At 70.1% G+C, this 105540-nt stretch carries 98 protein-coding genes; 55 read left to right on the top strand and 43 right to left on the bottom strand.

Annotated features, from left to right (window positions below; translation table 11 throughout):
- Positions 1–81 precede the first annotated feature (81 nt).
- The 3 genes from Aph01nite_RS17670 (at position 82) to Aph01nite_RS17660 (ending at position 3096) form a co-directional block, all read left to right on the top strand.
- A complete protein-coding gene (locus tag Aph01nite_RS17670; RefSeq protein WP_204041997.1) occupies positions 82–1107 on the top strand; it encodes a WxL protein peptidoglycan domain-containing protein in 1026 nt (341 codons plus the stop codon).
- 137 nt (positions 1108–1244) lie between these two features.
- Positions 1245–1559, top strand: a complete 315-nt coding sequence (locus tag Aph01nite_RS17665) for a hypothetical protein (protein ID WP_204041996.1) — start codon at positions 1245–1247, stop codon at positions 1557–1559.
- 343 nt (positions 1560–1902) lie between these two features.
- A complete protein-coding gene (locus Aph01nite_RS17660) occupies positions 1903–3096 on the top strand; it encodes an FAD-binding oxidoreductase (protein WP_239161774.1) in 1194 nt (397 codons plus the stop codon).
- A 113-nt stretch (positions 3097–3209) separates the two neighbouring features.
- Here the strand turns inward: Aph01nite_RS17660 and Aph01nite_RS17655 are convergent, their stop codons facing one another.
- On the bottom strand, positions 3210–3467 hold the full coding sequence (locus Aph01nite_RS17655) for a hypothetical protein (protein WP_204041994.1): 258 nt from the start codon (positions 3465–3467) through the stop codon (positions 3210–3212).
- Positions 3468–3508: 41 nt separating this feature from the next.
- Positions 3509–4378 carry a hypothetical protein gene (locus Aph01nite_RS17650; RefSeq protein WP_204041993.1) on the bottom strand — a complete coding sequence of 290 codons (870 nt, stop codon included), beginning with the start codon at positions 4376–4378 and terminating at the stop codon, positions 3509–3511.
- A 297-nt stretch (positions 4379–4675) separates the two neighbouring features.
- On the opposite strand from Aph01nite_RS17650, the gene Aph01nite_RS17645 reads away from it, so the two are divergent.
- The 7 genes from Aph01nite_RS17645 to Aph01nite_RS17620 all read left to right on the top strand — a co-directional run bounded on the left by Aph01nite_RS17645 (position 4676) and on the right by Aph01nite_RS17620 (position 10117).
- The gene (locus Aph01nite_RS17645) at positions 4676–4996 is read left to right on the top strand and encodes a hypothetical protein (RefSeq protein WP_204041992.1); all 321 of its coding nucleotides are present in this window, start codon (positions 4676–4678) and stop codon (positions 4994–4996) included.
- Positions 4997–5233: 237 nt separating this feature from the next.
- On the top strand, positions 5234–5809 hold the full coding sequence (locus Aph01nite_RS17640; protein ID WP_204041991.1) for a biotin transporter BioY: 576 nt from the start codon (positions 5234–5236) through the stop codon (positions 5807–5809).
- The gene (locus Aph01nite_RS17635; RefSeq protein ID WP_204041990.1) at positions 5806–7287 is read left to right on the top strand and encodes a class I adenylate-forming enzyme family protein; all 1482 of its coding nucleotides are present in this window, start codon (positions 5806–5808) and stop codon (positions 7285–7287) included. The genes Aph01nite_RS17640 and Aph01nite_RS17635 overlap by 4 nt, the downstream gene beginning before the upstream one ends.
- A complete protein-coding gene (locus tag Aph01nite_RS42175) occupies positions 7284–7418 on the top strand; it encodes a hypothetical protein (protein WP_275419249.1) in 135 nt (44 codons plus the stop codon). The genes Aph01nite_RS17635 and Aph01nite_RS42175 overlap by 4 nt, the downstream gene beginning before the upstream one ends.
- 61 nt (positions 7419–7479) lie before the next feature.
- Positions 7480–8610, top strand: a complete 1131-nt coding sequence (locus Aph01nite_RS17630; protein ID WP_204041989.1) for a thiolase family protein — start codon at positions 7480–7482, stop codon at positions 8608–8610.
- A gap of 236 nt (positions 8611–8846) precedes the next feature.
- Positions 8847–9521, top strand: a complete 675-nt coding sequence (locus tag Aph01nite_RS17625) for an energy-coupling factor ABC transporter ATP-binding protein (protein ID WP_204041988.1) — start codon at positions 8847–8849, stop codon at positions 9519–9521.
- Positions 9518–10117: an energy-coupling factor transporter transmembrane component T family protein gene (locus Aph01nite_RS17620; protein WP_204041987.1), complete on the top strand. Its 600-nt coding sequence runs from the start codon at positions 9518–9520 to the stop codon at positions 10115–10117. Before Aph01nite_RS17625 ends, Aph01nite_RS17620 begins: the two co-directional genes overlap by 4 nt.
- Positions 10118–10119: 2 nt before the next feature.
- Here the strand turns inward: Aph01nite_RS17620 and Aph01nite_RS17615 are convergent, their stop codons facing one another.
- Positions 10120–11613 (bottom strand): PucR family transcriptional regulator, encoded by a 1494-nt coding sequence (locus Aph01nite_RS17615; protein WP_204041986.1) that lies wholly within the window; start codon positions 11611–11613, stop codon positions 10120–10122.
- A 170-nt stretch (positions 11614–11783) separates the two neighbouring features.
- On the opposite strand from Aph01nite_RS17615, the gene torT reads away from it, so the two are divergent.
- Genes torT through Aph01nite_RS17570 form a run of 9 tightly spaced genes read left to right on the top strand, consistent with a single transcriptional unit; the run spans position 11784 to position 20175 of the window.
- Positions 11784–12917 carry a TMAO reductase system periplasmic protein TorT gene (gene torT, locus Aph01nite_RS17610; protein ID WP_204041985.1) on the top strand — a complete coding sequence of 378 codons (1134 nt, stop codon included), beginning with the start codon at positions 11784–11786 and terminating at the stop codon, positions 12915–12917.
- Positions 12918–12954: 37 nt separating this feature from the next.
- Entirely contained in the window at positions 12955–14472 is a 1518-nt protein-coding gene (locus Aph01nite_RS17605; protein WP_239161773.1) for a sugar ABC transporter ATP-binding protein, read from the top strand.
- Entirely contained in the window at positions 14469–15500 is a 1032-nt protein-coding gene (locus tag Aph01nite_RS17600; RefSeq protein ID WP_204041984.1) for an ABC transporter permease, read from the top strand. Before Aph01nite_RS17605 ends, Aph01nite_RS17600 begins: the two co-directional genes overlap by 4 nt.
- Before the next feature lie 2 nt (positions 15501–15502).
- On the top strand, positions 15503–16252 hold the full coding sequence (gene pxpA, locus Aph01nite_RS17595; protein WP_239161772.1) for a 5-oxoprolinase subunit PxpA: 750 nt from the start codon (positions 15503–15505) through the stop codon (positions 16250–16252).
- A complete protein-coding gene (locus Aph01nite_RS17590) occupies positions 16245–16490 on the top strand; it encodes an acetyl-CoA carboxylase (protein ID WP_204041982.1) in 246 nt (81 codons plus the stop codon). The genes pxpA and Aph01nite_RS17590 overlap by 8 nt, the downstream gene beginning before the upstream one ends.
- 5 nt (positions 16491–16495) lie before the next feature.
- Positions 16496–17848: an acetyl-CoA carboxylase biotin carboxylase subunit gene (locus Aph01nite_RS17585; protein WP_204041981.1), complete on the top strand. Its 1353-nt coding sequence runs from the start codon at positions 16496–16498 to the stop codon at positions 17846–17848.
- A gap of 11 nt (positions 17849–17859) precedes the next feature.
- Entirely contained in the window at positions 17860–18750 is an 891-nt protein-coding gene (locus tag Aph01nite_RS17580; protein WP_239161771.1) for a 5-oxoprolinase subunit B family protein, read from the top strand.
- Entirely contained in the window at positions 18740–19714 is a 975-nt protein-coding gene (locus Aph01nite_RS17575; RefSeq protein ID WP_204041979.1) for a 5-oxoprolinase subunit C family protein, read from the top strand. Before Aph01nite_RS17580 ends, Aph01nite_RS17575 begins: the two co-directional genes overlap by 11 nt.
- Positions 19714–20175, top strand: coding sequence for a RidA family protein (locus Aph01nite_RS17570; RefSeq protein WP_204041978.1), 462 nt, complete (start codon positions 19714–19716; stop codon positions 20173–20175). Before Aph01nite_RS17575 ends, Aph01nite_RS17570 begins: the two co-directional genes overlap by 1 nt.
- A gap of 640 nt (positions 20176–20815) precedes the next feature.
- Here the strand turns inward: Aph01nite_RS17570 and Aph01nite_RS17565 are convergent.
- The gene (locus Aph01nite_RS17565) at positions 20816–21463 is read right to left on the bottom strand and encodes a CGNR zinc finger domain-containing protein (protein WP_239161770.1); all 648 of its coding nucleotides are present in this window, start codon (positions 21461–21463) and stop codon (positions 20816–20818) included.
- A gap of 141 nt (positions 21464–21604) precedes the next feature.
- On the opposite strand from Aph01nite_RS17565, the gene Aph01nite_RS17560 reads away from it, so the two are divergent.
- Both Aph01nite_RS17560 and Aph01nite_RS17555 read left to right on the top strand, forming a co-directional pair.
- A complete protein-coding gene (locus Aph01nite_RS17560; protein WP_204041977.1) occupies positions 21605–22150 on the top strand; it encodes a carboxymuconolactone decarboxylase family protein in 546 nt (181 codons plus the stop codon).
- 199 nt (positions 22151–22349) lie between these two features.
- Complete coding sequence (locus Aph01nite_RS17555) at positions 22350–23579, top strand: bifunctional alpha/beta hydrolase/OsmC family protein (RefSeq protein WP_204041976.1); 1230 nt, start codon at positions 22350–22352, stop codon at positions 23577–23579.
- A 143-nt stretch (positions 23580–23722) separates the two neighbouring features.
- On the opposite strand, the gene Aph01nite_RS17550 is transcribed toward Aph01nite_RS17555, so the two are convergent.
- Complete coding sequence (locus Aph01nite_RS17550) at positions 23723–25651, bottom strand: MOSC and FAD-binding oxidoreductase domain-containing protein (protein WP_204041975.1); 1929 nt, start codon at positions 25649–25651, stop codon at positions 23723–23725.
- A 14-nt stretch (positions 25652–25665) separates the two neighbouring features.
- A complete protein-coding gene (locus Aph01nite_RS17545; protein ID WP_239161769.1) occupies positions 25666–26184 on the bottom strand; it encodes a CGNR zinc finger domain-containing protein in 519 nt (172 codons plus the stop codon).
- 69 nt (positions 26185–26253) lie between these two features.
- Here Aph01nite_RS17545 and Aph01nite_RS17540 point away from each other — a divergent pair, with 69 nt between their 5' ends.
- The 4 genes from Aph01nite_RS17540 to Aph01nite_RS17525 all read left to right on the top strand — a co-directional run bounded on the left by Aph01nite_RS17540 (position 26254) and on the right by Aph01nite_RS17525 (position 29320).
- Positions 26254–27126 carry an alpha/beta fold hydrolase gene (locus Aph01nite_RS17540; RefSeq protein ID WP_204041974.1) on the top strand — a complete coding sequence of 291 codons (873 nt, stop codon included), beginning with the start codon at positions 26254–26256 and terminating at the stop codon, positions 27124–27126.
- A 16-nt stretch (positions 27127–27142) separates the two neighbouring features.
- A complete protein-coding gene (locus Aph01nite_RS17535) occupies positions 27143–28021 on the top strand; it encodes a DUF427 domain-containing protein (protein ID WP_204041973.1) in 879 nt (292 codons plus the stop codon).
- The gene (locus Aph01nite_RS17530; RefSeq protein ID WP_204041972.1) at positions 28018–28734 is read left to right on the top strand and encodes an SDR family oxidoreductase; all 717 of its coding nucleotides are present in this window, start codon (positions 28018–28020) and stop codon (positions 28732–28734) included. The genes Aph01nite_RS17535 and Aph01nite_RS17530 overlap by 4 nt, the downstream gene beginning before the upstream one ends.
- Positions 28735–28873: 139 nt before the next feature.
- On the top strand, positions 28874–29320 hold the full coding sequence (locus tag Aph01nite_RS17525; RefSeq protein WP_204041971.1) for a VOC family protein: 447 nt from the start codon (positions 28874–28876) through the stop codon (positions 29318–29320).
- Positions 29321–29365: 45 nt separating this feature from the next.
- On the opposite strand, the gene Aph01nite_RS17520 is transcribed toward Aph01nite_RS17525, so the two are convergent.
- A complete protein-coding gene (locus Aph01nite_RS17520; RefSeq protein WP_204041970.1) occupies positions 29366–29998 on the bottom strand; it encodes a TetR/AcrR family transcriptional regulator in 633 nt (210 codons plus the stop codon).
- 70 nt (positions 29999–30068) lie between these two features.
- Between Aph01nite_RS17520 and Aph01nite_RS17515 the strand changes: the two genes are divergently transcribed.
- The 4 genes from Aph01nite_RS17515 to Aph01nite_RS17500 all read left to right on the top strand — a co-directional run bounded on the left by Aph01nite_RS17515 (position 30069) and on the right by Aph01nite_RS17500 (position 32489).
- Positions 30069–30650 carry a peroxiredoxin-like family protein gene (locus Aph01nite_RS17515; RefSeq protein ID WP_239161768.1) on the top strand — a complete coding sequence of 194 codons (582 nt, stop codon included), beginning with the start codon at positions 30069–30071 and terminating at the stop codon, positions 30648–30650.
- A gap of 135 nt (positions 30651–30785) precedes the next feature.
- Entirely contained in the window at positions 30786–31463 is a 678-nt protein-coding gene (locus Aph01nite_RS17510) for an SDR family NAD(P)-dependent oxidoreductase (protein ID WP_204041969.1), read from the top strand.
- Positions 31464–31503: 40 nt separating this feature from the next.
- The gene (locus Aph01nite_RS17505; protein WP_204041968.1) at positions 31504–31851 is read left to right on the top strand and encodes a DUF488 domain-containing protein; all 348 of its coding nucleotides are present in this window, start codon (positions 31504–31506) and stop codon (positions 31849–31851) included.
- Positions 31852–32009: 158 nt separating this feature from the next.
- Entirely contained in the window at positions 32010–32489 is a 480-nt protein-coding gene (locus Aph01nite_RS17500) for a hypothetical protein (protein WP_204041967.1), read from the top strand.
- Positions 32490–32663: 174 nt separating this feature from the next.
- Here the strand turns inward: Aph01nite_RS17500 and Aph01nite_RS17495 are convergent, their stop codons facing one another.
- Both Aph01nite_RS17495 and Aph01nite_RS17490 read right to left on the bottom strand, forming a co-directional pair.
- Positions 32664–33581: an NADP-dependent oxidoreductase gene (locus tag Aph01nite_RS17495; RefSeq protein WP_204041966.1), complete on the bottom strand. Its 918-nt coding sequence runs from the start codon at positions 33579–33581 to the stop codon at positions 32664–32666.
- Positions 33582–33598: 17 nt separating this feature from the next.
- Positions 33599–34597, bottom strand: a complete 999-nt coding sequence (locus Aph01nite_RS17490; RefSeq protein WP_204041965.1) for a helix-turn-helix domain-containing protein — start codon at positions 34595–34597, stop codon at positions 33599–33601.
- Positions 34598–34668: 71 nt separating this feature from the next.
- On the opposite strand from Aph01nite_RS17490, the gene Aph01nite_RS17485 reads away from it, so the two are divergent.
- Complete coding sequence (locus Aph01nite_RS17485) at positions 34669–35127, top strand: rhodanese-like domain-containing protein (RefSeq protein WP_204041964.1); 459 nt, start codon at positions 34669–34671, stop codon at positions 35125–35127.
- A 211-nt stretch (positions 35128–35338) separates the two neighbouring features.
- On the opposite strand, the gene Aph01nite_RS17480 is transcribed toward Aph01nite_RS17485, so the two are convergent.
- A complete protein-coding gene (locus Aph01nite_RS17480) occupies positions 35339–36673 on the bottom strand; it encodes an NAD(P)-binding domain-containing protein (protein WP_239161767.1) in 1335 nt (444 codons plus the stop codon).
- The gene (locus Aph01nite_RS17475) at positions 36585–37133 is read right to left on the bottom strand and encodes an OsmC family protein (protein ID WP_204041963.1); all 549 of its coding nucleotides are present in this window, start codon (positions 37131–37133) and stop codon (positions 36585–36587) included. The genes Aph01nite_RS17480 and Aph01nite_RS17475 overlap by 89 nt, the downstream gene beginning before the upstream one ends.
- A gap of 176 nt (positions 37134–37309) precedes the next feature.
- Between Aph01nite_RS17475 and metX the strand changes: the two genes are divergently transcribed.
- From metX to Aph01nite_RS17455, 4 genes are read left to right on the top strand one after another with little or no spacing between them, the layout of a single operon-like run.
- On the top strand, positions 37310–38509 hold the full coding sequence (gene metX, locus Aph01nite_RS17470) for a homoserine O-acetyltransferase MetX (RefSeq protein ID WP_239161766.1): 1200 nt from the start codon (positions 37310–37312) through the stop codon (positions 38507–38509).
- 16 nt (positions 38510–38525) lie between these two features.
- Positions 38526–39854, top strand: a complete 1329-nt coding sequence (locus Aph01nite_RS17465; RefSeq protein ID WP_239161765.1) for an O-acetylhomoserine aminocarboxypropyltransferase/cysteine synthase family protein — start codon at positions 38526–38528, stop codon at positions 39852–39854.
- Positions 39851–40333, top strand: coding sequence for a CoA-binding protein (locus Aph01nite_RS17460; protein WP_204041960.1), 483 nt, complete (start codon positions 39851–39853; stop codon positions 40331–40333). Before Aph01nite_RS17465 ends, Aph01nite_RS17460 begins: the two co-directional genes overlap by 4 nt.
- Positions 40334–40336: 3 nt before the next feature.
- Positions 40337–40579, top strand: coding sequence for a hypothetical protein (locus tag Aph01nite_RS17455; RefSeq protein ID WP_204041959.1), 243 nt, complete (start codon positions 40337–40339; stop codon positions 40577–40579).
- Between the two features lie 3 nt (positions 40580–40582).
- On the opposite strand, the gene Aph01nite_RS17450 is transcribed toward Aph01nite_RS17455, so the two are convergent.
- The 4 genes from Aph01nite_RS17450 to Aph01nite_RS17435 all read right to left on the bottom strand — a co-directional run bounded on the left by Aph01nite_RS17450 (position 40583) and on the right by Aph01nite_RS17435 (position 44693).
- Complete coding sequence (locus tag Aph01nite_RS17450) at positions 40583–41437, bottom strand: geranyl diphosphate 2-C-methyltransferase (protein ID WP_239161764.1); 855 nt, start codon at positions 41435–41437, stop codon at positions 40583–40585.
- Positions 41438–41474: 37 nt separating this feature from the next.
- Positions 41475–42659 (bottom strand): family 2 encapsulin nanocompartment cargo protein terpene cyclase, encoded by a 1185-nt coding sequence (locus tag Aph01nite_RS17445; RefSeq protein ID WP_204041958.1) that lies wholly within the window; start codon positions 42657–42659, stop codon positions 41475–41477.
- Between the two features lie 229 nt (positions 42660–42888).
- Positions 42889–43548 carry a response regulator transcription factor gene (locus tag Aph01nite_RS17440; RefSeq protein ID WP_204041957.1) on the bottom strand — a complete coding sequence of 220 codons (660 nt, stop codon included), beginning with the start codon at positions 43546–43548 and terminating at the stop codon, positions 42889–42891.
- Positions 43545–44693 carry a sensor histidine kinase gene (locus tag Aph01nite_RS17435; RefSeq protein ID WP_204041956.1) on the bottom strand — a complete coding sequence of 383 codons (1149 nt, stop codon included), beginning with the start codon at positions 44691–44693 and terminating at the stop codon, positions 43545–43547. The genes Aph01nite_RS17440 and Aph01nite_RS17435 overlap by 4 nt, the downstream gene beginning before the upstream one ends.
- Positions 44694–44800: 107 nt before the next feature.
- On the opposite strand from Aph01nite_RS17435, the gene Aph01nite_RS17430 reads away from it, so the two are divergent.
- Positions 44801–46174 carry a DUF1349 domain-containing protein gene (locus Aph01nite_RS17430; protein WP_204041955.1) on the top strand — a complete coding sequence of 458 codons (1374 nt, stop codon included), beginning with the start codon at positions 44801–44803 and terminating at the stop codon, positions 46172–46174.
- Here the strand turns inward: Aph01nite_RS17430 and Aph01nite_RS17425 are convergent.
- The gene (locus tag Aph01nite_RS17425) at positions 46137–46796 is read right to left on the bottom strand and encodes a type 1 periplasmic-binding domain-containing protein (RefSeq protein ID WP_204041954.1); all 660 of its coding nucleotides are present in this window, start codon (positions 46794–46796) and stop codon (positions 46137–46139) included. The two genes, Aph01nite_RS17430 and Aph01nite_RS17425, sit on opposite strands and share 38 nt — an antisense overlap.
- A 333-nt stretch (positions 46797–47129) precedes the next feature.
- Here Aph01nite_RS17425 and Aph01nite_RS17420 point away from each other — a divergent pair, with 333 nt between their 5' ends.
- The 8 genes from Aph01nite_RS17420 to Aph01nite_RS17385 all read left to right on the top strand — a co-directional run bounded on the left by Aph01nite_RS17420 (position 47130) and on the right by Aph01nite_RS17385 (position 55128).
- Positions 47130–49094, top strand: a complete 1965-nt coding sequence (locus tag Aph01nite_RS17420; RefSeq protein WP_204041953.1) for a fibronectin type III domain-containing protein — start codon at positions 47130–47132, stop codon at positions 49092–49094.
- 92 nt (positions 49095–49186) lie between these two features.
- Entirely contained in the window at positions 49187–50266 is a 1080-nt protein-coding gene (locus Aph01nite_RS17415) for a WxL protein peptidoglycan domain-containing protein (protein ID WP_204041952.1), read from the top strand.
- Positions 50267–50328: 62 nt separating this feature from the next.
- On the top strand, positions 50329–50736 hold the full coding sequence (locus Aph01nite_RS17410) for a hypothetical protein (protein WP_204041951.1): 408 nt from the start codon (positions 50329–50331) through the stop codon (positions 50734–50736).
- Entirely contained in the window at positions 50733–51113 is a 381-nt protein-coding gene (locus tag Aph01nite_RS17405) for a helix-turn-helix domain-containing protein (protein WP_204041950.1), read from the top strand. The genes Aph01nite_RS17410 and Aph01nite_RS17405 overlap by 4 nt, the downstream gene beginning before the upstream one ends.
- Positions 51114–51333: 220 nt before the next feature.
- Entirely contained in the window at positions 51334–53127 is a 1794-nt protein-coding gene (locus tag Aph01nite_RS17400; RefSeq protein ID WP_204041949.1) for an ABC transporter ATP-binding protein, read from the top strand.
- 98 nt (positions 53128–53225) lie between these two features.
- The gene (locus Aph01nite_RS17395) at positions 53226–53993 is read left to right on the top strand and encodes an AfsR/SARP family transcriptional regulator (protein WP_204041948.1); all 768 of its coding nucleotides are present in this window, start codon (positions 53226–53228) and stop codon (positions 53991–53993) included.
- 69 nt (positions 53994–54062) lie between these two features.
- Positions 54063–54587 (top strand): MauE/DoxX family redox-associated membrane protein, encoded by a 525-nt coding sequence (locus Aph01nite_RS17390; protein WP_204041947.1) that lies wholly within the window; start codon positions 54063–54065, stop codon positions 54585–54587.
- A 4-nt stretch (positions 54588–54591) separates the two neighbouring features.
- Positions 54592–55128 (top strand): TlpA family protein disulfide reductase, encoded by a 537-nt coding sequence (locus Aph01nite_RS17385; protein WP_204041946.1) that lies wholly within the window; start codon positions 54592–54594, stop codon positions 55126–55128.
- Between the two features lie 62 nt (positions 55129–55190).
- Here Aph01nite_RS17385 and Aph01nite_RS17380 read toward each other — a convergent pair whose 3' ends face one another.
- The 9 genes from Aph01nite_RS17380 to Aph01nite_RS17340 all read right to left on the bottom strand — a co-directional run bounded on the left by Aph01nite_RS17380 (position 55191) and on the right by Aph01nite_RS17340 (position 65882).
- Positions 55191–55364 (bottom strand): hypothetical protein, encoded by a 174-nt coding sequence (locus tag Aph01nite_RS17380; protein WP_204041945.1) that lies wholly within the window; start codon positions 55362–55364, stop codon positions 55191–55193.
- Positions 55365–55453: 89 nt separating this feature from the next.
- Complete coding sequence (gene lepB / locus Aph01nite_RS17375; protein ID WP_204041944.1) at positions 55454–55852, bottom strand: signal peptidase I; 399 nt, start codon at positions 55850–55852, stop codon at positions 55454–55456.
- Positions 55849–56562, bottom strand: a complete 714-nt coding sequence (locus Aph01nite_RS17370) for an ABC transporter ATP-binding protein (protein WP_204042000.1) — start codon at positions 56560–56562, stop codon at positions 55849–55851. Before Aph01nite_RS17370 ends, lepB begins: the two co-directional genes overlap by 4 nt.
- 9 nt (positions 56563–56571) lie before the next feature.
- Complete coding sequence (locus Aph01nite_RS17365) at positions 56572–59400, bottom strand: FtsX-like permease family protein (protein ID WP_204041943.1); 2829 nt, start codon at positions 59398–59400, stop codon at positions 56572–56574.
- 102 nt (positions 59401–59502) lie between these two features.
- Complete coding sequence (gene katG, locus Aph01nite_RS17360; protein ID WP_204041942.1) at positions 59503–61728, bottom strand: catalase/peroxidase HPI; 2226 nt, start codon at positions 61726–61728, stop codon at positions 59503–59505.
- 23 nt (positions 61729–61751) lie between these two features.
- Positions 61752–62198: a Fur family transcriptional regulator gene (locus tag Aph01nite_RS17355; protein ID WP_204041941.1), complete on the bottom strand. Its 447-nt coding sequence runs from the start codon at positions 62196–62198 to the stop codon at positions 61752–61754.
- Between the two features lie 104 nt (positions 62199–62302).
- The gene (locus Aph01nite_RS17350; RefSeq protein ID WP_204041940.1) at positions 62303–62755 is read right to left on the bottom strand and encodes a (2Fe-2S)-binding protein; all 453 of its coding nucleotides are present in this window, start codon (positions 62753–62755) and stop codon (positions 62303–62305) included.
- On the bottom strand, positions 62752–63621 hold the full coding sequence (locus Aph01nite_RS17345) for an FAD binding domain-containing protein (RefSeq protein WP_204041939.1): 870 nt from the start codon (positions 63619–63621) through the stop codon (positions 62752–62754). The genes Aph01nite_RS17350 and Aph01nite_RS17345 overlap by 4 nt, the downstream gene beginning before the upstream one ends.
- The gene (locus Aph01nite_RS17340) at positions 63618–65882 is read right to left on the bottom strand and encodes a xanthine dehydrogenase family protein molybdopterin-binding subunit (RefSeq protein WP_204041938.1); all 2265 of its coding nucleotides are present in this window, start codon (positions 65880–65882) and stop codon (positions 63618–63620) included. The genes Aph01nite_RS17345 and Aph01nite_RS17340 overlap by 4 nt, the downstream gene beginning before the upstream one ends.
- Before the next feature lie 138 nt (positions 65883–66020).
- Here Aph01nite_RS17340 and Aph01nite_RS17335 point away from each other — a divergent pair, with 138 nt between their 5' ends.
- The gene (locus Aph01nite_RS17335) at positions 66021–66287 is read left to right on the top strand and encodes a hypothetical protein (protein WP_204041937.1); all 267 of its coding nucleotides are present in this window, start codon (positions 66021–66023) and stop codon (positions 66285–66287) included.
- On the opposite strand, the gene Aph01nite_RS17330 is transcribed toward Aph01nite_RS17335, so the two are convergent.
- Complete coding sequence (locus Aph01nite_RS17330; protein WP_204041936.1) at positions 66279–67634, bottom strand: cytochrome P450; 1356 nt, start codon at positions 67632–67634, stop codon at positions 66279–66281. The two genes, Aph01nite_RS17335 and Aph01nite_RS17330, sit on opposite strands and share 9 nt — an antisense overlap.
- 150 nt (positions 67635–67784) lie before the next feature.
- Here Aph01nite_RS17330 and Aph01nite_RS17325 point away from each other — a divergent pair, with 150 nt between their 5' ends.
- The 4 genes from Aph01nite_RS17325 (at position 67785) to Aph01nite_RS17310 (ending at position 73115) form a co-directional block, all read left to right on the top strand.
- Positions 67785–68768: a hypothetical protein gene (locus Aph01nite_RS17325; RefSeq protein ID WP_204041935.1), complete on the top strand. Its 984-nt coding sequence runs from the start codon at positions 67785–67787 to the stop codon at positions 68766–68768.
- Positions 68769–68951: 183 nt separating this feature from the next.
- Positions 68952–69770: a 23S ribosomal RNA methyltransferase Erm gene (gene erm, locus Aph01nite_RS17320; protein ID WP_204041934.1), complete on the top strand. Its 819-nt coding sequence runs from the start codon at positions 68952–68954 to the stop codon at positions 69768–69770.
- Positions 69771–69906: 136 nt separating this feature from the next.
- Positions 69907–72057, top strand: a complete 2151-nt coding sequence (locus tag Aph01nite_RS17315) for a helicase-associated domain-containing protein (RefSeq protein WP_204041933.1) — start codon at positions 69907–69909, stop codon at positions 72055–72057.
- 167 nt (positions 72058–72224) lie between these two features.
- Positions 72225–73115, top strand: a complete 891-nt coding sequence (locus Aph01nite_RS17310; protein WP_204041932.1) for a PaaX family transcriptional regulator — start codon at positions 72225–72227, stop codon at positions 73113–73115.
- Positions 73116–73188: 73 nt separating this feature from the next.
- On the opposite strand, the gene Aph01nite_RS17305 is transcribed toward Aph01nite_RS17310, so the two are convergent.
- Entirely contained in the window at positions 73189–74337 is a 1149-nt protein-coding gene (locus tag Aph01nite_RS17305) for an esterase-like activity of phytase family protein (protein WP_204041931.1), read from the bottom strand.
- Positions 74338–75158: 821 nt separating this feature from the next.
- Positions 75159–75899, bottom strand: coding sequence for an isocitrate lyase/PEP mutase family protein (locus Aph01nite_RS17300; RefSeq protein ID WP_204041930.1), 741 nt, complete (start codon positions 75897–75899; stop codon positions 75159–75161).
- A 460-nt stretch (positions 75900–76359) separates the two neighbouring features.
- Between Aph01nite_RS17300 and Aph01nite_RS17295 the strand changes: the two genes are divergently transcribed.
- From Aph01nite_RS17295 to Aph01nite_RS17285, 3 genes are read left to right on the top strand one after another with little or no spacing between them, the layout of a single operon-like run.
- Complete coding sequence (locus Aph01nite_RS17295; protein ID WP_204041929.1) at positions 76360–77649, top strand: Nramp family divalent metal transporter; 1290 nt, start codon at positions 76360–76362, stop codon at positions 77647–77649.
- 24 nt (positions 77650–77673) lie between these two features.
- Positions 77674–77970 (top strand): hypothetical protein, encoded by a 297-nt coding sequence (locus Aph01nite_RS17290; protein WP_204041928.1) that lies wholly within the window; start codon positions 77674–77676, stop codon positions 77968–77970.
- Positions 77967–79127, top strand: coding sequence for an oxalate decarboxylase family bicupin (locus tag Aph01nite_RS17285; RefSeq protein ID WP_204041927.1), 1161 nt, complete (start codon positions 77967–77969; stop codon positions 79125–79127). Before Aph01nite_RS17290 ends, Aph01nite_RS17285 begins: the two co-directional genes overlap by 4 nt.
- A gap of 45 nt (positions 79128–79172) precedes the next feature.
- Here Aph01nite_RS17285 and Aph01nite_RS17280 read toward each other — a convergent pair whose 3' ends face one another.
- The 15 genes from Aph01nite_RS17280 to Aph01nite_RS17210 form a co-directional block, all read right to left on the bottom strand.
- Entirely contained in the window at positions 79173–80345 is a 1173-nt protein-coding gene (locus Aph01nite_RS17280) for a ZIP family metal transporter (protein ID WP_204041926.1), read from the bottom strand.
- Positions 80342–81106, bottom strand: coding sequence for a multicopper oxidase domain-containing protein (locus tag Aph01nite_RS17275; protein ID WP_275419248.1), 765 nt, complete (start codon positions 81104–81106; stop codon positions 80342–80344). The genes Aph01nite_RS17280 and Aph01nite_RS17275 overlap by 4 nt, the downstream gene beginning before the upstream one ends.
- A 451-nt stretch (positions 81107–81557) precedes the next feature.
- Positions 81558–82418, bottom strand: a complete 861-nt coding sequence (locus tag Aph01nite_RS17270; RefSeq protein ID WP_204041924.1) for an HTD2 family dehydratase — start codon at positions 82416–82418, stop codon at positions 81558–81560.
- A gap of 8 nt (positions 82419–82426) precedes the next feature.
- Positions 82427–83599 carry an acyl-CoA dehydrogenase family protein gene (locus Aph01nite_RS17265; RefSeq protein WP_239161763.1) on the bottom strand — a complete coding sequence of 391 codons (1173 nt, stop codon included), beginning with the start codon at positions 83597–83599 and terminating at the stop codon, positions 82427–82429.
- Entirely contained in the window at positions 83587–84798 is a 1212-nt protein-coding gene (locus Aph01nite_RS17260; protein ID WP_204041923.1) for an MmgE/PrpD family protein, read from the bottom strand. Before Aph01nite_RS17260 ends, Aph01nite_RS17265 begins: the two co-directional genes overlap by 13 nt.
- A gap of 37 nt (positions 84799–84835) precedes the next feature.
- Positions 84836–85939: an endonuclease/exonuclease/phosphatase family protein gene (locus Aph01nite_RS17255; RefSeq protein WP_204041922.1), complete on the bottom strand. Its 1104-nt coding sequence runs from the start codon at positions 85937–85939 to the stop codon at positions 84836–84838.
- 4 nt (positions 85940–85943) lie between these two features.
- Entirely contained in the window at positions 85944–86963 is a 1020-nt protein-coding gene (locus tag Aph01nite_RS17250; protein ID WP_204041921.1) for a glycosyltransferase family 2 protein, read from the bottom strand.
- Positions 86964–86969: 6 nt separating this feature from the next.
- The gene (locus Aph01nite_RS17245; RefSeq protein WP_204041920.1) at positions 86970–88208 is read right to left on the bottom strand and encodes an endonuclease/exonuclease/phosphatase family protein; all 1239 of its coding nucleotides are present in this window, start codon (positions 88206–88208) and stop codon (positions 86970–86972) included.
- A complete protein-coding gene (locus tag Aph01nite_RS17240; protein WP_204041919.1) occupies positions 88205–89212 on the bottom strand; it encodes a class I SAM-dependent methyltransferase in 1008 nt (335 codons plus the stop codon). Before Aph01nite_RS17240 ends, Aph01nite_RS17245 begins: the two co-directional genes overlap by 4 nt.
- Positions 89209–90156 (bottom strand): lysylphosphatidylglycerol synthase domain-containing protein, encoded by a 948-nt coding sequence (locus tag Aph01nite_RS17235; protein ID WP_204041918.1) that lies wholly within the window; start codon positions 90154–90156, stop codon positions 89209–89211. Before Aph01nite_RS17235 ends, Aph01nite_RS17240 begins: the two co-directional genes overlap by 4 nt.
- The gene (locus tag Aph01nite_RS17230) at positions 90153–91139 is read right to left on the bottom strand and encodes a glycosyltransferase family 2 protein (protein WP_204041917.1); all 987 of its coding nucleotides are present in this window, start codon (positions 91137–91139) and stop codon (positions 90153–90155) included. Before Aph01nite_RS17230 ends, Aph01nite_RS17235 begins: the two co-directional genes overlap by 4 nt.
- A gap of 22 nt (positions 91140–91161) precedes the next feature.
- The gene (locus Aph01nite_RS17225) at positions 91162–92157 is read right to left on the bottom strand and encodes a glycosyltransferase family 2 protein (RefSeq protein ID WP_239161762.1); all 996 of its coding nucleotides are present in this window, start codon (positions 92155–92157) and stop codon (positions 91162–91164) included.
- A gap of 52 nt (positions 92158–92209) precedes the next feature.
- A complete protein-coding gene (locus Aph01nite_RS17220) occupies positions 92210–93148 on the bottom strand; it encodes a UbiA prenyltransferase family protein (protein ID WP_204041916.1) in 939 nt (312 codons plus the stop codon).
- A gap of 18 nt (positions 93149–93166) precedes the next feature.
- Positions 93167–94177 (bottom strand): NAD-dependent epimerase/dehydratase family protein, encoded by a 1011-nt coding sequence (locus tag Aph01nite_RS17215; RefSeq protein ID WP_204041915.1) that lies wholly within the window; start codon positions 94175–94177, stop codon positions 93167–93169.
- Positions 94159–95598 (bottom strand): aspartate aminotransferase family protein, encoded by a 1440-nt coding sequence (locus Aph01nite_RS17210; protein WP_204041914.1) that lies wholly within the window; start codon positions 95596–95598, stop codon positions 94159–94161. Before Aph01nite_RS17210 ends, Aph01nite_RS17215 begins: the two co-directional genes overlap by 19 nt.
- A 311-nt stretch (positions 95599–95909) precedes the next feature.
- On the opposite strand from Aph01nite_RS17210, the gene Aph01nite_RS17205 reads away from it, so the two are divergent.
- From Aph01nite_RS17205 to Aph01nite_RS17190, 4 genes are all read left to right on the top strand, one after another.
- On the top strand, positions 95910–98144 hold the full coding sequence (locus Aph01nite_RS17205; RefSeq protein WP_204041913.1) for an AfsR/SARP family transcriptional regulator: 2235 nt from the start codon (positions 95910–95912) through the stop codon (positions 98142–98144).
- 106 nt (positions 98145–98250) lie between these two features.
- Positions 98251–100764 carry a hypothetical protein gene (locus tag Aph01nite_RS17200; RefSeq protein ID WP_204041912.1) on the top strand — a complete coding sequence of 838 codons (2514 nt, stop codon included), beginning with the start codon at positions 98251–98253 and terminating at the stop codon, positions 100762–100764.
- A 39-nt stretch (positions 100765–100803) separates the two neighbouring features.
- Entirely contained in the window at positions 100804–102144 is a 1341-nt protein-coding gene (locus Aph01nite_RS17195; RefSeq protein ID WP_204041911.1) for an SWIM zinc finger family protein, read from the top strand.
- Entirely contained in the window at positions 102141–105254 is a 3114-nt protein-coding gene (locus tag Aph01nite_RS17190; RefSeq protein WP_204041910.1) for a DUF7824 domain-containing protein, read from the top strand. Before Aph01nite_RS17195 ends, Aph01nite_RS17190 begins: the two co-directional genes overlap by 4 nt.
- Positions 105255–105540 lie beyond the last annotated feature (286 nt).

Below are 105540 nucleotides of genomic sequence, written 5' to 3'. Positions count from 1 at the left end.
CCGAAAGGGCGGTCCGTCCGGGACGTGTGCCACTCTGGCGCACGTCCCGGAATGTTCACGATCAGACAGGAGACACCTCTGTTGGCCAGTCCGCGCAGGGCAGTCGCCCTCCTCGCGCTCATGTGCGCCACCCTGGTCGGATTGGCTGGCCCGGCCGCCGCCCGCGACATCACCTGGTCGGTCGTACCGGCCAATGCCGGCGGCCCCGACGGCCGCAGCGTGATCGATGTCGAACTGGCCGGTGGGCAGGAGGTGACCGAGCACGTCGCGGTCATCAACCGCTCCACCAAGGAGGTCGTCTTCGCGATCGACGCCAACGACGGCTACCTGACCGCCAAGGGGCTGTTCGACATGCGGCCCTCGGACGCCACGCCGACCGACGGCGGAGCATGGATCCAGATTCCCGACAAGGTGACCATTCCCGCCGGCGCCACCGCCATCGTGCCCGTCAAGGTCACGGTGCCGCAGAACGCGACGCCGGGCGACCACCCCGCGGGTGTCACCGCGTCCGTGGAAACGATCTCCGACCAGGTCCGGGTCCAGAACCGGGTCGGCGTGCGGGTGAACCTCCGCGTGACCGGCGACTACGTGGCCAAAGTCGCCGTGACCGAGCTGCGGACCGAATACACCGGCTCATGGAATCCCTTCACCTCGGGCTCCATCGACGTGACGTACACCGTAGCCAACGTCGGCAACGTCCGGGTGGCGCCGTCCGCGCAGATCCGTACGTCCGCGCTGGTGGGTGAAAGCGGCTGGGACGACACATCCGAAGCCAAGACCAGAGAGATCATGCCGGGCAGCAGCCGCCAGTTCACCGCCCGGGTGACCGGCGTCTGGCCGATGGGCTCCCTCACCACCAAAATCGTGACGATCCCCTCCCCCGTGGGCCAGCCCGCCCCAGGCGTCCTCGCCGAGCGGGTGACGGTCGACACCACCCTCTGGGCCCTGCCCTGGCCGCAACTCGTCCTCCTCGTCCTCCTCGTCGCCGCCTTCTTCGTCATCCGGGTGTACGCCTCCCGCCGTCGCGAGCGCCTCGACCGGCAGGCCGAGATCCTGCGCGAGGCCAGCGCACTGATCGCCCAGTACGGCGGCAAGCCGAAAGAGTGAAAATCGGACAGTGACTGGGCAGGCGGCAACAACGTTGATCACCGGATGGAGGCAGCCGGTCGGTCCTCCAGTGAGGCCGAGCTCTGTGGTCCAGAGCGTATGGGTCGCCGTAGGCATGAACTCCCCGAGGAGAGACCATGCACGCCATCAACCTGACCTCGAGCCCTGTCACCCTCTACAGCGCGGACACCCCGGACGTGACCGACGACCCAGGCGTGGGCGTCGTCGCGAGCTGGGAGGTCGCCGGACCGACCGCCCGCAGCACGGAGACCCGGCGGGCTGCCGGCGCCCTCAGCCTCCGCACCCCGGACGGCGAGATCGTGCGGGCGCCCCTGGATGAGGTCGGCTCCGGGGAGATCGTCGGCCTGCCGGACCCCACGGGCGAAGTGACGTATATCGTGTCCCGTGCCACGGCCGAGCGCGCCACCGGCCGCCTGTACGGCAACCTATAGCGCCGGGAACGTGAGGACCTCGAGTCCGGCGGCGCCATCGTCAGTCCCCAGCGTGAGCGAGCCCGGCGACCCCGGAGCGCGGGACGCCGCCGTAGTCCGTAAGCCCGGCGGTAAGCGGAGCGGAAGAAGTCGGTAAGCGACTCCCGGCACTGTGGGACCTGTCAGGAGCGAATACGGCAGACGGCAGCGGACATGCCGCAGTGGCGGCACCCGCGACGGGCGGTTCCGGCCAGGGCGGTGGCGCGATCCTTGCCAGCGGTCTCGCGATTTCGTCGTACCCACCTGCTCAAATCTGTCGTGGACGCCGGATCTGGTTCGACGTATGGATATGGAGAGACGCGAAATGCCCCGGTTGATGGAACGGCACAACTATCTCGGACCCGGCGACCTCGGCTACGACGAGGCGCGCAGGACGCTCAACCCGGCCCTGGACCCGCGCCCGGCCCTGGTGGCCGAGGCCAGGGAGGCGGGGGACGTGGCGGCCGCCGTGCGCGCGGCCCGGGAACTCGATCTGGCCCTGACCGTACGGGCCACCGGCCACGGCACCCATGTCGCCTGCGACGAGCGGGTGCTGCTGCTCAGAACGTCGGACATGGCCTCCGTCACCGTCGACCCGGAACGCCGGATCGCCCGGGTCGGCCCCGGGGCGCGCTGGGGTCAGGTGATCGCCGCCGCCGCGCCGTACGGGCTGGCGCCGCTGGCGGGGTCGCACCCCGATGTCGGCGTCATCGGCTACACCCTCGGCGGCGGCCTCGGCTGGCTCTCCCGCCGGTACGGCTTCGCCGCCGACAGCGTGCTCCGCGCCGAAGTCGTCACCTCGGACGGACGAATGATCACGGCCGACCCCGGCCAGCACGCCGACCTGTTCTGGGCGCTTCGCGGAGGTGGCGGAGGCTTCGGGGTGGTCACAGCGCTGGAGTTCCGGTTGTATCCGGTGCCCGTGGTGTACGCGGGGGCGGCCACGTTCCCGGTCGAGCGAGCGGCCGAAACCCTGGCGCTCTACCGCGACTGGTGCGCGACCGCCCCTGACGAGGTGAGCACCGCCCTCGTGCTGACCCCGAACTCCCTGACGATCAAGGCCATGTGCACTGGATCCACCGACCCGCTACGCCCTCTGTGGGCGACGGCGATCACGGACACCATGGCCCCCATGCCGTTCGGCCAGGCCGCGATGGGCGGCACCGCCGCCCGCCACCTCGACCTCTTCCCCTCGCTGCCGGACGCCACTATCGACACCCTGGTCAGCGCCGGACGGGAGGCCACCGTGGAGGTACGCCACTGGGGTGGCGCGCTGGCCAAGCCCGGCGGCCCGGTGAGCCACCGCGACACCCGTTTCTCCGTCATCGTGGACGCCCAACTGCCCGGCGTGGCCGAGGCGCTCGCGCCGTACGCGAACGGAGGTGTCTTTCTCAACTTCCTCGCCGACACGGGCCGGACCGCCGACGCGTACACCCGCGAGGACCACAGCCGTCTCCTCGACGTGAAACGCGCGTACGACCCGGCCGATCTGTTCCGGACCGGCCACCGGATCCATTAGCGTTCCTCCGGCGGTGCGCCGGGCATGGGCGCGCGCTGGAGCAACGGGGCTAGCTCACCCTGTCATGACCCCGTCAGTAGAACTGTCGCGGATCCCCCACTCCCAAGGAACCGTCATGGCCACCCGAGGTCGCACGGGGCAGCGCGGTCTGGGGTGGGCCGCGCGTCCAGCCCCTGGCTGGTCGGCGCGTCCATCGTTGCCCTGCTCGCCGGCGGGTTCGCCGTGACAGGCCTGGCCCGGCCGTCCGGATCAGCCTGGTCGCCCTCGTGCCGGCGGCGCTGCTCGGGCTCGCCTGAAGTTCGGTCGGCGTCCGCGTCGACGCGGACGGCCTGCGCGTCGGCTTCGGCCCGTTGAGCCGACCCGCCCGCCACCGCCTGACCTCCACGGTGCGTACCCGCCGAACGCAAGGAGGCTACAAGCGGCCCAGCATCGCCGACATGGTGCGTTGTTCCAGCTTCCGGGCAACGGCCCGGCTCACACCCAGGTAGTGCGCCTGGACCTCCGCCCGGTCACGGATAACCGAGACGGAATCGACGTACACCGTGAGATCCCGGCCGTTCACCCGCTGGACGATTCGACTTCGATAAGCACAGACGTTGGATTCGCGCGGCAGTACGCGGATCCGGCTGACGTATACCCGAGGATTCTGGGCCCCTTCGCGTCGCAGCGAAAGCAGATAGTTCTTCTTGAGACAGGTCTTCGCACGATTCGAGTTCAGGGCCTTGAAGTCTGCCATAGCGTCCTCGGGTGATTCTACAAAGGTAACCGAACCGAGGATCTGCTGACCGTCTTTCCGGGTGAATAGCGGTGAGAATGCCTGCCCGGACTTGCGCTCTTCGATAGGTGGCCTGCCCAGACACTTCAAGAGGGCTGTGTAGTCCAGCTCGGATTGCCCGTCCGGGGTGTAGGGCTTACCGTGGAAGCCTGAACCGACGTCCGACGAGCGCAGCACCGCCCTGTCGGCAATCTTCTGATCCGATTCATAACGACTCGCGCTGGATTCAAGATCATGCGCGCCCAAATCCTTGGCCGCGGACATGGGTGGCGCCGTCACCGTGGGGGATGACGACTGCCGGATCGCCGCCGTCGGAGTGGCATCGGGAGTATCAGCCTGTCCGGGTTTCCATAGCGCGAGGAGCCCCACCACGACCGCGGCCAGAGCGGTGATGAACGCCCCTGAGATCTGGCCAGTGACGGCGATCCAGGAAACGCGCCGCGCATGCCGGCGTTCTATGGCCTTCTCCGCCGGATCGTTGTCGCCCGTACTCTCCGAGGTTGCCACTTGACCGCCCCCTGATATTCGCGGAATACATCGGGAGAAGATAACCACATTGAGATGATTCACACGGGCAGTTATTATATCGTTATCAACAGATTTCGAGGCGAACCCGCGCAGGAGTGCAGAAATTTCCCGCAGAGCTCCCACTCAATGCCAATGTCGGCGAATGGGTGTGATCCACGCGTTCGGCATGAGAGTTCCGTAACGAACATCAACCCACCCAGCGCGCTGATCAGCGCGAGCACCTCGGTTAAAACGGGACACCGGCCACCCGGAACTTCGTCAACAAACTGCTTCCAGATGCAGAGCGAACCCAACCGCTCCAGGTCTGATGAAGATTCTGGTGTCTCCAATACCGTGGACTCCAAGGTTCCGATGGCCGCGTTCATGGCGGTTAAGGCCTCCAACAACACAGTCGGCCCCATCGAGAGCCGCGTCATGGTGACCGCCCGCAAACTCCACACGCTCAAGGTCGTCGAGAGTCAACTGAGCGAACTCAGGGCAGCTGAGCAGGCGACGCGCCCACTCGGCAGCCCGGAACTGGTGCAGTCAGCCAACGCCGCATCGGCCGTCCGGGCGCTTCCGTCGACGCTCGACTCAGACGACGCGATCGCCGGTTGATGCACCCGTGCCGCGTCTTTCGCTGACTTCGCGAACGCCCTAAGTCCCTCGTCACCAGGCTCCAGATGAACCTTTGATGAGCGAGAGCCATTACCAGGACCGTTACCGGCTCTCGTCACCACGGTGCGAACAATGGATGGTCGCGGACGCGGTCAGGAGCGCCATCAGAGTCGGGTCGCACGGTCAGCCGCGACAGTGCCATATAGGCCCCTCCCAACCTGGGGATATGGTGTCCGCGTGTCAGGTTCCCGTGCTTCCCTCCCCGCCGCCGACCTTGCCAGGACGGTGGTCTTCGCCGCCTTCATCGCGGTGCTCGGCATCTTCCCCGGCGTCTACGTCGGCACCTCCGGCATCCCCATCGTCCTGCAGAACGCCGGCCCGCTGCTGGCCGGAAGCCTGTTGGGCGCCCGCCGTGGGGCCATGTCCGTCGCGCTGTTCCTGGCGTTGACCGCGCTCGGCCTGCCGCTGCTGTCGGGCGGCCGGGCGGGGATCGGCCCTTTCCTCGGCCCGAGCGGCGGTTACCTGCTGGGCTGGATCCTGTCCGCCCTGGTCGCCGGTCTCATCGTGGAGCGCGCGAAGAGTCCGGGGCTGCCCGTGCTGCTGGTCGCCAACGCGGCCGGGCTGGCCGCCGACTACCTCATCGGCGTGCCGTTCCTCGGCCTGTACACGGGCGACCTGCCGGCCGCCGCGGTCCAGTCGCTGACCTTCCTGCCGGGTGACGTGGCCAAGGTGGTGGTGGTCTCGCTGATCGCCGCCCTGCTCTACCGTGCCCTGCCCGGACAGCTGGCGGGGTCGGCGAAACGGTCCGCATGAGGCTCGCCACACCGCCGATCGTCGGCCCTGGCGCGGTTCCCGCCGAATTGCTCGCACGCGCGCACGGGGCCGCTCGATGGCTGGCCGCCCGCGGGATCACCGAAGGCTCCCGGGTGGCGGTGGACTCCCCCGACCCGCTGCCCTGGTTCCTCGGGGCGGATCTACTCGGCGCGGCCTGCCTGATGGTCGAGCCGGCATGGACACCACGCGAGCGGGACGCGGTGCTCGCCGACGCGCGCCCGGACCTGGTGGTCACCGCCACCACCGCACCAAGCGCACAGGACACGGCACCAGCGGGCGACCAACCAAGCCGGGACGACACAGCGCCAGTGGGCGACGAACCGAGCCCGGAAGGCACGACACCAGCGAGCGACGAACCGAGCCGGCGCGGCACAGCGCCGATGGACGACGAACCGCCCGCGGAAGACACGACACCAGCGAGCGACGAACCGAGCGCGGAAGGCACGGTGTCGGCGGGCGGCGATGGCACGTTCTTCTACCTGCCGACGACCTCGGGCAGCAGCGCCCGGCCGAAGGTGCTGGTCCGGACCCGCGGGTCGTGGCTGCGCAGCTTCGCCGCGCTCGGGCCGCTGCCCGGTCCGGTGCTGGTTCCGGGGCCGCTCAGCTCGTCGCTGTTCCTGTTCGGCGCCCTGCATGCGCTCTGGTGCGGCCACCCGATCGAGTGGCTGGCCCGCTGGGAACCGGAGACCGCGGCGCTGGCCGCGCGGCGATGCGCCACCGCCCACCTGGTCCCCGCGATGCTGTCGGGATTGCTCGACGTGCTGGAGCGTGACCCTGAGCTGCGGCGCGACTGCGCTCTGAGCACCGTCGTCTGCGGTGGCGCGCATCTGGGCGACCGGACCCGGGAACGGTTCGCCCGGCTGCTGCCGGGGGCGGAGCTGGTCGAGTACTACGGCTCGGCGGAGCATTCCTTGATCGCGGTGCGGCGTGGTGACAGCGGCTTGCGCCCGGTTCCGGGCGTGCGACTGGAGGTCCGGGACGGCCTGCTGTGGGTGAAGTCCCCGCTGGCGTACGCCGGTCGGCTGGATCAAGGAGTCCTGTCGCCGGCTGCGGAGTGGTCCACGGTGGGAGATCAGGTCGACATCGACGGGACCGGCCTGCTGACGGTGCGCGGCCGGGCCGGTGCCGTCGTGTCCAGCGGCGGGAGGCTGGTCGCCGCGGCGGAGGTCGAAGCGGTGCTCCGCGCCGTGCCCGCGGTGGCGGACGTGCTGGTCGCCGGCACCCCCCATCCGACGCTCGGCGCGATCGTGACCGCCGTGGTCGAGACCGCCGCAGGGGAACGGCCCACGCTGCGCGAACTCCGCGCTGCGGCGCGGGCCGGCCTGGAGCCGGGCAAACGACCACGGCGCTGGCTGGCGACCAAAGCCCTGCCCAGAACGGCGTCAGGCAAGCCCGCCCGCGCCGTCGTCGCCCAGCAACTCCTCGACGGCACACTCGCCGCGGAGCCACTGCGATGACCGACGACCCGGCACCGATCACCAGGGGCGGCCAGGCGCGGCCTGACATGGGAGCCATCACGGTGATCGACAATCCGACACCCGTCATCGAGCCAGCCAAACACGGCCTGACATCGGAGCCATCACGGTGATCGACAATCCGACACCGGTCGTCGGCGCGGCCAGACACGGCGTGGCATTGGAGCCGTTGTGATGATCGACGACCTGACACCGGTCGTCGTGGCGGCCAGGCGTAGCCCGATCGGCAACGCGGGTGGCGCGTTGCGCCGGTTCGCCGTTGACGAGCTGGCCGCGCCGGTGCTGCGGGCCGTACTGGCCGACGCGGGTTTGGACACGGTGGACGACGTGCTGCTCGGCAATGTCTTCGGGCCGGGCGGCAACCCGGCGAGGGTCGCGGCCCTGCGTGCCGGGCTCGGTCATGAGGTGCCGGGGCTGACCGTGGACCGGCAGTGTGCCAGCGGCCTCGCGGCGATCACGCTGGCGGCGGCGATGATCCGCGCGGGGGCGGGTGAGGCGTACCTGGCGGGGGGTGTGGAGAGCGCCTCCACCGCCCCGCTGCGCGCCTGGCCCGTACGGCCGGGCGAACCGCCGGACTTCTACACGCGGGCGCCCTTCGCGCCGGCCGAGATCGGCGACCCCGACATGGGCCCCGCCGCCGACCTGGTGGCCGCCGAGGCCGGGATCTCCCGGGAGCGTCAGGACGCCTTCGCCGTTCGCAGCCATACCAGGGCGGTACGCGCCCAGCGGGCAGGCCGCTTCACCGCCGAACTGGTCCCGATCGGCGGCGTCGATCGGGACGAACGGCCCCGCGACGGCTTCACCGTGGCACGCCTGGCCAGGTTCCGGCCCGCCTTCACCCCGGACGGCACCGCGACCGCGGCCAATTCGTGCGGCGTCAACGATGGCGCGGCGGCCGTGCTGCTGGTGAGCGAGGCGTACCGCCGCCGCCACGGGCTGCCCGGCCTGCGGCTCGTCGCCTCGGCCACCTCGGCCGTGGACCCCAACCGGCTCGGCCTAGGCGCAGTGCCCGCGATGAAGTCCGTCCTCGACCGCACTCCTGACATGGTCGAATTCGTCGAATTCAACGAGGCGTTCGCCGGCCAGACCCTGGCCTGCCTGGACGGCGCCGGCATCGACGAGCACACGGTCAGCCCGGACGGCGGCGCGATCGCGCTGGGCCACCCGTGGGGCGCCTCCGGCGCCGTTCTGGTGGTACGGCTGTTCGCGACCCTGGTCCGGCAACGGGGTTCGGGCTTCGGCCTCGCCGCCCTGTCCGCAGGCGGCGGTGTCGGCGTAGCCACGACCTGGGAGGCAGTGTCATGATCCTCCGTTCGGGCTTCGGCCCCGCCGCCCTGCCCGCAGGCGATGGTGTCGGCGTAGCCACGACCTGGGAGGCAGTGTCATGATCCTCGGTCCGGACTTCGGCCTCGCTGCCCCCGAGGGCGGTGTCGGCGCGGGCGCGACCTGGGAGGCGGTGTCATGATCTTCGGTTCGGGCTTCGGCCTCGCCCTGTCCCCGGGCGGCGGGGTCGGCGTGGGCGCGACCTGGGAGGCGGTTCGATGATCGAGTTCACGGACGTTGGGCACCGTTACGGCGACCGGGTGGTCCTGTCCAGCGTGAATCTGCGACTGACCGAGCAAAGGGTGGCCTTCGTCGGCGCGAACGGCTCGGGCAAGTCCACCCTGGCCCGCATGATCAATGGTCTGGTCTCCCCGACCAGCGGCGGCGTACGAGTGCACGGCCTCGACCCGAGCCGCGACGGACGCGAGGTCCGGCGTCGCGTCGGGTTCGTCTTCACCAACCCGGACAGCCAGATCGTGATGCCGACCGCGGGTGAGGACGTGGCGTTCTCGCTGCGGCGGAGCGGACTGTCCAAGAAGGAGCGTGCCGAACGGGCGGAGCGGGCGCTGGCCGAGTTCGGGCTGGACGGCTACGCCGAGCATCCCGCGCACCAGCTCTCCGGCGGGCAGAAGCAGATGCTCGCGCTGTGCGCGATGCTCGTGCTCGATCCCGACGTGCTGGTCTGCGACGAGCCGACGACGCTGCTGGATCTGCGGAACAAACGACGCTTCGTCGAGAAGCTCGCCGGGTTGCGGCAGCAGGTCGTCCTGGTCACGCACGACCTCGACCTGCTGGAGACCTTCGACCGCGTGGTCGTGCTCGACGAGGGCCGCGTCGTGGCCGACGACCGGCCGGAGCGCGCGCTGCGGCACTACCGGACGCTCGTCACGTGACCGGCTGGTACGAGCCGGGGACCAGCCCGCTGCACCGGGCCCCGGCCGGGTGGAAGTTCCTGGCCGTGCTCGCGCTCGCGGCGCTGGTGTTCGCGCTCAGGTCGCCGGTCTGGCTGGGCGGCGTCTGCGCGGCCGTACTCCTCGGGTACGCGGTGGCGCGGGTCTCGCTCCGGCGATGCCTGCAGGTCGCGCGGATGCTCGGGGTCCTGGTGGCGCTGGTGTTCGCGGTGCAGTGGTGGCTGCTCGGCGCCGGCCAGGCGCTGGTGGTGTGCCTGCGGATCGTGGCGGCGCTGGCCGCGGCCAACCTGTTCACGATCACCACCCGGGTCGACGACGTGGTGTCCGCAGTGGAGCGCGGGCTCCGGCCGTTCGCCCGGCTGGGGGTCAGACCGGACCGGGTCGGTCTGCTGGTCGGCCTCACCCTGCAGGCGGTGGCCACCCTGTCCGTGATCGCCGCCGAGGTACGGGAGGCCGCCAAGGCCCGGGGCGCGGACCGTTCGATCGCCGCGTTCGCGGTGCCCTTCCTGATCAGGACGTTGCGGCACGCAGACGAGCTGGGCGAGGCGCTGGCCGCCCGTGGTGAGGGCGACGGCTGACGTCAGTGGCCGGCCGCGTCGTACAGGCGGAAGGCCAGGTTGCAGATCACCAGGGTGTCCAGGCTGTCCAGGTCGGCTTCGAGCAGCTTGCCGATCTGGGCCAGCCGGTACCGGAGCGTGTTGCGGTGCACGTGCAGGGCCTCGGCCGTCGCGTGCTGCCTGGCGTCCAGCCGCAGGTAGGTCCGGAGGGTGTGCATCAGCTGGCCGTCGGCCTTGGCGTCGTGGTCGATCAGTGGTTGCAGCACCTCCCGGGCGGCGTGCTGGCCGCCCCGCCCGGCGGCCGCGGCCACGATCGAGGTCAGGTCGAACGCGCGGGAGCGCTGCGGTCTGGCCAGCTCCTCGGTGATCGACGCTCGGGCCGAGGCGAGCACCATGCGGATCTCCTCGGCGTCCCTGGCGGGCCCGGCCACCACGATCGCCCGGCCGGGCATCTCCCGGCGCAGCACCTCGAGGACCTCGCCGGTGGTGTCGCCGGTGCCTCCTTGGGCGAACAGCACCAGCAGCTCGCCGCTGCGCACCGAGCGCACCACGGGCAGCACCTGCTCCACGGCCAGGCGCAGGCGCAGCGAGTACCCGGCCGAGAACGCGGGTTTCGGCGCGGCCAGCAGGACGACCGTGGGCACGTCGCTCTCGAAGCCGGCCACGCGCAGCGCCCTGACCAGGGTCGGGGTGGGTGTGGTCCAGTCGGTGAGGCCGGTGAGCACGGCGGCCATTCGCGTCGCGTTCGACGGCTCCTCCTGCAACCGGCGGGTCAGGTCGATGGCGACCAGCGTGGCGGCGGCGCTCATCGCCATCCGTACGCTCTCGACGGCCATCTCGGTGCGGCCGACCAGGATGTGGTCGTGCGCGCCCGCCTGGTCGAGCGGCACCGCGTGGTATCCGGTCGTGCCGCTGGTGGCCAGACCCTGGAGTACCAGGTCCATCCGCCAGTCCTGGTGGAGCGGCCAGCTCGACACCACCCTGCCGTCGATGTCGAGGATGGCCGCCTCCCCGCCGATCTCCTCGGCGATCCGCCCGAGCAGGGTCATCAGCGGCGCGCTGTTGGACATGAGCTGCGCCAGCTCCGCGGCCAGGTTGGACGCTCGCCCCATGTCCTTGAACCGGTCCGCGACGATCATGTCGGCCACGAACTCACTGATCCGTACGAACGGCACGCTGTACGGCACGACGAGCACCGGCAGATCCACCGCCGTGGCACTCTCCACCAGGGCACGAGGGACGTCGGCATGGGTCAGCCCGCATCCGAATCCGACGGCCGTGACCCTTTTGTGCTTAAGCCGAGACGCGAAGGTTCGCCAGCCTTCTTGATCGTCCGCCTGGATGAAGGCGCCGGTGGTGAGCAGCAGCTCGCCGCCCCGCAGGAACGGCGCGGGGTCCACGAGCTCGGTGGACGCCACCCAGCGGACCGCGCGTTTCATCAGGTCAGGGCTGGTGGGCGTGGCCAGGCTGAGCTCCAGGACGGTCTCGGCCATGAGCTGATCCAAGCTCAACGCCATGGGGCCACTCCTCCCCGATAAGTCACCCCTGTTATGCAATTGCACAGTACATCGCGCCTGACCTTGGCCACGCCGCACGTAGACGCTGCGAAGAGCCTGGATGTTGACTGCATGCCATCCCACCGACCTCCGTAGTTCCGGCATGCGGAACCCCCTAAGGGGAGATGTTCGTGCAGTTCACACGCTATTCCGCCGTCCTCGCGACCGCGGCCGCCGCCACCCTGGCGTTGTCGGCCTGCGGCTCGTCCACCACCCCCGAATCCGGCTCCGCGTCCGGCCCGGCCACCGGCGACACGGCGGCCGCGAAGAGCTGGGCCCCGGCCAAAGTCGACGTCTGGGCCGACCTGTCCATGGACAGCGCGCGCAGCAAGGCCGAGTACACCCCCGTCGGCAAGGCCGAGAAGCCGTGGAACATCTGTGTGTCCGTACCGCACATGAAGGACGCGTACTGGCTCGGCATGAACTACGGCGTGGCCGAGCAGGCGCGCGAGGCCGGCGTCAACATGACGATGGTCGAGGCCGGCGGCTACGAGAACATCGACAAGCAGATCCAGCAGATCGAGGACTGCTCGCAGAGCGCCGACGCCGTGGTCATCGGCGCCATCTCCTTCGACGGGCTGAACAGCACGGTCGACCGGCTGGCCGCCGCCGGCAAGCCGGTCATCGACGTGATCAACGGCATGTCCAGCCCCAAGGTCACCGCCAAGTCGCTCGTCTCCTTCCACGACCTCGCCCAGATCGCCGCCGAATGGGTGGTCAAGGACTCCGCCGGCCAGCCGGTCAAGGTCGCCTGGTTCCCCGGCCCGAAGGGCGCCGGCTGGTCCGAGGACGGCGAGCGCGGCTTCAAGAGCGCCCTCACCGGCAGCCCGGTGCAGGTCGTCGACACCAAGTGGGGCGACACCGGCAAGGACGCGCAGAGCAAGCTGATCGAGGACGTGCTCGCCGCGCACCCCGACATCAACTACATCGTCGGCACCGCGGTCACCGCCGAGGCGGCCGGTCCGATCCTGCGGGACCGCGGCCTGAGCGACAAGATCCGCGTCGCCGGTTACTACTTCACCCCGGGCACGTACACCGGCATCGAGCGCGGGACCGTCCAGGCCGCGCCCAGCGACAGCACCGCCATCCAGGGCCGGATCGCCATCGACCAGGCCATCCGCGCGCTGGAGAAGAAGGACTTCCAGAAGCACGTGGGGCCCGAACTGGTCATGGTCACCAAGGACACGCTGAAGGACTTCGACGTCTCCACCACGCTGGCCCCCGACAGCTGGTCGCCCACGTTCCAGGTCAAGGCCGGCAGCTGACCTTAGGAACGTTCCCACCAGCAGAAAGTTGTCTCCGATGACCGAACCTGTGCTTCGGGTCCGCGGGCTGACCAAGAAGTATCCGGGCGTCACCGCGCTCGACCGGGTGGACTTCGAACTCCGCCGCGGTGAGGTGCACGCGCTCTTCGGCGAGAACGGCGCCGGGAAGTCCACCCTCATCTCCATCATCTCCGGGGCGCAGCACCCGGACGGCGGGACCATCGAGGTCGGCGGCCGGGCCGTCGAACTGTCCGGCGTCGCGGCCGCACGCGGGCTGGGCATCAGCGCGGTCTTCCAGGAGTTCTCGCTGATGCCCACGATGACCGTGGCGGAGAACCTGGTGATGGGCAGCGAGCCCGGCAGGTTCGGCTTCGTCGACCGGCGGCGGATCAGGAGACTGGCGCGGGAGCGCCTGGAGGAGTTCGGCTTCCGCATCGCCCCCGACCGGCTGGTGGAGACGCTGAGCCGGGCCGAACAGCAGATGGTGGAGATCGCCAAGGCGTTCCGGCCCGAGCTCAGCGTGCTGATCCTGGACGAGCCGACCGCCTCGCTCACCGACGAGGAGGCCGAGCGGCTGTTCGCCCTGGTCGAGGAGGCACGCGGGCGGGGCATCGGGATCATCTACATCACCCACCGGATGGCCGAGATCCGGCGGCTCGCCGACCGGGTGACCGTGCTCCGGGACGGCCGCCTGGTCACGACCGTCCCCGGGGACACCCCGGACGAGCAGCTGATCAACCTGATGACCGGCCGGGTGGTCGAGGACCTCTACCCCGAACTGCCCGTCCCCGGCACCGGCGTGATGCTCGCCGCCCGCGGCCTCACCACCTTCGACGGCTCGGTGCGGAACGCGAGTTTCGAACTCCGCGCCGGGGAGATCGTCGGTTTCGCCGGTCTGATGGGCTCGGGCAAGTCCGCCGCGGCCCGCGCCTGTTTCGGCCTGGAGCGGGTGGACGCCGGCACGGTCACCGTCGCCGGGCAGGACCTGACCGGCGCCAAGCCCGCCGCGGTCATGAAGTCCGGCGTGGTCTACCTGCCCAGCGACCGCAAGCAGGAGGGGCTGTTCCTGGAACGGCCGCTGCGGGAGACCGTCACCCTGCCGTGGCTGCGCCGGGCGCCCATGTCGGCCGGCCCGCTGCTGCGGCCGGGGCGGGAGCGCGCGGTGGCGGGGGACATGCTGCGCCGGATGCGGCTGAGCCCGGCCGACCCGGAGCGTCCCGCGGCCAGCTACTCCGGCGGCAACCAGCAGAAGGGCCTGCTCGGGCGGGCCCTGCTCGGGGAGTGCACCACGTACCTGCTGGACGAGCCGACCGTCGGCGTGGACGTCGGTGCCCGGGTGACGATCTACGAGCAGATCGTGGCGCTCGCCCGCGCGGGCAGTGCCGTCCTGGTCGTCTCGTCCGAGTTGCCGGAGATCCTGCACCTGTGCCACCGCGTGTACGTGTTCTCCCACGGGCAGATCACCGCGGAGCTCATCGGAGCCGACATCAACGAAGAAACGATCTTGCGCCACATGATGCATTGGGGCGAACCAGCTGTGAAGGACATCGCATGACCGCCACTAGTCCAGCGGTCGCGGGACCGCGCAACCCGATGATCTCGCTCGCCGCCCGGGGGTTCGTCAAGATCGGCGTACTGCCCGTCCTGGTGCTGGTCGCGCTGGTGGTGTTCGCCAGCATGTCGGACAACTTCCTCACGGTGGAGAACATCCATTCGGCGCTGCGGCAGAACTCCTACATCGTCATCGCCACCCTGGGTCAGTTCATCGTGCTGCTGACCGGCGGGTTCGACCTGTCGATCGGCGCGGTGACCGCGCTGGTCTCGGTGAGCACCGCGATGGCCATGGTCGCGCAGGCGGAGACGTCCTCCCCGCTGACCGCCGTCCTGGTCGGCATCGCCGTCGGCATGCTGGTCGGCATGGGCTGCGGGCTGGTCAACGCCCTGGGCATCGCGAGCATGAACATCAACCCGTTCATCATGACGCTGGCCACGGCCTCGGCGTTCTCCGGGCTGGCGCTGATGCTCACCTCGGGCGTACCCGTCTCCGGGCTGCCGGTAGAGTTCAGCGACTGGCTGGGCTTCAACCAGATCCTCGGCATCGGCGTCCCCATCTGGATCGCCGCCCTGGCCGCGGTCGGTCTCTGGGTCCTCCTGACGCTGACCCGCCCGGGCCGCCACATCTACTCGGTCGGGTCCAGCCCCAAGGCGGCCAGGCTCTCCGGGATCAGCGAGTTCCGTACCCTGCTGCTGGCGTACGTGGCGGCCGGCGGGCTCGCGGCCATCGGCTCGGTGCTGCTCACCGCGCGCATCGAGACCGGGGAGGCCAACCTCGGCGCGTCCCTGCCGCTCCAGACGATCGCCGCTGCCGTCATCGGCGGGGTCAGCCTGCGCGGCGGCTCCGGCCGGGTCATCGACGCGGTGCTGGGCGCGGTGTTCATCGGGATCGTCGCCAACGGCATGAACCTGGCGCAGATCAACTCCTACTACCAAATGATCGTCACCGGGGCCGTCCTGGCGCTGGCCGTCGTCGCGGATCGTCTGCGCAGCCGGCTCGCGGTGGCCGTGTACGCCGGAAAGGTATGAACATGAAGATCACCCTCAACTCCGACATGGGGGAATCCTTCGGGATTCACTCCTTCGGAAACGACCAGGCGCTGCTCAGCCTCATCGACACGGCGAACGTGGCCTGCGGTTTCCACGCCGGCGACCCGAGCGGGATCCGGGAGACCGTCACCAACGCGGCCGCCGCCGGGATCACCGTCGGCGCCCACCCGGGGCTGCCCGACCTGGTCGGCTTCGGACGGCGGGAGATGAAACTCCACCCCGAAGAGGTACGCGACATCGTCCGCTACCAGGTCGGCGCGTTGAAGGGTTTCCTGGACGCGGCAGGCGTACCCCTCGACCACATCAAGCCGCACGGCTCCCTGTACGGCATGGTGGCGCGGGACGACACGCTGATGGACGCGGTGTGCGACGTGGCCGCGCAGTACGAGGTCCCGATCTTCGGCATGGCGGGCACGGCCCACGAGCGGGTGTCCGTCGCGCGGGGCATCCCGTTCCTCGCCGAGTTCTACGTGGATCTCGAGTACGCGGCCGACGGCGGGCTGATCATCGCCCGCCGGCCGCACGCCACCCCGGTCGAGCGCGCCGTTGAGCGGATGACCATCGCCCTCACCGAGGGTGTGGCCATCGCCAACACGGGTGAGCGGATCCCCATGAAATTCGACACCGTCTGTGTGCACTCGGACACGCCGAACGCCGTCGAGGTGGCCACCGCCATCAGAACCGTCATCGACTCGCAGGACTCCGCGTCCGGAAAGGCCAATCATGTCTGAGCACGTCGTGCAGTCCCCGCTTCCCGGCATCTTCTACACCAAGCCCTCGCCCGAGCAGCCGCCCTTCGTCGAGGTCGGCTCCGTGGTCGCCGCGGACACCGTCGTCGGCCTGGTCGAGGTCATGAAGCAGTTCGCCGAGGTCAAGGCCGGGGTGAACGGCACGGTGAAGGAGATCCACGCGGAGAACGAGGGCGTCATCGGCCCCGGGGACCGCATCCTCACCGTCGAGGAGGGCTGATCGCGGTGCGCAAGCTGCTTGTCGCCAACCGCGGCGAGATCGCGGTTCGCGTCATCCGCGCCGCGCGCGAGCTCGGGATCGGCACCGTGGCCGTGTACAGCGAGGCCGACCAGGACGCGCTGCACGTCAAACTGGCCGACGAGCGGGTGCTGATCGGCCCGCCGGCCGCGTCCCGCAGCTACCTGAACATGGACGTCATCGTCACCGCGGCCGTGGACCTCGGAGCGGACGCGGTGCATCCCGGGTACGGCTTCCTGTCCGAGCGCGCCGAGTTCGCCGAGAAGGTCGCCGCGGCCAGGCTCACCTTCGTCGGCCCGTCCGCGGAGACGATCCGGCTGATGGGCGACAAGGCCAGGGCAAGGTCCGCGGCCGAGGCGGCGGGCGTGCCGACCGTACCCGGCTCCAACGGTCCCGTCGACGGCCTGGCCGAGGCGCTGGCCGAGGCGGAGCAGGCCGGATACCCGGTGGCGGTCAAGGCCGCGGCGGGCGGCGGCGGGCGCGGCATCCGCGTGGTGGCCGACGCCGCCGAGCTCACCGAGGCGCTGCCCGTCGCCAGGGCGGAGGCTCAGGCGGCCTTCGGCAGCGGGCTGGTCTACATCGAAAGGTTCGTCCCGAACGCCAGGCACATCGAGGTGCAGGTGTTCGGCGACGGGCAGAACTTCGTCCACCTGGGCGAACGCGAATGCTCGATGCAGCGGCGGCGGCAGAAGGTGATCGAGGAGGCCGGCGCGCCCGGGCTGCCCGAGGACGTGCGCACCGCGATGACCGAGGCGGCCGTCGCGCTGGCCAAGGTCTCGGGCTACTCGGGCGCGGGCACCGTCGAGTTCCTCTACGACCCCGCGCGCGGAGAGTTCTACTTCATCGAGATGAACACCAGGATCCAGGTGGAGCACCCGGTCACCGAGATGGTCACCGGCCGCGACCTGGTCCGCGAGCAGCTCACCGTGGCCTCCGGCGCTCCCCTGTCGTTCGCCCAGTCGGACGTCGAGTTCCGCGGCCACGCCATCGAGGTCCGGCTCAACGCCGAGAACCCGGACTTCGGGTTCATGCCCAGCCCCGGCGCCATCACGTCCATGCGGATGCCGGGCGGCCCGTTCGTACGCGTCGACTCGGGCTTCGGGCCGGGCAGCGAGGTCAGCCCGTTCTACGACTCCCTGCTCGCCAAGATCGTCGTCTGGGCGGACAGCCGACCGGCGGCGGTCGCCCGGATGGCCCGGACCCTGGACGAGGTCGAGATCGAAGGCGTCGTCACCACCGCGGGCTTCCTGCGCAGGGTGACCGACGTCGCGGAGTTCCGCGAGGGCCGGTACCACACGACCTTCCTTGAAGACTGGATCGCCGGCGGCGCCGGCAAGTGAAGGAGCCCATCTTGCGTAGATCAGGCGAGAGTCGATACTCCTGGGGCGGCGACGAACATCTGGTCGTCCAGTTCGCCGAGGCCATGAGCCTTGAGGTCAACTTCACCGCGATGGCGGTGTCGAAGATCCTGAACGACGAGCGGCTGCCCGGGATCGTGGACATCTGCCCCGCGAACGCGTCTCTGCTGATCAGGTTCGACCCCGACGTGGTGGCCCCCGCCGACGTCGAGGCGACCGTACGGGCGGCCGAGGAGAAGGTCGCCGGAGCACCCGCCCGGAGCGTCGAGACCCGGATCTTCGAGGTCCCGGTCTGGTACGACGACCCGTTCACCAACGAGACCGGGGCCAGGTTCCGGGACCGGCACCAGCGGCCGGAGGGCAACGACCTGGAGTTCGCGGCCGTCGAGAACGACATGGACTCGGTCCAGGCGTTCATCGACGCCCACTCCGGCTCCCCGTGGATCACGTCCATGGTCGGCTTCGTCGCCGGCCTGCCGTTCATGTTCCAAATGGTCCCGCAGGAGCGGCAGCTGGAACTCCCCAAGTACCTGCGGCCGCGCACCGACACGCCGGCGCTGACCATCGGGCACGGCGGCTGCTTCGCGTGCATCTATTCGGTACGCGGCGCGGGCGGCTACCAGATGTTCGGCGTCACCCCGGTGCCGATCTTCGATCCGGAACAGCGGCTCGCCGACTTCAACGACTTCATGGTGTTCTTCCGCCCCGGCGACATCGTGAAGTTCCGCAGCATCGACAACGCCGAGTACGACGCCATCCGCGCGGAGGTCGAGGCCGGCACCTACCGCTACCGGCAGCGGCCGGTCACCTTCGACCTGGACCGTCTGCTGGCCGACCCCGACGGTTACAACGCCGAACTTCTGGGAGCCCTCTATGGCAGTTGAGATCGTTGAGCCCGGGCTGGCCTCCAGCATCCAGGACCGGGGACGGCCGGGCTACTACAGCGTCGGCATCCCGCCGTCGGGCGCGGCCGACCTGCCCGCCGCCGTCGCGGCCAACCTGCTCGTCGGCAACGCTCCGGACGCGGCCGTCATCGAGGCTCCGTACATGGGGCCCGCGCTGCTGTTCGACGCGCCCACGGTGGTGGCCGTCACCGGCGCGACCATGCCGGTGCTGCTCAACGGCGCGCCCGCGCCGCAGTGGGAGTCCTTCCCGGTCGCGGCCGGAGACCAGCTGAGCTTCGGATTCCTCCAGGCGGGCGCGCGAATCTACATCGCCGTCGCCGGCGGGTTCGACGTACCGGTCGTGCTGGGCAGCAGATCCACGTACGCGCTGGGCGGTTTCGGTGGCTTCGAGGGCAGGAACCTGAGAAAGGGTGACGTGATCCCGATTGGCCCGGCGCAGGGTGCCCCTGGCAGGGCTGTACCCGGGGAGTTGCGTCCCGCCTACAGCCGCGAGATCGAACTCCGGGTCGTCCTCGGCCTGTACGACTACCGCCTGACCGAGGCGGGCCGGAACTGCCTGCTGGAGTCGGAGTGGACGCTGACCCCGGTCGCGGACCGCACCGGTTTCCGGTATTCCGGTCCCGTCCTGGAGTGGGAGGAGCGGATCCAGCCGTTCGGCGCCGGATCCGACCCGTCCAACATCGTGGACGCCGGCTACCCGATCGGGTCGATCCAGGTGCCCGGCGGGGTCGAGCCGATCATCCTGCACCGCGACGCGGTCTCCGGCGGCGGCTACGCGATGGTCGCGACGGTGATCAGCGCCGACCTGAACCGGGTCGCCCAGTGCTCGCCCGGAACGCGTACGCGGTTCGTGCCGGTGACCCTCGACGAGGCGTTGCGGGCACGCGCCGACGACCAGGCCAGGGCCGCCAAACTGCGCGAGGCGTTGGAGGCGACCCCCTGATGTCGCCGTCCGAGCGGCTCGCCGCCCTGGGCCTGACGCTCCCCGACGTGCCCGCGGCCGCGGGGGCCTACGTCCCCGCGGTCCAGCACGGCGACCTGGTGATCACCACCGGCCAGCTCCCCTTCGTCGACGGCACCCTGCCGCTGACCGGACTCGTCGGCGTGGACGTCACCGCCACTCAGGCCACAGCCCTGACCCGCCAAGCCGCCCTGAACGCCGTCGCCGCAGCCGCCGCACTCCTGGGCGACATCGACCGCATCGCCCGGGTCCTCAGCGTCACCGGCCACATCGCCTGCGGCCCCGACTTCACCGGCCACTCCGCGGTGCTCGACGGCGCCAGCACCCTCATCGTCGACATCTTCGGAGACACCGGCCGCCACGTCCGCACCAACGTCGGCACCGCCCGTCTCCCCCTGAACAGCCCCGTCGAAGTCAGCATCGTGGCCACCACCACCGCTTGACCCACACCCCTCACCTCGCCGAGGCCGCGGCAGCATATGCCGCGGCCTCGGCGACCACGGGAGTGGAGATTCCCAAAAGGTGATCCCACGCGATCCGGACCAGCCGCTTAACGCCCCTGGGAGTTCCCGATTCGCACGCGAACTCCAGGTGAGAGAAGGAAGTAACGATGGGCGCAACAGACGGCATATCGCCTCCTGTTCGTTCGGATGACGCGCACCGTTGCGGACCATCCGGGAGATCCGCGCGTCCTTGCCCGACGATCAGCTCGTCCACTTCGAATCTTTACCTGAGTGTCCTCACCGTCGCCGAGATCGAAGCCGGTGTCGCAGCCGTCGCCGATCCTCTGCGCTAGGCACGGTACGGACAAGCGCCGGCCCAGATCCGGATCGACTATCAGGACCGGCAGGGGCGTACCTGGTCATCCACAAGGCGCTCAAGAGCGCCGGGACAAGTATCGATCCGCCTGATGCTCTGATCGGCGCGACCGCCGTGGCCAACAACTGGACGCTGGCCACACGCAGCACCAGACACCTGGCCCGAACAGGCGCCCGTGTGGAGAACCCGTGGGCGGAACGTTCGGCGTAGGGAGTCAGGGCCGAGGCGCGTGATCGCGGCCCGGTAGAGCCCGGTGGCGGATGGTTACTCGGGTTCGGGGCGGGGGCTGGTGTGGTGGCGATGGTAGTGGCGGGCGACGCGGGCGCGGTTGCCGCATATGGGTGAGCACCACTCCCTGCGGGGGTGCTCCTTCAGGAAGAACAGCAGGCAGCCGGGTGCCCGGCAGGCGCGCAGTCGTTCGCGCGAAGGACTCGCGAAGAGTTCTACGCCCTGGTGGGCGATCAGGAAGAGCGCGAGTTCGCCGGGTGTGCCGGGTGTGCGGAGCATCCGGGCCGGTTGTTCACCCGCCGGCCAGACTAGTTCGGGCCATGCCGGGGCGAGTGCGTTCATGGCGTCGAGGGCGTCTCGCCGGGTCGTGATCACGGACGAGGCCGCGGGTGGCCAGGAGACGCCGGTCGCCTCCGCGGCCAGCAGGCGCAGTGCGTCACGCAGGTTGCGCAGGCGCGTGGCGATCGGGCGCACGGCGGCCTCGTCCCAGACGAGCGAGTCGGCGGTGCCGCCTGCCTCGGACCGGATCCGGCCCTCGACCGCGCGCAGCCAGGCCGCCATCGCCGCGTTGTCGCTCACAGCGTCGTGCGGCTCGCCGCGAACCATCCCGTACGTGTTCATCAGCTCGATCGGGAGGGGCTCGCCGAGCAGGGTCGCGCTCGTGGTCACCTCTCCGCTGGTCATGAGCCCCATCCTAGCAGGTCACTAATGGTTAAAGCCGTCTCAACCATTTGACCGGACGGGTGCATGCCTGGCAGGCTCCTAATGTAATGAAGCAGCTCTATCCATTAGAGATGCTTGATCGGCAGAGAAGGGGTATCGCTGATGTCCACACTTCCGAAGATCGAACTCCAGGACGCGACCGAAGCCGCGGCCGAGGCGCTGAACCAGGTCAGGAAGACCCTCGGCTCCATCCCGAACATGGCCAAGGTCATGGCGAACAGCCCTGCTCTCGTGCGGGGTTGGCTCGCGCTGTCCGGTGCCCTCGGTGACGGCGTGCTCTCGGCGGGTGTCCGCGAGCGGCTCGCCATCGCCACCGCCGAGTACAACCGCTGCGAGTACTGCCTGTCCGCGCACACCTATCTCGGGGCGAACGTCGCCAAGCTCGACCCGGAGGAGATCGAACTGGCGCGGGACGCCGAGTCCAAGGATCCGCATGTCACTGCCCTGCTGACCCTGTCCGACGCCATCGCCCGGGGGCGTGGCGTGGTCGATCCCGTCCTCCTGGCCGACGCCCGGACCGCCGGAGTCACCGACGCCGAGATCGCTGAGGTTGTCGGCAACCTCGCGCTCAACGTGCTGACCAACTACTTCAACATCCTCGCCGATGTCGAGAACGAGTGGCCGGCCGTCGTGCCGCTGAAGGCGTGAGTGCCGACAAGGGAACGGGCCCCGAACCCGTCGGCGGCGGCAAGCGCGCAGCCGACGCGAGAAGTTTCAGGCCGGTGTACGGGACGATGTGTGCATAGCTGACGGCCGAGGTACTGCTTCGGTGGAGGTCACAGGCGGTTACTGGTCCGACCCAGGTCCTGACCGACGAAGCCTCGGCCGTTCGACGACGGAGCTGACGATGAACAGTGAGAAATTCGAGTTCGCCGGGTCGCATGGGGTGCCGCTTGCCGCGCGGCTGGATCTGCCTGGGTCGGAGCCGCAGGCGTATGCGTTGTTCGCGCACTGCTTCACCTGTGGCAAGGAGGCGATCGCGGCGGCGCGGATCTCGCGGGCGTTGACCGACTTCGGGATCGCGGTGCTTCGGTTCGACTTCACCGGGCTTGGTGGGTCCGGCGGGGACTTCGGTAACACCGATTTCAGCTCCAATGTGGCGGATGTAGTGGCTGCCGCCGATCACCTCAGAGAGCGGTTCGCTGCCCCGGCGCTGCTGGTCGGGCATTCGCTCGGTGGGGCCGCGGTGCTGGCGGCGGCGCATCGGGTGCCCGAGGTACGGGCGGTGGCGACCATCGGAGCGCCTGCCGACCCTGCGCACGTGCTGCATCTGCTGGAGGACAGCCGCGCCGAGATCGAACAGCGCGGGGAGGCCCAGGTGGTTCTGGCCGGGCGGCCCTTCCGTATCCGCAAGCAGTTCCTCGATGACATCGCGGCCCAGCCACAGGCGGAGCGCATCGCGAAGCTCGGTGCGGCGTTGCTGGTGATGCACTCCCCGGGCGACGAGATCGTCGGTGTGGACAACGCGCGGCGCATCTTCGACGCCGCCCGTCACCCCAAGTCCTTCGTCGCTCTGGACGGCGCGGATCACCTGCTCACCGATCGGGCCGACGCCGAGTTCGCGGCCACCATGCTCGCCGCCTGGGCCACGCGCTACCTCCCCGCCACGGCCGAGCAGCCCTCCCGGGAGTCCGACAGCGGATTTGTCGTGGTGTCCGAGAACGGCGAGTCCCCGTACGGGCAGAGCATCACCGTCGGCCGGCACTCTCTCACCGCCGACGAACCCCGGCCCGTCGGCGGCGACAGCGGGCCCAACCCGTACGACCTGTTGCTGGCCGGTCTCGGCGCGTGCACGTCGATGACGCTGCGGATGTACGCCAAGCGCAAGCAGTTGCCCCTTGACCATGTGACCGTGAAACTCCGCCACTCGCGCATCTACGCGGAAGACTGTGCGAACTGTGAAACCCAGCAGGGCAAGCTGGACCGGATCGAACGTGTGATCCACCTGGACGGTGACCTGGACGCGGAGCAGCGGCAGCGGCTCATGGAGATCGCCGACAAGTGCCCGGTGCACCACACGCTGCACTCAGAGATAGATGTCGCCACGATCGAAGCGCCGAGGGCCGAAGGAGCCTAAACGGAGGTTGCGTAAAGCGATCTTGTGCTTCCGCTCAGCCGTGGCCTTCATCACCGAGCTAGCGAGCCCGTTAGAAGCCTCCTGGCGCGGCCCGGATCGGCGGGCTGCTGGCGACGTGATCGTGGTCGTGGAAAGACGCGAGGTCACAGGTCGAGGATGAGGTCCGACTCGGGTTGCGAGCAGCAGACGAGGGCGGTGCCGAGTGCGGGTGGTTGCAGTGGACAGGGGCGGTAGCGCACGCGGCCGGTGAGGACGGGCGTCTGGCAGGTGTGGCAGACGCCGGAGCGGCATGACCAGCGTGTGGGGATATCGCATGCCTCGGCGAGCTCCAGGATGCTGCCGTACGCGTCGTTCCAGGGTGCGGTGACGCCGCTGCGGGTGAAGGTGACGCTCGGTCCGGTCCCGGCGGGATCGGACGGTGGATGCGGCGCCTTCCGGATGGTGCCGGTGAGGCCAGGGTTGATGGCCGAAAGCGAGCCGAACAGCTCCGTATGAATGCGGCCAGGGTTTAGCCCAAGCCCGACGAGCGCCTCGCGCATGTCGGCCATGAAGCCCGCGGGACCGCACAGGTAGACCGACGCCGTGGTAGGCAAGCCGAGGGCGGCCAGCTTCTCCCGGTCGATCCGATCGGCACCGGCCACCGGCGTCGCAGTCCCAGGTGCCGCCTCGGTGCCCGACACCGTGATGGGTCGGTCGAGGCCGCCCAGCCTCTCCCGATCGATCCGGCCAGCGCCCGTCACCGGCGTCGCGGTCCCGGGTGCCGGCTCGGTGCCCAACACCGTAGTGGGCCGGTCGAGGCCGCCCAGCCTCTCCCGATCGATCCGGCCAGCGCCCGTCACCGGCGTCGCGGTCCCGGGTGCCGGCTCGGCGGTGTAGTAGATGTGCTCGTGGCTTCGGTCCAGGGTGTTCAGGAGTTGATGCGCCTCGGCGGCGAAAGCGTGGTCGGCGGCTGTGCGGGTGGTGTGCAGCCACCAGATCTCCCGTCTGCTTGTGGTCGCGGCGAGGTGGTGCAGCATCGCCAGCAAGGGAGTCACCCCGATACCGGCGGACAGGAAGATCAGCGCACCGGTCTCCTGATCGTCGGGCAGAACGAAATCGCCCCGTGGTGCGGCGGCGTCCACCAGGCTCCCGGGTCGCAGTCGGGTGTGGATGTAGGTGCTGACCAGGCCGTGTGTGTCCCGTTTGACGCTGATGCGATAGCCAGCGCAGTCCGGAGTGCCCGACAGCGAGTAGTTGCGTACCGGTGGCGGGTCGCCTGCGCCGGGGAACCTCAGGGTGAGGTACTGGCCTGGTTCTGGCGCGGGCAGGGGGAGGCCGTCAACAGCGGCCAGGTGAACGGATACCACCGTGGCGCTCTCGGGCACGATTCGTGAGACACGCAACCGCCGGAAGCCGACCCAGCCATCGGAGGGCTCTGCGGGGGTGGCCGCCGCGGCGTCGAGAAGATCGTGGAAAGAGGACTGCCAGCCGGGGCTGAGCGCCGGGATGTCCACGGCTTTGCCGAGTTCGCCGATGTCCGGGTCAGGCAGGTAGAGCAGCGCGTCGATCGCGGCGACGCTCATGCGGTGCCGGCCGATCCGGGTACGGACGATCTCGTCCCCCGCCTGGACGTGACCTTCGGTGATGACGCGGAGATAGAAACCAGGACGATGGTGGGCGACCATCAACGCCGGCATCCGTGGTTCCTCCAGCCGCATGCCCACGCGGAAGCACGTCACCCGCGGCTGGGTGACCTCGAACTCAGCGTCGCCGATGCGGTACCGGTCGCCGATGTGCACCTCGTCGTCGGCCAGCCCGTCAACGGTGAAGTTCTCGCCGAACCGGCCGTACTCCAGATCGTCGCGGCCGAGGTGGCGACGCCAGTGATCGTACGACTCGCGCTGGTAGACGAGCACGGCGCGCATCTCTCCGCCGTGGCCGTTCAGGTCGCCCTGCCCGTCGCCGTCGAGATTGAGCCGGCGAACCATGACCGGGCCGTCGACGGGGTGTTTCCAGATACCCGTATGGACGTTTTTGCCCTGCCAAGGCACGTCCTTGGGCATACCGGTGTTGACGGACAGTAGACGCGCCACCGTTCGGCCTCCTCTCAGCTCGGTCGTGTCTCACGGGTTCGCTGGTAGTGCCGCCGGGCTTTCATGCGGTTGCCGCAGACGGCCATCGAGCACCAGCGGGCCTGGTTCGGCTTGCTGTGGTCGATGAGGAACAGCCGGCATTCCTCGTTGGCGCACGGACGCAGCCGCCCGGGGCTCGACCGGCGCAGCGCGTCCCAGGCCAGTACGGCCCGCGCGGCCGCCGACCGCCCTTCGGGCAGGTGCAGAGTCCACTCGACGCCTGCACCGGTGAGTGACGCGCGGCGGGTCACTCCCTCGACGAAAGGCACCAGCCCGCCCGGTGAGGCGTCGCGGCGCACGATGTCCTGCAGCACTAAGCGTACGTCGAGCAGAGCATGCCACTCGTCCTCGCTGGACGGCTGGCCGTGCGCGAGCAGCCACCGTCGCCCGGCGTCGGCATCGCCGAGTTCGTCGTGAGGCACTCCCCCGACGACAGGGGTGGTGTTCAGCAGGTCCAGCAGCAGGGTCTCGCCGACGTCCAACCTAACCTCCAAGGTCTCCTTGACAGGTTATACCCTTCGATGCTTATGTCTAACCGTCTAAATCAATCGAAGGGGTTAGATATGACTGCCGTACACCACCGCTACGCGACCGTGCAGGGCCGGCGGTTGTTCTACCGGGAGGCCGGTCCCGCCGATGCTCCCGTGATCGTGCTGCTGCACGGCTTCCCGACCAGCTCGTTCATGTTCCGCCACCTGATCCCCGCGCTGGCCGGGCGTTACCGTGTGATCGCCCCGGACCACCTCGGGTTCGGGCTGTCCGACGCTCCGCCCGCGGACGAGTTCGACTACACCTTCGACGCCCTGACCGGCCTGACCGCCGGGCTGCTCCAGCACCTGGGCGTCACGCGCTACGCCGTCTACGTCCAGGACTACGGCGCCCCGATCGGCTGGCGGCTGGCGCTGGCCGACCCGCGGGCGATCACCGCGATCATCACCCAGAACGGGAACGGCTACGAGGAGGGCTTCGTACCCGGGTTCTGGGAGACCGTGTGGGCCTACCACCGGGAGCAGACGCCGGAGACCGAGGAGGGGGTCCGCGGCGCGCTGACCCTTGAGGGCACCCGATGGCAGTACCTCACCGGGGTTCCGGACGAGAGCCTGGTCAGCCCGGACACCTGGCACCACGACTTCGCCCTGCTGTCGCGGCCGGGCAACGACGCGATCCAGCTGGCGCTCTTCCGTGACTACGCGACCAACCCGCCGCTGTACCCGGCGCTCCACGCGTACCTGCGCGCCGAACGCCCGCCGGTGCTCGCGGTGTGGGGCGAGGGCGACGGGATCTTCGGCCCCGACGGAGCCCGCGCCTTCGCCAAGGACGTCCCCGACGCCGAGATCCATCTCCTCGACGGCGGCCACTTCCTGCTGGAGAGCGCCGGCGACGAGGTCGCCGAACTGATCCTCGGCTTCATGGGACGGGCGACGGCGGCCCGCTGAAAGAAAGGAGACGATCATGGGACTGGCATGGCAGCAAGGGCCGCTCGCGGCCGGGGCGGTGGGACGGTTCCTGGTGGCCGGGCCGCTGCCGGACCGGCTGCTGTTCGCCGAGCCGCTCCGCCGCCGGATGCGCGTACGGTTCGACGGGCAATGGGTGGCCGACAGCGAAGACGTCGTCCTCCTCCACGAACCGGGCAGATACCCGGTCGCGTTCTTCCCCCGGGCCGACGTCCGCGAAGAGACGCTCGTGCCGGAGCCGCACACCACGACGCACTCGCAGCTCGGGCCCGTGGCGTGGTTCAGCGCGCGCACCGCCGACAGGCACACCCGGCGGGCGGCCTGGCGGTACAGCGATCCGCCCGAGCACGCGGCCGTACTGCGCGAGCGCGTGGCATTCGCCTGGCGGGCGATGGATGCCTTCTACGAGGAAGACGAGCGCATCGTGGGCCACGCGGCCGATCCGTACCACCGCATCGACATCCGGCGGACGTCGCGTCACCTCCTCGTACGTGACGGGGATCGCGTCGTGGCCGAGACGCGACGACCGCTCGTGCTGTACGAGTCGGGCTTCGCCCCCCGCTGGTACGTCCCGCGCGAGGACGTCGACGAGGCCGCGCTGACACCGGTCCAGGCCCAGACGTTCTGCCCGTACAAGGGCCTGGCCAGTTACTACGACATCGGACGGCGTCAGCGGGCGGCGTGGTCGTACCTGGAGGCGTGGCCGGAGGTGGCGCGTGTGTCTGGGTTCGTGTCGTTCGAGCCGGACATCGTCGATGTGCAGCTCGACGGCACGCGGCTCGCTCTCGCACCAGGTCAGGCCGTCGTGCCGCACGGCGTCGATCGCGGCCTCGACCCGGATGAGATACGCCTACGCGACAAGGAGCAAACTCCATGAATTCCGCTCTGAGCGACCGCACTGTCCTGGTCGTCGGCCGTGCGAGCGGTATCGCGCGCGCGATCACGCTCGCCGTCCGCGAAGCCGGTGCCACCGTGGTGGTGGCCGGACGCGACAAGGACGCCCTGGCCGCCGCCTACGACGACGACGGCATCACCGCCGAGCGGGTCGACCTCACCGACGAGGCCGCCATCGCCGCTCTCGCCGACCGGCTCGGCCGGGTGGATCACGTCGTCTCGACCTCCTCCGCCCGTGCCCGGGGAGCCGTGGCCGACCTCGACCGGGACGCCGTCCTCGCTTCCTTCGAGGTCAAAGTGATCGGGCCGATGCTCCTCGCCAAACACTTCGCGCCTCGCATGCCCGGGGACGGTTCGTTCGTGCTCTTTTCCGGGTCTTCGGCGCGCAAGCCCGTACCCGGCATGCTCGCGGTCGGCGCCACGAACGGCGCCGTCGATGTGATCACCCGGGCCCTGGCCGTCGAGCTTGCGCCCATCAGGGTCAACGCGATCTCACCCGGCACCGTCGACACCGGCGCCTACGACGCCCTCGGCGAGCGCGGGAAAGCGCGACTGTTCGCCGCTCGCGAGGCCACCAGCCCCGCAGGGCGCATCGGACGGCCGGAGGACATCGCCGACGCGGTCCTCTTCGCCCTGACCACCCCTTTTATGACCGGCGTCTCCCTCGCCGTCGACGGCGGAGAACCTCTCGTCTGACCGCCATTCCACAGATCGGAACAGCCATGACCAGCCAGATCCAGAAAGACGTGGCCATCGCGGTGACACCGCCGTTCGGCCCGATACCCCCGCTCGTCACATGGCGACGGGTAGGCCAGAAGGTTGATGGAGGTGCGTGATGGGCTACTCCATCGAGGTCCTCACGCTTCCCGTCGGCGACGTCGACCGGGCCATCCGCTTCTACACCGAACAGGCCGGATTCGTGCTCGACGTGGACTACCACCCCAACGCCGGCTTCCGTGTCGTCCAGCTGACCCCGCCCGGATCCTCGTCCTCGATCCAGTTCGGCATCGGTCTCACCGACGCCGCGCCCGGATCGGTACGCGCCACCTACCTCGTCGTGAACGACATAGAAACGGCCCACCGCGAACTCACCGGACGCGGAGTGCCGGTGAGCCCCATCCGGCACAAGGCCGAGACCGGCGACTGGCAGGGCGACCACGCGCCCGGGATCGACCCCGAACGGCGTGACTACGCCAGCTTCGCCGACTTCACCGACCCCGACGGCAACACCTGGCTACTCCAGGAACGTGGATACACCCGCGGGTCGGGGAGCCAGGGGTAGCGATCACGCCCAACGCTCAGCTCAACCCGGTCGGTTTCCGCGCCGTCACGCCGGACGCCCCGTCTCGGCGGTCATGCCTCGGAGCAGGTTCGCCAGCCCGCCGTGAAACTCCTCGTCGGCTGTGACCGTGCGGGCATGCGTCGCGGTCTCCGTCAGGTACGGAAACTCGGTCGGCGGGAGCTCGGCCATGACCTGGGTGCCCGGACCCCCCAGCGGTCCGAGGTGTTCGAGCTGAATAGCCCCGATGACGTACGCGGACAGACTGCGCAGGGCGATCACGCGGTCGCGGCCGTCGAGGCCCCCTTCGGCGAGGATGCCGGTCACGGTCTCCGACCAGCCCAGCAGGTGGGTGGATCGGTGCCGGTGAGCGATGATCAGGGGGACGATCCCCGGATGGGCGCCCACGGTGTCGCGTACGCGATCGGCCATGATCTCGATTCGCTGGTGCCAGGGCCTGTCCGCGGCGGGCGGCGTGGTGTCGACGGCGCCGAAAACGAGGTCGACGACGAGGCGTTCGAGCTCGTCGCGGTCGTTGACGTAGCGGTAGAGCGCCATGGTGCTCATCCCGATCTGCTGGGCGACCGCGCGCATCGACAGGCCGGCGAGCCCGTCGTGGTCGATGACGTGGAGGGCGGCCGAGGCCAGCTGGGCGGGTGTGAGTGAACGCGGGCGAGGCATGGCCGTTGAAAGTGTACGGCATACGCTTTAGCATCGTTAGCGTATGCCGTACACCTAAAAGGAGCATCGGATGGCCACGATGAAGCATGGAACCGTGATCCCCACCCGCGAACTGGCCTCGGTCAACGGTCCACCGGTGACCATCCCGGACCCGCAGCGGCTGACCCACCTGCAGTTCCGGCGATTCGCCGGCTGCCCGCTCTGCAACCTGCACCTGCGCGCCGTGATCCGGCGTCACGCGGAGATCGAGGCGGCGGGGATCCGCGAGGTCGTCGTCTTCCACTCGCCTGCCGCGGAACTGGCCGAGCACGCCGGCCACCTGCCGTTCCCCCTGATCGCGGACCCCGGCAAGCGCCTGTACGTCGAGTTCGCCGTGGAGTCCAAAGTCCGCTCACTGCTCGATCCACGCGTATGGGGAACCATCGCCCGAGCGGCCACCCTGAGCACCTGGCGGATCCTGCGCCGTCGCGAGCGCCCACCGGCGGCCAGACCACACGGCGGCCGCTTCGGCCTCCCCGCCGATTTCCTGATCGGCCAGGACGGCACCGTGCTTTCCGTCAAGTACGGCGAGCACGCCTACGACCAATGGTCCGTCGACGAATTGCTCGCCCTGGCTTCCTCCGTGCCGACCGGCGCCAATGACAGCAGGTAGCGGGACATCGCCCGCACCGAACCATTCGCCGCGCCGGCCTCCGGTTGCGCTGCAGAAGGTTGGCTCTGCGCCGCTGTCGCGGCCGTCGGAGGACTCCAGTGCGTACGATGATCATGCCGAGTTCAGGGGGTCATTGTGGGACACGTGCTGGTGACCGGGGCCACCGGAGGGATCGGGGTGGCGCTGGTCGGTGCGCTGGTGGAGGCCGGGCATCGGGTGACCGCCGTGGGGCGTGGCGTCGGGCGGTTGGACGTGCCGGGGATCGAGGCTGATCTCGCCGAGCCGGGGACGCTGGCCGGGGCGATGGGAGCGCTGGAGGATGCGGGGGAACTGGAGGATCTGACCGCGCTGGTGCATTGTGCGGCGATCTCTCCTGTCGCGGCGGTCGCCGACGCCGACGCCGAGATGTGGCAGCGGATTCTGGCGGTGAATGTGGCCTCCGCCGCCGAGCTGACACGGCTGGCGTTACCCGCCCTGCGGCGTTCTCGTGGTCACGTGATCTTTGTTAACGCCGCGCCTGGGACGACCGGGGTCCCCCGTTGGTCGGCCTTCGTCGGCAGTAAGGCGGCGCTGCGCGAACTGGCCGATTCGCTGCGCGAGGAAGAGGCGGCTTCCGGGGTACGCGTGACCACGGTCTATCCCGGTGCGACGGCGACCGACCTGTTGGGCGAGGTCAGAGCCGCCTTCGGTCGTCCGTACGATCCGGAGGCGTGTATCCGGCCGGAGACGCTCGCGGCGATGATCGTCTGGGTGCTGGGCGCGCCCGCCGACGCGTACCCCGCGGAATTGTCCGTTCTGCCGTCGCCACGCTGACGAACCGGTTCGGCGGCTTCCCGGAGGGGACGATGGAGGTGTGTCTTTCCTGATCAAGCGGGTCTACGACGAAGTGGATCCTGGTGATGGCTTTCGGGTGCTGGTCGATCGGCTGTGGCCGCGGGGTGTGTCCAAGGAGGAAGCCCATCTCGACCTGTGGCTGAAGGACGTGGCGCCGAGTACGGAGCTGCGGACCTGGTTCGGTCACCGAGCCGATCGTTTCGCCGAGTTCTCCGCTCGGTACGTCGACGAACTCGACGGCAACCCGGCGGTCGACACACTCCGGCAGGCCGGCCGGACGAACCCGACGGTGACCCTGCTGTACGGCGCCAAGGACCCGGAGATCAATCAAGCCGTCGTGCTGGCCGAATACCTGAAGAAATCCTGACGAAGCCGCCAACGGTGACGGCCGGTGCGGATTTCGAACCCGGCCTGTGCGCTCGACTTGGATCTTGGGATGACCCTTGCGGAGTCGAGGCCCTATGCGGACCGCCCGCAAGGCAAGATCGACTACACCGAATTCGGGCTACGGTGTAGGAGAGAATTGTGTTCAGGAAGATCGCGGCGCTGAGCATTGCCGGATTGACGACGCTGGGAATGCTCGGCGCAGGTTCCGCTTATGCGGATGAGGCGAAACGGCGGGTGGTCGTTTCCGGGACCGTCTACATCATGGATGATGAGAATTTCGGGACCAATGAGCGGTGCACCTATTCTCTGCTGGACAACGACCTCGTCTACAACAGTCAGCAGATGGTGATCGACCAGAGTTGGTCCTGCGGCGGCGAGGTCCTCACCGAGCTGCACGGCTTCGTGGAACTGTTGCCGGGCAACGCCATTCGTTACCACGGGGAAGTCGTCCTGCGTGAGGGGCAATGCGGCTGCCTGGAGGACACGATCCGCGTGCGGAAGGCCTTCAATCAGGTCGTCATGCCGGAAACGCAGGCGAGCGTGGCCACCGGGCGAGTGGAATGGAGCGGCGGCGACGCCACGGATGTCACCCTCCAGGTACTCAACATCAACCCGTGACCCGTTCTGTGACCGCGCCCGCCCACGCCGATCGGACCACCGGCGTGGGCGGCGACGCCGTTTAGAGCGCCTACCAGAATGAGTCGGGGGCAATTTCCTCGCCGTTATCCCCCGCCGTTAACGCAGGCGATACGACTCGCCGCACCGGCGCCAAGAGTGGCCTGCTTCATTCTGTTATCCGGCTATCTCGATTACGACCTTGCCCCGGGTGTGGCCCTCCTCCACCGACCGCAGGGCGCGCCCGGCCTCGGCCAGCGGGAACGTCCGCGTCACGTACGGATGCAGCGCACCCTCGACGACCAGTCGCGCCACCGCGTCGAGCACCTCGCGGTCGCGTGCCCGCGCCACCGGCACGCCGCCGAGCGCCGCCACCGTCGCCCGATCCGCCGCGGTGACCAGCTTGGCGCGGTCGCCGAGCAGTTCGGCCACCTCTTCCAGGGCGGCACCGCCGACCAGGTCCACGATCGCGTCGACGCCGCCGGGGGCCTCGGCGCGTACGCGGTCGGCCGTCCCGGGCCCCGGCTCCACGTGGATCACCCCGAGCGAGGCCACGAAGTCCTTCTTCGCGGCGCTCGCCGTACCGATCACGCGGAGGCCGGCGTGGCGGGCGATCTGGGCGGCGGCCACCCCCACGCCGCCACCCACGCCGGTGATCAGCAACGTCGCCCCGGGAGTCAGCGCGACCTGCTGGATCGCGTCGTACGCGGTGGCCGCCGCGACCGGCAGCGTGGCCGCGTCCGTGAACGAGACCGAGGGCGGTTTGCGGGCGGTGAGATCGGCGGGGAGCAGGGTGAACTCGGCGTAGCCGCCGGTGATCGGGTAACCGAAGACCTCCTCACCCGGGGCGAAGTCCGCGCCAGGGCCGGATTCGACCACCACGCCGGAGACCTCGTTGCCGAAGACGGCCGGGAGTGCCACGGGGGCGGCTCCTGGCGGGGCGTACCCGGTGCGGCGTTTCCAGTCGGCCGGGTTGACTCCGGCGGCCCTGACCTCGACCAGCACCTGCCCCGGTCCCGGGACAGGCCGGGGCAGGTCGACCAGCTCTTCGACGTCCGGGCCGCCGTACTCGCGAAATACGTACGCTCTAGCCATGAGAATCCCCTAAGTGTTCAGGTGCCCTGCCGAGGGAGGCCGGGCGGGTTGGTCTGGGACTGCGGGATGCCGCTGAAAGCCCGGCGATAGGCGGTGGGGGAGGTTCGCATGATCCGGGCGAAATGGTGGCGGTAGGTCACCGCGGTGTCGAAGCCGACCGCGGCCGCGACGCGTTCGATGGGGGCGTCGGTGGTCTCCAGCAGGGGCAGGCTGGCCTGGACCCGTTGGGTGATGAGCCACCGGATCGGGCTGGTCCCCGTCGCCTTCGCGAAGTGACGCAGGTAGGTGCGGGGTGACATGTGCGCCTGGTGGGCGAGGGTTTCGACGGTGAGAGCCTCGGGGAGCCGCTCCAGCGCCCAGGCCATGTTCCGGGCGATCCGGTCGTCGTCCGGGTCCGCGGTCACGGGCGTCTCGATGTACTGGGCCTGGCCGCCGTCGCGGTGGGGCTGGATGACCAGGCGGCGCGCGACGGCGTTGGCGATGGCCGCGCCGTGGTCCTTGCGGACGAGGTGGGTGCAGACGTCGAGTCCGGCGGCGCTGCCGGCACCGGTGATCACGTCGTGTACGTCGATGTAGAGGGCGTTGGCGTCGACCCGGACCTGGGGGTAGCGCCTTTGTAGCAGGTCGGCGTGGCGCCAGTGGGTGGTGGCGCGGCGGCCGTCGAGCAGGCCGGCGGCGGCGAGGGCGAACGCGCCGGAGCAGATGGAGACGATGCGGGCGCCTCGCTGGTGTGCCCGGCGCAGGGCCGCTGTCACCTCGGGTGACGGATCCGCTGTCACGTCGGGTACGCCCGGGACGATGACCGTCCGCGCGGCCGAGAAGACCTCCAAACCGTGGGGGGTGTTCAGGTGAGCGCCGCCGATGACGCGTACCGGGCCTTGGGCGCAGACCGTCAGGTCGTACCAGGGGATGTCGAATTCTGGGCGGGGAAGGCCGAACACCTCGGTGACGATGCCGAGTTCGAAGGCGGACATGCCGTCGTAGGCCAGGACGGAGACGGACAGGTCTGTGCGCATGGCGTTAATTTAGCGAACGGCGTCATTCACGCCACTGTCGTGAGGTCTCCGTGGTCGCCAGGATCGTGGGCATGTCTTCTGTGCTTTCCGTTCCGCCGGCCGCTCCGGCGCAGGCCGTCGCCCATTTCGCGGCGCGGCTGTCCTTCGAGACCGATGTCAGTGACGTGCACGCCGATCTGGAGGCGGGTGCCGCCGGGGTGGTCGTGGTCGATTCGCGCAACGTGCAGGCTTGGGAGCAGGGGCATCTGCCCGGGGCTCTGCACCTGCCGACCGCGGAGATCGCCGCGCGGGCCGCCCAGCTGATCGTGCCGGGTACGGCCGTCGTCACCTACTGCTGGGGACCCGGCTGCAACGGCGCGACCCGGGCGGCGCTGGTGTTCGCCACGCTCGGCTACCAGGTCAAGGAGATGCTCGGGGGTTATGAGTACTGGGTGCGGGAGGGCTTCCCGGTGGAGACGCCGACTGGCCGCCACATCCGCCCAGTCGACGACCTGACCGCCCCGAGGTCCGCCATCACGTGTGGCTGCTGACGTGACCAGAGCCGCGTTCTCGCCGTTATCCGGCGCCGTTTGCGCAGGTGATGCTTCTCGCCGTACCGGCGCCAAGAGGGCCGCAGCGTGGCGCCGACCCGGTATCTCAGGTAATTCCAGGAGCCGCGTTCTCGCCGTATCCGGCGCCGTTTGCGTAGGTGGTGCTTCTCGCCGTACCGGTGCCAAAGGCAGTGGGCGCTGGTCTGGTATTTCAGGACTTTGCTGCCAGGTGTTGTGTGAGGTGGGTGATTACCTCGTGGGCGTCGTCTTCGATGCCGTGGATGAAGGTGGATCTGCGGCGGCGTAGGACGGGGAGGCCGAGGGCGTACAGGCCGGGGCTGTCGACTGTGCCGCCCTCGTGGCGGAGGTGGCCCTTTGGGTCGATTACGGGGACGTGGAGCCAGCGGTAGTCGGGGCGGTAGCCCGTCGCCCAGATGATGGTGCGGATCTCGCCGCTGCGTAGGTCGAGTTGCCAGCGCGACTTCTCGGGGACCTGTGTGGGCGCGAAGCGTTCGGGAGGGTCCACGTCGGCGTCGCGTCCGGCGGCCCAGGCGTCGAAGGTGTCCAGCAGGCGGCGCATTTTGAGGTCCGCGAGTGAGAAGACGTTGCGCAGGCCGCCGGAGAACAGGGCGCAGCCGTCCCGCACGGCTGCCCAGCGGCCCACCAGTTCCACGCCCATCGCGGTGAGCGCGTTGAGGTCGAGGGTGCTGCGTTCGGGGGTTCCGACCAGTTGGGGCGAGGGCAGCCGCCGGGCTCGCGTCAGGTCCTCGACCTCGTCGTGACGTTGGTCCCATACGCCCGACGCGTCCATCCACCAGAGCACATCGCGTCCGCGATACAACCGCGGCAACCGCACGTGCTCCCCCACCGAGAGGGTCACCGGCCGTCCCGACCGCCGCAGTTCGGCCGCCAGTTGCACGCCGGTCGCGGACGCGCCCACGACGAGCACGCCCCCGTCGGGCAACTGGCCGGGACCTCGGTAGTCGAACGGCGTGACTTGCCTGACGGAAGCCGGGACCGCGTCGGCGAACTGCGGCACCGACGGCTGGTTGCAGGCGCCGCTCGCGATGACCACCGTCCGGCAACTGATTTCGCCACGGCTCGTCGTCACGTGGTATCCGTCGTCGGTGCGGCGTACCGACGTGACGTTCGTCCCGGTCTGTACGGGAGCCCGCGTGACGGTGGCGTAGCGCTCGACGAACTCGACCACTTCGCCCATCGTCATGTAGTCATCAGGATCCGACCCTGCGTACTCATGGCCCGGCAGCCGGCTCAGCCAGTTGGGAGTGAGCAGCCGCAGCGAGTCCCAGCGTTCGCGTCGCCAGGAGTTCGCCACCTCGCCGCGCTCCAGCACGACGTGGTCGATGGACCGGCCACACAGGAAGTGGCTCGCGGCGAGGCCCGCGTGTCCCGCGCCGATGACGACCGCGGTGGTGCGTTCGATGGCTCGATCTCCCTCAGGCGACTTCGACGCTGACGTTCGTGGGGTTCGTGAGGGCGTCGAACACGGCGGAGCGCTTCTGGGACTGCGCCACCAGCGCTTCAATGTCCTCCTGCGAGGCGTCCGCGTCGATGGTGAAGGTCACCTTGATGTCGTTGAAGCCGTTGCGTACGTCGCTGTCGGCGCCGAGGATGCCGCGGATGTCGTGGTGGCCTTCGACCGTCGACTCGACCGACCGTAACTGGATGCCGCGGTTCTGCGCGACGGACGCGACGCCTGCCGTCAGGCAGCTCGCCAGGCCGACGAGCAGGTATTCGATCGGCGTGATGCCGTTGTCCTCCGCCGCGAAGACCTCGGGGTGGTCGGCGGTGAACACCGCCTCGCTCTTGTGGCTCTGCTCCTGGCCGAGGCCGAAGAAGTGCTGGACCCTCGTGGTGCTGTGGACGCCGTTCTGCCACTTGGAGGATGCCCGCCAGGTGAACTGAGCTGCCTCGGGCGCGCCCTTGAGCGCTTCGCGGGCGTCGAGCAGTGCCTGGACGTTGACTCCGTTGTCGATAGTGGTCATGTCGCGTAATGTCCCTTTCGTCATGCGGGGCACTTCCCTTCGAAGCGGCCTTCACGAGTAAGGGCGTTCCATCCCGTTCCATGCCGCCCGGCCTGGGGTGAATTTCCCCGCATTTCCCATCTGAATAATTGACAATATCGTGGCCGCGAGGAGTATGGCTAGGTATGCTTTCGCCCATGGTGGCGGTTTCGACATTCTCCGCCGGCTCGGTCGGCAGCGTCGAGACGCAGTACATCGACCTGCCGGAACCGGTACAGCTCAACTGCGGGCAGGCGCTGCACCCGGTTCGGGTGGCGTACGAAACCTACGGCACCCTCTCGCCCGCGCGTGACAACGTCATTCTGGTGTGCCACGCGCTCAGCGGCGACGCCCACGCGGCCGGGATCGCGAAGACGCCGCCGCAGAGCGGTACCCGCGACGGGTTCGGGGCCGCGGACCGCGACGGCGCGGCCGGCCGGGGACTCGGCTGGTGGGACGGGATGATCGGTCCCGGCAAGGCGTTCGACACCGACCGCTACTTCGTCGTCTCCACGAACCTGCTCGGCGGCTGTAGCGGGACGACCGGACCGTCGTCGATCGATCCGGCGACCGGCCGGCCGTACGGGTCTGACTTTCCCGTCATCACGGTCGCGGACATGGTCCGTACCGAACGGGCGTTTCTGGACGCCCTGGGGATCGAGCGGCTCGCGGCGGTGGCCGGGGGGTCGCTCGGCGGGATGCAGGCGTTGCAGTGGGCGATCATGTTCCCCGACCAGGTCGACGCCATCGTGGTGATCGCCAGCACGCACGCCCTGCACCCGCAGGGGGTGGCCTGGAACGCGATCGCGCGGAATGCCATCATGGGCGATCCCGCCTGGCAGGGCGGCCACTACTACGGCACCGGACACAAGCCCGACGCCGGCATGGGCGTGGCGCGGATGGTCGGACATGTCACGTACCTGTCCGCGCCGGCGCTGGACGACAGGTTCGGCCGGCGGCTCCAGTTCGCGGACGACATCCGCCACACGATCACCGAGCCGGAGTTCGAGATCGAGAACTACCTGCGCCACCAGGCCGACTCGTTCGTCAAGCGCTTCGACGCCAACACCTATCTCTTCACCTCGCGGGCGCTGACCTACTTCGACCTCGCGCGGGAACACGGCGGCGGCTCGCTCGCGCGGGCGCTCGAACCCGTCTCGGCGCGCACGCTGCTGATCGCCTTCAGCTCCGACTGGCTGTATCCGCCGTCCGCGTCGGAGGAGATCGAAGACGCACTCCGTGGCCTCGGCAAGCCGGTCGAGTCCCACGTGATCGACGCGCCGTACGGCCACGACTGCTTCCTGCTGGAGGAAGCGCGTCAGACGCCCATCATCCGCCGCTTCCTGGGCAGCGGATGAGGTCGAGGAAGAGGGTTTGGTGACCGACAATTTCCCCCGCGCCGAGGAAGCTCGCGCGTTCGGATTCGAGACACGACAGCTGCACGCCGGTCAACGCCCCGACCCGAACACGGGCGCGCGTGCGGTGCCCATCTTCCAGACCACCAGCTACGTGTTCGAGGACCCGGAGTCGGCGGCGGCGTACTTCAACCTGCAGGAGTACGGGAACACCTACTCGCGCATCATGAACCCGACCGTCGCGGTGTTCGAGGAGCGCGTGGCGAACCTGGAGGGCGGCTGCGGCGCGGTCGCGTTCGCCAGCGGAATCGCCGCCCAGGCCGGCGCGCTCTTCACCCTGCTCCAGCCGGGCGACCACGTCGTCTCCTCCTCCGCCCTGTACGGCGGCACGGTCAACCAGCTCAAACACCTGCTGCGCAAGATGAACGTCGAGCTGACCTGGGTCGATCCCGACGATCCGGACGCCTGGCGCAAGGCGGTACGCCCGAACACGAAGGCGTTCTTCGGGGAGACGATCGGCAACCCGGCCGGGAACGTGCTGGACATCGAGACCGTGGCGGCCATCGCGCACGAGCACGAGCTGCCGTTGATCGTGGACAACACGTTCGCGACGCCGTACCTGTGCCGGCCGATCGAGTGGGGCGCGGACATCGTGATCCATTCGGCGACCAAGTTCATCGGGGGGCACGGCACGAGCATCGGCGGTGTCGTCGTCGAGGCCGGGACGTTCAACTGGTCCAACGGGCGGTTCCCCGTGGTCGCGGATCCGTCGCCCGCCTACCACGGGCTGCAGTTCCACGAGACGTTCGGGACCTATGGCTACCTGATGAAACTGCGGGCCGAGACCCTGCGCGATCTCGGTGGGGCGCTCGCGCCGTTCAACGCGTTCCTGTTCCTGCAGGGGCTGGAGACGCTGTCGCTGCGGATGGAACGCCACGTCGAGAACGCGCGGGCGGTCGCCGCGTACCTGGAGTCGCACGAGCTGGCGTCGAACGTGACGTATCCCGGCCTGCCGTCCAGCGCGTACCGGCCGCTGGTGGAGAAGTATCTGCCGCTGGGTGCCGGGGCGGTGTTCTCGTTCGACTGCGCCGGGGGCCGGGCCGGCGGGCAGGACCTCATCCGCGGGGTGACGCTCTGGTCCCACCTGGCCAACGTCGGCGACGCGAAGAGCCTGATCATCCACCCCGCCAGTACGACCCATCGCCAGCTGGGCGACGAAGAACTCCGGGCCGCCGGGATCGCCCCCGGAACGGTACGGCTGTCGGTCGGCACGGAGTCCGTCGACGATCTGATCTGGGACCTGGAGCAGAGTTTCGCGCACGTCGGGAAAGAGGTGACGGAGGCATGACCGATCTTGAGCGTTACCAGGACCCGCTGACGATCCAGCGCCTGCTCCACAGCGCCGGGACCATCGCGATCGTCGGCCTGTCCAACAACGAGCTGCGCGCCAGCTACTTCGTCGGCTACTACCTCAAACGGCACGGCTACCGCGTGATCCCCGTGAACCCGCGCGAGAAGCGGATCCTCGGGGAGACGAGTTACGCGAGCCTGCTGGACGTGCCCGTGCCGGTGGACATCGTGAACGTGTTCCGCGCGCCGGACGCGTTGCCCGGAATCGCGCGCGAAGCGGTGCAGATCAAGGCCGGTGCGCTCTGGTGCCAGTTCGGCGTGATCAACGAGGAGGGTTCGCGGATCGCGGCGGACGCCGGTGCCACCGTGATCGTCGACCGCTGCCTCAAGGTCGAGCACGCGCGCTACGTGGGCCGGATGCACTGGCTCGGCTTCAACACCCAGCGCATCACGTCCGTCCGCGCCGGCCTCCAGTAGACGATGACACGTCCGGGGGACGGCTACGAGCTGGCGTTCGAGGACACCTTCGACGGCGACCGCCTCGACGAGAGCCGATGGGTGCCCCGCTATCTGCCGCAGTGGACCACCGCCCCCGCGTCCCTCGCCCGGCGGCGAACCGGAACGGCCATACCCGAGGGAGTTCACCGTCGACTACGTCCGCGGCTATCGGCCCTCCGGGTGACGGTCTCGTGGAGGGTCTCCACCGTCACCCGTCCCTCCTGAGAATCAGACGCGGTCGGCGGCGATCAGCAGGTACTGGAAGCTGCCGTTGTTGTACGCGTCGAGGAAGGCCTGTTCGATGCCGGTGGCGAGGTGGGTCTTGGCGCGGAGCTCCCAGTACGGGATGGTGGCCGCGGTGAGATCGACGACGCTGACCGGGACGAGGCGGTTGGCGGCCATCTCCTTGAAGTAGCTGCTGCGCGGGTGGATGTCGCAGATGTAGTGGGCGTTGATCTGGCTGATCGCCTTGGAGGGCAGGCCGTACGCGTCGTTGTAGCAGCCGGTGATGCAGACGTAGCGGCCGCCGCGGGCCAGGAGGCGGGCGTGTTCGGCGAAGAGCAGGGAGAGTTCGACGTACATCGTGCTCTCGTTGTTCCAGCTGGCCTGGAGGGAGCCGGTCGGGAAGCCGGTGTCGAGCATGTTGCGGAAGTGGAAGCGCACCTTGTCGTCGACGCCGCGCAGGCGCGCCTGTTCGTTGGCGAAGCCGACCTGGGCCTCGGAGATGGAGACGCCGTCCACGTCGCAGCCGTACCGGAGATTGGCGACGAGGCTGGAACCGCCTCGGCCGGAGCCGGCGTCCATGACGCGGTGGTGGGGCTGGAGGGGGCCGAGGTGGTTCAGGAGGAAGTCGGCCTGGGCGGATTCGAGCCGGTGGAGTTCCCTGGTCACGCGTTCCTCGCGGGTGTCCTCCGGGCCCTCCAGGACCGACCAGTCCACGTCGCCGATGCCGTAGTGGTGGTGGTAGATGCCGTCGACTTCGCCCAGGCGCAGGTTGACCGGGTTCTTCTCGGTGTTCCAGTAGTCGGCGATGGAGCGCTGGTAGAGGCTGCTGAGGACGTGGTCACCTTGGGTAACGGTCACCGATGGGATTCCTTTCGCTGGAGTTACTGAATGGGTGTCAGGATTTGTAGCGGTCGCTGGTGCCGTGCCATTCAAGGCAGCCGGCCATCCAGGCTTGGGCGCCGCGCAGGAAACGCTGGAGTTCCGGGGAGGGGACGGCGGCGAGTTGCCGCTGGCTGATTTCGAAGCCCCGGACGAAATCGTTGTGGAGGTGGACGGCGCGTTCGACGGCCTCGCGGGTGGAGCATTTCTCCTCGGCGGCGATGAGCAGGACCACGTTGGAGTCAGGGAGTTCGTCGGCCGCTTCCCTGGCGAGCGAGTAGAGGTCGTTGACGATGACGCTGGCGGTGCCGGCCTGCATGAGGGCGAGGTGGAATCGCCGGTCGTAGAAGAGGTTGGCGGGAAGCTCGTACTCGCCGACGACGTCGATGAGGATCATGGACGTGTAGAAGCTGTCGTGTTGCCGCGCGGCCAGGTAACGCCAGACGGGGGGCGGGGTTTCGAGGTAGCGCCAGGCGGCGTACGCGGTCCAGCTGACGAACATCTGGGAGGTGGTCAGGCAGGCCCGCATGACCTGGGCCGGGGTGGCATGGCGGGACAGGTGGCCGGTGGCCGATCGGAGGGCGACCAGGACGGGGTCGGCGCGGATGGCGTCCTCCAGCTGGCGGGTGTAGTCGCCGGCGGGCGGGGGCGGGTCCATGGCCGACATCACCAGGGCGAGCCGCGGGGGAAGCTCGGTCGGGGTGGCGCCCAGGTCGGTCTCGTCGGCGTAGTAGTCGTCGGCGGCCCACCAGGCGGCGTTCATCTGGGCGGCGATGAGGATCGTGTCGGGTTCGTCGCTGTCGGGGTGGGTGAGCATGGCCAGGCGGCCGTAGCCGGTGTCCCGGAAGGCTTCGATGCGGTCGGTGTGGATTCCGACGTGTTCCGCCCACGCGACCAGCCGCCGGTTCACCTCGTCGGCGAGAGGTTCGTCGATCCGTACGGTCTCCGGGCAGTACAGCGGCGGATGGGAACCGTCTCCCCATTCCCGCTCCGCGTACGGCAGGGGCGCGAGGCTGTGGCGGCGGACGAGCCAGCTGGGGTCGAGCGTGGCGGTGGGATCGGGTGGCTGGTGTCCGTCCGCGTAGTCGAAAGCGGGGAGGTCCGCGGTTGGGAGGCGGAGTCCGGAGGTTCCCAGGCCCGTGGGACCGGAGAGCAGGCGGTCCAGCGGATCGAGGGTCTCATTTTCGCTGAACTTGGGCATTTACGCCCCTCCTAGGCTCGTGGACGGTTGGTTGCTCAGGAGCGAGGCGTAACGATGCCTATTTCCTCAAAAGTAATTTTCGAAATATCACACCGAAAGATAGTCACATTGCCAACCGCTCACAATTTCGGCCTCGGCACCAATAATAAAGGGACCCCCACACGCACGCAATGGCCTTTCCTTTCACCACCCAATATGGCGACATAAGCCATCCATACGGCAATGATTATTAGTCGGTGATTCGATAACCGATGCCGGGTGTGGTGGTGATGATGGGGGGTTGGCCGAGTTTGCGGCGGAGGCGGCCGATGGTGACGGTGACCGTGTTCGTGAACGGGTCGGCGTGTTCGTCCCAGACCTGTTCGAGCAGGTCTTCCGTGCTGAGGTGGCCGGGGCAGGCACGCAGGAGCGCTTCGAGGAGGGCGAACTCCTTCACCGACAGGTCCAGGTGGCGGCCGTCCCTGGTGACCGTACGGCGGATGGGGTCGAGTTCGAGGCCGGCCGCGCGCAACGTGTGGGCTCGAACGGAAGGCTGGCGGCGGGCCAGGGCGCGGATGCGCAGAACGAGTTCCGGGAAGTGGAAGGGTTTCGTGAGGTAGTCGTCCGCGCCCAGGGCGAGGCCGCTGACCCGGTCACCGGGCGCGCCGGCCGCCGTGAGCATCAGCGTCATCACGCGCTCATGCCGTTCGGCGATCATCTGGCAGAGCGCGTCCCCGTGGATCCCCGGCAGATCCCGGTCGAGCACCACCACGTCGTACGCGTTGAGGTCGAGTTTGGCCGCGGCCTCCAGCCCGTCATGCGCCACATCTACTGCCATGCCCTGATCGCGCAGTCCCTCGGCGAGGATCGCGGCCAGCGAGCGGGCGTCCTCGACCACCAGCACTCTCATCCCGGCACGCCCCCGAGCGGCAGAGCGATCGCCACCCGCAGCCCGCCCTCGGGCCGGGCACGGAGATCGAGACCGCCCCCGCTGGCAGTGGCGATGTCCGAGACGATGGACAGGCCGAGCCCGGATCCGTGGGCGTTGCCGGTGCGTTCGGCCCCCAGCCGCTGGAACGGCTGCCCCAACCGGCTGACCTGCTCCTGGTCGAGGACACGCCCACCGCTCTCGACGACGAGTCCGTCCCCCGTGACCGCGACCCGAATCCAGCCTCCGCGATGGTTGTGGATCACAGCGTTGTCGATCACGTTGTCGACCATGCGCGACAGCAGTGTCCGGCTTCCGCTGATCCACGCGCTCTCATCGAGATCACGATGGACGGTCAGCTCCTTCTCGGCGATGGCCGCGGCTCTGAGCTCCAGAGCTTCGGACACCAGACGGCCGAGCGGAACCGTGACCTGGTCCGGCAGCGCGCCGTGCTGGACGCGGGCGAGCAGGAGCAGTCCGTCCAGGAGCCGGTCGATCTGGTCGAGTTCGACGCGGAACCGGTCGGCCAGCATCGTCGTCTGCGCCGGTATCGGCGCGGGTTTGGCCATCGCGACGTCCAGCGCCGCCCGCATCGTGGTCAGTGGCGTACGCAGCTCGTGGGACGCGTTGGCGACGAACCGGCGCTGCGCGTCGAACGCGCCCTCCAGGCGTTCGAGCAGGCCGTCGATGGTGTCGGAGAGGTCCTTGACCTCGTCGTGCGGAGCGGTGACCGCCAGCCGTTCGTGCAGGTTGTCGGCGGTGATCCGGCGGGTGGCGGCGGTGACCGTACGGAGGGGGCGCAGGACGCGGCCGGCGACGACGCGGCCGAGGACCGCCGAGACCGCGACCATGACCAGCAGCGCGACCGCCGAGCCGGTGAGGAGCTGACGCGACTGGTCCGTGTGGATCCGGTCCAGCTCGGCCTGCAACCGGATGATCTGCTGCTGCGGGGCGGCGACTTCGTTCCGCGGTCGCGGGTCCGCCGGGACGCTCTGCCTGATCTCGCCGCCGGCCACGAGGTTGGTGATCGCCAGCAGGCCGGCTCCGGAGAGCAGGAACAGGGCCATGTACATGGCGGTGAAGCGCAGCCGTATGCCGCGTCCCCGCAGTTGGAGGCGTCTGCTCATGGTGCCCTCTCCCCGTGCCGGCCTCCCAGGATGCCCTGCCCGACCTAACACCGGCGTGACGGCCCTCGTTCGGGTGCTGTTATGGCCGGATCCCTAGAACTTCGCCCATGCGTAGATTCCGTCTGGTTCGCGGGCGTCTGGCCGGGCTGATGCTCGCCGCGCTGCTCATCGTCGTGCCCGGCCTGCTCGTCGCGGCCGGAGCCCGCAGCGTCTGTGACCCCGGCCCGTGCCCTGCCCACCCCATCGGCCCGTACGGCCAGGCGGTCGAGGACCGCTTCACCTTCGCCCACCAGGCGCTCACCGGGGACGGCGGCATCACCGTCCGGCTGACGTCGATGACGGGCATCATCACCTATCCCCCGCCCGGCCACGACCGTATCGTCACGGGGCTGGTGCCCTGGGCGAAGGCCGGTCTCATGATCAAGGAGAGCGTGCGGCAGGGCTCGCCGTACGCGGCGGTCATGCTCACCGGGAGCCATGGCACGCGGATGCAGTACAACTTCACCGAGGACATGGGCGGTCGGACCGGCACGTCGCCGCGCTGGCTGCGGCTGACCCGCAGCGGGGAGAGGATCACCGGCTACGAGTCGCCCGACGGCGAACAGTGGACGACGATCGGCACGGCCACCCTTCCCGGGCTGCCGGCCACGGTCCGGATCGGCCTGTTCGCCGCCTCTCCGGGCGACATGACCGTGGACCGGAGCAAGCCCGGCGGGGCCGTCCAGGTGCGGTTCACCCAGGCCAGCGCCACATTCGACCACGTCAGTCTCCAGGGCGGGTGGAGCACGGACGAGGTGGGCGGCGAGGGCGTACAGACGGATTGGGAGCGAAGTCACCGCGCGAACGGCCTGGTCGAGTCCGGGGACACGCTGACCGTGACCGGGACCGGCGACATCGCGCCGAGGTTCGACGCCCCTCGGATCGAGACCACCCTCATCGGGACGTTCGCGGCGCTGATCGTGATCGTTGTCATGGGTGTACGCACCAGGGAGCCACTCAAGCTCGCGGCGCAAGCCTTTGTCACCGGGACTATCGCGGCATGTGTGGAGCCCGTCGGCACGGCGATTCTGCGCGGCAACGGAACCCAGGTCCTCCCCGTGTCGCTGCTCACCGAGGCAAGGGTGATCATCGGCACTGGGGTTCTGCTCGCCGCGTCGGCCGTCCTCGCTGCCGGGGTCGGCGCTCTCCTGCGGCGTAAGTTCATGGCGGCCACCGTGGTGTTCGCCCTGCTGATCCTCCCGTTCCTGCTCGCCTTCGCCGGAATCCTCCCCGACGCCGTCACCGCGTGGCTGTTCCGGATCACCCCGGCCGCCGGTTTCGCGATCCAGCAGAGCATTCCCGAGTACGCCCACGTCATCGGGTACTACGTCCCCACGCAGGGCTTCTACCCGCTGCCGCCGCTCGCCGGTCTGGCGGTACTCGCCGCATACGCCGCGGCCGCGTTCAGCTCAGCCAGATCACGATCCCGGTCAGGTCGTTGAGGACGGCCGCGACGCCGGCCCGGATGGCGGCCGCGCAGCGGGCGGGGGTGAACGAGGCGGGGTCGTACGTGGAGGAGGCGCCGAGGCCCTCGCCGCGGAACGAGGCGCCGGACCAGTCGACGGCGGTGACGTTGTGGGTGGGCTCGGCGAGTTCGGCGCCCACGACGAGGAACCGCTGGGAGAGGTGGCTCGCGGTGACCATGGCCAGGGGGTCGATGAGGTCGTTGCCGGCGCTGACGATGAGGTCGGGGGCCATGTCGAGCGCGCTGGTGATGGTGGGGACCAGGTCGTACGGGTGGTCGGCGACGACGGTCCTGAGATCGACGTCTTCTTCGTCGGCCCACTCCTGAACCGCGGTCACGAGGGCCTGGGTGGGCGCGTCGTCGCCGGTGGTGAGCAGGACCACGCGGTAGTCCTCCGACGGACGGACTCCATCCCACGAGCCGGGCCCGGGGGTGATGGTCGCTTCCGGGACGGGTGTGGTGGACGGCGCGAGGAAGTCCGGGCCGAGGGCGCCGACGGCGGTGGGCTTGTCGTGGGGTTCTGCCCAGTCGTCACCGCACGCGCTGACCAGTACGGCGAGGGCGGCCAGTGCGGCGACGACCCGCGGCGGGGGACGCAAGATGATCGTTCTCCGGGTTGTGACGGGTGATGCGCGTCCATCCTCCTATCCCCTTCGTCCCATTTTAGATCTATAAGGATTGCTATGGGGTTATTTATCCGTCAGTTCGTCAGGGGGACGGCTCTCGTTCATCCATGACCCGCGGCCCGATCTCCGCCGACGCAGCCGTCATGGGTCCGACCTGGTTCATCGAGCACACGTTCGAGTCATGACATATCAGCCCTTTTGGAACATTCCATAAGCCGGCTAGCGCACATTCACGAACGATTTACCGGACAGCGGAAGCTTGAGTGGCGCTTCTCTGTACGTTCTTGTACAAAAAGGACATTTACCATGACATTAGGCATCCAGGCTTCCGGCCTGATGCGGCGCCGCGTGGCCACCGGGGCCACCGCGGCGTTCCTGGGCCTGGCCGTGGCCCTCGGCGGTGTGGCGGCCCCCGCCAACGCCGCCGACACCACGCTCACCGGGATCATCCTCGGCGTCGGCGCCAACGAGACCCAGCGCACCGTGACCTGGTACTCCGCGGCCGACACCGCGCAGAAGGTCCAGGTCGTCCCGACCGCGAAGCTCGTCAACGGCGAGTTCCCGGCCGACGCCGCCACCTTCGACGCCGCCGGCGGGGCGAACATCGCCACCAGCGGCGGCTACAACCGCCACGCCACGATCAGCAACCTGCAGGAGCAGACCGCGTACTCGTACCGGGTCGGCGGCGAGTCCGGCTGGTCGGAGACGTACGCGTTCAGGACGCAGGACTTCGAGGGCGACTACGACTTCCTGTTCTTCGGCGACCCGCAGATCGGCTCCTCCGGCGACACGGCCAAGGACGGCGCCGGCTGGCAGGACACCCTGGACGTCGCGCTCAGCGCCAACCCGGACTCCGAACTGCTGGTGTCGGGCGGTGACCAGGTCGAGACCGCGGGCACCGAGACCCAGTGGAACGCCTTCCTCGGCTCCGACAAGCTGCGCCAGTACCCGTGGGTCGCCACCATCGGCAACCACGACGTCGGCAGCAAGGCCTACGAGCAGCACTTCACCGTGCCCAACACCGACCGCTCCGGCCCGCTGTACGCCAACGGCAACCCGGCGTCCAACACCTCCGGTGGCAACTACTGGTTCGTGTACAAGGACACCCTGTTCATCGACATCAACAGCAACAGCTACGCCACCACCCAGGGCGGCGGCGGTGACGCGGCGCATGTCGCGTACGTGACCGATGTCATCAAGCAGCACGGCGCCGAGGCCAAGTGGAAGGTGCTCGTCTTCCACCACGCCATCTACTCGCCGGCCTCCCACGCCAAGGACGGAGACGCCAAGGTGCGCCGGGTCGACTTCCCGACCGCCTTCTCCAACCTCGGGGTGGACCTGGTGCTGCAGGGCCACGACCACGCGTACTCCCGCAGCTACCTGATCAAGAACAGCCAGAAGGCGAACCCGGACGAGCAGCCCGGCGCCGCCGACGTGACCGCCGGCCCCGGCGGCGTGCTGTACGTGACCTCGAACTCGGCCTCGGGTTCGAAGTACTACGACATCTCCGCCCCGGACGCCTCGGGCACCAGCGGCGCGGGCAACGGCGCCGACCCGCTGAACCCGGGCAGCTACTGGTACAACTCGGTCCAGAACCAGGAGCACGTGCGGTCCTACATCAAGGTCGGCGTGCGCAAGGACAAGCTCGTCGTCGAGAACGTCCGGAGTGGCACCTGTGCGCCTCCGAACGCGGCGGTCGAGCGTGGGCTGTCCTGCTCCAACAACCCCGCCGAGAAGCCGGTCGGCTCCATCGTCGACAAGGTGACCGTGCACCCGTACAACGGTGACGGGCAGGCCCTCCAGGTCAACGTGCCCAACGCCGCCCCCGGTGAGTTCGGCTGGACCATCGACGGCTACAACGGCCTCGTCGACCTCGGCACCGCCAAGGAGCACAACGGCGACTACTTCGAGGCGGCCGGTCAGATCAACCCGATCGTCGTGTCGGACAACCGCCGCTCGCTCGCGCCGTGGTCGATCTCGGCCAGCGTGAGCGACTTCGCCGACGCCGCCAAGACCTTCTCGGGTGCGTACCTGGGCTGGACGCCGCGGGTCATCGAGGACGGCGCCGGGGCCAAGGCCAGCGGGGCGGTTCCCTCCGCCTACGACGACCACGGCCAGGGTCTGTCCGTCTCGCGCGGCCTCGGCTGGGCCGACCAGGGCCACGCCAAGGGCGTCGCCAAGCTGGGCGCCGAGCTGTCGCTGAAGATCCCGGGCAGCGTCGACAAGGGTGGCTACCGCGCGACCCTCACGATCACCGCGCTGAGCAGCTGACCGGTCCCTGTTCTCCCTGGTGGGGTGGGCGCCTTCGGGCGTCCACCCCGTCACTCGTTCCAGCCACATCCAAGATCGCCCGTGGAGCTGAGATGCACGCGCTCACCAGGCGCCGGGCAAACCCGGTCGCCGCCTTCCTCCGAACCACCGCCCTGGCCCTGCTCGCCTCCTGCGCGATCACCGGCCTGCACGCGAGCCCCGCGCTGGCCGACGACGGCGACGTCGCCTGGACGGTCAGGACGGAGTCCAACAACTACGGCGCCGACCGGTCCAGCTTCGACTACGTCGTCAACCCCGGCGGCTCACTCGAGGACGGCCTGATCGTCGCCAACCGCGGCAAGGACCCGCTCGACCTCGCCGTGTACGCCGCCGACGGCTTCACCACCGACACCGGCCAACTCGACCTGTTCCCCAAGGACAAGAAGTCCGTGGGCATCGGCGCCTGGGTCCACGCCGACCGCGACCACGCCGAGATCAAGCCCGGCCAGTCCATCACGATCCCCCTCAAGGTCACCGTTCCGGACAACGCGCCGCCCGGCGACTACGTGGGCGGCATCCTCACCTCCCTGACGCAGCCCGGCGACGCCGGGGGCATCAACGTGGACCGGCGCCTCGGCATCCGGATCATACTGCGGGTCAGCGGCCAGCTCCGGCCGAACCTCGCGATCGAGGACCTCCGCATGGACTACGCGGGCTCCGTCAACCCGTTCTCCTCCGGCGACGCCATCATCAGCTACACGATCCACAACACCGGCAACGCCATCCTGTCGGCCAAGCAGACGATGTCCGTCGCGGGCCCCTTCGGCTGGCTCGCCACCGACGCCGGCCAGATCGCCGCCCCGCCGGAGCTCCTCCCGGGCGAGAGCTGGAAGATGACCGTCCCCGTCCACCACGTCTCCCCCGCCTTCCGCCTGGCCGCCACCACCATCCTCATGCCCCTCCTCACCGACGCCTCCGGCGCCACCACCTCCCTCGAACCGGTCCTCGCCTCCACCGGCGCCTGGGCCCTCCCCTGGACCCAGCTCCTCCTGCTCGCCCTCCTGCTCGCCCTCCTCGTCGGCGCCTTCCTCCTCTCCCGCCGCAGGCGCGCCCGCCGCAAGGACCGCGAGGAAGCCCGCGTCCGCGAAGCCGTCCAGCAGGCCCTCGACAACCAGAAAACGCAGGTTCGCTGACCGTCTGTCGTCATAGGCAATATGACTTGCATGACATATCGCTCTGAAGTCATAATCTGAAGGTGGACATCGACTGGCCAGCCGACTTCGGCACCTGGCTCGACCGGCTCGAAGCCGACGCACGCGCGGGCGATGGACACGCACGCCTCATGCTGGTCTTCACGGCCCGCGCGCTGGATCAGCTTCGGAACCTGAGCGAACCACCAGACCGAGAAGAAGAGACGGCCACCTTGCGATGGGTGCGCCAGTCGCGGCGCTATCCGCTGTGGCGGGTTTCCCACGCCTACCATCCGGAGGTGGCGGTGCGGCTGGTCTGCTGGTTCCCGCCCGACACCGGCAAGGTGGTCGTCGCACTGTTCGCCGGAGACAAAGCCAGGCTGGGCGACCTTTTCTACAAAAGTGTCACCGCCCGTGCAGACGCCCTGATCGACCAGTGGAAACGGGAGACGTCCTACGAGGAGAAGCCATGACCGAGCCCGAGAACCCAACGTTTGTCCGCGGCAACGAGCATCTGGACCGGCTCCTGTCCGACCCGCAGCTCGCCGCGGAGGTCGCCCAGGCTCACGAGGCGGCCGAAGAGATGGACCGGGCCCACGCGATGAACCTGGCGATGATCCGCAAGGCGGGGCAGATGACCCAGGTGGAGGTGGCCCGCAAACTCGGGGTTGGCCAGGGCGTGGTGTCCCGGCTGGAGAATCGCAACGACATGCTGCTGTCCACCCTGTACGAATACCTGATGGCTACCGGCGCCGACAGCGCGAGCATCGTGGTCACCGTCCACGGATCCCGGATAGAACTCGACCTCGGTCAACTGCGGCATACCCACCACGAGCAGCGCTCCGCCTGATCGCATTCCGTGCGTGACACGGAACTCAGGTCGCTGAGCGCGTCCTGAGGCAGGGAGCCTAGCGGCTGTGCCGGGAATGTATGTCGGCTGTGCGGGGGGCTTCTAGCCTGGCGCGCAGCGGAACCGATGTCTGGCACCTCCCCTGCTGGAAAGGAGCCGATCGCATGCCGCTCGCCGACGGGGTTACACCGGTGGGCGGCGGGGCGTGAGGGATCTGGGGATGGCGCTCGGGCTCGCCTGGCGGTCCGGGCGGGTCCGGCTGGCGCTGTTCGCCGCGTTCACCGTTCTCGCCGCCGCCGTCCCTCTTGCCGTCGCCTGGTTGACGAAGGCCGTGCTGGATGTGATCGAGCGCGGTGGAGCGACCGTGGGTGGCGTCGTCGCGTTGGCGGTGGCGCTGGGGTTGTGCGGGGTCTGCGCGGCGCTGCTGCCGCCGGGCGTCCGGTATGTCCAGGATGAGATGAGGCGGCGGGTCGGGTTCGCGGCCGTGGACGGGTTGTTCCGGGCCACTGAGAGATATGTGGGGTTGGCCCGGTTCGAGGAGCCGGTCTTTCTCGATCGGCTGCGGATCGCGCTGGGGCACGGGGGTGCCACGCCGGGACTGCTGGTCGCGGCCGTGCTGGGGATCGCCAGGACCGGGCTCGTGGGTGTGGGCTTCCTGGCGTCCCTGGTCGTGATCAGTCCGGGGATGTCGGTGCTGGTGGTCGGTTCCGCCGTGCCGGTGCTGCTGGCGGAGTTGTGGCTGGCGCGGCGGCGGGCGGATGTGATGTGGCACATCGGGCCGTACGAGCGCCGGGAGATCTTCTTTCAGAACCTGCTGGTCAGCGTGAAGGCCGCCAAGGAGATCCGGCTGTTCGGGATCGCCGGTCACCTGCGGGAGCTGATGCTGGGCGAGCGCCGTGTCGCCGACGGCGAGCGCCGCCGCATGGACCGGCGGGAGCTGGCCGTGCAGGGCTGCACGGCGCTCGCGAGCGCGCTGCTGGCCGGGGCCGGGCTGCTGTGGGTGCTGCTCGGCGCGCTGGACGGCGACCGCTCGATCGGCGACATCGCCCTGTTCGTCGCTGGTGTCGCGGGGGTGCAGGGGGCTGTCACGGGCCTGGTGACCGAGATCGCCCAGGCGCACGAACAGCTCCGGCTGTTCGCGCACTTCCGCGCCGTGCTCACCGACGGCTCCGACCTGCCGCTCCCCGCCCGGCCCCGGCCCGTACGCCCGCTCCGCCAGGGCATCGAGCTGCGGGATGTGTGGTTCCGTTACTCCCCCGGCCAGGAGTGGGCGCTGCGCGGGGTCAGCCTCTCCGTCCCGTACGGGTCGACGGTCGGCCTGGTGGGCACGAACGGCGCCGGCAAGAGCACGCTGGTGAAACTGCTGTGCCGCATGTACGACCCGGAACGCGGCGCGATCCTCTGGGACGGGATCGACCTGCGCGACCTGGCCCCGGACGACCTCCGGGCCCGCGTCGGAGCCGTGTTCCAGGACTTCATGGAGTACGACCTGACGGTGGCCGAGAACATCGGCCTGGGCGACCTCGACGCGCTGACCGACCGGTCCAGGCTCGTCGGGGCGGCGCGCCGGGCGGGCGCCCACACCTTCGTGGCGGAGCTGCCTCGCGCGTACGACACCCTGCTGTCGCGGATCTTCCTGGACGGGGACGGCGGCGAGCGGGGTCTGCACCTGTCCGGGGGCCAGTGGCAGCGGCTGGCCCTGGCCCGCGCCCTCCTGCGCGGCGACCGCGATCTGCTCATCCTGGACGAACCCGGTTCCGGGCTGGACGCCGAGGCGGAGCACGAGGTCCACACCCGGCTGCGGGAGCATCGGCGGGGGCGTACCAGTGTGCTGATCTCGCATCGGCTCAGCGCGGTGCGGGAGGCCGACCTGCTCGTCGTCCTGGATCGGGGCCAGGTGGCGGAGCAGGGCACGCACGACACGCTGATGGCCGCCGGCGGAGTGTACGCGCGGCTGTTCACGCTGCAGGCGCGCGGCTACCAGTTCGCGCACGTTGAAAAGCACCTTCGGTAAAGTTTATATTTTCTGTAATCTTCCGAAACTTTCGGGACCGGGGGAAGTTGATGGGGTTGAACTTTCAATTACTGGGGCCCTTCGAAATAGTCGACAACGTGCGGCCGATATCGCTGACCGCGCACAAACCGCGGGCGTTGCTGGCCATGTTGCTGCTCAATTCCGGCAAGCTCGTGCTCTGGCACCGCATGCTGGAGGAGCTGTGGGACGCCGCCCAGCCCGCGTCCGCCATGTCCAACCTGCGGACCTACGCCACCGAGCTGCGCCGGATCGTCTTCGCCGGCGGCGCGCAGCTCGTCTCGGACCCGGACGGCCTCCGCCTGCTGACCGACCGGGACCAGGTGGACGTGGAGATCTTCGGCGATCTCTGCTGGCGGGCCAAGCAGAGCCAGGTGGACGGGGACCTGTGCTCGGCCGAGAGGGCGTACGAGCTGGCGCTGGGCCTGTGGCGGGGACCCGCGCTCACCGGGCTCTGCCGCGGCCCGATCCTCGCGGCGGCCGCCGCCGCGCTGGACGAACGGCGTCTCGGCGTGCTGGAGGACTGGTTCGACGTACGGCTGGACCTGACGACCACCAACCAGTGCAGCGCGTCGGCCCTCACCGAGGACCTGCGCAGGCACCTGGCCGAACACCCGATCCGGGAGCGCCCGCACCGCCAGCTGGTGGTGACCCTGTACCGGCTCGGCGACATCGCGGGCGCCCTGCACGCGTGCTCCGGCGCCCGGGAGGTGCTCCAGCGTTCACTCGGCCTCGACCCGGACGGCCGGATCGACCTGCTCCACACCGCGATTCTCCGGCGCGACACCGACCTGCTCCGCCCGGACGTCCAGAACAGGGTGACCGGTTCGGCGCGCGGAACTGTATGAGGAATGTGCGCCGCCTGTGCACCCGGCTCCTACGCTGGCCGGAAATGAGGTCGTAGTGACGGGGCCACGATGTCCATTGGCGCGGCGGCATATCTGGTGGCGCGATTTCTCATCGGGGCGGTATTCACGGTTTCGGCGCTGAGCAAGGTCCGGGGGCCGGGTGCGTACGCGCGATATGGGGACGCGACCCGGGCGCTCGTTCCTTTCGGCAGACCCGGGATGGTCGCGGCCGTCGCGCTGATCGGAGAGGCGGCGGTCCCCGTGTTGCTGGCGGTGGCTCCGGCCGCCGGGTTCGTGCTGGCGGCGGCGCTGCTCACCGGGTTCACGGTCGCCATCGCGGGCGCTGTCAGGAACCGGCGCGCCGTGCGCTGCGCCTGTTTCGGGCCTTCGGTGACACCGGTCGGCGGGGCGCACCTGGCCAGGAACGTGTTCCTGCTGGCCGCCGCGGCCTGCGGACTCGCGCTCGGGCCGGCCCCCGCGCCCGAGCCGGCGCTGCTCGCGGTGCTGGTGGCCGTGAGCCTCTTCCTGACGCTGCTCGTCCTGCTCACCGACCTGCTGGCCTACCTGTTCGCCGCACCGACGGAAGAGAGCTGACCGCATGCCGATCGTCATCGCCCTGCTCGCCCTCGTGGGCGCCGTGTGCCTGCTCGACCTCGTGCTCACCTTCGGGGTGATCCGCAGGCTCCGCGAGCACTCGGCCGCGCTGGCCGCGCTCTCCACACCGCCCGCCGCCATCGCCGCCCCCGGGGAGCCCGTCGGCGCGTACGCGGTCGTGACGACGGACGGCGAGGCGGCCTCCGACGCGGACCTGACCTTCGAGCCGACGCTCGTGGGGTTCTTCTCGCCCAGCTGCCCGGCCTGCGCCGAGCATCTCCCGCGTTTCGTCGAGGCGGCCAAGAACCACCCGTACGGACGCGACCACGTGCTCGCCGTCGTCGCCGGGGATCCCGGAGAGACGGCCGAGCAGCAGGCCGCGCTGCACCCCGTGGCCCGGGTCGTGGTCGAGAACCGGGGCGAGGGAGTCATGGAGGCCCTGCGCGTACGGGCGTTCCCCGCCTTCGCGCTCGTCGGCACGGAGAAGAAGGTGCTGGCCAGCGGGGGCGCCGTCGCCGACGTGCTGGTGGCGAAGGGCTGAGCGGGAAAGGAAGAACCGTCCGGCGCGGCCCGAAGGCCATCGCGCCGGACGGTTCTCGGGGCTCAGGGGCAGCCCGCGTACCAACGCGCCTGGCAGTTGCCGGAGCAGGTGTTGAAGTAGTAGATGTAGCCGGAGTAGCAGCCGCAGTAGCTCGTCCACCCGCAGGCCTGGGCCTCGGCGCGTGGCGCCACTCGTTCGAGCAGGCGGTCGGCGACCCGGTTGACCAGCGTCCTCATGAAAGCTCCCTTCGCTCATGGACTGATCCGAGCGTAGGAAGCCGACGCATATTCCCAGCACAGCGCGGGCACAGCCCCGATACAGGCGTCTACATGGTCCTGATCACGGTCCCCACCAGACGGCCGGCCGCGACGTAGCCGTAGTGCCGGGAGTCCTGGCTGGCGCGGCGGTTGTCGCCGAGCACCACGAGCGAGTCGCGCGGCACCCGGGCGTCGTCGAGCGACGTACGGACCTCCGCGGGCACCCGCTCTCCGGGCAGCGCGGCCACCCGCTTGATCAGCAGATCGGCGTGCTCCGCCGGGCCGTGGAAGACGGCCACGTCCCCGGTCCGCAGCGCCTCCGGGCGGCAGCGCCGCGTCAGCACCCGCTGGCCGTCGCGGAAGGCCGGCTCCATGCTCGCCCCCCGTACGGTCACCACCAGGAATCTACGGCGCAGCCGGACGACGAACCCCAGAACCGCCACCACGGCCAGCAGGACGGGGATCATGCGCCGGTGTCCTCGATGACGACGCCGTCGCGCAGCCGGATCACCCGGTCGCAGTGGGCGGTGAGGTTCTCGTCGTGGGTGGCCATCAGGAGGGTGAGGCCGTGCTCCTCGACCAGGCGGCCGACCAGCTCCATGACGTCCCTGCCGGTGGCCGAGTCGAGGTTGCCGGTCGGCTCGTCGGCCAGGATGATGCGGGGTTCGCCGATGAGCGCGCGGGCGATGGCGACGCGCTGCTGCTGGCCGCCGGACAGCTGCGACGGCACGGCGTGCGCGCGTTCGGCCAGCCCCACGGCCGCGAGCAGCTGCCGCGCCCGTTCGGCCCGGTCGAAGCCGACCCGCCGGGGCAGCACGGGAGCGATCACGTTGTCCAGGACGGTGAGCGCGGGCAGCAGGTGGAACCGCTGGAAGACGAAGCCCACGCTCCGCCGGTAGACCGACAGCCGCCGGCGGCCGAGCGCGGTCACCTCGTGGTCCCCGACGGTGATCGTGCCGCTGTCGGCGCGTTCCATGCCGCCGATCAGGTGCAGGAGCGTGGACTTGCCGGAACCGGACGCGCCGAGCAGCGCCACCCGCTGACCGGCGGGCACGTGCAGCGTCACCGCGTCGGCCGCGACGATCCCGCTCTCGCCCTCGCCGAACCGCTTGGTGAGCTCCCGGACCGTCACCTCGACCCCGCGCCGCGTCTCCGTGGCCACCGGCTGCGCCTCCATGAGCACCTCTCAATCCTCCGCCAGTACGGCCGCGAGCCGCAGACCACGCATGAGCTGGGCGGGTACGGCCGCGGCGAGCACCGCCAGCCCCGCCCCCGCCGCGGTGACGGGCAGCACGGCCGTCACCATCGCCACGCTCAGGCCGCCCGTGAACGACCACAGGCCGCCGAGCGCCAGCGCCGTCCCGATCGCGGCCCCGGTGAACCCGAGCAGGCCCCCCTCGGTCACGATCAGGCGGCTGAGTTCCAGGTCGGACCAGCCGCAGGCGCGCAGCGCGGCCAGTTCGGCGGCGCGCTCCCGCACGCTCAGGTAGAGCGCGTCGGCGATGGCGAACACGCCGAGCGCCACGGTGGTGAGGGCCGCGGCCAGGTCGACGCCCCGGACCTGGAGGGAGACCGCGTCGCCGAGCAGGGTGCCCTGGGCGGTGCCGTGGAACTGGCGGGTGATCACGATCAGGATGCCCACGGCGGCGACTCCGACCGCGAGGGCCACCACGCCGGCGAGGCTCCGGCCGGGGACGCGGATCACGTTGCCGACGGCCATGCCGTACACGGTGCGGCGGCGGCGGGCGCGGCCGACCTTGAGCACGGCCGGGTGGATCGCGGCCATGGGGTGCGCCCGGCCCGCGCGGAGCGCCGGGACCAGCCCGGCCAGCAGGGTGACTCCGCAGGCGACCGGGACGGCGAGCAGCGCGTGCGGGCCGCTCAGGGTGATGCCGGTGAGGGCGGCCAGCGGGAAGGCCGCCGCGACGCCGAGCGCGCCGGCCGCGAGGCCGATGATCAGCACCTCGCCCAGGACGAGCGTGGACAGCCGCCAGGCCGGCCAGCCCAGGCAGCCGAGCACGGCCAGCTCCCGGCGGCGCACCCGTACCGACGCGGCCACGGTGTTGCTGAGGAAGAGCACGCACACCGCGAGGATCAGCACGGACAGCAGCACGCTCTTGCGGTCGACGGCCTTGATGAGCGCGACCGCGACGCCCTTGGTGGTCCAGTCCTCGCGCAGGTTCAGCTCCGGGCGGCCGAAGGAGCCGGCGGGCAGCCGGACCGTACGCGGGCCCGGGGAGGAGCCGATCGTGATGTCGACGTCCAGCCCGGTCGTGGTGGCGATCCGCTCGGCCACGTCCCTGACGCGCTCCTGGGACAGGTCGTCCAGGCCGGTCACGCCGGCCACCCGTACGCGCACGGCCGAGATCGGTGCCTGGCGGGTCTCGTCGTCGGCGCGGATGAGGTGGGGCAGCGACCGCAGCGTGGTCAGCAGCTGCGGCGGGGTGGCGAGGTACGCGCCGGGGTTGCCGTCGGGCAGCAGCGGCTCGTCGCCGAGGGCCTTGCGGGCGGCGGCGTCCGTTCCGGTGGCGGCCGCGGGCCGGTACGTCTCCAGGGGCACCGACGCGAGTCCCGTCCCACCCGTCAGCCGCGCCGGATCGAAATGCCCCACCACCTCCGGGAACGGGGCTTGGCCGACCCCGCCCGGGCCGAACAGCTCCCGCCGCGTCACCGGCCGCAGCGCCACATCCAGCACCGACAGCGGGCTGGAGTCGTCCACGCGCCACCCGAAATCCTGCCGCCACAGCTGCCCCGCGTCCAGGCTGACCGGCTGCGGGCTGAGCACCTCTCCGGCGAGGTACCGCGGCTGCCCGGAACGCAGGATGCGGTTCAGATCCACCCACGAATCACGCGGACCGCTGATCGGCCGCGCGCTGGTCGTCCGGTACGCCTCCTCGGCCTCGAACCGGACCGTGGTCAGGGTCTCTCCCGGCAGCGCGGCCACCCTTTCGCCCAGGCCCTTTAGAGGCCACTCGGTCAGGCTCGGCGGCCCGTCGAGGCGGACGACGTCGGCGGTGAGCCGCTGGTCGATCTGCGCGCTCGCCGAGACCATGAAGGGCACCCGGACGATGCGGGTTCCGACAGGCGCCGGCGCTTCGAGGGGGTGCAGGTAGCGGCCTGACACGACCGCTTTGTCCAGCCCCACCAGCCGGGCCTCCTGCACCGGGTCGATCGCGGCGAGCAGCAGCGGCATCGCCCACGGGATGCGTACCGTCAGCGTGTCCTGGCGTACCGGGTCGTCCGTGGGCTGGCCGGGCTGGGTGACGTAGCCGCCGTCCAGGAGGGCTTGGAAGATCTGGAGGCGGGACCTGTCCTCGGGGGTGAGGCCGGTCTTGCCCAGTTCGAAGGCGACGGAGGCCGCGCAGATCACCTTGACCTGTCCGCCCGGGAGCACCTCGGCCGGTGGCTTGCCCTCTTCCTGGAACTCGCCGCACTTGTCCGGCTTGGCCTGGATGAGCCGGCCCTGGTGCCGGTAGCCGGCGAACTCGATGTCCATCGACTCGGTGGTGGTGTACTCCGGCCAGAGCACCGGGTTGCGGGTGACGTACACGAGCCGCATGCCGGGATCGGTGATCGTGGACAGTCCCTGGTCGCTCTGCCAGGTCAGCTTGATCTGGAACAGCTGCGCGCGCTCGGCGGGATCCAGCCGCTCGGTCAGGTCGAGTTCCGCGGCCGCGGTGACCGGCGTGTATCCGACCATCGCCACCGGTGCCGCCGCCTCCACCCCGGGCAGCGCGCCGATGCTCCGCCACTGCTCCAGCGTGATCCCGCCGTACTGGCCCGACAGGAAGTTCGGCCGCACCTGCCCCCGCGCCGCCTCCTGCCCGGTACGGCTCCCGCCCGGCCGTACCAGCACGTCGTACGCGCTGCGGTAGTTCTTGTCGACCGTCCCGGTCACCTGCAGCCGCGACGTCTCCACCGCCCCCGTGAGCAGCGTGAACCCCGTGGCGGCGACGAGCACTCCCAGGAGCGTCGTCAGGGTGCGGACTCTCTGCCGCCGCAGCTGACGGATCATTAAGCCGAGCATCATTTCCAACCTAGAGCCCGGACATACAGCCGCCATACAGCGCGTCCAGGCCCGCCCTCAGAAGGGCGGGCCTGGACGTCAGACTTCAGGTCAGACCAGGTCGAACCGGTCCAGGTTCATGACCTTGGTCCAGGCGGCGACGAAGTCGGTGACGAACTTCTGGCCGGCGTCGTCGCTGGCGTAGACCTCGGCGAGGGCGCGCAGCTCGGAGTTGGAGCCGAAGACGAGGTCGGCGCGGGTGCCGGTCCATTTGACCTCGCCCGAGGCGTCGCGGCCCTCGAAGACGTTGGCGTCCTCGGCGGTCGCCTGCCACGTCGTGCCCAGGTCGAGCAGGTTGACGAAGAAGTCGTTCGTCAGCGTGCCGGGGCTGGCGGTGAAGACGCCGAGCGGCGACTGCTGGTAGTTGGCGCCCAGGACGCGCAGGCCGCCGACGAGGACGGTCAGCTCGGGGGCGCTCAGGGTCAGCAGGTTGGCCCGGTCGATCAGCAGGTACTCGGCCGGGAGCCGGGTGTCCTTGCCGAGGTAGTTGCGGAAGCCGTCCACCGCCGGCTCAAGGGCGGCGAAGGACTCCACGTCGGTCTGCTCCTGCGAGGCGTCCACGCGGCCCGGCGTGAAGGGCACCTCGACGGCGACGCCGGCGTCCTCGGCGGCCTTCTCCACGGCCGCGCTGCCGGCCAGGACGACCAGGTCGGCGAGGGAGACCTGCTTGCCGCCGGTCTGGGCGGCGTTGAAGGTCTGCTGGATGCCTTCGAGGGCGCGCAGCACGGTCGCCAGCTGGTCGGGCTCGTTGACCTCCCACGCGCTCTGCGGCTGCAGGCGGATGCGCCCGCCGTTGGCGCCGCCGCGCTTGTCGCTGCCGCGGAAGGACGAGGCCGCCGCCCACGCGGTGGACACCAGCTGCGACACCGGCAGGCCCGAGGCGAGGATCTGCTCCTTGAGCGCGGCGATGTCGGCGGCGTCCACGGACTCGTACGTCGCCGTGGGCAGCGGGTCCTGCCACAGCTGCGTCTCGGCCGGGACCTCCGGGCCGAGGTAGCGCACGACCGGGCCCATGTCGCGGTGGGTCAGCTTGAACCACGCGCGGGCGAAGGCGTCCGCGAGCTCCTCGGGGTTGGCCAGCCAGCGCCGGGTGATCTGCTCGTAGACCGGGTCCACGCGGAGGGCGAGGTCGGTCGTGAGCATGGTCGGGGCGTGGCTCTTGGCCGGGTCGTGCGCGTCGGGCACGGTGCCCGCCCCCGCGCCGTCCTTCGGCTTCCACTGGTGGGCGCCGGCGGGGCTCTTGCTCAGCTCCCACTCGTAGCCGTACAGGATCTCCAGGAATCTGTTGTCCCAGGTGATCGGGGTGTTCGTCCAGGCGCCCTCAAGGCCGCTGGTGATGGCGTCGCCGCCCTTGCCGGTGCCGAAGGAGTTCTGCCAGCCGAGGCCCTGCGCCTCGATCGGGGCGGCCTCGGGGTCGGGGCCGACGTTCTCCGAGGGGCCCGCGCCGTGGGTCTTGCCGAAGGTGTGACCGCCGGCGATCAGGGCGGCCGTCTCCTCGTCGTTCATGGCCATGCGGCGGAAGGTCTCGCGGATGTCCCGGGCCGCGGCCAGCGGGTCGGGGTTGCCGTTCGGGCCTTCCGGGTTGACGTAGATGAGGCCCATCTGGACCGCGGCGAGCGGGTTCTCCAGCTGGCGGTCGCCGCTGTAGCGCTCGTCGCCCAGCCAGGTGGCCTCGGGGCCCCAGTACACGTCCTCGTCGGGCTCCCACACGTCCGCCCGGCCGCCGGCGAAGCCGAAGGTCTTGAAGCCCATGGACTCCAGGGCGACGTTGCCCGCGAGGATCATGAGGTCGGCCCAGGAGAGCTTCTGGCCGTACTTCTTCTTGACCGGCCAGAGCAGGCGGCGGGCCTTGTCCAGGTTGCCGTTGTCGGGCCAGCTGTTGAGGGGGGCGAAACGCTGCTGACCGGCCCCGGCGCCGCCACGGCCGTCACTGATCCGGTACGTGCCCGCGCTGTGCCACGCCATCCGGATGATGAACGGGCCGTAGTGGCCGTAGTCGGCGGGCCACCAGTCCTGGGAGGTCGTCAGCACCTCCGCGATGTCCTGCTTCACGGCGGCCAAGTCGAGGGTCTGGAAAGCCTCGGCGTAGTCGAAGTCGCCGAGGGGGTTGGACACAGCCGGGTTCTTGGCCAGGATCTTCAGGTTGAGCCGGTTCGGCCACCACTGGCTGTTGCCGCCGCCCTGGGTCGGGTGCGCGATGCGCCCGTGCGCGACCGGGCAGCCGCCACCGCCCTCCGGCTTGTCGTCTGTGACGATCGCGTCATGGTTCTCAGACATGGGGATCCTTCCGGACTAATTGTTCAACGGTGCTCGGAGCTGCGAACGGTGGAGCAGTCGGGGCACAGGCCCCAGTAGATGACCTCGGCCTCGTCGATCACGAAGCCGTGGGCATCGGAAGCGGTCAGGCAGGGCGTCTCGCCGACCGCGCAGTCGATGTCGCCGACGACGCCGCAGGAGCGGCACACGACGTGGTGGTGGTTGTCCCCGACGCGTCCCTCGAACCGGGCCGGGCTGCCGGCCGGTTCGATGCGCCGGACGAGTCCGGCCGCGGTGAGGGCCTGGAGGGCCTCGTACACGGCTTGCAGGGAGATGTGGCCTACGCGATCACGCACCCCGGAGGCGATCGCCTCCACGTCCAGGTGGTTGCCCTCCCGGACGGTTTCGAGCAGAGCGACACGGGCGGCCGTCACTCGCAGGCCCGCCCCGCGCAACTCCTCGGCGATGGTCGGAGTACTGGATGCGCTCATGGCCCAAACCTACCGCCATAAACACGAACTATACAAGTTAGCGACTTATTCAACTATGAGCCGTGTCGGGGGATGTTTCCCCAGTTAGCGGGGCATACAGGGGGTCAGTCGTCGCCCCGGGTGGCGTGCGTGATGGCACGTCGGATGGGCTCGTATCCGGTGCAGCGGCAGATATTGGACTCGACCAAGCCGGCGATCTGGTCCGGGTCGGCGTCCAGAGCGCCCGCTGCGATCATGAGGAAGCCGGGGGTGCAGAAGCCGCACTGCAGGGCGTACTCGGCGGAGAAGGCGCGCTGGAGGGGGTGGGGTTCGCCGTCGGGTCCCGCCAGGCCCTCCACGGTCCGTACGGCCTTGGCGTCGCACTGCACCGCCAGCATGAGGCAGGAGCGCACGGCCTTGCCGTCCACCAGGACCGTGCAGGCTCCGCAGACTCCGTGCTCGCAGCCGAGATGCGTCCCCGTCAGCCCGCAGTCCTCGCGCAGCACGTCGGCCAGGACGCGCCTCGGCTCCACGTCCAGCGGGTACGCCTCGTCGTTGACCGTAAGGGTGATCTTCACTGCGGGGCTCCTTCCGCCGCTTGGCGCAACGTCCTGGCGACCAGCACCGCGATGACCTGCCGCCGGTACTCCACATCCGCGTACGGCTCCGCCAGCGGCGCCGCGTCCTGCTCCGCCGCGACCCGGCCCGCGCGTACGAACGAATGCCCGACCTCGGTGCCGTTCAACTCCCGCTCCGCGGCGTACGCCCGTACCGGCCGGTCGGCGCAGTTGGCCAGCCCGATCCGGGCCTCCTCGACCACCCCGTCCCGTACGGCCAGCGCGACCGCCACCCCCACCTGAGCGAAGCTGAAATGCGTACGCCGGTGCTCCAGGAAGCCGACGCCCGTGTGCGCGTCGAGCAGCGGAAGCCGTACCGACAGGAGAAGTTCGCCGGGCCGGCGGGCGGTCGTGAACGGGCCGAGGAACCAGTCGCGGACCGGCACCTCGCGGACGCCCTCGGGACCCCGCAGCCGGATCACGGCGTCCAGCGCCATCGCGATGGCGCACCATTCGGAGGCCGGGTGGGCCCAGGCCAGGCTGCCCACCATGGTGCCGCGGGCGCGGATCGGCGGGTGCGCGATGTTCGGGGCGGCGAGCGCGAGCAGCGTGCCGAGCGGTCCCGGCACGGCCCGCGGCGAGTCGAACACGTCGTGGCGGACCAAGGCGCCGACCTCGGCCGTGCCGTCGTTCACGTCGAGCCGGTCGAGTCCGCCGACCCCGTTGATGTCGACCACCAGGTCGGGGCTCAGACGGTGCAGCCGCATCTCCAGCAGGAGGCTCTGCCCGCCGGCCAGCACCCGGACGTCGCGTCCGCCGTCGGCGAGGACGGCCACGGCCTCCGGCACCGTGCGCGGCGCCGCGTAGTCGAATGCCGCGAGTTTCATCCGGCCTCCCGGAGGTTGGCCGCGCGCCAGACCACGTCGGGGGTGAGCGGCATCTGCAGCACGTCGGCGTCGGTGAGCCTCAGCGCGTCGGCGACGGCGTTGACGATCGCGGCCGGGGTGCCGATGCAGCCCGACTCGCCCGCGCCCTTGGCCCCCAGCGGGGTGTTCGGGGTGGGTGTGTAGGTCTCTTTGAGCGTGATCGGGGGGATTTCGGCGGCGGTGGGCACCAGGTAGTCCAGCAGCCCGTGGGCCAGCCTCGGCAGGCCGTCGTCGTCGAACGGGATGCCCTCGTAGAGGGCCTGGCCGAGGCCCTGGACGGCCGAGCCGAACGCCTGCCCCTTGACGAGCATCGGGTTGAGCACGACGCCGCAGTCGTCCACGGCGACCAGGCGCAGGACGTGCACCGTGCCCAGTTCGGGGTCCACCTCGGCCACGGCGGCGTGGGTGCCGAACGGGAAGCCCATGCCGGATTCGTACCGGTTCTCGGCTTGGAGGGGGCCGGTGGCCTTGACGAGTTCGCCCAGGTCCATGGCGGCCGTCCCGCCCGTTCTGGGGGAAACCGTGCCGTCGGACCACACCACCTCGGCCACCGGGAGTTCCCAGAGTTCGGCCGCGCGGACGCGTGCCTCCTCGATGAGCATGCCGCACGCCTGCCGCAACGCCGCCCCGGCCACCTGCGCCGACCGGCTGGCGAAGGAACCGACGCCGTCGGGCACCTCGTCCGTGTCCCCCTCCACGAGCCGTACGCGCCGCTGGTCCACGCCGAGTTCCCTGGCCACGAACGCCGGGAAGGTGGTCTCGTGGCCCTGGCCGCTGGAGGCCGAGCCGCAGCGGGCGACGATCGTGCCGTCCTCGTGCGCCTCGACAGAGCCGTATTCGTGGAGTACGCCCGCTTCGCCCCCGGAACGTTCGACGTAGCAGGACAGGCCGATGCCCAGTGGCAGGGCCGCCGGGTCGTGGCGGCGGCGGGACTGCTCGGTGCGCCAGCCCGCGTAGTCGAGAGTCTCCAGGGCCAGTTCGAGCGCGGCGGCGTAGTCCCCGCTGTCGTACACCCGCCCGGTCGGCGTCCGGTACGGAAAACTCTCCGGCGCCACGAAATTACGCCGCCGCAGCTCCGCCGGATCGAGCCGCAGACGCCGGGCCAGCGCGTCCATCGTCCGCTCCAGCGCGATCGTCGCCTCCGGCCGGCCGGCCCCCCGGTACGGATACGTCACCATCGTGTTGGTGAGCACCGAACGCACGGTCGCGTGCACCCGAGGCGTCCGGTACACACCCGTCGCCATCCGGGCGGTCTGCAAGGGCATCGCCCCGGCCAGGTGGGGGTAGGCGCCGACATCGGCGTCGATGGCCAGCTCGTACGCGAGGAGGTGCCCGTCGGCGTCGGCGGCGAGGCGGACCCGCTGGTCCTGGCCCCGGCCGCGGGTGGCGGTGAGCATGGACTCCATGCGGTCCTCGATCCACCGCACCGGCCGCCGCAGCTTCAACGCCAGGTAGGCCACCGCCACGTACTCGGGGAAGATCGCGCTCTTGGAGCCGAACGCGCCGCCCGTGTCGGGCACGATGACGCGGACACGGTCGACCGGCCAGCCCAGCACGGCGGCCAGTTCCGCGCGCAGCCGGTGGGGCGCCTGGTGCCCCGACCACACCGTCAGCCGGTCCCCTTCGGGGAGGGCGAGGATGGTCCGGCACTCCATCGGCGTGGGCATCAGCAGCTGCTGGCGGTAGCGGGCCTCCACCACGGCCGCGGCGTCCCGCCACACCGCGTCCTCGATCGGCTCGCCGGTCTCGCCCTCGAAGGCGATGTTGCTCAGGTCGTCGAAGAGGCGTACCGAGTCTTCGGCGGCGGCCGACGGCGTGACCACGGCGGGCAGCGGGTCGATCCGGACGACGACCTCGGCCGCTCCGTCCTCCGCGCGGTAACGGTCCTCCCCGACGACGACGGCGACGGCCTCGCCCGGATACCGCACCCGGTCCTTGACCAGCACCGGCCACTCCCGGCCCGCGACCGCCTCCTCCGTCGCCAGCCTGGCCATCAGCGTGTACGGAGTATCGGGCAGATCCGGCACATCCGCGGCGGACCACGCTCCGGCCACTCCCGCCACCTCGCGGGCGGCGGCGCAGTCCACCTCCCGCAGGACGCCATGGGCGACCTCGCTCCGTACGAAGACGGCGTCCAGACATCCCGGCACCGCCATGTCGGCGACATACCGGCCCCCGCCGGTGAGCAGTCGCTCGTCCTCCCGCCTGGTCCACTGCCGCATGAGATTCCCCCAGGTCAGCTCCCGTCCACAGTATTCGGCGGCCGATTCGATACACAAAAGCGACATCAACCATTGGAGTTGTTTTCGCCCCCAGTTGCCCCGGGAATGGCGGTACCTTTTCGTTCACATAATGGGAACGTGATCGAGAATCCACGCTCGGCGGAACTGGCCGCCTGGCTCGAGGCCCGGGGCATCGGCAACGACGTGCACAGCATCGGCGCCGACGTGGACGAACGTTATTGCCTGGTACGGCACCAGGACCGCTGGCACGTCTACTACAGCGAACGCGGGCAGCGCGGCAACGAACGCGTCTTCACCGACGAAGGGGCAGCCTGCCGGGCCCTGCTGGCCGACCTCCTGGCCGACCACGGCGTCCAGGCCCGGCTGCGTCGATCGTCAAGCTGACTTCCACAGTTTGGTGACCGTCCCGGACAGCGGCCCCGCGGCGCGTCCGTCCGAGCCCGTCCTGACCATGACCGCCTTCTTCGGGAACGCCGTCACGCCGGACCTGATGTGATAGTCCACCTCCGTGGTCAGCAACTGCGGCCGACCGGCCGCGAGGATCAGGGCGAGCGTCGTCCTGACCTGCAGATCCGCGAACGACGCCCCCAGACACCGCCGCTGCCCCACCCCGAACGGCAGGAACGCGTACGGCGAGGTCCGGGCGTCCGTCCACCGGGACGGCAGGAACGCGCCCGGATCCGGGAACGCCACCGGATCGCGGTGTTCGAGCAGCGGTGAGGTGAAGGCCAGCGCCCCGCGCGGGATCGGCGGCGCGCCCTCGATCTCGACGTCCTCCATCACCCGTCGCGGCAGCGAGATCGGCACCGTCGGAATCAGCCGTTGCGACTCCCTGACGACGGCGTCCAGCTGCTCCTCGTCGGAGACCTCCAGGTCAGGCGTGCCGAGAATGGTCAGCAACGCCCACGTCATCGACATCGCGGTGGTCTCGAACCCGGCCGCGAACAGGCCGTGCAGCTCCCCCGCGATCTCCGGGGTGCTCAGCGAGTCGCCGTGCTCGTCGGTGGTGTGGCAGAGAATCGACAACGCGTCCCGGCGCGGCTCCTCGGCGCGTTTCCGCTCGATGATCCCGGCCAGCCGCTCGTAGACGTCGGCCACCTGCCGGGTCCACTTGCCGTACGGGGTCCAGCCGCGTTCCTTCTGGTACAGGAAGACCATCGGGTTCACGGAGTCCTGGAGCAGCCGGTGGACGGCGTGGGCGAGGGCGACGTTCTCCTCGTCCGGTTCGAGTCCGAGCAGGCAGGTGAGCATGTTCGCCCGCGTGATATCGAGGAATTCGGCCGCCATGTCGAACGGCTCACCGTCCGCCGCCGCGAATCTGGTCCTTTTGAACGTGTCGGCGAACACGGCCGCGTAGTGATCCATCGCGCTTTTGTGCACCACCGGCATCAGCAGCTTGCGCGCACGACGATGCCGTTCCCCGTTGAAGGTGATCACGGCGTCGAACATCCGGGACCAGGCCCGCCCTTCCGGAAGTGCGAAGATGCCGTCCTCCATCCGGTGGAAGACGTCGTTGCCGGTGAAGTACCGCCGGACCGCCTCCTCACCCCTGAGCAGGACGATCGATCCGTTTCCCCTGGTCAGCGGGACGACCGGGCCGGGGAATCCCGGGGCTATCCGGTCCAGCGCGTACCACGCGGGATGACGGAGAAAACGAAGATTGTTAATTGTGGGAATTCCGCCGGGACCTGCCGCGTCCATGCGCAACGCGGTGTCGAACATTTTTGCCATACCACACGCATCCGTTCCCTCACGCGGAGCGTATTTCGCCGGCCAACCCCCATCAAGAACGTTCCATGTTGCTTCTCCCTCACATTCCCGGCCCCGCGTTATGAGCAGCCCCTAGCCTGGACCACAGGCGGATGAGGGACGGTCACCCGAATGGCAGGAAACGAATTCCTCGTGGAGGCGTTGCTGGCCTCGCCGGAGCCCGCGATCCGGTGGAAGGTGCGCTCGGGGGTGCTGGGCGAGACCGGGCAGACGGCGTTACGGGAGGAGATCCGCGACTCGGCGGTCGTACGGCGGCTGCTCGCCCCGTTCGACCGGGCGGAACGTCCCGGTGCCTACGCCAAGTGGCAGGGGGCGCACTGGGCACTCGCCGCGCTCGCCGACCTCGGTTACCCGCCGGGCGACGAGGCGTTGCATCCGATGCGTGAGCAGGTTCTCGGCGTTTGGCTGCACGAGGCGTACCAGCAGGATGTGGAGGTCGCCACGAAGGCGGCGGCCTACCGCCGGGCCGGAGTGCCGGTCATGCGGGGCCGCCACCGCGCGCACGCGTCCCAGCAGGGGAACGCGCTCTGGTTCCTCCACACGCTCGGCCTGGCCGACGACCGCTGCGACGACCTCGTCGAACTGCTGCTGCGCTGGCGGTGGCCGGACGGCGGCTGGAACTGCGACCGCGATCCCGCCGCCGACACCTCATCGTTCTGCGAAACGCTGCTGCCGATGCGCGGCCTCTGGGCGTACGGCACCGCGCAGGCCAGACGCGTGGCCCGGGAAGCGGCCGAGGTGTTCCTCACCCGCCGGCTGGCCTTCCGGGCGAGCACCGGCGCGCTCATCCGCGCCGAGTTCACCAAGCTGCACTATCCGCTGTACTGGCACTACGACCTCCTCGGCGGGCTCAGGGCGATGACGGAGCTGGACCTGCTCGGCGACCCGCGCTGCGCCGACGCCCTCGACCTGCTCGAATCGATGCGGCTCCCCGACGGCTGGCCGGCGCACGCCCGGTACTACCGCACGTCGGCCGAGATCGCGCTGCACCACGACTGTGCCGACTGGGGCGGCACGAGCACGCGGCGGGCCAATCCGTGGGTGACCGCAGACGCGCTCACCGTCCTGCGCGCCGCGGGCCGCCTCGACCTGTGAGGACGTGACGCCCCGAAAAATGCGTCGCGGTCGCGGGGGGCGCTCCGTAAGGTGCTTCCCATGTACTGGACCTGTTTCATGAGGATGCGCAGCAGCCGGGCTCTGGCTCGCTAGCTTCGCAGGACGCGAGCCCAGGGCCCGTCGAGATCCCATTCATCTCGAGGACCCGAGAGGGCTTTTGCTGTGGCGCAGAATTTCGCGCACGGAAACTATTCGCATACCCAGAAGAAGGCCAAGAACAGCGGTGGCGGTCGCACGCCCAGGGATCGGGCGCGGCGGGAGCTGTCGCAGAACTTCCTGGTCGATCGGCACGCCGTGGAGCTGATGGTCAAAGCCGCACGGCCGAGGGGGCTCGTGCTCGAGCCCGGTGCCGGGGAGGGAGCGCTGACGATGGCGCTGGCCGAGGCGGGCGCCGACGTCGTGGGATACGAGATCGATCCGCTGCTCGTGGCCAAGCTCAGGGCCAGGAGCAAGTTGAAGATCATCAAGGGTGATTTCACCGGGATACGGCCGCCGGACGAGCCGTTCGCGGTCGTGGGGAACATTCCGTACTCGATCACGTCGAAGATCGTCCAGTGGTGCCTGGCGGCGCCGGAGCTGACCTCCGCCACCCTGCTCACCCAGTTGGAGTACGCCCGCAAGCGCAGCGGCGACTTCGGCAGGTGGAGCCTGGTGACGGTGGAGAGCTGGCCGTGGTTCACGTGGGAGATGCTCGACCACGTCAGCCGGGAGAGTTTCCGGCCGGTTCCCTCCGTCGATTCGGCGATCCTGCGGATCGAGCGACGGCCGGAGCCGCTCGTCGACGACGGCGTGGCGTGGCAGGAACTGGTGGAGCTGGGCTTCTCCGGTGTCGGCGGCTCGTTGTACGCCTCACTCGGCCCTCATTACGGCGGAGTGGACGCGGCCTTCGAGCGGGCGGGCATCGCCCGTGACGCGGTGGTGGCGTTCGTCCACCCCGACCAGTGGGTCACGCTCTACGACTCCCTGCGCCGCTCCGGTTGAGCACGGGCCTGGCCGCCGCCTCAGGGCGGCGGCCAGCCTCCCCGCTGCTCAGCGACCCATGACGGATCGTCCCGGCTTCACGGACAGGGACCACGAAGCGCCGACGATCCGTCCATGACTGGGTTAATCTGCGGCGATGAGCACCGAGCGCCGTCTGGCGACATGGCTGCAGTCCAAAAGCGCCGACGAGCGCCGCGTGCTCCTCGAAAGGACCGGTTTCGTCAGCGAAGAGGGCGTCAACCCACGTGCCCTCGCCCGCCTGCTGCTGCAGTACCACGTGACGCTCACGATGATCGGGGAGTGCACGCTCCCCCAGAGCCAGGCGCTGTCGGCCGTGGCCTGGCTCGCCGCACGCCGGCACGGTGGGCTGACCGGCTATTGGCACACCATGGACCCGTCCACCCGGGCGGTGCCGAGAACCGACGTCATCGACCTGCTCGCGGGTACGGACCAAGGGCTCAGGGCCGACGCCAAGGCCACTCTCGACGATCTGTCCGAGATGGCGCTGGTGCTCCCGCCACACGGCAAGCAGGTGGTCGTGGCTCTCGGGCTGCATGTCGCCCTGGCCGATTCTGCGGGCCTGGGCCGGCCCGCCGCCGAACTGCTCACTGCCCACTTCAACGCGCCCGAAGTCCACCGAATCGCCGCCGAACTGGGCTTTCCCAAGGCGGGGACGCGTGAAGGCGCCCAGCGCAACGTGCTCGACATGCTTTCGGACCCGGATCGGGTGCGCGCTCTGCTCACGGGGGCGCCCGCCTCTGTCCGCGACCACCTGGACACCGTGATCCGGCATGGGTCGCGCGTCCTCTCCCACGTCTACGAGGGCGCCTACGACTACTCGCCCAATCCCAAGATCCGTTTCCGGGAGGGCGGCTCCGGCGACCAGGACACCGACTGGCTGGCCCGGCGCGGCCTGCTGCTGCCGTCCGGGGCGGAGGATGTGGCCGAGGTGCCGATCGAGGTCGCGACAGCCGTCCTCGGCGAGCCGCGCATGCCGTTCACCCCCCGCCCGCCACAGCCGCCCGCCGATCTCCCTCCCGCCCCGCAGGCTGACGGCTCCGCCCAAGCCGCCATCACCGCCGCGATCTCCCAGATCGAGCGGTTGCTCGCGGTGTGCGCCGAACAGCCGCTCGCGCTACGCAAGTCCGGAGGCATCGCCGTACGCGATACGAGGCGCGCCGCGAAGGCCGCCGGAACATCCGAGGAGACCGCCAGATTCTGGCTCGACCTCGCCGCTCAGGCCCAGTTGCTGGCTCCGCACGCGGAACCGGTCGAACGGCCCAAGGGATACCGGGGCAGGCTGCCCGACCCGGTGGTCACCCTGCTGCCGACCGGCGCGTACGACACCTGGCTGGGCCGCGCGCCGGCGGAGCGGCTGGTCCCGTTCATCACCACCTGGGCGGGCGTCCTCCCGCCCGGCGGCCAATGGCCCGTGGCCCTCACCGCGCCCGATGATCCGTACGCGGTCGGGGCCAGGTATGCCCTGTTCGAGGCACTGGCCGCGCTGCCTCCCGGCAAAGGCGGCGACACGCTGCCCTATCTGCTCGCCTGCGCGACCTGGCACCGCCCTCACCAGGTCGCCGGCCCTCCTGACACAGCGGACCAGCTCACCGCCATCCTCCGAGAGGCCGAACTGCTCGGTACGGTCGCCACGGGCACCCTCACCGACGCCGGCCGTACCGTTCTCGACCTGCTCCGCTCAGGGCAGGCGTGGACGCCGGTGGAGGAGAGGCTGGCCTCCGCGCTGACCGGGATGCTCCCCGCGCCTCAGGCGACCGCCGTCTTCCAGGCCGACCTGACGGCTGTCGTCCGGGGGATCCCCACCGGGGAACTCGCCGCCCTGCTGGACGAGAGCGCCGACCGGGAGTCGGAGGGCCACGCGGTGGTCTGGCGGTTCAGCGCGGCGACGGTTCGCCGGGCTCTCGACGCCGGGCATGATGCCGATGAGCTGCTCACGCGACTGGCCGCCGTGACGACGGCCCCGCTTCCACAGCCCCTCGAATACCTGATCAAGGACGTGGGCCGCACCCACGGGCGAATGCGTGTGGTCCGTTCCGGCTGCTGCGTACGATCCGACGACGAGACCCTCATCGACGAGCTCGCGCGCACGCGGGCGCTGGCCAAACTCGGCCTTCACAAGATCGCACCGACCGTGCTGATCAGCTCCGTCGGTGAACGGGAGACCCTCGCCGGGCTGCGGAGCGCCGGTTACACACCGGTCCTTGAGGACGAGACCGGCGCGGCGGTCATCGAACGGCCCTCCCAGCGCCGGGCGGCGCCTTCGTAACCCTGGGTGAGCGCCGTGACCACCGTTGCGGACGACGGCAAGGAATTACGCTCGGCCGGAGCGAAACTCTCGTAAAAGTTTCAGGCGCCGATGCGGAAACGCCGATGAGGCGACCGGGCGAAGAAGTACAATCCGCCCATGCGTCCCCGCCGACCGCCATACATCCGGTGACCGGTGCCGCTCCGTCGGACGGGCGCAAGCCGCCCGGGCCCTTCGGTAACGCTTCCCAGCAGAGGTTCACCCTGTCCCGGCGCTACGCCGCAGGCACGGGTGGCGCGCGCGGACTGCTGATCACCGTCCTCGGCGACTACGTGCGTCCCGCCAAACGACCCGCGCCCACCTCGGCCCTGGTCGACGCGATGGGACGGCTCGGCGTCGAGGAGACCGCCTGCCGGCAGGCCCTCACCCGGGCCGCCGCGGACGGCTGGATCATCCCGGAACGGTCGGGCCGGTACACCTGGTGGGGGCTCAGCGAGGCTTTCGAGCAGTTCCTCACCATCGGCGCCGAGCGGATCTTCGGTTTCACCGCGACACAGCGGGAGTGGGACGGCCGCTGGCTCGTGGTGCTGGCGCGGGCCGCCGAGACCAACCGGGCGGCACGCCACCTGGTGCGTACGCGCCTGCGGTGGTCGGGGTTCGGCAGCCCCGCCCCCGGCGTCTGGGTCAGCACCCACACCAACCGGGCCAAAGAAGCCGAATTCGTCCTGGACGAGGCCGACATCTTCAAGGACGCCCAGATCTTCGTGGCCGAGCATCTCGCCGGCGGCGACCTGTCCACCATGGTCCGCCAGGCGTGGAAACTCGAAGAGATCGAGCGCGAGTACGAGGAGTTCCTGACCGAGTTCGCGACCGCGCCCTCGGACGACCCGATCGTCCGGCTCACCCAGCTCGTGCACGCGTGGCGGCGGATGGCGTTGATCGACCCTGCCTTGCCGGCGGAGTTGCTGCCCGCGGAGTGGATCGGCGCGCGGGCCGCGCAGCTCTTCCAGCGGCAGCACGCGCAGTGGGAGCCGCCCGGGATGCTCGAATGGGAGCGGATCAGCGCGACGGCGCAGTAGGCCCACCGTGTGTGCTTCGTCGAGATCCATGCCGGTCTTCTGTCAGCGACGGGGGCCCGGGGGGGACCCTGGGTCAGCGTCCGTCGGGGAGGCCGCGGAGCGCGTACGCGAGGAACTGGGTGGCCTCTCCTTCGGAGAAGTTGTCGTCCGAGCCGATCACGAGGACCTGTTCGCCGGTGTGGAGGCGGGGGCCCCAGGCGAGACTTTCCAGGTTCTGGGTCGGTTGCCGCCGTTCGGTGCTCAGGTCCAGGAGCAGCCGCTTCTCGACCGGGCGGTAGAACATCCTGGTCATCAGGCTGTCGCGGGTCAGGATGTTCGTGGCCTCGCGCAGGTCGATCTCGTACAGCTTGACGCGGTAGTTCACGCCCTCGATCCAGGAGCGCTCCAGGGCGAGGTACCGGTGGTCGTCGATGGCGAGGATCTCCGAGACGCCGCTGTCGGTGTGCCCGGAGGGCGGGATGGGGGCGGCGGGGAGGGGGTCGATCGGGTACGCGTACTGGGCGAGAGGCTGGCCTTTGCGGTTCCAGACCATGATGCGGGCCGGTGCGCCGTGCTTGGTCGTGGGCGAGGGGCCGTCCTCGAAGCGAGGACCCTCGACGATCGCGGCGATGCTCCGGGGCGCGAATGTCAGCCCTTCGAACCCGAAATCACGCCGAGGTCCATGGTTCTCGTTGGTCATGCGTAGATTGCGCGGAATCTGCAGCTCGCCACGGTAACGACCGTCAGCGCCGGTCCATCGCACCGACAAATCCGAAACCGGAATATCCGGCCTTCCCTCCTCAGGCCGGTCACCCTCCTGAGCCCACAAAATCTTCCGGCTCACCGGGTCATACCTGATGCTTTCCGGATCAGCCGCGTCAGCCTTCCCATACGCCGGGTACGGACTGCCGTCCGCACGCGACAACGTGGTGACCTTGTCGATGCTGACCCCGGTGAACGCCCCGCTCACACCATTGAAGTCCAACCGCCCGGTGTAGAACCGCGCAGGCTGATACCGCCACCGATCATCAGAGATGAAATACCACGTCCCCGTACGCGGATCCCGATCGATCCCCGACAACCCACCCAGCGTCGTCCCCTTGACCTCCATCCCGTACGGCAGCCGCTGCTCCCCCAGGAAGCGCACGACCCGGACACCCCGGTCATCGGCCGCCGAACCAATCCCGGCACTCACCACATTGAGCCCGGCGGCGGCCACGAACGCCAGCGCAATTCTGCCCATATTCCACGGAATGTGCACGCGATTCTCCGGTCCTTTGAATTATTGGATCGGCTAATCACATCGTGGATTTCGCGCGATGTCCATGCGCCCGGCGACGCCGCGATTTACCACCGACGGCCAGTTAGGAAATTTCCCACTAAAGACATGCACCCTAGTTCCAGGGCTGCCGCTGGAGGATTATTTGGCGAAATCGACCGGACGATACGGGAAAGGGAGAGCCGCGATCGCGGCGGCGAGAAGCGGCAGCCCGAAGACCAGCACGGTGATCGGCAGCCATGGGGTGTCGAAGGGCACCCGATCGCTCGCACTCCAACCGCTCGAAACAGTCGTCGGCCACACCAGCAGCCCGCCGACCAGCGGCCGAGAAGCCCCAGCACGCCCGGCGCGAGCGGACCCAGACCACAAAGCAGTACCGCGCCGGCCAGCATGGCGGCCTGGGCGGTCATTATCGACCCGAAGTCGTCGTACTGACCTTCTTCATTGGACGACCAAGCAATAGATGCCATCACCAGGATGGCGCCCAACGACACAATCGTCCCCCAAGCCAGATGCGTCCCCCGCATCCGCCCCCGGCGACTCGCAGGCGCCGACCGCGCGGCGAACTCCACCCCGCCGACTGCGAGCGCGACGTGGCTGCCAATCACCACAAAGGCAACCACAACCATCGCAATCACGCTCGAATGCTATGCGGCCTAAGACGATCCCATCCGGAAATATCCACATGCTCCAAGCTCGCCACCCCGCTGGCGCCGGTGCGGCGAGGAGCTTCGCCTGCGTTAACGGCGCCGGATAACGGCGAGAACCCGGCGGATGGTGAGCCGTTAGGCGGCGTAGGGGTCTGCGCCGGATTTTATGCGGGTGGCCATGGATTTGAGGGCGTCCAGGGCGGTCAGGTAGGTCATGGGGCCGAAGGAGATGCGGGCGACGCCGAGGGAGGCGAGTCTGGCCAGGTTCATGCCGGGGAGGAAGGTGACGTTTACCGGGCCGGGGATGGCTTTGACGAGGTCGGCGATCACTTCTTCGGAGGGGGCCAGGATGGGGAAGACGCAGTCGGCGCCGGCTTCGAGGTAGCGGCGGCCGCGTTCGGCGACCTCCTCGACCGTGGTGGAGCCGGTCAGGAAGAGGTCGACGCGGGCGTTGATCACGAGGTCTTCGCTCGCGTCGCGGAGTGCGGCGATACGGGCGGCCTGGGTGTCCACGTCGACCAGCCGGCCGGTCGTGTGGTCGGTCTCCTCGTAGTTGAATCCGGCCGCGCCCATGCCGGTGAGCCAGCGTACGAGTTCCTGGGGCGGCAGGCCGTATCCGGCTTCCGCGTCCACGGTCACGGGGATGTCCACCGAGCGGACGATCCTGGTGGCCATGTCGAGCATCTCGTCCACGGGTGCACCCTCGTGGTCGCTGTGCCCGAGCATGGCGGAGATCGACGCGCTGGCCGTGGCCAGGGCCGGGTAACCCGCTTCGGCCACGATGGCGGCGCTGGCGACGTCCCACACGTTGGGCAGGACCAGCGGGTCGCCCGGCTTGTGGAGGTCGCGGAGCGTGGTGGTGTGCGCTTTCGACATGATCTCGTCCTCACGTTGGAAACCGTCACAAGTCATGACGAGATAGCACCCCCGTTTCGTGACAACCCAGCGATGTGAGCCACAACACACCCCGCGGGGTGATGCCGCAGAGAGTCGGCGAGCGTGCTTGGGGACCCGGCAGAGACGAGCGAGGACGCCGGGTCCTCGCCGTTATCCGGCGCCGTTAGCGCAGGTGACGCTCCTCGCCGCACCGGCGCCATCCACCCGCCACCGCCACATCACCCACCACCCCACAAGACCCCTATAGCCCATTTACGACAAATGCTTATTCGTGGGGATTTGTGCTGATAGATCCTGGTTTGATTTGAAAAGTGAGTGCGGTTGAAGTTGGGGAATTGTTCGCGTTTCATGCTCGTCTATTCAGGGGTATTCCTAGCCGTGTATCGCCACTCCGGCATAACAACCCTTAAATGTTCTGATCTATAGTATTGGGGCGATCTTGAGAAAGTCGGCGATCGTCCCTGGCACGGGTTGGGACAGACGGACGTCGCAGGTCAGCCACGCCCGGCCACGGCGGAAGCCCCAGGCTGCGCACCTGCTCGGCCCGGCCTTCGTGGCGGCCATCGCGTACGTGGACCCCGGCAACATAGCCACCAACCTGACCGCGGGCGCGACCCTCGGCTACCAGCTGGTCTGGGTGGTCGTCGCCGCGAGCCTGGTGGCGATTCTCGTCCAGTTCCAGGCCGCCAAACTCGGCATGGCCACCGGCATGAGCCTCGCCCAGCTGTGCCGGCGGCGGTTCAGCCGGTGGGGCACCCTCATGCTCTGGCTCCAGGCCGAGATCGTCATCCTCGCCACCGACCTCGCGGAGTTCGTGGGCGCGGCCATCGGCATGCGCCTGCTGTTCGGCATGCCGGTCGCCGTCTCCGCCGTGGTGACGGCGATCGTGTCCCTGCTCCTGCTGGAACTGCGCCGCAGAGGCCGTACCCGGCCGTTCGAGCTGATGAGCGCCGCGGCCCTGCTGCTCGTGGGCGCGGGCATCGGTTACGACCTCCTCTTCGTGGGCCACCAGTCCGCGAGCGGTCTGGCCGCCGGTCTCATCCCCGATCTGGGCGGATCGACCGCGCTGCTGCTGGCGATGGGCATCGTCGGCGCCACGGTCATGCCGCACGCGGTCTACCTGCACTCGGCGCTCGTGCAGGGGCGCGGCGTCTCCACCGAGGACGCCTGGCGGCGGCCGGCGTTCGTCCGCCGGGTCCTGCGCCTGGACTGCTCGCTCGCCCTGGGCATCGCCACGGTGATCAACGTCTCGATGATCGCCCTCGGTGCCGGGCTGGGCGCGGCCACGGACGGCACCTGGACCGGGGACCTGCCGGCGGCGCACGCGGAGCTGGCCGCCCGCGTCGGCGGGGCCGCCGCCCTCGCGTTCGCCGTCGCGCTGCTCTGCTCGGGCGTCTCTTCGGCCGGCATCGGCACGCTGGCCGGCGACGTCGTGATGCGGGGCTTCCTGGGCCGGCGGGTGCCCGTGCACGTGCGCCGGCTCGTCACGATGGCCCCCGCGGTCCTGGCTCTGCTCTCCGGGGCCTCGCTGACCGGCCTGCTGGTGCTCAGCCAGGTGACGATCTCCCTCGGCGTACCGGTGGTGCTGTTCCTGCTCGTCTACTTCTGCCGCGACCGCGCGCTGCTGGGCCCGCTGGTGAACGCCCGGCTCACGACCTGGACCGCGGCCGCCGCCGGCGCCGTGGTCGCCCTGCTGGCCTGCTCGCTCCCGTTCACCCTGCTCTTCTGACCGATTCCACGAGGAGACCTCCCGATGCGCACTCCGGAAGACCTGGAACCCCGCACCGCCGTACGCCGGGCGGATCGGGGGATCTGCGTGCCGATCTCGGTGTCGAGGACGCGTTTCAAGCTGCTCGTGTTCGCGCTGCTGGCCGTGGTGTCGTCCCTCTCGGATTCGCCGGAATGGCTCACTCTGGCCCTCATCCTCACCTGTGCCGCCATCCCGCTCGCCCTGGGGGCACTGGGCGGCGCGGAAGCCGTCCGCGCCCTCTTCCTGCTGCCGCCGCGGCCTGTTCCACCTGACACGATCCGGAAGGACGATCTCATATGAAGAAAGAGTCGAAGCAGCAGCGGATCCCGCAGCCGCAACGCAACGGCCACGGCGGGACCGACACCGGTCCCCGGAACATCGAGCTGGACCTGCAGAACCCGGACATGCTGACGCCGCCGGAGACCGACAGCGGCACCGTGCCCAACATGAAGTTCTCCTTCTCGATGGCGCACACCCGGCTGGAGAAGGGCGGCTGGACCCGCGAGGTGACCGCGCGGGAGCTGCCGATCGCCACCACGCTGGCCGGGGTGGACATGAAGCTCAACCCGGGCGCCTACCGCGAGCTGCACTGGCACAAGGAGGCCGAATGGGCGTACGTGCTGGAGGGCGGCTGCCGGATCGGCGCGGTCGACCAGGAGGGCCGCAACTTCCTGGACGACGTGCGCAAGGGTGACCTGTGGTTCTTCCCGAAGGGCATCCCGCACTACATCCAGGCGCTGGAGGAGGGGGTGGAGTTCCTGCTGGTGTTCGACGACGGCAACTTCTCGGAGAACTCGACCTTCATGATGAGCGACTTCTTCGCGCACACGCCGAAGAGCGTGTTGGCGAAGAACTTCGGCTGGACGCCGGACCAGATGGCCAACATGCCGGAGCGGGAGAAGTACATCTTCCAGGGCGACGTGCCGCCCCGGCTCGACTCCGACCAGGTCGTCAGCCCGACCGGCGACGTGCCGGACTGGTTCTCGCACCGCATGCTCGCCCAGGCTCCGCAGCGTTTCCCCGGCGGGACCGTACGGATCGTGGACTCGACCACGTTCAAGGCGTCCACCACCATCTGCGCCGCGCTGGTGGAGCTCGAACCGGGCGGCATGCGGGAGCTGCACTGGCACCCGACCAACGACGAGTGGCAGTACTACATCTCCGGTTTCGGGCGGATGGGGGTGTTCGCCAGCTCGGGGCTGGCGCGGACGTTCGACTTCCGGGCGGGCGACGTGGGGTACGTGCCGTTCGCGTACGGGCACTATGTCGAGAACCTGGGGAACGAGCCGCTGGTCTTCCTGGAGATGTTCCGCCACCCGCGGTTCGAGGACATCTCGGCGACCCAGTGGATGGCCAACCTGCCGCCCCAGGTCAGCGCGGACACGATCAACATGCCCCGGGAGATGATCGAGGCCCTGCCCAAGGACAAGCGGCCGGTCGTCACGCAGAACCGGTGACCTCCGGCGAGCCCGGGCCGCATTGACGGTCCGGGCTCGTACGGCTCAGGTCAGGAGTCCCGTGGCGTACATGAGGAGCATTCCGGTGAGGATGCCGGTGATGCTGAGGGGATGGAGCAGCCGTCCCGAGCCGTCCCGCATGGACGGCGCGATCTGGAGGATGACCTGCGCGATCGCGCCGACGCCGAGGCCCAGCAGGAGCGCGGCGAGCGCGGGCTGGGTGGTGGCCGCGCCGAGCCAGGCGCCGAGGATGGCGGGACCGCCGGCGACCAGCCCCAGCAGGGACAGGCGGAGGGCGGAGACGCGTTCCTCGCTGACCGGGGCGACGATGGCCAGGCCCTCGGTGGTGTTGTGGATGGCGAAGCCGACGACGAGCGTCGCGCCGAGGGCGAGCGCGCCGACGGCGTAGGCGGAACCGATGGCCAGCCCCTCACCGAGGTTGTGCAGGCCGATGCCGACGGCCACCAGCAGCGCCAGCCGATGTCCGCCCTGCTGTCCCGGCCTGCCGGTCATCCACGCCTGCACCCCGGACAGCACGAGGTATGCGGCGATCGCCCCGATCCCCACCAGTCCGGCCCCGCCGAGCGCGCCCGCGCCCTCGTTGGCGACCTCCATGCCTTCGAGCGCCGCGTCGATCGCCAGCCAGGCGAGCAGCCCGATGGTCAGCGCCATCAGGGTTCTGATCCAGCCCGGCGGAACCCGCCGCAGCCAGGGCAACCAGAGCATGCCGATGGCCACCGGGATCACCCCGACGTACGTCCCGAGAAGCGCCATCAGGCCGATGAACCCGGACGGATCGGGAGTCAGCACGGCCACAGGGATCTCGTGGCCGACCACTCCCCCGGTCGAGGTGAGCAGCGCCACCTCGTACGCCTCGCCGTCCACCCACGGGTAGGTGATGCGCACGCTGGTCGAGCCGAGACGGCCGATCACCGGTTCGCCGATCCGGAAGTCGGCGAAGGCGTCGTTGACCGCGACCTGCGCGAGCGTGACCGGGTCGGGGCCCGCGTTGCGCACGACCAGTTCGATGGAGCCCGCCGCGAGCGTCGTCCGCTCCACCACGAGCTCCTCGGCCGGAGGCCCGTTGCGCTCGGTCAGTCCCGGCCCGTCCAGTACGGCGAAGCCCAGCGCGGCCAGGGCGACGATGGCCAGCGGCAGGAGGCCGAGCAGCCAGGTCTTCAGGCGGGAACCGCCGCGCCCGCTCGTGTGCCGGGTCATGTGACCGGCTCTTTCCGCGGCCCGGCTTCGAAGAAGCCCATCCAGCCGAGTTCGGCGAACTCCGACTGGTGGGCGTGGAACATGAAGCGGCCCTCGCGGGGGAACGTGATTTCGAGGATTCCGCGCTGGCCCTGGCAGAGCATGACGGTGTCGGTGTGCTCCACCGGCTTCTTGGAGGTGCCGGTCGGATACCAGTCGAAGAAGTTGCCGTGGACGTGGAAGGAGTTGACCAGGTCGTACTCCAGGACGTTGACGAGGTAGATGCGGACCGGCTCGCCCACGGTGACCTTGACGGGTTCGCTCATGTAGACGAACGGGATGGTGTTGACCGCGTAGAGCTCGTTGGCGCGGTCGAAGTTGGTGTCGAAGCCGTTCATGACCATCACGAGTTCGTCGGCCTCGGGGCGGGCCTCCTTCGGGTCGATGAGGAAGACGCCGTACAAGCCTTTGGCGATGTGGTGGGCCAACGGGGTGACGTGGCAGTGATAGAGGTGCAGGCCGTACGGCTCGGCGTCGAATTCGTAGACGGTCTGCTCGCCCGGCTGGACCAGCCCGAGGCCGACGCCCGCGGTGCCGTCGACCGCCGCCGCGTGGAGGCCGTGAAAATGAATGGTGTGGGCGTGGGCCGAATGGTTGACCAGGGTTATGCGCAGGCGTTCTCCCTCGGTCGCGCGCAGCGTGGGTCCCGGCACCCGGCCGTTGTACGCCCAGGCGGGGAAAGTCACGCCAGGAGCCACTTCGATTTCTTTTTCCTGGGCCACCAGAGTCCATTCCCGGAGTATTCTTCCGTCGGAAAGACGCGACGTCTTTCCCTGGTCGAAATCCCGGATGAGTGTGGCCGGATGAAAGCCGTTCCTGCTGTTGTCCACATGGGTTCCGGACCGGAAGCCCGCGTGTGCGGAGCCCGCGGTGTGGGCCGGTCCGTGCTGGTGATCGACTGGATCGGAGGCTGCGAGCGCCGGTCTCCCGGTCAGGTGCGCGGCGACGGCACCTACAGAGGGAACCAGTGCGACAATTGCGCTACGTCGAGAGATGTCTGACACACGAAACACGGTAAGTGGCCATAGCCGCTATTTCAATGCACAAATTAGGCTCCAACTTGCCCGCTTTTATCAGCATAAATCGACATTTGTTTGGATGGATCGTCGACCTCATCCAGATATTCGGATTTTTCGTCCTTTGGGTTTCACGTGATCCACGGCGGCGCGTCGATCAAGGGAGCAGCCCGCTGGTTGCCGTCACGTGGCCGATGGCGTCCCTGACCTGGGCCGAGAGAGCCAGGGTGGAGATGCCCTCGGTGGAAGTGACGGTGAAGGTCTGGGTGCCGAACATGGGGGCGACCAGCCGGTAGGTGAACTCGCGGCCGGTGAAGAGTTCTCCGGCGCGGCGGAACAGCTCGCCCATCATCAGGGCCTGGAGCGGACCGTGGACCACCAGGCCGGGGTAACCCTCCTGGGCGGCGTAGGCGGCGTCGTAGTGGATGCGGTGGGCGTTGTAGGTCAACGCCGAGAAGCGGAACAGCAGGACCGGGTCGACGTGGAGGGCGAGCCCGGCGGCTCCGGGCGGGACGGAGTCGGTGGAGGGGACGGGGGCGACGGAGGTGGTACTGGGGACCGCCGTGGTGCCTGGGATGGCGAGGGCCGGTGGGGGCAGGGCGGTGCCGGGTTGGCGGTAGACGATGTCCTGTTCGTCGGCGATGGCGAGGCGGCCGTCCTGTTCGATCTCGCTGCGTACGGTCACGAAGGTCAGGGGGCCCGACTTCCCGAGTTTCTCGGTGGTGTGGAGGACGCGGGTGGTCCGGGTGGCGTACTCGCCGAAGCGCAGGAGCGCGTGGGTGGTCACGCGGCCGCCGGCGAACATGCGGAGGCGGCCGGGGCCGGGTGGGGCGGGGATGCCGTGCGCCGGGTGGCCGTCCGGGCCGAGGTCGTGCTGTTTGCGGCGGTCCAGGAGGTAGATCCAGTGCCAGAGCGGCGGCAGTCGCCCGCCCGGGGGCAGATCGATGTCCAGCAGCCCGGCGAGCCCTTCCGCGGGCTCCGGGACGATCATTTCGGTACGGGTGACGGTCTCGGTCATGTCCGGTCCTAGGGGGCGACCGTGCCGCGGCCGATCAGCTGCCGCACGATGACGTTGCGCTGGATCTCGTTGGTGCCCTCGCCGACGATCATGAGGGGCGCGTCCCGGAAGTAGCGTTCCACGTCGAACTCGGTGGAGTAGCCGTAGCCGCCGTGGATGCGGATGGCGTTGAGGGTGATCTGCATGGCGGTCTCGGAGGCGAAGAGTTTGGCCATGCCGGCCTCCATGTCGGCGCGTTCGCCGGCGTCGTAGCGGCGGGAGGCGTACAGGACGAGCTGGCGGGCGGCGGTGAGCTGGGTGGCCATGTCGGCGAGGTAGTTGCCGATGGACTGGTGTTTCCAGATGGGCTGGCCGAAGCTCTCCCGTTCCTGGGCGTACCGCAGGGCGTCCTCGAGGGCGGCCCGGCCGACGCCGACAGCCCGGGAGGCGACCTGGATGCGGCCGATCTCCAGGCCGCGCATCATCTGGGCGAAGCCGCGCCCTTCCCGGCCGCCCAGGAGGGCGGTGTGCGGGACGTGGCAGTCGTCGAAGGCGATCTCGCAGCTCTCCACGCCCTTGTAGCCGAGTTTCGGCAGGTCGCGGGAGAGGATGAAGCCGGGGCCCTGCTCGACCAGCAGGATGCTGATGCCCTGGTGGGCGGGGGTGGCGGCGGGGTCGGTCTTGCAGAGCAGGGCGACCAGGCCGGACCTGCGGGCGTTGGTGATCCAGGTCTTGGAGCCGTTGATGACGTACCCGTCGGCGGTGCGGGCCGCGTGGGTGCGCATCGCCTGGAGGTCGGAGCCGCCGCCGGGTTCGGTGAGGGCCATCGTGGCGCGCAGTTCGCCGGTGGCCATGCGCGGCAGGTAGCGGTCCTTCTGCTCGTCGGTGCCGTAGTCGAGGAGGAGTTTGGCGACCACCGTGTGGCCGCCCATGGCGCCGGCCAGGCTCATCCAGCCGCGGGACAGCTCCTCGGTTATCAGGGCGTAGCAGGGCGTGCTGACCCGGGCCTCGCCCCAGGGTTCGGGGATGGCCAGGCCGTACACGCCGAGGTGTTTCATCTGGTCGATGAGGCGCTCGGGGTAGGTGTCGTTGTGGTCAAGGTCCCGGGCGACGGGTTTCACGTCGCGGTCCACGAACGCGCGGACCGCCTCGACGATGGCCTGCTCCTCCTCGGTCAATCCCTGGACGGTCAGTCCCTCCACGCGTGTTCCTCTCCGGTGTGGTCGGTACGCAGGTGCTCGCGCAGCAGCCGGCCCGCGGACGGCCAGCCGATGGACTCGGCGTCGAGCGAGGTCCCCGCGAGGCAGTCGGCGGCCTTGCGGAGCAGTTCGTCCCGGGTGGGCGGGCGCTGCGGCGAGCCGGGCGGGAACTCGGACCGGACCCGCAGCACGTCGTCGCCGGTGTGGACCTCGGCGTCGAACTCCCCGGCGAGCAGGTGGTCGCCGCCCGGGGCCAGCTCGGATTCGACCAGTTCCATCAAGCGGCGCGCTTCCGGCCGCCGCACGGCTTCGTCGGTGAAGGCGGCGATGCCCTGGTGGTCGTCGAGCAGGGCGGTGGCGGCGGCGTACTCCAGGCTGAACTTGCCCTGGAGGCCGGTGTCCGGGCGGTGGTGGGTGAGCGGGGTGACGGTGCCGGCGGGTGTGCGGATGACGATGCGGCTGACCTGGGCGGGGTCGATGTCGAGTTCCGCCAGGGCGCTGATCGGGCGCTGGAGCGCGTAGCAGCAGGGGTAGATCTTGACGGCCAGGCCGCCGGGGACGGCGGGGCCGGACAGGTCCAGGGCTTTGGGGTCGCCGCCGACCAGGTCCAGCCACTGGTCGAGCGCGGCGGGGTCGGCTCCCGCGCCCGCGGCGGCCAGGCGGGCCGCCCGTACGCCCGCCTCGGCGGCGAAGCCGACCTGCAACGACTTGGCGTCCGTGCCGAACGCGCGCTGGACCCCGCCCGCCGCGGGCACGGCGAGGGCCATGGCTGTCGCCAGCCGGTCGGCGTCCAGTCCGAGGGCGACTCCCGCGCCGACCGCGGCGGCGGGGGCTCCGGCGGTGGTGGTGGCGTGCCAGCCGCGGCTGTAGTGCGGCCAGCCGAGCGCGGCGCCCAGCCGGGCCATCACCCCGGCGGCGGCGAGGTACGCGTGCGCTCCGCCGCCGGCCGCCAGCACGGCCGGCACGCAGACGGCGCTGATGTGGGTGGTGGACTCCATGTGCAGGTCGTCGAAGTCGAGCACGTGCGCCGCCACCGCCCACCTCACCGTTTCCGGCAAGGCCGCGGCGTGGCGGACCACCGGCTCGTCGCGCCCGGCGACGGCCACCGCGACCGTGTCCAGCAGGGCGCGGTCGGCCAGCTCCCGGTCGGCTTCGGCAGGGTTCAGCCCGGCGGCCCAGGCCGCCAGCTCCTCAGCTATCACAGGCAGAATCTACGCCCGCGAGACCGCCTGCTCGTGATCACCACGTCGGCGACGTGGCCCTCTCCGTCAGGTCGGCCAGCAGGGACTGGGCGCGGTGGTCGGACATGCCCTGCGGGTCGCGCAGGTCGTAGGTGTGTACCCGGACGGAGGCGGTGAAGGTCCAGTCGAGTTGCCACAGGGGAAGCACGCCCGCGTACCAGGAGGCGGGGTAGAGCGAGGGGTTCGCGTCGTTGGCGTCGGAGAGGCGGTCGAACAGCCAGGCCATCTCGCCCATGGCGCTGGTGCTGTTGAAGTCGCCCGAGACGAGGACGGCGTTGCGGTTGGCTTCGACGTCCTGCCGCAGGCTCCCGAACTGCACGTCGCGGCGGGCGCTCCGGCTGCGCAGCTCCGTGTAGAAGCGTTCGCCGAAGGGGTTCTCGTTCAGCACGTACTGGGCGGGGATGTGCACGTTGTAGACGGACAGCACCGACGCGCCCACCCGCAGGTCCGTACGGAGGATCTTGACCAGGTCGAAGGCCTCCTGCCACGAAGGCCGGGCCGGTGCCGGGCCGACCCTCGGCGTGGCCACGATGGGGAAACGCGACAGGGTGAGCAGTTCGCCTTCTGCGGCGAGGTGGTAGCCGGGGAACTCGCGCCGGAGCCGGTCCAGCTCATCGACCTCCTTGGGCTGGTCATCAACCCAGTTCAGGTACTCCTGGAGCACGTACACGTCGGCCTCCTGGTCTTTGAGGAACCGGTAGAACCGCTCGGGGTCGTCGTCCTGGTGCCAGTACTCGGTGTTCCACGAGAACACCCGCAGGTCCCCGGTCGTCCCGCCGTCGTGGGTCAGCGCGCTCAGGTTGAGGCCGCCGTGCCCGGCTCCGAGGAGCAGCGACCCGGCCGCCAGGAGCGCGCACGGCACGCGGAGCCGGCCGATCACGGGCACCAGCCCCAGCAGGACCAGCGGCACGACGAGGTAGATCAGGGGCGGCGCCATGTCGGGCACCAGCCACAGCCAGAAGCGGCCGGTCAGCAGCCGGTGCAGCACCACGAACAGCAGCCACACCGCCGCCGCGACCAGGACCGATCGGCTGGGCCACCGGCGCACCCGGGAAACCCTGAAGAGCTCGACGGCCGGGCGCTGGTCTTCGACGGTCTCCACCGGGTCAGCTCCTCAGGGGTTCGGGGGCGGGCACCTCGTAGAGGTCGCGGAAGCGGGGCGAGGCCAGCCACTGCACGGCTCCGGCGGCGACGCCGCCGATGATGACGAGGCTGACCACGAAGTGCACGACCACGAAGTACGCCCCGAAGAGCGGGCACTTCCTGGAGAACACGAACCGGAACATCCCGAAGTCACCGGCCACCCAGGCGGCCAACAGCAGCGCGGGCACGAGCGCCCCCAGCGGTCCCAGCAGGAAGGGCGCCGGCAGGGTGGCGACCGTGAGCAGCGCGGCCAGCGAACCCCAGGCGCGGGAGGCCGTCTCGTATCCCTGCGCGAACTCGCGTTTGCGCGCGTATAGCGGGACCCGCAGCCGGCCGCGGTGGAACAGTTTGCGCAGCAGGGTGGGCAGCTCACGGTCGTGGCCCATCAACCCGTGGATGGCCGAGGTGATGCGCACGCGGTAGCGCCTGCTGAGCCGCTGCCCGTAGTCGACCTCCTCGGTGTAGCGCAGCGCCGGGTTGAAGGGGCCGGTCTCGCGGAAGACGTCGGCGCGGATCGCGAACATGGCGGACCAGAGGAAGGAGACGTCGCCCTCGGCGGCGACGGACCAGTAGTGGTGCTGGTGGGCGCGGTAGTCCTCGGTCCTGGTGGAGCGGATCAGCGGGTCGGGGTCCTCGATGCCGCAGACCGCGCCCAGCTCCGGGTCGGCCGCCAGCATGGCCACCCCGGTGGCGACCGCGTCGGGCGCGAGGGCGACGTCGGAGTCCACGAAGAACAGGATCTCACCGCTGCCCCACGCCGCCCCCATGTTCCTGGCGACCGCGGGCCCGCTGTTGCCGGGCGTTTTGATCACCGGTACGCCCATGGCCTCCGCGACCCCGGCCGACCCGTCGGTGCTGCAGTCGTCCACGACCACGACCTCCAGCCGCGGGTGGGTCTGCTCCCGGAGGGCGGCCAGGCACATGGGCAGGAAACGCTCGTGGTTGTAGGTCGGGACGATCACGGTGACCAGCGGTGCTTCCATCGGTTGTCACACCTTCCCGTCGGGGGAAATGAGCAGGTCTTGGAGGTGGTGGGTGGACAAGCCCGCCGGGGACCGCAGGTCGTACCGGTGGACGGTCAGGCCGGGGGAGGTGAAGGTCCAGTCCATGCGCCAGAGGCGGAGGCCGCCGAAGGAGAGGGTCGCCGGGTAGAGGGGGCCTTCCGCCGAGGTGAGGCCGTCCATCCGGCGCAGGTGGCCCATTCCCGGCAGAGTGTTGAAATTTCCGGACGTGAGGACGGGATGGGGGTTGGCTTCGACGTCGGCCGCGAGCGCGTCGAACTGCCGTTGGCGCGCGTCGTCCATCGTCTGGATGGCCTGGTAGAAGCGCGGCGAGAGCGGGCTCTCGGTCAGGTAGAGCATGTCGAACAGGTGCACGTTGTAGACCGACACCACACGTTCGCCCATCCGGAGGTCGGTCCGCAGGGCGGCGTGCCGCCACCGGGGCGCGTACGGGTTGGCGACCGGACCCACGGCGGCCTGCGCGACCACCGGGAACCGCGAGATCGTGAGAAGCCCTTCCAACTCCGCGATGTGCCGGCCGGGAAACTCCTGGCGCAGCAGCTCCGCGTCGTCGATCGGCGTCGGCGCGCCGGGCCCGCAGCCCGAGTGCTCCTGGAGCAGGTACACGTCGGCCGCGAAGCCCTTCAGGTAGCGGAAGAACCGGTCCGCGTCGTCGGTGGTGTTCCAGCAGTACGCGTCCCACGACACGACATGCACCGCACCCGCGGGCACCGCTTCCCCGCCCCATGCGACGCCGATCCCGGCCTGGTTCACGCCGAGAACCAACGCCGCCGCGGCGAACCCGGCCGTCCAAGCGCGGACGACACCCTTGACGGCCAGAGCCGAGACCAGCAGCACGACCGGCACGGCCGCGAACAGCAGGGGCGGTACGACCAGGTCGGGCACCACCCACAGCCAGGTACGCCCGCTGAGCGCCCGCCGCAGCACGATGAGCGCCAGCGCCGCCACCGCCAGGCTGAGCAGCGCCCGATCGCGCCGCCCCGGCACCCGGCGCCGCAGCGCCACCATCGGGACGGCCGCGAGCAGCAGCAGCGGCGTCCCGAAGAAGAGCAGCAGCGGCGCCCCGCCGCCCCACCACCAGAACCGCCCGGTCAGCCAGTTGACCAGCGTGACGACCAGCCAGAGCGCCAAGGCCGTGAGGGCGGCCCGGCGCAGCATGACCGCCAGCCTGCGGCGGGGCTCGGCGCGTGCCAGTCCGGAGGTCATGCCGTACGGGCGCCGAGGCGGAACCAGAACGACGCGGGGAAGTACGTCTGGGCGAGGGAGAGGCGCTCCCAGAGCGGCCGTACGAGGGCGCTCAGCTCGGGGTCGCCGTGGATGAACGCGTTGGGCAGTTCGACGTCGTACCGGGTCCGGTCGCCCAGCAGGAAGGCGGCCAGCAGGTACTGCTCGGAGTAGTGCCGCCAGCGCCACTCCGGCGGGTAGTCGCTGGGCAGCATGATGTCGTGCAGGTGCACCAGTACGCCGGGCGGCAGCAGGGGCAGCACCTCGAAGAAGAACACGGTCACGTCCGAGCCCATCAGCACCCGGTGCGAGCCGTCCAGGAAGACGATGTCGCCGGGCTCCAGGTCGGCGAAGATCCCGAGGTCGGCGTGCTCCAGCGGGCTGCGGACGGTCACGTCGCAGAGCGCGTCGATGTGCGCGCGAGGCGCGGGGTCGATCGAGGTGATGTGGGTGCGCAGGCCGTGGTCCTGGATCGCCCGCCGGGCGAACTTGGTGGAGTTGCCCGACCCGATCTCCACGTACCGCCGCGGATCGGTCCTGGCGAGCAGGCCGTAGAGCCCCAGCGCGTCCAGCGGCGGCAGCCACCCGTTGTCCCAGTACGGCGTGGTCCCCGCCGGCCGGTCCCGGACCGGGATCTCGGCCAGGCTGTCGGCCAGGTCGAGGAAGCCAGTGAGGTGGTCGGCGTAGCGGGAGCGGTTGCGCTCCACCAGGGCGAGCAGTTCGGGGTGGTCCGGTTTGCCGTGGCCGTACCGGGGTTCGGGGTGCACGGGGTGGTCGATGAAGATGGGCCGGCGCAGGCCGAAGGCGGACAGGACGACGCCGTGCACCGCCGGGTGGCGTTCCAGCCAGGCGAACGGCCGGTCGGCGAAGGGCAGCGCGGCGAGCGCGCGCAGCAGCGCCCCGGAGACCGGTCCGGCGGGAACCTGCTGGGCCAGGTGTCTGACCTGCCCGCGCGGGTGCGCGGGCCCGTCGAGGTGAGTGGTCAAGAGGAGGCTCCTTCCGGGAGGGGGGAACGGCGCCGGGCGGCCCAGGTCAGCAGCCCGAGGACGGCGGCGGTGGAGAGGACGTCGGCGGCGGTGATCAGCACCCGGCTCAGCGCGACCAGAGTGATCAGGCCGGGCCCGGTCAGCAGGGTGGCGAGAGTGAGGCCGAGCACGACCTCGCGCGGGCCGAGCCCGGAGGGCATGACCAGGCTGAAGATGCCGGCCACGGTGGCCAGCGCGAACCCGCCGACGCCCACCGACAGCGCCCCGGCGGGCGGGGCGCCGAGCGCGACCGCCAGCACCGACACGTGCACGCCGCTGATCAGCCAGCCGAGCGTCATCAGCCCGGTGACCGCGAACAGGGTACGGCGGGGCGGCAGCACGACCGGGGACGACTCCCCCCGGCGCAGCAGCCGCTGGGCCACTCCCAGCAGCCGCCCGAGCAGTCCGGGCGCGGCCAAGGGCACCAGGGCCGCTCCCAAGAGGGGCAGCAGCGCCCACCAGATCGGGTCGGCGGCCACCAGCCAGGGCAGCGCGACCAGCCCGACCCCGAGCCCGGCCACCACCCCCAGCCCCTGGCTGGCCACGAACGCCCCCGCCAGCCGGGCGGACGACTCGCCCAGCGGCCGGGCCATCGCGGCGTGCGCGACCGCCGGCCAGACCCCGCCGGGCAGGTAGCGGGTGATGCCGGCGAGGAAGAAGACGCGGCCGGCGACCGGCAGGGGCAGGCGGGTGCCGAGACCGGCGAGCAGCATGCGCCACCCGAAGAATCCGGGCACGCCGCCGACGGCCGCCAGGGCCGCCGCGAGGAGGGCGTTGGACCAGCCGACCAGGCGGAGACTGTCGGCCACGCCGTGCCGTACCCGCCAGAGCTGGTAGGCGAGGAAGGCGAGGACACCCACGACGGCGGCCACGCGCAGCACGGCGAAGAGACGGGAACGGGTCATGCGGGAGCCTTGACGTAGAGGCGGCGGAAGGAACGGGAGGTCAGCCACTGCGCGATGCCCACGGTGGCGCCGGCGGCGATGGTCAGGTTGACCAGGAAGTGCATGGCGACGAAGTAGAGGGCGAAGGCGGCGGAGCGGCTGGCGAAGACGAACCGGTACATGCGGCGGTCCACCCCCAGGTACGACACGAACAGCAGCAGCGGCAGCACCGCCGTCCAGGCCAGGCCGGTCAGGAACGGCACGGGCAGGGTGGCGGCCGTGAGGGCGGCGGCCAGGCTGGCGCCGGACTCCGGGGAGCCGATCACGCCCGCCGCGTACCGGCGTTGCAGGAAGAAGGGCACGTGCACGCGGGTGCGGGTGAACACCTTGCGGAGCGCCACCCGCAGCGACGCGTCGTCGTCGTGGCGGCCGCGCACGGCCGAGGTGAGAATCACCTCGTACCGCTCGGTGAGGCGTTCGCCGACGTCGGCGCCCTCGGACTGGGTGAGCGCGGCCGTCCACGGCCCGACCTCCGCCCACACGGCGGTGGGCACGGCGATGATGGCGACCGGCAGGAATCCTTTGATCGGGCCTTCGGCCACCAGGTACCAGTAGTGCCGGTAGAGGTTCCGGTACTCCCGTACCAGGCTGACGCGGTTGAGCGGGATCGCCTCGTAGTTGCCGCAGACCGCGCCGATCCGGGGGTCGGCGGCGAGCATCGCCACCGCCTCGGCGACCGCGTCGGGGGCCAGCGCCACGTCCGAGTCCAGGAAGAACAGCACGTCGCCGCGGGCGTGCTCGACACCGAGGTTGCGGGCCACGGCGACACCCCCGTTGCGGGGGGTGCTCAGCACCGGCACGCCCATGGCCGTGGCCACGGCCACCGAGTCGTCGGTGCTGCAGTCGTCCACCAGGACGATCTCCAGATTGGGGTACGTCTGCGCCCGCACCGCCTCCAGGCACTGCCCCAGCACGTACCCGTAGTTATAGTTGGGAATGATCACTGAGACCAGCGGATCCATCCGTTCACCAGCCTTTCGAGGGGTCGACCGACCGGCGCGTCGGCCCGAAGGAGGAGTCGAGCGCGGCGCGCAGCCCGCCCACGGCGGCCCCCGACAGCTGGGCCGTGTGCGCGAGGAAGTGCACTGCGACGAAATAGAGCAGGAATCCCGGCCCGCGCTCGCGCAGCACGAACCGCGCCAGTCCCGGATCGGCGACCGCGAACAGCCCCAGGAACAGGCCGGTCGGCCAGAGCACGCCGAACGGCAGCAGCGGCAGGCTGGCCAGGGTGAGCGCGGCGGCGAGCACACCCCCGACACGGTTGACCTTGAGGGCGCCCGGCCGCAGGCGGTTGCGCGCGGAGAAGCGCAGCAGCTGCGCCCGCCGGTACTGCTCGGCCAGCAGCGGCAGCAGCCGGTCCGCCTCGTCGTGCCGGCCGGTGATCTCGCCGGAGAGCCGGATGCGGTGCCGCGCCAGCAGGCGTTCGCTGTACTCGTCGTCCTCGGCGCTGCGCAGCTTGGGGTCGAACGGGCCGACCTGCTCGAACACCCGGCGCGGCAGGGCCGCCAGCGCGAACACGGCGGTCGCGGTGAGGCCCGCGCCCCGGCTGAGCGCGTGGTGCAGGTGCAGCGTCCGGTAGACCTCCACGGGGCCGTCGGGAATGAGCGGCTCCTTGGCGTACACGCCGTAGACGCAGCCGCAGTCCGGGTCGTCCGCGAGCAGGCGCACGGCGGCGGCCACCGCGTCCGGCGCCAGGCCGACGTCGGAGTCCAGGAAGAACAGGACCTCGCCGCCACTCGCCGCCGCGCCCGCGTTGCGGGCCGCCGACACTCCCTGGTTGTACGGCTGCGCGAGCACCCGGCACGGGAACCCGGCGGCGATCTCCCGGGTACGGTCGGTACTGGCGTCGTCCACCACGATCACCTCCAGCGGACGATGGGTCTGCGCCAGCGCCGATTCCAGGCACAGGCGCAGCGTCTTGGCCGCGTTGTGCGCCGGGATCACGATCGATACCAGGGTCATGGCGCTCTCCTTCGTTGTCGAGTCCCGTTCGTCCCTTGAGTCCCGCAGGCTGTCAGCGCAGCAGCGTGGCGGCCAGCGCGGGATGGCGGGCCAGCACGAAGGTCGCGCCGAGCACGACGGCCAGCGCCAGCCCGGTGACGGTCAGGCCGCGGTCCTGGAGCACGCCCCGGACCGGGTCGCCGCCGCCTCCGTCGACCAGCACCACCTGGAGGTAGCGGAACAGCGCGAACAGGACGAACGGCGTGGACAGCAGCATCGCGGCCAGGCCGTACGGGCCGAAAGGGGCTTCGGTGCGCAGGTAGATCAGGCCGGCGACGGCGGCGAGCACGCTGGTCAGCTGGAGCAGGTGGCCGGTCAGCTCCACCGAGTAGCCGCGCAGCGCGGGCCGGTGGTCGGGCCCGCTCTCCAGCAGCTCCCTGCGGCGTTTGCCGATGACCAGCAGCAGCGCCAGCGAGAACACGGTCACCACCAGCCAGCCGGAGATCGGCTCGCCGATGGCCGCGTACCCCTGCACGACCCGCAGCGCGAAACCGAGCGCCACCGTGCCCACGTCGATGAGCGGGATGTGCTTGAGCGAGCGGCTGTAGGCCACGTTCAGCGCCAGATAGGCCAGCAACGGCCAGTACGGCCGTCCGGGACCCACCGCGATCACCAGGCCGAGCAGGACCAGCAGCGCGGTCTGGAACAGCTGCGCGGCCCGGACCGGCACGCGGCCGGAGGCGATGGGCCGATGCCGCTTGACGGGATGCAGGCTGTCGCGGTGGCGGTCGGCCAGGTCGTTGCCGATGTACACGCAGGCTCCGGCCAGGACGAAGCCCGCGACGGCCCAGGACACCCGGCCGAGGGAGGCTAGGCTCCAGCTGCCGGTGTCGAGCAGGGCCAGCGGCACGAGCAGCACGCTCTTGGCCGCGTGCAGGGGGCGGACCAGGGCGATCAGGTCCCTGACCGGTCCCGGCCGCGCCTGCTGCCGCGGTTCCTCGATGACGCGCATGGGGCACCTCCGGCCGGGTCAGAAGAAGAACTTCGCGAGGGACAGCGCGCCCTGCCGCCAGGCGTCCTTGCTGGTGCGGCCGCCCGGGGACGGCGGCCCCGCGTGCTCGCGCCACCAGGCGTAGGTGGCCAGGATCGCGTCCCGGTTGGACCTGCGCGGCTCGAAGCCCAGCCGCTCGCGGGCCTTGTCGACGCTGACGTAGGAGTCGTCGAGCAGCTTGTAGAGCAGCCGGTCGTAGACGGGCGAGAGCCCTGTCCGGCCCAGCAGGCGCAGCACGGCGAGGGCCGGCCTGGCCGGGAGCGCGACCACCCGCTTGCCGTGCCCGGCGGCGTCCAGCACGGCCTGGAAGTCCTGCCGCAGCGTGGCGAACTCGCTCGCGGCGATGTTGTAGGTGTCGCCGGCCACCTCGTCGGGTGCGCGCAGCACGAGCAGGACCGCGTCCACGAGGTCGTCGATGGACAGCATCTGGATGCGGGTGTCGCCGCGGCCGAGCATCGGGAAGCCGCGCCCTTCCTCGGCCCATTCGAAGAGCATCGCGAACAGGCCCATGCGGCCGGGGCCGAGGAAGGTCTTGGGGCGCAGGATGGGCACGCACAGGCCGTCCGCCCGGAACTTCTCGGCCACCTCCTCGGCGGCCGTCTTGGCCCTGCTGTACGGGTCGACGGGTTGCCGGGGGTGGTCCTCCGGAGTGGGGACCAGTTTGGGCAGGCCGTACACGGCGGTGGAGGAGATGTGCACGGCGCGGGGGACGCCGGCGTCGAGGCAGGCGCGGAGCACGCTGCGGGTGCCTTCCACGATCACGTCGCGGATCTCGTCGTCGGGGTAGCTGGGCAGCGCCGAGGCGCAGTGCACGACCGCGTCGGCGCCGGCCACCAGCGCGGTCATCCGGGCGGTGTCCCTGATGTCGGCGACGGCGTCCGAGCCGACGAGGTCCACGCCGAGCACGTCGTGGCCGGTCTCGGCGAGGCGCAGGCACAGGGTCGAGCCCAGCATGCCCGCGCCGCCCGTCACTACGACGCGACCGGCCATCGCGGCGCCACCTTCTCCCGCACGAACCGGGTGAGCAGCCGGAACAGGCCCTGGGCGAGCGTCTTGTCGAGGCTGTCCAGGAAGTACTCCACGTCCTCGGGTTCGACCACCAGGGGCGGCGCCGCCACCAGCGGGTTGTCGCCGTTGAGGGTGTAGTAGCAGTAGATGCCGTGGTCGCGGTAGAGCGCGTCGATGACCGAGCAGGTGATGAGTTTGACCCGGAAGCGCGGGTCGCGGGCCAGGCCGCGCGGCGCGAGCTTGGTGGCCAGGTCGAGGATCTTCGGCCCGCCGTCCAGGAAGATCCCGTAGAGCGCGCCGGAGCCCCGGACTGCGGCCACCGTGCCCGGGTTGGCCTTCCTGATCCGGTCCAGCCCCGGCGCCAGGACGCGCTCGATCTCCCTGGCCCGGCGCGGGTAGTCGTCCTCGACGACGATGTTCACCGCCTCGATCGCGGTGGCGGTCTCCTCCCCGAACCCGTAGTAGGTGGTGCTGGTGCTGTGCATCAGCGAGTCGGCCAGATTGTCGTACGCCTTCCGGAACACCGGTTCCCTGGCGACGTACGCGGAGATGGACGACTTGCCGCCGCCGAACGACTTGGACGTGGTGACGACGTCGGGGATGAGGCCGGGATAGCGCATGAAGTAGAAGAGGCTGCCGGTCTTGCCCCAGCCGGTGTAGATCTCGTCGAAGATCAGCACGATGTCGTTCGCGTCGCAGAGTTCCCGCAGGCCGCGCAGGAACTCCTCGGTGCACGCGTTCATGGTGGAGGCGCTGAACGGTTCGATGAGGATCGCGTACACGTCGCAGCCGCCGCCGGGCTTGCGGGCCGCGGCGACGGCGGCGCGCACGGCGGCGAGGTCGCCGTACGGGAAGGTCCCCACGCCGGGGATGCCGGGGAAGGTGAAGGTCTGGTGCGCGCCGGTGAGGCTGCCCGAGCCCAGCAGCTTGCCGTGGAAGGCGATGTCGGCGCGCAGGATCCGGCCGCGTTTGCCCTGGTGGTACTTGTAGGCCAGTTTGACCGCGCCCTCGACCGCCTCCGCGCCGGAGTTGGGGAAGAACGACATGGTCAGGTCGCCGGGCAGCAGCTGGGCGAGATTGTGGCCGAGAGCCGCGACGTACGGCGAGAAGTAGGTTTTGTGCACCTCCATGCGCTGCCGCTCCTGGAACCGCTGGCGGGCGGCCAGGATGCGCGGGTGGTTGTGGCCGTGGTTGAGCACGCCGACGCCGCCGGTGAAGTCGAGCACGCGCCGGCCGCTCCGGGTCCAGAGCCAGGCGCCCTCGGCGCGGTCCACCAGCTCCCGGCCGAAGCCGAACGAGGTCATCAGGGACACCTGGCTGCGGCTGACGTGCTTGCGGTAGAGGTCGTGGACGTCCTCCGTGGTGAGCTGCTCGCATTCGTCGATGCTGATCAACTCGGACATGCGCTCTCCCTTCTGGCCGGCCGGGCGACGGCGCCGGCCCGGACCCGGAACGACGATGCGGCGAGGTCATCAAGCGGCGGTAAAGGCGACGCTTGACATGAGGAGCCCTTCTCACATGGTGAGAAAAACAGGGCGCTCGTTATAGTTTGGTTATAGGCCCGAAACCCGGATTGTGGCGGGGAAGAGAAATCCGAAATTCAGATATGCGCAGGTCGCAATCAATGACCCACGGGACGGGATGGAAGGGCGTGCCGGGCGCGACAGAAATCCGCGTATCCCAATATGCGAACAATGTGTGATATGGCCGGTCCATGCGGTTTCGAGTTCTGGGAACGCTTGAAGTCCGCTCCGACAACCATCGGGTGGTCCGGCTTGGCGCGGCCAAGCAGCGCGTTCTGCTGGCCGTTCTGCTGCTCCACGTCAACCGGCCGGTGCCCGTCGACCAGATCGTGGAAGCACTGTGGCCACAGCGGCCCCCGCGCACCGCGGCGGTCGCGCTCCGGACGTACGTGTCCGCGCTCCGTCAGGTCCTCGGGCTGGCGGGCAGGGCCGATCCGCCGTTGTTGTCCACCGTGCCGGGCGGCTACCAGATGCGGCTCTCCCCCGCCGATCTGGACCTGCTCACCTTCGAGGAGTTGTCCGACCAAGGGCGGCGCGCCCTGACCGACGGCCAGCCGGTGCTGGCCTCCGAGCGGCTGCGCGGCGCGCTCGGGCTGTGGCGCGGCCGGCCGTTCGAGGACGTGACGCTCGACCCGCGCCTGGGGGCCGAACTGATCCGCTTGGAGGAGCGCAAGCTGGCCACCCAGGAGACCTGGATCGAATCCCAGCTCGCGCTCGGGCACCACGGCGACCTGCTGGCCGAGCTGGGGGCGCTGGTCGCGGAGCAGCCGCTGCGGGAACGGCTGCAGGCGCACTGGATGCTCGCGTTGTACCGCTCCGGCCGGCAGGCGGAGGCGTTGCGGGTCTATCGCGAGCTGCGCCGTACGCTGATCAGGGAGCTGGGGATCGAGCCGAGCCCGCCGTTGCAGCGCCTCCACCACCAGATCCTGGCCGGCCACGCCGACCTGGCCGCCCCCGCCGGACCCCAGCCCGCCACTCCCCGGGAACTCCCCCGCGACATCGCCAGCTTCACCGGCCGCGCCGCCGAACTGCGATTCCTGTACGGCACCGCCGACGCCGGCGACCCCGCCCCCGTGATCGCCGCCATCGACGGCATGGCCGGCGTCGGCAAGACCACCCTGGCCGTGCACGCCGCCCACCAGCTCGCCCACCGGTACACCGACGGCCAGCTCTTCGTGGATTTGCGGGGGTTCACCCGGGGCGGGTCGCCGATGGACCCCGCCGACGCGCTCGACCAGATGCTCCGCTCGCTGGGCGTGCCCGGCGAGCGCATCCCGCACGACTCCGACGCCCGCGCCGCCCTCTACCGGACCCTGCTGGCCGGCAAGCGGGTGCTCATCCTCCTCGACAACGTGGCCGAGGAGGCACAGGTACGGCCCCTGCTGCCCGGCGCGCCCAGCTGCCTGGTCCTGGTCACCAGCCGCCGCCGGCTGGCCGGCCTGGAGGACGTGCGGCCGCTCACCCTGGACGTGCTGCCCCGCCAGGACGCGGTCACCCTGTTCGCGCGCACCGCTGGCGAGCAGCGGGTCAGCGGCGAGCCGCCCGGCCAGCTGGCCGAGATCGTGGAGCTGTGCGGCCGGCTGCCGCTGGCCATCAGGATCGCCGCCGCGCGGCTGCGGGTCCGGCCCGGCTGGACCCCCGCCCACCTGGCCGACCGCATGCGCGACCACCAGCACCGGCTCGGCGAGCTAGAAGTCGGGCATCTCAGCATCACCGCCGCCCTGGACCTCTCCTACCACCACCTCACCCCCGGCCAGCAGGACATGTACCGCCTGCTCGGCCTCCACCCCGGCCCCGACATCGAGCGGTACGCGGCGGCCGCCCTGGTCGGCACCACCGCCGAGCACGCCGCCAGGCTCCTGGACGACCTGGTCGACGCCCACCTGCTCCAGGAGCCCGCGCCCGGCCGTTACCGGTTTCACGACCTGCCCCGGGCCCACGCCACCGCCACCCTCGGCGACGAGGACACCGACCAGGACCGCCGTACGGCGCTGACCCGGCTGTTCGACCACTACATCCGGACCGCGTCCACCGCCATGACCACCGCCCACGCGCACGACTCCGGCCGCGCCCAGGCCCGGCGGGCGGCGACGGAGTGGCTGGACGCGGAACTGATCAACCTGCTCGCCACCGCCGTGCACGCGGCCCGCCACGGGTGGCCCGCCCACGCGCTGGACCTGTCCGCCACCCTCCACCGCCACCTGCACGAGCGGGCCCGCTACAGCGACGCGCGCACCCTGCACCGCAGCGCCCTGACCGCCGCCCGCGCGATCTCCATCCGGGACCGGGAGCTGGCCGCGCTCTGCGACCTGGGCGACGGGCATCTGGCGCAGGGGCGGTTCCGGTCGGCGGCCGAGTACTTCGAGCGGGCGCTGATGATCGCCCACCCCATCGGCAACAGAGACGAACTGTCACCTCGGCAGTAGGTCCGTGATCGGTGGCGTGCGTGAATCATGGGGGCGCAAGATCGTACGCGGCTGGGGGTTAGGACATATGTCGACATGGAAGAACACGGGTTCGACGCCGAGAAGGATGGGGGTCCTGAACGTCCAGGGCGCGCCGGAGCCGAAGCCGACTCCGGAGAAGAAGCAGCGAAAGCCCAAGAAGACCACGTCCGCGCTGTCCCTGAGGCTGGCGCGATTCCCCGACGACCACGACGACGACGGCATCCCGATCTTTCACCGGGAGGAGGTCGAGGCCATCGACTCGGACTCGTCCGAGGAATCCCCGCCGGCGATCTTCCGGTCGAGGAAACAGCCGCTGCCGATCGTGCGGGGCAAAACCCCACCGCAGAAGATTCCCGCGAAACCGCAGGCCCGTCCGACTCCCCGCCAGCAGATCGTGATCCCGGACTCGCCACCCCGCACCACGTCGCGCAGCACCAGGATCGTGATCCCGGAATCCCCGCCTCGCAACACTGGGATCTTCATTCCGGACTCCCCGCCCCGCGACGACGCGCGCAATACAGGGCGTGGCAGTGGGATCGTCATTCCGGAGTCCCCGCCCCGCGACGACGTCTTCGGCGGCCCGTTCATGGTTCCCGACTCCCAACCTGACGAGAACTACGGGGATTACGCGTTCTCGGACGAGGAAATGGTCCAGAGCTTCGACCAGGATGAACCGAAGGACCGGGAGACCGATTTCCTTCCGCGCGAAACGGAGGTCGTGATCCGGGATGACGACGAATTCGTCCTGGAGGAGAAAGATCCCGTCGTCACCGCCGACATCCTGTCCGACGACCCGACGCCCGTCATCGCCGCGCCGACGCCGGAACCGAAGATTCCGCCGAGGTTCGCGGCGCTGAAGGGGCGGATGTCGTACCGGAATCTGACGGCTCTGGCGCAGTTCGTCAGCGACAATCCCGACCTGGTGGCCGAACTGCTCAGGACGCTCGATTCCCCGGACGCTCCCGCCGGTCCGGTGGCGCGGTACTGGCTGTCCAAGGTCCGGGAAGTCGTTCCCGACTCGACGGACACGCTGGCGATGCTGGGGCCGCACGCGTACCAGGCCGATCCGTTCTGGGCGGTCGTCGGCAAGGCGCTGAACGTGCGCGCGACCGGGGCTTTCGATGTCCTGGGCGAATACAGCTGGGCGTCGCGCAACAACCCGGCCGCCCTGGACCCGTTTCTGAAGTCGACCGACCGAGGGGCCGTCCGGCAAAGGATCGCGCTTCTCACCCAGAACCAGGCGTTGCCGAACAAGGGCCCCACGTTGGATCTGGCGTCGATGGACGAGGACAAGAGCCTCCCCGAATGGAACTCGACACGGCAGGCGGCCCAAGGTTGGCTGAAGGAACGGATAGAGGCGCGGCAGCGGGAGCTGCTCGCGGAGCACGGGTCCTACAAGGACTGGATGAAGAAGCTCGGCGAGGACGATTCGCTCAGCTACGCGCGTTCGCTGGACCGGCTGGCCGACGTGCTCACCACGTACTGGCCGGACCGTGTGGTCGTCGCCGTGCTCCACAAGGAACGCGAGATCGGCATCTGCGCCAACTTGCCGGACAAGGGCATGTGGAAGGACCTGGAGGCGCTGCTGGCGGCGTCGCGGTTGAGGGGCCCGGCAGCTGAACAGGCGGAACAGAGTCTGCTGAGACACATGGCGGAGCGCTTGAAGAGAACGGATCAGCGGCCGATCAAGAGTTCCCACGAACGCACCAAGATCCGGCTGCGCAAGACGCTCGCCTTCCTCCGCGACCTGGAGGAGAAGCACGGCCGCATCCGGGTCGTCGCCTACGACGACGACCTCCCCAAGCGGTACGGCACCCCGCAGCAGATCCATGCGGAGATGCAGGCACTGGCCGTCGCCCTGGCCAGGCAGAAGGGGGCCAACCTGGGCGTCTCCAAACTCTGCTGCATCAAGTGCTGGCTGATCCTCAACGATGTCTATCCGACGGTCTTCGACCGGCGATTCGCCACCCACATGACGACCTACCCGTGGCCCACCTCGGATCTGCTCCAGGATGTGGACACGCTGCGCACACTGTTCACCGGCCCGCCCCCCGTTCCGCAGCAGGTGGTGAACGCGCTGGACTCGGAACGCGGCAGGACCGCGCTGGTCAGGGCCATCTTCAACGTGAAGGCGAAGTCGCCCGCGCCGGACACCGGGTACGCGTCGAGCCAGGAGAGCCAGCCGTCCCTGCCGCCCGCGCTCCTGGAGCCGGACCTGCCGGCGGACGACGAGCCGAAGGCGTTCCAGGACTATCTCGACAGCGACGCGGCGCTGACCCCGGAGGAGGAGGCCGCCCGCTGGGGTGACCACCCACGTCCTCTCGCGCCGAAGACCCCCGGACCGAAGATCGTGGACGGACGGTTCGTCAAGGCCAAGGGGACGACGACGAACCTGCCCGACCAGGGATCGATCAGCATGACGGGCATCCCCCAGATCACCGTCCCCAAGACCCCGAAGATCCAGCCCGCCAAACCCACCAAAACCGTCGCCCAGAAGACTCCCGTCAGAACCGGAAGGACCGAGCAGCGCGAGGAGACGGATCGTAAGCGCAAGCGGTCGAGCGGCAGCGGATCACCCGCCGCCAAGCGCTCCAAGTAGGTCCCGATTCTGTCGGTGGTGATCTCTAGTGTCCGGCGCATGACAAGTGTGACGCAGGCCTACAGATACACCGCGCCCTCCCGTCTGGTGGACGGGCGGCTGGGATTGTCGACGTCCGGCGGGACGGCGCTCAGCGGTCCCGCCCTCGCGCCGAAGTTCTTCAGCGGCGCGGTGACGCAGGCGGCGCCCGCCGCGGCCGCCCTGCTCGGGGTGGCCGACGTGGCTCTCACCCGCTACCACCAGCCGCGCCCCGGCTGGACCCGCGACCCCGTGGTGACGTGCGGCGGCGACCGGCTCAGGTTCGAGTCGTTCTCGGCCTGCGGCGGCGTCTACGCCCGGCTCGACCTGCTCGGCGGCGCGCTGGACGGCGAGGTCTTCGACCGGGGCACGACGAACGTGGACGTCAACGGCCCGCTGCGGGAGGCGCTGGCCCGGGTGGGCGCGCGCGACGGCCTCCACCTGGGCGTCGGCGCGGACGAGCTGACCGTGACCACCCTCGACGGCGCGGTCGTGGAGAAGAAGGTGCCGCTGCCGGAGCGGTGGCTGCGCGGCTTCGCCGAGGTGCAGGTGATCGCGGCGGGCATGGACCTGCGCGCCGAACTGCCCGCCGTCAACGCGGTGCGCTTCCTGCGCTCGCTGCCCAAGCGGGCCAACGCCACCCTCTGGGTCTTCCCCACCGGCCGGGACCTGCGGGTCGGCGACCGCCCCGGCCCCGGCGGGGTGTGCCTGTCCGGCGCCGGCCGGCTCGCCACGCTCCTGCCCCTGCTCCGCTTCGCCAGAAGCCTCAGGGTGTACGGCCCGGCCGCCACCGACGGCCCCGCCTCCAGCGCGTGGGAGCTGGAACTGCCCGGCATGCGCTACACCCTGGCGCTCTCGCCGGAACGCTGGCGCGGCTTCTCCGGCGAGGGCGCGGTCCTGGCCGACCTCGCCACCGACGAGGCCGAGTCCGACGCCGACGTGGTGGGCATGCTGCTCAACTTCGAGCCGGAGGTGGAGATCGGCCTGCTGGCCGACCGCGCGGGCCTGTCCGTCGCGCGGGTCCGGGCCGCCCTCACCCAGCTCGGCACGGCCGGCCGCGTCGGGTACGACCTGGCCGACGCCGCCCACTTCCACCGCGAACTGCCTTACGACAAGGAGCACGTGCAGCATCTCAATCCGCGGCTGACCTCGGCCAGGAAGCTGGTCGAGGCGGGTGCCGTACAGGTGGAGGGGGAGACGGCGCGGGTGCGTACGGACGGCGGGGTGCGGGAGGTGGGGCTGGCCGACGGGTCGTGCACCTGCCCGTGGTGGTGGGATCACCGGGGTTCGCGCGGACCGTGCAAACACGTGCTGGCCGCCCGGATGGTCGCCCGCGCCGCCCTCGTGGTGGTGGCCGGATGAGCGTGTGGCAGGAGGTCCGCGACCTCATCACCGGGCGCAAGTCGGCCGAACTGACCGACCGGGTGATCGCGCTGACCGACGCGGAGCGGGCCGAGGTCGCCAAGGAGCTGCCGGGGTTTCTGAAGGAGTTACGCACGACTGCCCTGGAGATGGCCAGGGAGAGCTGGGGCCGCGACAACGGGTACGGCTCGAACAGGGACAACTGGCCCTCATGGGCGCGGACGGACACCCACTGGGAGATCCGCGAGGCGGTGAGCGAGGCGCTCGCCGAGTTCGGGAAGCTGCTGCGCGTCACGGGCGCGGGCACGATCTCCGGACCGGCCGCCGCGGCCGCCTGGCTGACCCGCCGGGAGTTCGACCCGCGGTGGGAGGAGCGGCGGGACTTCACCGACGTGATCCGGGTGCTGACGGCCCGGCCGGTCGAGTGGCAGGCCGACGTGGCGGCCCGGCTGGCGGAGAAGATCCGTACCGGGCGGGACCGGGTGGTGCCGCTGGTGCTGGCGCTGCTGCGGGCTTCCGGGGCCGAGCCGCCCAAGCACGATCCGCTCGTGATCGCGTGGCTGTCGGCCGGCGTGGTGCGCGACGATCCGCTGATGGGCACGATGCTGCCGCGGATCTTCGAGGCGGAGGGCGCGGGCAGGGCCCTCATGGAGGAACGGCTGGATCCCCGGCCGACGCCGTGGCTGGCGGCCGTCAAGCGGCTGCTGGCGGCCGGAAAGCTGTCACGCGCCGAACTGCTGGACGGCTGCGTGAGCCGGTTCCTGCGCGGCGGCGACGCGGTCAACCTGCGCTTCTTCGTACGCCTGCACGAGCTGGTGGATCCGGCTCCGGAGGAGTCCGCCGGCCGGGCGCGCGACTATCTGCGGCTGCTGCCGGCCGCGCCGGGACCAGTCGCCGACATGGCGCTGGCGCAGGTGCGCCGTACCGGCCCGCACGACAGCGCCGACGTCGCGGAGGCGATCGGCGCGCTGACCTTCCGCGCCGAGGCCAAGCTGGCCCGCGCGGGCCTGACCTGGCTGGACAAGTCGGTACGGACGGCGGACGCGCCCGTCGAGGAGCTGGCGCAGGCCCTCGTCACGGCCTTCGCCCACACCTCCTTCGACGTCCGGCGCCGCGCGGCCGAACTCGCGCTCAAACACGCCAGGCTCTTCGCCCCCCACGCGACGCTGATCGCGGACGCGGTGCCCCTGCTGCCGGCGGACCTCGGCGAGCAGGTGGCCGCGACCTTCGGCGGCGACGCCGCGGGCGCGGACCCGGAGCTGTTCACGCCGGGAACCCTGCCCGCCCGCACCGAACCCGGCCCGTTCCCCGAGCCCGCCCTGGGCGGCTGGAACATCTCCACCTGGGTGGACACGGAACGCTGGCTCGCCTACGTCGTGGCGCACGCCGGCCGGGACCGCGCCGCCCTCCGCGAGCAGCTGGCGCCGTCGTTCACGGACTCCTACCCCTACCTGTACGGCCAGGAGCGCTGGCACAACTCCTCCGACTGGATCGCCGCCCTGGCCAAAGAGGTGATCAGCCCCGGCACCGATCCCGGCATGCCCGACCCGGAGCCGGTCGACCCCTGGGCGCACACGAGCTTCTCGGTGCACGTCGGGGTCCTGTCGCCCGAGAAGGCGGCAGAGCTGGAGCGGCAGTACGCGGCGGAGCAGGAAGAGTCCCAGGCATCAGCTGGAGCCGAGATCTCCGACGCTGACGTTTCCGCCGCCGAGGTTTCCAAGGCTGACATTTCCGGGGCTGACATTTCCGGGGCTGACGTCCCCGAGGCTGAGGACGCGGAGTGCGAGCGGGCGTTCGGAGAGCTCCCCGACCACGTGCGTGCGGAGATCTTCCGCCAGCTCGAGGAGATCGGCGTCTCGGCCGAACGGATCGCGGCGATGCGGGACGGGCTGCCCATGCCCCCCGAGGGTCCCGACGAACCCCACTACACCGTGCAGATCGGATACTCCGGCTGGGGACCGATGTTCGGCGAGCCCCGGACACCCGATCCCGCCGTGGAGTTCCGCAGGCGGCACCGCATCCCGGAGCCCCAGCAGGTCTCCCCGCCGGACATGTTCCTGCTGCACCGGCTCAGCGAGCTGTATCTCGCGCTGCGCGCGGGCACGCTGCCGCCCGTCCTGCTGTCCACGCCCACTGTGATGAGCGGCCATCTCGACCCCGGCGTCCTGGTGGACCGCCTGAAGGTCTGCGCGGCGGCGGGCGTCGAACCGCTCCCCGCCGACCTGCAGCAGGCTCTGCTGCGCGTGCCGAGGGGCAGCCACCCGGAAGCGGCGGAACGCGCCGCCGAGATCGGCTCGCCGGCGGGCGCCTCGGTCGCCACCTGGCTGGCGGGCGGCGGCCTGCCCGACCCGGAGGCCGGGTTCAGGTGGGGGTACGTCGAGGGCGCCAGCGAGTATTTCTACGACGAGCGCGAACCAGGACACGTCGGTCAGGTCCGGCTGCGGCCGGTGCTGCGGGCGGAGCCGACCGGGCACGAGCTCATCGACGGCCTGCTGGCGGAACCGTCACCGTGGCGCTGGGACGAGCACGGCGGCGCGATGGGCTGGTGGCCGGCCGTCCTGCCGTCGCACCGGGAGGTCGTCGCCGTCAACTACCTGCCCCACCTGCTCTACCAGTGGAACCACCCGGGGGTGTACCCGCCGTACCTGGCGGCGCTGGCCGACGCGGACGGGCCGGTCGGGGACGCGACCGCGATCATCCTGGCGTACTTCCTGGCCGAGCGGTCGCCGGACGCGGTGCCGTTGCTGCTGCGCATGGCGGCCAGGGGGGATCTGCCGGCGGAGGCGGTCGGGCGGCAGCTCGCGCTGCTGATCCGGCGTACCTGGTTCGAGGGGCGGCCGGTGCTGGCCTGTCTCACCGAAGCCGCCCGCCAGGGCGGGCACGAGCAGGTCTGGGAGATCCTCCGGAGCATGCTGCCGGTCCTGCTGCCCGAGGAGGACGAGCGGCCGACGGTCGTGTACTCGGAGGCGGTGGCGCTCGCCGCCGACGTGGCGGCCTGGGTGAAGGCGCGGGGGGAGATCCCCGCCGTCTCCGCGCACGCGGCCAGTGGACGGAACAGCCGTTTCGCCCGTGAATGCGTCCGCCTGCGGGACCAGCTCACCCGCATGTAGCTCTTCGCGCAACCGTAAGACGCGCACCGTGGCGACGGTGCGCGTCTTACGGGCGGCATGCGCGGGTACGGTTGAAGGACTTGCTGTCATCGGCTGACACATTCCCCACCCGCCCACCGGCAGGGAAGATGTCGGTCATGACGGACAGTCCGCGCGATCCCCACCCCGACTCCGCGCTGCGGCTCGACGCCCGCGCCAGGGACCGGCTGGCGGCGGTCGTCCTGGACGCCAACGCGTACGGCAACGCCAAGCCGGACCTGGCCGACCTGGAACGGATGGCGCTGCG

It is taken from the genome of Acrocarpospora phusangensis (genome assembly GCF_016862995.1).
GTDB classification, from domain to species: domain Bacteria; phylum Actinomycetota; class Actinomycetes; order Streptosporangiales; family Streptosporangiaceae; genus Acrocarpospora; species Acrocarpospora phusangensis.
The sequence above is the reverse complement of the archived record's forward strand: the minus strand, read 5'-3'. Positions and strand labels throughout refer to the sequence as shown.

Bases quoted from the DNA above. Each gene is read 5' to 3' on its own strand.
- Aph01nite_RS17225 (WP_239161762.1), bottom strand. From the start codon at position 92,157: ATGACCCTGGTATCGATCGTGATCCCGGCGCACAACGCGGCCAAGACG.
- Aph01nite_RS17290 (WP_204041928.1), top strand. From the start codon at position 77,674: ATGCGCACTCCGGAAGACCTGGAACCCCGCACCGCCGTACGCCGGGCG.
- Aph01nite_RS17315 (WP_204041933.1), top strand. From the start codon at position 69,907: ATGAGCACCGAGCGCCGTCTGGCGACATGGCTGCAGTCCAAAAGCGCC.
- Aph01nite_RS17600 (WP_204041984.1), top strand. From the start codon at position 14,469: ATGACCGCCACTAGTCCAGCGGTCGCGGGACCGCGCAACCCGATGATC.
- Aph01nite_RS17570 (WP_204041978.1), top strand. From the start codon at position 19,714: ATGTCGCCGTCCGAGCGGCTCGCCGCCCTGGGCCTGACGCTCCCCGAC.
- Aph01nite_RS17420 (WP_204041953.1), top strand. From the start codon at position 47,130: ATGACATTAGGCATCCAGGCTTCCGGCCTGATGCGGCGCCGCGTGGCC.
- Aph01nite_RS17660 (WP_239161774.1), top strand. From the start codon at position 1,903: ATGCCCCGGTTGATGGAACGGCACAACTATCTCGGACCCGGCGACCTC.
- Aph01nite_RS17200 (WP_204041912.1), top strand. From the start codon at position 98,251: ATGGGGGTCCTGAACGTCCAGGGCGCGCCGGAGCCGAAGCCGACTCCG.
- Aph01nite_RS17525 (WP_204041971.1), top strand. From the start codon at position 28,874: ATGGGCTACTCCATCGAGGTCCTCACGCTTCCCGTCGGCGACGTCGAC.
- metX (WP_239161766.1), top strand. From the start codon at position 37,310: ATGGTGGCGGTTTCGACATTCTCCGCCGGCTCGGTCGGCAGCGTCGAG.
- Aph01nite_RS17380 (WP_204041945.1), bottom strand. From the start codon at position 55,364: ATGAGGACGCTGGTCAACCGGGTCGCCGACCGCCTGCTCGAACGAGTG.
- Aph01nite_RS17475 (WP_204041963.1), bottom strand. From the start codon at position 37,133: ATGACCACTATCGACAACGGAGTCAACGTCCAGGCACTGCTCGACGCC.
- Aph01nite_RS17415 (WP_204041952.1), top strand. From the start codon at position 49,187: ATGCACGCGCTCACCAGGCGCCGGGCAAACCCGGTCGCCGCCTTCCTC.
- Aph01nite_RS17455 (WP_204041959.1), top strand. From the start codon at position 40,337: ATGACACGTCCGGGGGACGGCTACGAGCTGGCGTTCGAGGACACCTTC.
- Aph01nite_RS17615 (WP_204041986.1), bottom strand. From the start codon at position 11,613: ATGGCGTTGAGCTTGGATCAGCTCATGGCCGAGACCGTCCTGGAGCTC.
- Aph01nite_RS17190 (WP_204041910.1), top strand. From the start codon at position 102,141: ATGAGCGTGTGGCAGGAGGTCCGCGACCTCATCACCGGGCGCAAGTCG.
- Aph01nite_RS17355 (WP_204041941.1), bottom strand. From the start codon at position 62,198: ATGAGCGCATCCAGTACTCCGACCATCGCCGAGGAGTTGCGCGGGGCG.
- Aph01nite_RS17555 (WP_204041976.1), top strand. From the start codon at position 22,350: ATGAACAGTGAGAAATTCGAGTTCGCCGGGTCGCATGGGGTGCCGCTT.
- Aph01nite_RS42175 (WP_275419249.1), top strand. From the start codon at position 7,284: ATGACCGACGACCCGGCACCGATCACCAGGGGCGGCCAGGCGCGGCCT.
- Aph01nite_RS17575 (WP_204041979.1), top strand. From the start codon at position 18,740: ATGGCAGTTGAGATCGTTGAGCCCGGGCTGGCCTCCAGCATCCAGGAC.
- Aph01nite_RS17625 (WP_204041988.1), top strand. From the start codon at position 8,847: ATGATCGAGTTCACGGACGTTGGGCACCGTTACGGCGACCGGGTGGTC.
- Aph01nite_RS17195 (WP_204041911.1), top strand. From the start codon at position 100,804: ATGACAAGTGTGACGCAGGCCTACAGATACACCGCGCCCTCCCGTCTG.
- Aph01nite_RS17365 (WP_204041943.1), bottom strand. From the start codon at position 59,400: ATGATCCGTCAGCTGCGGCGGCAGAGAGTCCGCACCCTGACGACGCTC.
- Aph01nite_RS17280 (WP_204041926.1), bottom strand. From the start codon at position 80,345: ATGACCCGGCACACGAGCGGGCGCGGCGGTTCCCGCCTGAAGACCTGG.
- pxpA (WP_239161772.1), top strand. From the start codon at position 15,503: ATGAAGATCACCCTCAACTCCGACATGGGGGAATCCTTCGGGATTCAC.
- Aph01nite_RS17630 (WP_204041989.1), top strand. From the start codon at position 7,480: ATGATCGACGACCTGACACCGGTCGTCGTGGCGGCCAGGCGTAGCCCG.
- Aph01nite_RS17385 (WP_204041946.1), top strand. From the start codon at position 54,592: ATGCCGATCGTCATCGCCCTGCTCGCCCTCGTGGGCGCCGTGTGCCTG.
- Aph01nite_RS17665 (WP_204041996.1), top strand. From the start codon at position 1,245: ATGCACGCCATCAACCTGACCTCGAGCCCTGTCACCCTCTACAGCGCG.
- Aph01nite_RS17635 (WP_204041990.1), top strand. From the start codon at position 5,806: ATGAGGCTCGCCACACCGCCGATCGTCGGCCCTGGCGCGGTTCCCGCC.
- Aph01nite_RS17325 (WP_204041935.1), top strand. From the start codon at position 67,785: ATGGCAGGAAACGAATTCCTCGTGGAGGCGTTGCTGGCCTCGCCGGAG.
- Aph01nite_RS17560 (WP_204041977.1), top strand. From the start codon at position 21,605: ATGTCCACACTTCCGAAGATCGAACTCCAGGACGCGACCGAAGCCGCG.
- Aph01nite_RS17305 (WP_204041931.1), bottom strand. From the start codon at position 74,337: ATGGGCAGAATTGCGCTGGCGTTCGTGGCCGCCGCCGGGCTCAATGTG.
- Aph01nite_RS17205 (WP_204041913.1), top strand. From the start codon at position 95,910: ATGCGGTTTCGAGTTCTGGGAACGCTTGAAGTCCGCTCCGACAACCAT.
- Aph01nite_RS17345 (WP_204041939.1), bottom strand. From the start codon at position 63,621: ATGAAACTCGCGGCATTCGACTACGCGGCGCCGCGCACGGTGCCGGAG.
- Aph01nite_RS17250 (WP_204041921.1), bottom strand. From the start codon at position 86,963: ATGGAAGCACCGCTGGTCACCGTGATCGTCCCGACCTACAACCACGAG.
- Aph01nite_RS17405 (WP_204041950.1), top strand. From the start codon at position 50,733: ATGACCGAGCCCGAGAACCCAACGTTTGTCCGCGGCAACGAGCATCTG.
- Aph01nite_RS17645 (WP_204041992.1), top strand. From the start codon at position 4,676: ATGCAGAGCGAACCCAACCGCTCCAGGTCTGATGAAGATTCTGGTGTC.
- Aph01nite_RS17390 (WP_204041947.1), top strand. From the start codon at position 54,063: ATGTCCATTGGCGCGGCGGCATATCTGGTGGCGCGATTTCTCATCGGG.
- Aph01nite_RS17530 (WP_204041972.1), top strand. From the start codon at position 28,018: ATGAATTCCGCTCTGAGCGACCGCACTGTCCTGGTCGTCGGCCGTGCG.
- Aph01nite_RS17535 (WP_204041973.1), top strand. From the start codon at position 27,143: ATGGGACTGGCATGGCAGCAAGGGCCGCTCGCGGCCGGGGCGGTGGGA.
- Aph01nite_RS17435 (WP_204041956.1), bottom strand. From the start codon at position 44,693: ATGAGCAGACGCCTCCAACTGCGGGGACGCGGCATACGGCTGCGCTTC.
- Aph01nite_RS17565 (WP_239161770.1), bottom strand. From the start codon at position 21,463: ATGACCAGCGGAGAGGTGACCACGAGCGCGACCCTGCTCGGCGAGCCC.
- Aph01nite_RS17220 (WP_204041916.1), bottom strand. From the start codon at position 93,148: ATGCGCGTCATCGAGGAACCGCGGCAGCAGGCGCGGCCGGGACCGGTC.
- Aph01nite_RS17485 (WP_204041964.1), top strand. From the start codon at position 34,669: ATGTCTTCTGTGCTTTCCGTTCCGCCGGCCGCTCCGGCGCAGGCCGTC.
- Aph01nite_RS17460 (WP_204041960.1), top strand. From the start codon at position 39,851: ATGACCGATCTTGAGCGTTACCAGGACCCGCTGACGATCCAGCGCCTG.
- Aph01nite_RS17590 (WP_204041982.1), top strand. From the start codon at position 16,245: ATGTCTGAGCACGTCGTGCAGTCCCCGCTTCCCGGCATCTTCTACACC.
- lepB (WP_204041944.1), bottom strand. From the start codon at position 55,852: ATGATCCCCGTCCTGCTGGCCGTGGTGGCGGTTCTGGGGTTCGTCGTC.
- Aph01nite_RS17270 (WP_204041924.1), bottom strand. From the start codon at position 82,418: ATGACCGAGACCGTCACCCGTACCGAAATGATCGTCCCGGAGCCCGCG.
- Aph01nite_RS17440 (WP_204041957.1), bottom strand. From the start codon at position 43,548: ATGAGAGTGCTGGTGGTCGAGGACGCCCGCTCGCTGGCCGCGATCCTC.
- Aph01nite_RS17540 (WP_204041974.1), top strand. From the start codon at position 26,254: ATGACTGCCGTACACCACCGCTACGCGACCGTGCAGGGCCGGCGGTTG.
- Aph01nite_RS17210 (WP_204041914.1), bottom strand. From the start codon at position 95,598: ATGTCCGAGTTGATCAGCATCGACGAATGCGAGCAGCTCACCACGGAG.
- Aph01nite_RS17245 (WP_204041920.1), bottom strand. From the start codon at position 88,208: ATGACCTCCGGACTGGCACGCGCCGAGCCCCGCCGCAGGCTGGCGGTC.
- Aph01nite_RS17370 (WP_204042000.1), bottom strand. From the start codon at position 56,562: ATGGAGGCGCAGCCGGTGGCCACGGAGACGCGGCGCGGGGTCGAGGTG.
- Aph01nite_RS17285 (WP_204041927.1), top strand. From the start codon at position 77,967: ATGAAGAAAGAGTCGAAGCAGCAGCGGATCCCGCAGCCGCAACGCAAC.
- Aph01nite_RS17520 (WP_204041970.1), bottom strand. From the start codon at position 29,998: ATGCCTCGCCCGCGTTCACTCACACCCGCCCAGCTGGCCTCGGCCGCC.
- Aph01nite_RS17330 (WP_204041936.1), bottom strand. From the start codon at position 67,634: ATGGCAAAAATGTTCGACACCGCGTTGCGCATGGACGCGGCAGGTCCC.
- Aph01nite_RS17215 (WP_204041915.1), bottom strand. From the start codon at position 94,177: ATGGCCGGTCGCGTCGTAGTGACGGGCGGCGCGGGCATGCTGGGCTCG.
- Aph01nite_RS17430 (WP_204041955.1), top strand. From the start codon at position 44,801: ATGCGTAGATTCCGTCTGGTTCGCGGGCGTCTGGCCGGGCTGATGCTC.
- katG (WP_204041942.1), bottom strand. From the start codon at position 61,728: ATGTCTGAGAACCATGACGCGATCGTCACAGACGACAAGCCGGAGGGC.
- Aph01nite_RS17515 (WP_239161768.1), top strand. From the start codon at position 30,069: ATGGCCACGATGAAGCATGGAACCGTGATCCCCACCCGCGAACTGGCC.
- Aph01nite_RS17445 (WP_204041958.1), bottom strand. From the start codon at position 42,659: ATGCCCAAGTTCAGCGAAAATGAGACCCTCGATCCGCTGGACCGCCTG.
- Aph01nite_RS17495 (WP_204041966.1), bottom strand. From the start codon at position 33,581: ATGGCTAGAGCGTACGTATTTCGCGAGTACGGCGGCCCGGACGTCGAA.
- Aph01nite_RS17340 (WP_204041938.1), bottom strand. From the start codon at position 65,882: ATGCGGCAGTGGACCAGGCGGGAGGACGAGCGACTGCTCACCGGCGGG.
- Aph01nite_RS17300 (WP_204041930.1), bottom strand. From the start codon at position 75,899: ATGTCGAAAGCGCACACCACCACGCTCCGCGACCTCCACAAGCCGGGC.
- Aph01nite_RS17235 (WP_204041918.1), bottom strand. From the start codon at position 90,156: ATGACCCGTTCCCGTCTCTTCGCCGTGCTGCGCGTGGCCGCCGTCGTG.
- Aph01nite_RS17490 (WP_204041965.1), bottom strand. From the start codon at position 34,597: ATGCGCACAGACCTGTCCGTCTCCGTCCTGGCCTACGACGGCATGTCC.
- Aph01nite_RS17605 (WP_239161773.1), top strand. From the start codon at position 12,955: ATGACCGAACCTGTGCTTCGGGTCCGCGGGCTGACCAAGAAGTATCCG.
- Aph01nite_RS17400 (WP_204041949.1), top strand. From the start codon at position 51,334: ATGGCGCTCGGGCTCGCCTGGCGGTCCGGGCGGGTCCGGCTGGCGCTG.